The sequence below is a fragment of the Mycobacterium sp. NGS15 genome (assembly GCF_059813245.1).
In genome coordinates this window covers 171,055-285,027 of sequence record NZ_JCALEF010000004.1, presented here as the reverse complement: position 1 = coordinate 285,027, position 113,973 = coordinate 171,055, and the positions used below count along the sequence as shown (strand labels likewise).

Here is a 113,973-nt window from a genome sequence, read left to right as displayed (position 1 = left end):
TCGACACGGGGATCTGTGGAGCCTTGCACAGCTCCAACAGACCCAGATTGTTCGCGCAAACATGATCCACCGAGACATTGCCCGCAGTAGAGGCGATACCGACGATGTCCACATCCTCGCTAGCGAGGAGAAGGATCAATCCCAGTGCGTCATCGACTCCGGTATCAACGTCGGCAAAAACGGGAACCATGGACGTCAACCTACCGTCAGTTAGCTCGCTAATCGGGGCACCGGCGTGTTTTGCGACCCGTTTCTAGCTCACCAGTGCACTCCGGGGATGAGGCGTACCACCTTCATCACCGGACCTGGAACACGTAACTTCGGTACATCCGCAACGCGCTTGGCGGCCTTGGGGCGGCGCCGGGAGGGCGATAGGTCCTGGCGATCGTCGACGGGCTCCAAGCCGCGGGCCGCCCGGGAGTCTGGGTATGCCAGATACATCTGGTGCATGATCCGCCGGGTCAGCTTCGGTGTCATGTACCGGCCGATATCGGCGTAGGTGCCCATCGGGTGGTCGATCCGGGTCGGCTTTTCGATCAGTCCGCGAACCACCATGGCGGCGGCGTGCTCCGGTGTGAGCCCGCGTACCACGTTCAGCTTGTTTGAAGGCTGAATCATCGGTGTCTTCACCAGCGGCATATGGATATTGGTGAAGGTGATGTGATCTGACACCGTCTCGGTCGCTACCACGTCGGAGAAGGCGTCCAGTGCCGCCTTGGTGGGAATGTACGACGCGTACTTGGGATTGCGGGTCTGCACACCGGCCGTCGAGACATTGACGACGTGGCCGAATTTCCTTTCCCGCCAATGGGGGAGAAGTGCCAGCACTAGGCGCACGGCGCCAAAGTAGTTGATCGCCATGACACGCTCGTAATCATGGAACCGGTCGACGGTGTTCACCACCGAGCGGCGAATCGAGCGCCCGGCATTGTTGACCAGATAGTCCACATGCCCGAACTGACCGAGGATGCTCTTCACGGTGTCGTCGACGGCCGAGTAGTCCGTCAGATCGCAGGGGAACGAATGTGCCTTACCGCCGTCCTCGCGGATCTCCGCGACGAGGTTGTCGAGTGCCTCGGCGTCGCGTGCCACGGCGAAGACGGTGCCGCCGCGTTGGGCGACTGCGATGGCTGCCGCACGTCCGATACCGCTGGATGCACCGGTGATGATGACGTGCCGGCCGACCAAGGGCCCGGCGGGGTCGTCACGGCGGTACCGCTCCGGGTCCAGGTTCTTGCGCCAATACTGATACAGCTTGCCCGCGTAGCTGCTAAACGGGGGAACGGTAATACCGCTGGGCCGCAAGGCGTTCTGCGTCGCCTCGGAGACGAAGGTGGGCATGATCTCGGTGATGTCGATGACCTCGGGCGGGATGCCGAGCTGGGTGACCACCATGTTGCGCCAGACCTTGAGCGTGCCGCGCGCCCGCAGGAACGGAGTGGCCATGGCATGGGGGAGTGAGCCACGCACAGGTGGCAGACCAGCGGCGGGGGCGATGCCGGAGTAGATATCGCGCAGATAGGTCACCTCGGGATTGGTCAGGTGGAAGGCCTGCCCATCACGCCCCTCCTGGTGCATCAGCTCGACGGTCGCGTCGACGACGTAATCGACCGGAACGATGTTGGAGCGCCCGGCCTTTGGCAGCATCATCGGCGTCGACCGGGGCAGGCGCGCAAGCCTGGCGAAGACCCCGAAGAAGTAATACGGGCCGTCGATCTTATCCATCTCGCCGGTCTTGGAATCGCCCACGACGACGGCAGGTCGGTAAATCCGGTAGCGCAGACCGGGTTCCGAGCGCACCAGCAACTCGGCCTCGAACTTGGTCTGGTGATACGGCGTCGGCAGATCCTGGTTGACGTCGAAGTCTTCCTCGGTGAACTCGCCCTCATAACTTCCCGCGACCGCAATGGAGGAGATGTGGTGCAGGGTGGCGCCGGTGCGTGTGGCCAGCCCGATGACCGACCGTGTGCCCTCGACGTTCGCGGCGCGCTGCGCCTGATCGTCCACGGTGATGTCGTAGATTGCGGCACAGTGCACGATGTGATCGGCGGTGACCGGGTCCCCGTTGGTGGGCAGACCGAGATCGGGCTGAGTGAGGTCACCGACCAGCGGCTGCACGCGGTCGTCCCACTGTTCGGCGAGCTTTTCGAACCGCGATAGGGACTCACGCCGCACCAGGACGGCGACCTCGGCACCGGGCTGGCTCTCTAAGATTCGGGTCACGATCCGTCGTCCGATGAAGCCGGTGCCGCCGGTGACGATGTATTTCACGTGCTACCTCTGAGACTGTTAGGCCGCTTATCGGCCCGGTTGGAGTCATCGTTGCCGTTTTGGGGTATTTCGTCAACGATGTGTGACAAGTTCGTCACTGGGGAAGTTAGCCATGGGGGATACTCCAGGAATGTCGCGCATCCAGGTGTTCAGTGCTGCCCGGACCACGGGCAATGCTGCCTGGTGGGTGTTCGTAGTAGCCGTACTGGTGAACCGGGGGCTCCACCCTTGGAGCTGGGATTTTGGTTGGACCGCGTACACGCCGCTCACCGATGGCGCCCCGCGCCGCTATGCCGACTATGTCCCGTCGTTCGACCCCACGGTGCAGCTGGTGGGCGTGGTGGTGTTCGCCGCATTTTCGATCGTGGTGATCTCGGCCGTCGTCGAGATGGCGATCATCCGACGGTGGCGGGCCCTGGTGACAGTTGTTATCCCCTTCGTATCGATGGGGGTGATTGGCTACGCGATCGGTGGTGTTGACCGTACGGTCATCTGGTCGCCGACTGCGGTTCTGGTGTTCGTACTTGCGGCCGTGGCGATACGGCAGGTGTGGATGCGTCGGTTCGCTCCGACGATGGGGGACGAACGGTGATCGATACGGTGCCCTCGGCGCCTGTGACGTCGACCGTGCCGGTGGGGCTGGGGGCCAGTAGATCGGCGCCCGTGCTCTGGGCCATCCAATACGCACTGGCCTGCACCCCACTGGTCGCCGTGGTCGCGGCGGTGTGGTTGGTGACGGCGCCGCCCGCCCACGCGAGCACCCCGTTGCAGCATGCGGTGGGCGTGTTGGGGCTGCTGTGCATCGCGGTCGCGGTGGCGTGGGTGGTGCTTCGGCCACTGCAGCGCTATCGCACATATCGGTGGGGCGTCCTAGACGACGACCTGGTGTACATCGCTTCGAAGACGTTGTGGCTCAGATCTTTCTGGGTCATTCCGTTTGCCTTGGTGCGGACTGTGGAACTGCGGCAAGACCCACTGTCGCGATCCTTGGGGTTGGCGATGGTGGTGGTGCGGGCGGATCAGGGGGAGCTGCGGATCGTGGGCCTGGACGTCGAGACCGCACGTGAGGTCGTCGAGAAGCTATTCGGTCTGGTGGACGAGGCTTCGGTATCTGGTTGTCACCCGGCTCCGAGATGAGGTGGGCTGATGGAGCGAAGGTCTTGCATTAGCCCACACTTTCGCCGAGAGAACGGATCTCCTCCACGGCCTTGTTGAGCGCCGCCGGATCGGGTGACAACCCGGCGAGAATCGTGTGTACGGCCGAGAGCCCGGTCACGTCGAGCAGGTGTTTCTCGTTGGTCACCCACGCGCCACGCGCGGACTGGGCGGCATGGGCGTACTCCATCGCGGCGACGGCCAGTAGTCCCGCGCACTGAGTCACCCGGCCGTGCGGTGCATGATTCGTCTCGGCATAGCGCACATTCAGCCGGGCGCGTGCTGCCCACACTTCGGGTGCTGACTTGCGAAGGGCCGCCGGATAGTCCGGGCACGGCAGGATGCCGTGCAGCACTTTGTTGAGGGCGAGCTCGCCTACCACCAGGTAGCTGGGGATTCCCGCGAGGTGGAACATCAGCGGCTCGATGTGGAACTCGCCCCGCTCGGCGCGCACCAGTTGTTTCTGAACATCTGCCAGATCGCGGTAGTGCACATCGACATCCCGGCCGTCGATGTGCAGCCATGCGCCACCGTTGAACACCCCGCCGCCCCATGCCCCAATCTCGGATATCTCTCCGTCCCAACCGATCTGGCGCAGCTCGTCGGGGTCGAATTCGCCGCGGTAGTAGATCGCCAGGTCCCAGTCGCTGTCCGGGCGGTGCGTGCCCTGGGCGCGGGAACCGCCGAGGGTAACCGCCTCGACAGCGGGAAGTTCCGCGAGTCTGTCGGCGACGGAGTCGAGGAACGCGGTGTCGGTCATCGTCCAGCGATTTCGATGAGTGCCTCGACGGTTGCGATGAGTACGGCCCGGTGAGCGACCAGGCGCTCGGATGAGAAGGGCTCTGTAGTTGCGAGACCACGCAGCGCCGGCGATGCGCCGAACCACGCGGTGGTCAGCCCGAGCGTGAGGGCCAGGATGTCGGCAGCTTCCACATGTCCTGAAGGAGGGCATGTCTCGGCGATCGCTTCGACTTTTGCGGCGTAGGCGGCGGTTTCCGCGGGACCGGCGATGGGGCGTTCCAGCTGTGCCCAGGTGGCAAGTCTCAGATGTTCGGGATGGTCGATCAGATGGTCGAACAGCGCGCCTGCATAGCCCGGCAGATCCTTGGGCGTGAAGGGGACGGCATCGGACATCTGCTCAATGGAATGGGCGACCACGGTGTCGAACAGTGTTTCTTTGTTGGTGAAGTAGACGTAGAGCAGCCGTTTATTGGCCCCTGCCGCGGCACCGATCCTGTCGACACGCGCACCGGCCAGTCCATGCTCGGCGAACTCCGCGTAAGCGGCATCCAGTAGCCGCTTCTTGGTGGCAGAGGCGTCGGGCGGCATCCCATGAGCCTAGAGGCATGCCACCGCGCGATTTCGGCAGCGCACCGGCTGGGGCAGCGGTTATGCCGCCCAGCCCAGCCGGTGCGCCCCCGTCAGACCAGGTGGCTGTTGAACCAGTCGGCGATGTGGCCGACGGTGCGGTCGACGACATCGGGCTGGTCGTAGTACTGGAAGTGATTGGTGCCGTTCTCCCAGATGAGTTTCTTGTCGGCGGATGGGATCGACTCGAAATGCCGCCGCGCCGCAGCCGGATTCATGCAGGTATCGGAGTGGATCACCAATGCGGGCTTTTCCAGCTTGGCGGCACCAGGCACGGTGGTGTAGTCGAAGTGGTCGAGGTCGCTCATGATGGCGTAGCGGTTCTCCCAGCCTTTCAGCGTCCACGATCCGTACCAGCTCCACACCAGTGGCCCGGGCAGCCCGGCATCGGACCCGGCGACCGGGTCACCGAGGTCGGGGGAGACCAGAGGTGCGTAGAGGACTTCGCCGGTCTGCTCGTACCGGGCCTTGGCATCACGCGCCCGCGCAAGCCTGGCATCCAAGAGCGTTTCCAGCTGCTCGGTGGTGGGCGCGGTCGCCGGATCGAACGGGTTTTCGCTGACACCGGCGGCGATCATGAACAGGTCGGTCTCGCGGTCGCGGTAGTAACCGGTCACCGCGGCGACGGCCTTGATCCGGTCGTCATAGGAGGCGATATCGAGCATCTCGGGCCCGCCTTGACAGACGCCGGCCCCGAAGATGCGCGATGCGTCGACGTCATCGCGGGTCAGCAGGTAGTCGATGGCCGCCACCGCGTCTTCGTTCTTCATCTTCGGGTTCTCCAGACGGCGCGGTGTGCCGCCGCTCTCGCCCACGGTGCGCGGATCGAACGCCAGCGCCAGGAAACCTTCGTCCGCGAGACGGGTGGCGTAGTGGATCGGCGCCTGTTCTTTCTCGAATGAATAGGGGCCCAGCAGGACCACTGCAGGGAAGGGGCCGTCACCGTGGGGACGGTGTACGACACCGACGATGTCCTCGCCGTGCGAGGGGAAGACGACTTTTTCGGGCGTGTAGTTGCCGTGGTGTGGCATTCGCTTCTCCAGATTCTCGTCTAGCTGCTTGCCGTCGCGTCGGATACGGCCGGTACCGCCAGCATACATGTATATATCTAGTTAGTTACTTTGCTCTATGCGAATCGTGGGAGGTGTCGACCCTAGAACATATGTTCGATACACTGGCGGAATGGGCTGGTCGCAGGGTCCCACGACCTGGGCGGAAATGGAGCGGGTGCTTGATGGGCGCCCCAACCGGCACGCGCCTCCGGGGGACGGCGGGGACGGTCCGGCGTGGAGCCGAAAGCGCCCACCCTATGAGCCGCCCACTCGTGAGCGCGGACGGTCGTCGGTGCCCTACGCAGAGCTGCACGCGCATTCGGCGTTCAGTTTTCTCGACGGCGCCAGCCTGCCGGAGGAGATGGCGCAAGAGGCGGCCCGGCTCGATCTCAAGGCTCTGGCGCTCACCGATCATGATGGTTTCTATGGGGTGGTCCGTTTTGCGGAGGCCGCAAAGGAGCTCGGCTTGCCCACGGTGTTCGGTGCGGAGCTGTCTCTTGGTGGACAGGGCAACACGGAGGACTCCACGCATCTATTGGTGTTGGCGCGTGGACAGGAGGGGTATCGGAGGTTATCGCGTGAGATGTCGGCCGCACATATGTCCGGTGGTACACCCAAGGATCGGAAAGGTAAGCCGCGCTACGACCTTGACGTTTTGGCCGAGGCTGCCGGCGGTCATTGGCACATTCTGACCGGCTGCCGTAAGGGGCATGTGCGCCGAGCGCTCATCGCCCACGGTCCGGATGCGGCGGAAAAGGCGCTGGCTGGTTTGGTCGACCGGTTTGGGGCGGATCGGGTTAGCATCGAACTCAGTCGGCATGGCCATCCTGATGAGGATGAGCGCAACGCGGTGCTTGCCTCGCTCGCTCCACGATTTGGTGTCGATGTGATTGCCACCACCGCAGCACATTTCGCGAGACCAGACAATGGGCGGCTGGCGATGGCGATGGCCGCGGTGCGGGCGCGTAAGAGTCTCGATGACGCCGCAGGGTGGCTTGCCCCAGTGGGGGGAGCGCATCTGCGGTCCGGGGATGAGATGGCTCGGCTGTTCTCGCACTGTCCGCGCGCCGTGACGGCGGCAGCCGAGCTGGGGGAGGCGTGTGCTTTCGATTTGAAACTCATTGCCCCCAAGCTGCCACCCTTTGACGTCGAAGACGGACACACCGAGGCCAGCTTTTTGCGGAAGCTGGCGATCGAGGGCGCTGCTCGGCGCTATGGGCCACGGGCCGGTGCCGAGAAGGCTTACGTCCAGATCGAAAAAGAGTTGAATATCATTACGAGGAAAGATTTTCCGGGATATTTCCTGGTCGTCTACGACATTGCGCGCTTTTGTCGCGACAGTGACATCCTATGCCAGGGTCGAGGGTCTGCCGTTAATTCGGCGGTCTGTTACGCGCTTGGTGTCACCAGCATCGACCCGGTGGCAGAGGGTCTGCTATTCGAACGGTTCATGTCCGAGGCGCGTGACGGTGAACCGGATATCGATATCGACATCGAATCCGATCGCCGAGAAGAGGTCATCCAGTACGTCTACACCAAGCACACCCGTGAACGTGCCGCCCAGGTGGCCAACACCATTACCTACCGGGGGCGGATGGCGGTGCGGGACATGGCCAAAGCGCTCGGATACGCACAGGGGCAGCAGGACGCCTGGAGTAAACAGATGGGGCATTGGGGCGGTTTAGCTGATGCCGCCGAGGTCGACGGCATTCCGCCGCAGGTTATCCATCTGGCGCAGCAGATCAAGGATTTTCCCCGGCATATGGGCATTCACTCGGGTGGCATGGTGATCTGTGATAGGCCGCTGGCCGACGTAGTCCCCGTCGAGTGGGCACGCATGGAAAATCGCAGTGTATTGCAGTGGGACAAAGATGACTGTGCTGCAGTCGGTTTGGTGAAATTCGACTTGTTGGGTCTGGGCATGCTTTCGGCGCTGCACTACTGCATCGATCTCGTCGCGGAGCATAAGGGCATCAAGGTTGACTTGGCCCAAATAGACTTGAAGGAGCAGGCGGTGTACGAGATGCTTGCCCGCGCTGATTCGGTGGGGGTGTTCCAGGTGGAATCGCGTGCGCAGATGGCCACGCTGCCCCGGCTGAAACCCACGAAGTTCTTCGACTTGGTGGTGGAGGTGGCGCTCATCCGTCCCGGACCGATACAGGGCGGCTCGGTGCATCCATATATACGGCGGTACAACGGGATCGAAAAGAATTGGAAGTATGAGCATCCGTCGATGGAACGGGCGCTGAAGAAGACTCTCGGCGTCCCGCTGTTTCAAGAACAGCTGATGCAGCTCGCCGTCGATGTGGCGGGTTTTACTCCTGCCGAATCCGATCAGCTACGCCGCGCCATGGGGTCCAAGCGCTCTCCAGAGCGGATGGAGCAATTGCGCGCCAGGTTCTATGAGGGCATGGCCAGGTTACACAACATCACTGGAGAGCAAGCCGACAGCATTTATGAAAAGCTCTATGCCTTTGCCAATTTCGGGTTCCCAGAGAGTCATGCGCAGAGCTTCGCCTCGCTGGTGTTTTATTCGGCGTGGTTCAAGTTGCATCACCCTGCGGCGTTCTGCGCGGCGCTGCTGCGCGCCCAACCGATGGGCTTCTACTCGCCGCAATCTCTGGTGGCCGATGCCCGCCGACACGGCGTCACCGTGCACGGCCCGGATGTCAATGCCAGCTTGTCCTACGCGACCTTGGAGAATCGAGGGCTGGAGGTGCGGATCGGATTAGGCGCCGTTCGTCACATCAGCGACGATCTGGCCCAGATGATCGTCCAGGAACGAAAAACGCACGGCCCCTTTGTTTCTCTGCTTGATATGACCCGCCGCATCCAGTTGACCACCCCGCAGGTGGAGGCATTGGCCACCGGGGGTGCGCTGGGTTGCTTCGATATGTCCCGGCGCGAGGCGTTGTGGGTGGCAGGTGCGGCCGCCGCCCAGCGGCCCGACCGTCTGCCCGGTGTCGGAGTCTCCTCGCGTATTCCTGAACTCCCGGCGATGGGGGAGGTGACCCGTGCCGCCGCCGATGTGTGGGCCACCGGTGTCTCACCCGACAGTTACCCCACCCAGTTCCTGCGGGAACAGCTTGACGAGCTGGGTATCGTTCCGGCTAAGGGTCTTTTCGATGTCCCGGACGGGGCGCGGGTACTGGTGGCGGGGGCCGTCACACATCGTCAACGGCCGGCTACTGCGGCCGGGGTGACGTTCATCAATCTTGAGGACGAGACGGGCATGGTGAACGTGGTGTGCTCGGTGGGCCTGTGGGCGAGGTACCGCAAGCTGGCGGTGACGGCCCACGCGTTGATCATTCGTGGCCGGGTACAGAACGCCAGCGGAGCGATCACCGTGGTGGCCGATCAGCTGCGACCACTGGATCTGCGTGTCAGATCCACCTCGCGGGACTTCCGTTGAACGGCGATGAGCCGCTTGCGCGAAGAGCGTTAGACGCTGCCGTCGAATCCGTGTTGGCGCCAGGCCTCGTATGCGGCGATGGCCGCGGCATTGGACAGGTTGAGCGATCTGCGGCCGGGTAATAGTGGAATACGGACCCGCTCGGTGATGTGCGGATCGGCCAGCACCTTCGCGTCCAACCCGGTGGGTTCGGGGCCGAACAGCAGCACATCGCCGGGCTGATAGGCGATATCGGTGTACGTGACGCTCGCGTGGGCGGTGAAGGCATACACCCGTTGCGGTTGTAGTGATTCCCAAGCAGCCGAAAGACTCTCGTGGACTGTCACCGATGCCATGTCGTGATAGTCCAGGCCGGCCCGCCGCACCTTGGCCTCCGACAGGTCGAACAGCGGCTGCACCAGATGCAGCTCGCACCCGGTGCCCGCCACCATCCGGATCGCATTGCCGGTATTCGGGGCGATCCGGGGCTCATGGAAGAGGATGCGGAACATCCCACCATCTTGCGGCAACTCCTGTCGTGCCCGGCAGCGGCCCGGCCTGAAATCCTGCCGGGACAAGCACGTGGGGCTCGTCGCATATGAGCCTCATCGGTTCTCGCCCGCACCAAACCCGACAGGGCCAGGGCTGTTACATCTTCACCATTGTGCTGCGGCAGAGAACTGGAGGATCCGCGGCGGTCACCCGTCGGACCCGCCCGGCATGATGTCAGTCATGGCCGAGCACTGGATTGACCGTGAGATCGTCGCGGAGACCTTCTACGACGAGGACTTTCGCGAACTGCGCACCGAGCGTGTGGTCTTCACCGAATGCGATTTCAGCGGAGCCAACCTCACCGAGTCGCTGCATATCGGCACGGCCTTCCGGAACTGCACCTTCCGCCGCACCTCCCTCTGGCATTCGGAGTTCCGCCAGTGCAGCCTGCTGGGCTCCACCCTCACCGACTGCCGGGTGCGTCCGTCGAAGTTCATCGAGACCGACTTCACCCTGTCCTCGCTCGGCGGGCTCGACCTGCGCGAAATGGACCTGTCGGACTGCCGTTTCCGCGAGGCCAATCTGGTGGGCACCGACATGCGCAAGGCCAATCTGCACGGTGCCGATTTCACGGGAGCCCGCACGCAGAACCTAAAACTCGACGGCGCCGACCTCCGCGGTGCGCGCATCGACCCGACGCTATGGACCACGGCGGCCCTGATCGCCGCGAAAGTCGATCTGCCACAAGCCATCGCGTATGCCGCAGCGCACGGGTTGGACGTGCACGGCGGCTAGTGCGCCAGAGGATCTAACCCTTGAGGCGGATGCGCCAGCGCACGAACCCTGCCATCACCAGCGCCAGCAGCGCCAGGATGCCCATGTCGAACAGCCATGTCGAGGCGTTGTGATTCCACAGCTCGTCCTGCGGGCCCACCGGTACCAGCTTGCGCAGGTCGGTGGTAACGGCCGTCGCCGCGAATCCCCAGCGAGAAGGGAACAGGAACGAGAACTGTTCCAGCCCCGCACGTCCGGTCACCGGGATGAGGCCGCCGCTGAAGACGATCTGCGTCATGGTGGCGATCACGAGCATCGGCATCACCTGCTCGGCGGAGGTGGCCAGGGAGGACAGCACCAGGCCCAGCACGGTGGCCGCGCATGCGGTCGCGGCGACGGCGACCCACAGCTCGAAGTTCGCGCTTCCCAGCAGCACCGCACCCTGTGTCGGTCCACCGCGGATGATCACAATGACTGCCGTCATGACCGCGGACTGCACGATCGCGGCCCCGCAATAGGTGATGATCTTGGCCAGTAGATATGCCGTGGCCGACAGGCCCACCGCCTGTTCACGCCGGAAGATGACCCGTTCACCGATCAAGTCACGAATGGTCAGGGCCAGGCCCAGGAAGCTCGCACCGAGGTTGGTCAGTGCCAGCAGCAGTCCCGGTTCGTTCGGGTTGTCGGGTAACGCCACGTTGAACCCGGCACTACCGGGTACCGACAGCACCAGTCCGGCGAGGACGAACGGCAACAGCGCCAGGAAGATGAAATAGCCGCGGTCGGCCAGGATCAGCCGTCCCTGACGGCGCGCCACCGTGGAGACCTGCCGCAGCAGGCTGGTCTTGGGAGGCTTCCCGAGGTCGCCGGGTTTTACCGGGGCCGTGGCGGGTTTGTTCGCGGCGGGGTGCCGCGTCAGGTAGGCCTGGTGCACACCGTCCGGATCGGCCGCGGCATTGGCGAAGATATCGGCCCAATCGGTGGTGCCCATCTCCTGGTTGATGCTGCGCGGAGGTCCGCAGTACGCGGTCTTGCCGCCGGGCGCCAGCAGCAGCACCTGGTCGCAGTAGCTCAGATAGGTCAAGGAGTGTGTGACGACCACAACCACGCGGCCGGCATCGGCGAGCTGGCGCATCAGGCTCATCACCTGACGGTCCAGCGCCGGATCCAGACCGGAGGTGGGCTCGTCCAGGATCAGCAGAGACGGGCCGGTCAACAGCTCCATGGCCACCGAGGCGCGCTTACGCTGTCCACCCGAGAGCTTGTCGACGCGGGTCTCGGCGTGCTTTGTCATCTCGAGTTCCTCGAGAACCCGGGACACCACCTGCTCACGGTCTTCCTTGCTGGTGTCCGGTGGCAGTCGCAGCTCGGCGGCGTAATGCAGTGCCTGGCTGACGGTCAGCTGCGGGTGCACCACATCGTCCTGCGGCACCATGCCGATGCGGTTTCGCATCACGGCGTATTCGGCGTGCACCCCGTGGCCTTCGAAGGACACCTTGCCCGCCGAGGGTTGGGTGTTGCCGACGATCAACCGGGCCAGTGTGGACTTGCCCGCACCCGAGGGGCCGATGACCGCGGTGAGCGAGCCGGGTCCTGCCGAGAAGCTGATGTTGTCGAGTAGCTTCTTGCCACCCTCGACGGTGAAGTCGATGCCCTGCACCTCAAGACCGCCGACGCGGGCGGCCGTCGTCGGTTTGACGAGTGTGCCGTCCTGGACGACGAGGTCGACGTTACCGATGGTGACGGTGTCACCCTCGCGCACTGTTGCCTGCTCGACCTGCACACCGTTGACGAAGGTGCCGTTGATGGTGTGCAGGTCCTGGATCTCCAGGCCGCCGGCTGTCGGAAGTAACAAGGCGTGGTGCCGCGAGGCCAGCACATCGTTGACGACGATGGTGTTGTCGGGGGCACGGCCGACGGTGATGGCGCCGGGTGACGGTTTCGGTGCGCCGCCGCCGATGCCCAGCGCGCGCATCGCGCGGGTACCGAACGGTTCTACCGGCTCGCCGGAGTGTGCGGCGGGTACCGGGGTGGGGCCCGACGGGTACTGCTGGCGCGGGCGGGTGGGCCCGGAGGTACTGGACGTCCCATAGGTTTGGGGCCCCGAGGGCGGCGCGCCGTAGGGGTGCTGCTGGCCATAGGTTTGCGGACCTGGCTGCCCGTAGGTTTGCGGACCGGACTGGTAGCCGCCGGTGGGGTAGTGCTGTTGAGTGCCGGTATAGGCGGTCGGCTGCAGACCCGAGACATGACCGCGCATGGTGGGGGGAGCGATTCCCAGCTGTGTCTCACTGCCGAGACCGCCGAGGGCGAACGTCATCCGCGGTCCACCTGGGTCGCCGAGGTTGATCACCGTGTCATCGCGCACCTCGACCCAGCCGACCTGTCGGCCGTTGACGAAGATGCCGTTGAGGCTTCGTTGGTCCTCGGCGATCCATTTGCCGTCGACAAACCTGATTATCAGGTGAATACGCGACACCAATGGGTGCGTGATGCGTACATCGGCGTGGATATCGCGGCCGATATGAATGTCGTGCCCGGGTGCGAACTTTCGTTCGTCACCATCGAATACCACGGTGAGAGTGGGTGCTTCCCGACCAGTCATCGTCATCGACTGTATCGGGTCACGGCGTGGGACCGTCCTTCCCGCGCCGGGCGCCGCTACAGGGACTGGAGCAGAAACAAGGTCCAGGCAAGCGCCGCGACGCATAGCGCCGGCCAATACCAAATGTGCCAATGACGCCAGTGTCCGATGCCCATCGCTACCGGCGCAACCATGCACATCAACACCGTCAGCAACGACCAGACGAATACCTTGCCGGCTTCATCGGCCTGCTCCGGAAAGGCACCGCCGAACCCGACGGGGAAGATTGCCGCGAATACGACGACGCACGCCGCGATACTCACCAGCACCCACAGCAGCCAGCTGGTGACGGTCTCGGCTGGCCCGGCGCCCCGGCCAGCCGGCCGCCTCCACTCGCCGGTATCTGTCACGATCGCGAATGCTAATCCCGCTGGGCGCCGCGGGTATCAGTTCGCGACCGTAAATCGCTCCCGCCGGTGCGCTGGGTGTTCGAGTTCGTCGGCCACCGCGACCGCGAAGTCCTCCGCTGAGATGGACTGGCCGGCCGGAGAGCTATCGGCGACACGATAGGAGCCCGTGCGTTCTCCCGGTTCGATGAGTGGCGGTGGTGAGAGGTACACCCAGTCCACGTCGTGACCGGTTAGTTCGAGGGATTCCAGAACGGCTGCGTGGGCAAGCGCCTCGGCGCGGTACGACTCGGGGAATTCTGGCGAATCGACCAGGCGTTTGCCGTCCACCAGCAGGGACCCTGCGCCGCCGACGACGAAGAGTCGAGTGCCGTGGAGATTGGCAGCGGCTGTTGTAATCGCGTCGATGAACTCGCTGTGGGGAGCGCCGGAGCGGCTCGGGCCTATCGCTGAGACGACGGCGTCATGCGCGGCGGCCGTGCTTGCCACGAGCGCTCCGTCGGAAAGGGATCCGGCCTGGGCATGGTCTCCGCCTCGGCGGCTGTACCCGGTCACCGCGTGCCCGCGACCGGTGAGCTCGGTCGCGATGCGGGAGCCGACTGTCCCGGTGACGCCGAATATTGCGATCTTCATGGGGGAGGCCCCTTTCGTCGGTGAGGTGGACACTGCAAAGGTATCCAGTGGTAACTTGGTACCTCAAGGTAACTAATGGAGTCTCATGATGTCTGCTGCATCACAGCCCGCCGCGGGTGACTGGCTGGGGGATGCCTTCGACCAGAATTGCCCCACCCGCGTGGTGCTGGACAGGATCGGGGACAAGTGGACCGTGTTGGTGGTACTCGCTCTCGTTGACGGGCCGCTGCGTTTCACCGTCCTGCGCGAACGGATCGGTGGCGTCACTGGCAAGGTGCTCACCTCTACGTTGCGGTCGATGCTGCGCGACGGGCTGGTAGAACGCAGGGCCTACGCGACCGTGCCGCCGACGGTGGAGTACGAACTGACCGAGTTGGGTGATTCTTTGCGTCAGCCCATTGACGAGTTGAAGTCGTGGGCGGAGCGCCACGTTGCACATATCGTGCGCAACCGGGACGCGCATGATGCCGGTGCGCCGGTGGCGCCGCAGGCTACGTAAGGACGCAGTGGGTTCTGCTGAAAATCGTGGCCATGCACTGGTTGCAGTGGGTACACCGCGAATGAGTGGCCCGGTCGGCCGCCACCCGATTCACCAGGTCCGGATCGGCCAGCAGCGCACGGCCCATGGCCACAAACTCAAAGCCCTCCGCCATCGCCAGGTCCATGGTGTCGCCGCCGGCGATACCGCCCAACAAGATCAGTGGCATGTCCAGTTCGGCACGGAACCGGCGGGCATCGTCGAGCAAGAATGCGTCGCGGTAGGGGTAGGACCGGAAGAATTTCTTTCCCGTGACGCGCACACCCCACCCCAAGGGTTTGGGGAAGCCTTGGGCGAGTTCGCGGATCGGCACGTCGCCGCGGAAGAGGTACATGGGGTTCACCAGAGAGCTGCCCGCAGTCAGTTCGAGGGCATCGAGCCCGCCGTCCTCCTGCAGCCACATGGCGGTCTGGAGAGACTCCTCGATGGGGATGCCACCGCGGATGCCGTCGGTCATGGTCAGTTTTGCGGTCACGGCCAGCCGGTTACCGGCCACCTTGCGCACCGCGTGAACCACCGCGCGCGCCACCTTGGCCCGGTTAGCCAGCGATCCGCCGTATTCGTCGCTCCGCCGGTTGAACAGCGGGCTCAGGAAGGAGCTGACGAAATATCCGTGGCCCAAATGGATTTCGACGGCATCGAAACCGGCCTCGATGGCCAGGCGGGCTGCGTTCGCATGCGCGGCAATGACGCCCTCGATGTCGGAGATACTGGCCCGGCGGGCGAATTTCATGCCCAGCGGGTTGAAGAACCGGATCGGGGAGAGGGCACGCGACCCGTTTGACCGTGCGTTGGCCACCGGGCCGGCATGCCCGATCTGCGCCGAGACGGCGGCGCCGGTGTCGTGGATGGCGTCGGTCAATCTGCGTAGGCCAGCAACCGCTTCTGGGCGCATCCAGACTTGGCCGTACTCGGTGCGGCCTTCAGGGGCGACGGCGCAGTAGGCGACGGTAGTCATGCCGACACCGCCCAGCGCGGGCCTGCGGTGATATTCGATGAGATCGTCGGTTACCAGTGCGTCGGGGGAAGCGGCCTCGAATGTCGCGGCCTTGATCGTCCGATTGCGCAGCGTGACGGGGCCAAGCCGCGCGGGTGCCAGCACGTCAGGGATATCGCGAACGTCGGTGGCCACATTCCGGAGATTACGCCGCGACGAGGGCCGGCGAATTCTGGAGGCGCACTCCTACTTTTCGGCTCGGCCACGCGTTGTACGTTCGTCTCATGACCTCCCTGAATCTGTCCGCCGATGAAGTCCTGACCACCACCCGTTCGGTGCGCAAGCGCCTCGATTTCGACAGGCCCGTCGAACGTTCGGTCATCGAGGAATGCCTGAACATCGCGATGCAGGCGCCGACCGGCTCCAACCAGCAGGGCTGGCACTTTGTCATCGTCGAGGACGCCGACAAGAAGAAGGCCGTCGCCGACATCTACCGCGCGGGCTGGAACAAGTACGCCACCGGTCAGGGCCCCGAGTACGCCGAGGGCGACACCCGGGGTGAGCGACGCGACAAGGTGGTGGACTCGGCGGGCTACCTCGCCGAGAACTTCGAGCGGTCGCCGCTGTTCCTCATTCCGTGTATCGAGGGACGACTCGACAATCTGCCCGTGGTCGGGGCGGCATCCACCTGGGGATCGCTGCTGCCCGCGGTGTGGAGCTTCATGCTCGCCGCGCGCAACCGTGGTTTGGGGTCGGCCTGGACGACGTTGCACCTGATGGACGACGGTGAGAAGCGCACCGCCGACATCCTGGGCATCCCGTTCGACAAGGTCACTCAGGGCGGGCTGTTCCCTATCGCATACACCGTCGGTACCGACTTCCGGCTGGCGAAGCGTCAGCCGCTCTCGGACGTCCTGCACTGGGACACCTGGTGAATTACGTGGTGGATACTGACTCGGTGACTTCGGCAACGGCGACTCGACTTGACGGTAAGGCCACCCGCGACGAGATATTTGTGGAGCTGGCCACGCGCGCCGCGGCGCTCACGGCGGCGGGCAAGACGCCGGGCCTGGGAACCATCCTCGTTGGGGATGACCCGGGTTCGCAGGCCTATGTCCGCGGCAAGCACAACGATTGTGCCAAGGTGGGCATCAACTCGATCCGCCGTGATCTGCCTGCCGATATCGATCAGGCCACGCTGTGCGCGACCATCGACGAGCTGAACGCCAACCCGGACTGCACCGGATACATCGTGCAGTTGCCGCTGCCCAAACATCTCGACGAGAACGAGGCGCTGGAGCGCATCGACCCCGATAAGGACGCCGATGGCCTGCATCCGACGAACCTGGGCCGGCTGGTGCTCGGCAAGGAGGCACCGCTGCCCTGTACACCGCGCGGCATCGTGTACCTGCTGCGCCGCTACGACGTCAGGCTGGACGGTGCGCATGTTGTGGTGATCGGCCGGGGCGTCACGGTGGGCCGTCCGCTCGGGCTGCTGCTCACCAGGCGCTCGGAAAATTCGACGGTCACCCTGTGTCACACCGGAACTCGCGATCTGGCCGCGCTGACCCGTCAGGCCGACATTATCGTCGCCGCTGCCGGGGTGCCGCATATGCTGACCGCCGACATGGTCAAGCCGGGCGCCGCGGTGATGGACGTGGGCGTGAGTCGCGTCGAGGACAAGTTGACCGGCGACGTGGCGCCGGACGTCTGGGATGTCGCCGGATACGTCTCGCCCAATCCCGGTGGAGTCGGGCCGTTGACCCGAGCCTTCTTACTCACCAACGTGATCGAGCGGGCGGAACGTTCGTGACGGCCACACGTGACCTGTTCGCGGCGGCACTTGATGCCATCCGCCGCTTCGCCCGCGAGCAGTGGCCGATCCTGGTGGTGTCGGCGGTGTTTCTGGCGGCGTTGGGGTTGGTGATCGCCGACCGGTGGCGGCGCGGCGCGCTGGTGGTGGGAATCGCCGTAGGTGTGGCCGCAGCGCTGCGGCTGGTACTCACCGACGAGACGGCGGGACTATTGGCGGTACGCAGCAAGTCTTTTGATGTCGGTGCCCTCGCCGCCGTGGCGGCGGTGATGGTCTATCTGGCGTTGACGATCGACCCGCTGGGCACCGGCTAGGCGCCTACTTGAGCAGCTGCACCGAGCGTGCGATGGAGTCGGCCTGCTCGCCGAAGAACTGTTCGGACGGCTCTCCGCCGGGGCTGCCGGTATTGCTCGTGGCGATCTGCCAACGCTGATCGCCCTGTCCGACAAACGCTACGTAGATCTTCGGTGTGTTGGCGGCCTGCGGCTTGCCCTCGGCGGCCGGCGGCTTCTCCAGTTCCAGATCGGCCGAAGCTCCGGGCAGGTTGGGCCCATCCCACGAATCACGTTTATCAGCAGTCACTTTCGACTTACGAGTCTTGACGAAGGCGCTCACCGCGTCGGCGTTCGACGATGCCAACCAGTCCTTCACTTCGGGGGCTGCTGTGCTCTCTGTGTTTCCGTTGGAAGCCGTCAACTTACGGATGCGCACGTATTGCGCGAACTCGGACGACTCCCACTTGGGCCGTACCTGGTAGGTCACCAGTCCCTTGTTGTCGTGTACCCCGTCGGAGAAGGCCACCCAGTCGTGCGGAACGGTGACGTAGATGCCCAGCTCGGGGATGAACTGGCGGGTGTGCCGTTCGGTGGGCGTGCTACCGGTGGTGGATGCGGACTCATTCTTGGTGTCCGAAGACGACCCGTTGGATCCACACCCGGCGAGAGCCGGGATCAGGAATGTGGTGGTGACAAAGAGAGCTGCCAGCAGGCGGCGATCCGTACGCACGGGTACACCGTAGCGGCACCGGGCGTGTTCGTCTCTGTGAACTGGGGCACCCGATCCGGGGGTGCTCTTATTGGTTCAGGTTCGCCCGGATGCTCACGGTGACATAGGGCAGTGCCAGGCCCGTCGACTGTGCGAGCGCCGGGTGGGTGGCCAGTAGCTCGCGTACCTGCTGCAGCGTCTTCTTCCGGGCGGCCTCAGGGGCGGTGATGCAGTAGCTGCGCGAGGCAACCATGTCCAGAAGTGCTTGCGGGGTAAGGTAGCTCGTCCACTCGACCTGGTGTCGCTCTTGTCCGGTGAACGGAGCGGGGAGTGCGCCGACGTCTGCCGAATCCGCCGCGTTCTCATGGCCGATGATGTGCCCCAAATCGGAGACCCATCCCAGACGTTCATCGCGCACATTCCACACCAGCCCCAGCCGTCCGCCGGGACGCAGCACGCGAGCGACTTCGGGAATAGCGCGCTCGGGATCCACCCAGTGCCAGGCCTGCGCCACCAGCACGGCATCCACGCTGTTGTCCGGCAGCGGAATCTCCTCGGCGGACCCCAATAGTGCCGGGGTATCGGGGAGCGAGTTACTCAGCACCTCAAGCATTTCCGCGAGCGGATCCACCGCGACCACGTTGAGTCCGCGCTCCACCAGGCGGGTGGTCAGCTTCCCGGTGCCTGCGCCCAGATCCAGGACATCGTGTGCTCCGGTCGGTAGCAGCCAGTCGATGGCCTCGGGTGGGTAAGAAGGACGGCCCCGCTCGTAGGCCGCAGCCTGGGAACCGAACGAAAGCGATGGCTCTGCTTGTGCGTCCGGCATTCGCGCTCCTCGGGTTCCGTTTACGAAGCCTGTGTTGACTTGGCCAGGGCGAGGGTTTCCCGCACCAGCTCGCTCACCGCGTCGAACTCGATGAGGAACGCGTCGTGACCGTGTACCGATTCGACCACCCGCAAGCCGGTACAACCGGGCAGCAGGTCTGCTAATTCCTCCTGCAGCCGTAGCGGGTACAGACGGTCGGACGTGATGCCGCCGACGACGACGGGGACCGGGCAGCCGCGCAGCGCCTTTTCGACACCACCACGGCTCCGGCCGACGTCGTGACGGTTGAGCGCCTCGGTCAGGATGACGTAGCTGCCGGCGTCAAAGCGCCGAACGAACTTGTCGCCCTGATGTTCCAGGTAGCTTTGCACCGCGTAGCGGCCGCCGGCCCATGGATCCTCGGGCCCATCCGGGCCGACCTGGGGATCGTTGCCGAACCGGGTGTCCAGCTCGACCTCGCCGCGGTAGGTCAGATGAGCGATGCGCCGAGCGAGGTTCAGCCCCTTCTCGGGGCTGCGGCCGCTGCCGTAGTAGTCGCCGCCCTGCCAGTCGGGATCGGCCTGGATGGCGGCGATCTGCGTGTTCTGGGTGCCGATCTGATCGCCGGTGGCGCGCGCGCCGACTGCCAGCACCAGTGCGGCACGCACCGAATCTGGTTGCATCACAGCCCATTCCAGTGCGCGCGCACCACCCATCGAACCGCCGACGACGGCGGCGACCTCGGTGACGCCGAATTGTGCGAGTGCGGCGATGTCGGCATTCACCTGGTCACGCACCGATACCCCGGGGAATCGTGAGCCCCAGGGCTTTCCGTCGCCGGCAAGGGAAGTCGGGCCAGTTGTACCCCGGCAGCCGCCCAGTACGTTGGTGGCGATTGCACACCACTGGTCGGTGTCGATCGCTGCGCCCGGACCAATGATTCCTTCCCACCAGCCGCCGGTGACGTGGCCGGGACCGGCGGCTCCGATCACGTGTGAGTCGGCGGTGAGTGCATGGCAGACGAAGACGACGTTATCGCGGCGCGGTGAGAGCTGCCCCCAGCTCTGTACCGCCACGGTCACGTCATCGATGGCAGCGCCACTCTCCAGGGTGATCGAACCTATTGGTACATAGGCGATCTCATCACCCTGAGGGAGGGCGATGTGGGATGCGGGAAGCTGCTGATCTGCGGATGAACCGCTTGCGCGAAGGTCGTCGGTCAAGGTCACGATGATGCCACCGCCGCGGGCTGTTTGAGTCGCTGTACTGCGGCGAATCCGGCGTCCAGATCGGCCAGGATGTCGTCGATGCCCTCGATGCCGACCGACAGGCGGACCAGTCCCGGCGTAACACCGGAGGCCACCTGTTCGGCGGGCGAAAGCTGTGCGTGCGTCGTCGTCGCGGGGTGGATGACGAGCGACCGCACGTCGCCGATGTTGGCGACCTGGCTGTGCAAGGTCAGCGAATCGATGAAGGTGGTCGCCGCCTCGACTCCGCCGTCCAGCTCGAAGGCGAGTACAGCGCCGGCACCCTTGGGGGCCAGTTCTTTCGCGCGTTCATGCCAAGGGGAGGTGGGCAGCCCGGCGTAGTTGACGTAGGTGACCCCCGGCTGGGCGACGAGGTGATGAGCGACGCGTTCCGCGTTTTCTACATGGCGCTGCACGCGCAGGCTCAACGTTTCCAGTCCCTGTGCGATGAGGAACGCGTTGAACGGCGAGATGGCGGGGCCGAGGTCGCGCAGCAGCTGCACACGCGCCTTGAGTGCATAAGCCGGTGCACCCAGGTCGGCGAACACCACGCCGTGGTAGCTCGGGTCGGGCGTGGTGAATCCGGGGTGGCGGCCCTGCGTCCAATCGAAGGTGCCGCCGTCGATGATCACGCCGCCGATCGCATTGCCGTGCCCGCCAAGGTATTTGGTAGCCGAATGCACCACAACGTCGGCGCCGTGTGCCAGCGGCTGAATCAGATACGGCGTGGCGACGGTGTTGTCGACGATGAGGGGGACGCCCGCTGCGTGCGCGATCTCCGAAAGGCCGGGAATATCGAGAATATCGTTCTGCGGGTTGGAGATCGACTCGGCGAAGATTGCCTTGGTCTGCGGGTTGATAGCGCGGCGCCAGGACTCCAGATCGTCGGGATCCTCGACGAAGGTGGTCGATATGCCCAGGCGCGGCAACGTGTAGTGCAGCAAGTTGTAGGTGCCGCCGTATAGGCGCGGGCTGGACACGATGTTGTCGCCGGCCTGTGCGATGTTGACGATGGCCAGCGTCGCGGCCGCCTGCCCGGAAGCCAGCAGTAACGCCGCCACGCCGCCCTCGAGGGCGGCGATGCGCTGCTCCACGACATTCTGGGTCGGGTTACCGATGCGCGTGTAGATGTTGCCCTCTTCGGACAGACCGAACAGTGCCGCCGCGTGTGCGGTGTCGTCGAAGACGTAGGACGTGGTCTGGTAGATCGGCAGAGCCCGGGCGTTGGTCGCCGTGTCGGGGGACTGGCCCGCGTGGATCTGCTTGGTCTCAAATGCCCACTGGGCGGTGGGATCGATATCGGTCATGGAAACCTCCTGGGTGGTCGGTGCGGGGCTGGCGGTCTAGGGCATGCGACAGCGACAACAACGACAACAGGAGTGCAGGGATTCACCCCCGGGTGACGGATATTTCATCGGGCCAACCTGTCTTCTCGGGGCCCGCCATCGGACCCGCGCTTGCCGTGTGGCCGACTGTCCTTCCATAACCCAGTCGGCTACTCAACCTGGTCATCACCCGGGGCACCCCACCGCGGTTGGAGGGTTGCCGACCAGCGAGCCGGGGCTTGACGCTGGTGCTCATGACCAGTTGGAAGCGTATCTCAAGTCACCGAATGGTTGCCACCAGGTATGCAACGCGCGACTCGACGGTGTCGGGCGGCCGAGATGGGAGCGCGATCACAGGCCGTCCGGCCGCCTAGGCTCGGAGGGACGTGATACTGAATAGGGCATCCGCGCGACCCGCGGATGCCAGATCTACCTCAGATTCTGACCGACCAACGACGCCGGGAGTGACCGTGAGTGCGCAGCAGCCGACCATCATCTACACGCTGACAGACGAGGCGCCGCTGCTCGCGACGTACTCCTTCTTACCGATCATCCGGGCCTTCGCCGGGCCCGCCGGTATCGACGTTCAAACCAGCGATATCTCTGTTGCCTCGCGCATCCTCTCCGAGTTCGCCGACTACCTGCCCGAAGACCAGCGGGTTCCGGACAATCTGGCCGAGCTGGGCCGTCTGACGCAGTTGCCGGAGACGAACATCATCAAGCTGCCGAATGTCAGTGCATCGGTGCCTCAGCTCTTGGCCGCCATCAAGGAACTGCAGGGCAAGGGCTACAAGCTGCCCGACTACCCCGGGGACGCGAAGAGCGACGAAGAGAAGGACATCGTGGCGCGGTACACCAAGTGTCTCGGCAGCGCGGTGAACCCGGTTCTGCGCGAAGGCAACTCGGACCGTCGCGCGCCGCGTGCGGTGAAGGAGTACGCACGCAAGCACCCGCACAGCATGGGTCAGTGGTCGCAGGCGTCGCGCACCCACGTCGCGACGATGAAGGAAGGCGACTTCTACCACGGTGAGAAGTCGCTGACCCTGGATCGCGCCCGCAAGGTGAAGATGGTCCTGACGACCGCCGGTGGCGAAGCCGTCGTGCTCAAGTCCGAGGTGACGCTGGGTGAGGGCGACATCATCGACAGCATGTTCATGAGCAAGAAGGCGCTGTGCGACTTCTACGAGGAGCAGATCGAGGATGCATACAAGACCGGTGTGATGCTCTCCCTGCACGTCAAGGCCACCATGATGCGGGTCAGCCACCCCATTGTCTTCGGACACGCGGTGAAGATCTTCTACAAGGAGGCCTTCGCCAAGCACCAGGAGCTGTTCGATGAGCTGGGCGTGAACGTCAACAACGGCATGTCCGACCTCTACAGCAAGATCGAGGCGCTGCCCGCCTCGCAGCACGAGGAGATCATCCGCGACCTGCATGCCTGCCACGAGCACCGCCCCGAGCTGGCCATGGTGGATTCGGCCAAGGGCATCTCGAACTTCCACTCGCCCAGCGACGTGATCGTGGACGCGTCGATGCCCGCCATGATCCGGGCCGGCGGAAAGATGTACGGCGCGGACGGCAAGCTCAAGGACACCAAGGCCGTCAACCCCGAGTCGACTTTCTCCCGGATTTACCAGGAGATGATCAACTTCTGCAAGACCCACGGCCAGTTCGACCCGACCACCATGGGCACCGTGCCCAACGTCGGTCTCATGGCGCAGAAGGCCGAGGAGTACGGCAGCCACGACAAGACGTTCGAGATCACCGAGGCCGGTGTCGCCGACATCGTCGACATCGACACCGGCGAGGTGTTGCTGAGCCAGAACGTGGAGGCCGGAGACATCTGGCGCATGCCGGTCGTCACCGATGCCGCGATCCAGGACTGGGTGAAGCTGGCCGTCACGCGCGCGCGGGAATCCGGCATGACGGTGGTGTTCTGGCTGGACACCGAGCGTCCGCACGAGAACGAGCTGCGCAAGAAGGTCAAGACCTACCTCAAGGATCACGACACCGAGGGTCTCGAGATCCAGATCATGCCGCAGGTATGGGCGATTCGGTACACCATGGAGCGGGTGATCCGTGGGCTGGACACGATCTCGGCGACCGGCAACATCCTGCGCGACTACCTCACCGATCTGTTCCCGATTCTGGAACTGGGCACCAGCGCCAAGATGCTCTCCATCGTGCCGCTGATGGCCGGTGGCGGGCTGTACGAGACCGGTGCCGGTGGTTCGGCGCCCAAGCACGTCAGCCAGCTGGTCGAGGAGAACCACCTGCGATGGGATTCACTCGGCGAGTTCCTGGCGCTGGCCGTGAGCCTGGAGGACCTGGGTATCAAGACCGGGAACCCGCGGGCCAAGATCCTGGCCACCACGCTGGATGCCGCAACCGGGAAGCTGTTGGAGAACGACAAGAGCCCGTCGCGTAAGGCAGGCGAGCTCGATAACCGTGGCAGCCAGTTCTATCTGGCCCTGTACTGGGCGTCCGAGCTCGCCGCGCAGACCGAGGATCCGGAGCTGGCCGAGTTGTTCGCGCCGCTGGCCAAGCGATTGGTCGAGAACGAGGACGCGATCGTGGCCGAACTTGCCGCGGTGCAGGGCAGTCCGGCCGATATCGGTGGTTACTACCAGCCGGACACCGAGAAGATCAACGCGGTGATGCGGCCGAGCCAGACCTTCAACACCGCCCTGGCCTCCGTCGAGGTGTAGTTCTACGCCTCGAGTGTGGAACCTGGGCGGCGAATCAGCCGAATCCCCCGCCCAGGTTCACGCCCGGCGACATGCCTATCCGACGTCGGAGGCAGCGCTGCGCTTGGCGGCCACCAGCGGGTCGATCAGGTCGGTGATGACCTCGGTGACCTGACCGGGCGCCTCGAGCATGGGCACGTGCCCCATGCCCGCCAGGGTGATCCGTCGTGCATCGGCGGGCAGGCCCTGAGAGATGAGCTTCCCGAAACGGCCCGGGGGCACGATCTCGTCCTTCTCACACAGCACCAGCTGTGCCGGTACCGAGATGGTGTTCAGGTTCTGCAGGCCCGGCGCCGGCAGGATGGACGTCAGCGACGCGAAGTAGGCCGGGCAGTGCGTGATGTCCTCGAAGATGCTGTGGAAGTCCGGCAGGCTCAGCGCCTCGGTCTCTCCACACAGGGTGCGAGCGGTGGCGAACTTGACGAACGGCAGGCCCGCGGCGCGGCGGCCCAACAGCCGGGAGAACGCCAGCCAGGGGAGCATGGCCGCGAACTTCACCACGATCTCCGCCTTCAGAGGCGAGTACTTTGTCCAGCCACCTGCCGGCGCGATGGCCGTGACACTGCGGGCGCGGCCACGCAATGCCAGACCCAGGGCGATCCAGCCACCCAGCGAGTTGCCCACCAGATGCGCTGTTTCCCAGCCTTTCTGGTCCATGATCTGTTCGACCTGATCCAGGTACACGTCGACCGAGCGCTGCGACAACGGAGGTAGCGGGGGCATCGGTCCGCCGCCGTTGTGTCCGGGGTAGGTGGGTGCGAACACCTCATACCCGGCATCGGCGAGCTGCTCGGCCACGGTCTCCCACACCGACTGCGACAGCATGAACGGATGCAGCAGCAGGACCGGCTCGCCCTCACCCATCTCGATGGGCGCCCGCCTGCTCGACGGCTTCGACAAAATGGCTTCCAGCATGCGGGTCCTCCTAGTGCGCCAACGTCTGCGTTGACATTACTGTCTATTGCGTCAAACTACCGTGTCCGGTGGTGCTCATCACGGTTGGTTGTTCTTCGCCCCAGCGGCTCATCAGGGTTGGTTGTTCTTCGCCCCAGCGGCTCATCACTGTCAGACCACTCGACTATCGTCGGCGACCGATGATCACCGTCACCACCATCAACGTCAATGGCATTCGTGCCGCAGTCAAGGAGCGATCCGCGGAGAACCGGGGGCTGCTGCCCTGGCTGGAGCAGACGACCGCCGACATCGTGTGCCTGCAGGAGGTGCGTGCGGAGGACGAGCAACTGCAGGAGGCGCTGGCTCCGGCGCTCGCCGCGGGGTGGCACGTGGTGAATGCCTCGTCGAGCGTGAAGGGACGCAACGGCGTGGGCATCCTCAGCCGAGTCCCGGCCGCCTCCACCAAGGCCACGCTGGACGCCGACGGCGGCGAGTTCGACGAGGCCGGCCGGTACCTGGAGGCCCAGATCGGCGATCTCACGGTGGCGAGCATCTACCTGCCCACCGGAGAAGCGGGCACCGAGCGCCAGGAGGAGAAGGAGCGCTTCATGGCGGCGGTGGGTACCAGAATGGCCACGCTGGCGGGCAGTGGACGCGACGTGGTGATCTGCGGTGATTGGAACATCGGGCACACCGAACGAGACATCAAGGCGTGGAAGGCAAACCAGAAGAAGGCGGGCTTCCTGCCGCAGGAGCGGGCATGGGTTGGCTCGCTATTGGAGGCCGGGTGGGTCGACAGTTTCCGGCTGCTACATCCCGAAGTCGACGGACCGTATAGCTGGTGGTCGTGGCGGGGTAAGGCCTTCGACAATGACGCGGGCTGGCGCATCGACTATCACCTTGCCACTCCCGATCTGGGGCGACGTGCGCACTCGGCGCGGGTCGAGCGCGCGGATGCCTACGCACTGCGCTGGTCCGACCACGCGCCGGTGACGGTCGAGTACCGATAAGCGTCACGCGCGCACAGCGGCTGCAAGAATCGCATTGACCGGTCATGCCAGGATGGATGCACTATGACTGCCGACAGGACTGCTGATGCCGCCATCCGGGGACGCCTGTTCTCCGGTATCCAACCCACCGCCGATTCCCTTCACCTCGGCAACGTGTTGGGCGCGGTGCAGCAGTGGGTTCGGTTGCAGCATGAGTACGAGGCGCTCTTCTGCGTCGTGGACCTGCACGCGATCACGGTGGCGCAGGATCCCGACGAACTGCGACGACGTACCCGCGCCGTGGTCGCCCAGTACGTAGCGCTTGGCGTCGACCCCGCCGAGAGTGCCATCTTCGTGCAGAGCCATGTCCCGGCGCATACCGAACTAGCTTGGGTGCTGGGGTGTTTGACGGGCTACGGCGAAGCGTCGCGGATGACGCAGTTCAAGGACAAGTCCGCCAAACAGGGCAACGACGCCACCACCGTCGGCCTGTTCACCTATCCCGTGTTGATGGCCGCCGACATCCTGCTGTACCAAACGAATGTGGTGCCGGTGGGCGATGATCAGCGTCAGCACCTCGAACTGACTCGTGATGTGGCGCAGCGGTTCAACGGTCGCTACGGCGAGACGTTCGTGCTGCCGGAGACCTTCGTGCCGAAGAATGCGGCGCGGATTTACGACCTGCAGGACCCGACGGTGAAGATGAGCAAGTCAGCCTCGACCCCCGCCGGGTTGATCAACCTGCTCGACGCTCCGGCGGTCTCGGCCAAGAAGATCAAGTCGGCGCAGACGGACAGCGACCGGGAGATTCGTTTCGACAGGGAAGCCAAGCCGGGTGTCTCGAACCTGCTGAGCATCCAGTCGGCACTCACCGGCGCCGATATCGGCACGCTCGTCGACGGCTACGCAGGGCGAGGCTACGGCGATCTGAAAAAGGACACGGCCGAGGCGCTTGTCGAGTTCGTCACACCGGTGCGTGACCGTACGAATGAGCTGCTCACCGATACCGCGGCGCTTGACGACATCCTGGCGGCGGGTGCGGCGCGCGCCAGGGAGCTGGCGGAGAAGACGCTCACTGAGGTCTATGACCGGATAGGGTTTGTCCGGCCCGCTAGGTAGCGAACAGCAGAGGTGGTAGATCGGTGATGGCCACGGACGATTCGGACAAGCCTGGAATCCTCGACCGCTATCGTGCACGGTTTCCCTGGTTCGACCACGTCATGCGCATGCAGGAGCGCTACCAGAAGGTAGACGGCAACTTCTACGCCGCGGGAATCACGTATTTCACGGTCTTTGCGCTGTTCCCTCTCATGATGGTCGGCTTTGCGGTCATGGGCTTCGTGTTGTCCAGACGGCCGGACACGATTGCGGAGCTACGTGGCCGGATCAGCGGAGCGATCTCCGGCGAGGTGGGCAACCAGCTAATCAATCTGATGGATACGGCCATTGCCTCGCGTACGAGCCTGGGTATCGCTGGTCTTGCGACCGCGGCCTGGGCCGGGCTGGGATGGATGGCCAATGTGCGCGCGGCACTCAGCGCCATGTGGGAGCAGCCCAACGACTCCGACGGATTCGTGCGGGGCAAGTTGTCGGACTTGGTGGCATTGGGCTCGACGTTCGTGGCGCTCGCCCTCACCATTGCGGTCACCGTCGTCGGTAACGAGAAAACCATCCTGCGAATACTCGGCTGGGTGGGGCTGCATGACGTCTCGGTGCCGGCGGTCCTGCTCAAAGTCGTCACCATCGCGATCGCGACCGTCCTGTCGTGGGCGCTGTTCACCTGGATGATCGCGCGGTTGCCGCGGGAGCGGCTGCCGTTCTCGAGTTCGGCCCGGGCCGGACTCATCGCGGCGATCGGTTTCGAGCTGTTCAAACAGGTCGCTTCGATCTATCTGAGCGTGATCATGCATGGCCCGGCGGGCTCCACGTTTGGTCCGGTGCTGGGCATCATGGTGTTCGCGTACATCACGGCCCGCCTGCTGCTGTATGCCACCGCGTGGGCAGCCACGTCCGACGCGAACCGGTCATTTGTCTATGTGCCACCGCCCGAGCCCGTGGTCATCACCACGCGGGTCGAGACCATTGAGCGGCCCTCGAAGCTGGGGGTCCTCGCTGCTTTTGGGGCTGGAGCTCTTGGTGCGCTGGGTATTTCGTGGCTGGGCCGCGGCGGCGACTAGGGGCTAGGCCTGGCGGCGGTTGAGTGACCTGGCCGCGAGGATCAGTCCGAAGACGATCATCGCGCCGATGATGGTGACGCCAACCCGAACAGGGACACTGTTCACCGCGTCGGCGTTGAGGCCGGCCGCCTGCGGAGTGGCCGCGTTATCGGCATGCGGTTTGGTCAGCAGCGACGGGTCGGGATCGACGAGCTTGCCGATCGAGGCATCGCGCGGGGTCGAGAACCCATAGTCGAGCAGATGGGCTGCCTGCTCCCACGGTGCAATCGGAAGACGGGTACCGCGCAGCATGGTGACGACCAATCGGCGGCCGTCGCGCTCGGCGGCGCCGACGAAGGTCTGCTGCGCATCGTCGGTGTATCCGGTCTTCCCGCCGAGTGCACCGGGGTAGTTGTAGAGCAGCCGGTTGTCGTTCGTCATCTCGTAGGACGGATGGTCGTCGTGTTCACCGGGTTTGGCGGGGTGGCCGGGGAAGGTCGCCTTCGGAGCCGACACCAAATCGGCAAAGGTGGGGTCGGCGAACGCGTACTTGTAGAACAGCCCCAGATCGTAGGCCGAGGTGCTCATGCCGGGACCATCGAGACCCGAGGGGGTGGCCACCCGGGTGTCTCGTGCGCCGAGTTTCTGCGCCATGTCGTTGAGCTTGGTGACGGTCTCGTCCATTCCGCCGAGCTGGACGGACAGCGCATGTGCGGCATCGTTGCCCGAGTTCATGAGCAGACCGGTGAGCAGTTGCCGGACCGTGTACGTGCCGCCGACGTCGACGCCGACCCTGGTGCCCTCGCTGTTGGCGTCGTCCTGGGTGCCCACTACCGCCTGGTTGAGGTTCAGGTTGTTGATGGCGTCCATCGCGACCAGCACCTTGATGACGCTGGCGGGCCGGTGCCGGGCGTGGGGGTCCTTGGCGGCCACTATATTTCCGGTGTTCAGGTCGGCGATAAGCCAGGATTCCGCGGAAACGTCGTTGGGGACGGGTCCGGCCCCGTCGGGGGTGATCACATCGCAGCGCCCGAGCATCTCGCCGCCGATGGGCTTGGCAGGAACCGGGAGCGGTGCGGGCGGATCTCCGCCGGCCTTGGGAACTTCCGAGGTGTCGACTGCCGGAGGCGTGACGACCTTGTAGGGGCACCCGCTGGTATCCGGCGGCGTGAATCCGGGCTCGGCAGCGGCGAGCGGTGCGGCCAAGGGGAGGGCGGTGACGATCAGCCCGGCGGCGGTGGCCGCGGCGAGGCGCATCGCGGCTGCCCGCAGCGACAGGCGGCGGTCGGGCGCAGGAATCCAGGTGGTCATCGCCTTGCCACAGTAAGTGAACGGCACCCTGAACTGGGGGATGTTACGCCTGTGTCGGATGTGACTTATCGGCCAGCTATCCGGATGGTGCGATATCGGCCAGGCTGAAGTGACCGACGGCCGATGATCCGATGCAGCCCAACCAGAGCCGGCCGCCGGATTCGACGACACCTGTGGTGGTCTGAAGGCCCGGGTTACGACCGCGGACGTTCGCTACTGGTGCTCCGGTGTCCGGATCGAACGCGACCACCCAGGCATCGGCGGTGACGGCCGGCTGAATTGATTCGGGTAGTTGCCAAACGAGTTTCCGCAGTATCGGTGCGCGCGGCACCAGTGCTTCCAGGGCGGCATTGCGCGGCCCCGCCATCGCCACCCAGATCCGGCCGTCGGCGCCCGTGCTGATGTTGTCCGGCATGCACGGCAATTCCTCGGCGAGCCGTGAGGTCTGTCCCTGCGCGGTACCGGAGAGAGCGATTGTGCTCAGGCGGCGCCCGATGGTCTCGGCGTACACCAACCGGGACTCGTCGGCGGTCAGGGTGACGCCGTTGGTGAAATACAGGCCGTCGGCGATCGTGGTGATGGTTCCGTCTGTGTCTCGGCGGAAGACCCGGCCGGTTCCTCGTCCCTCGATAGCCGCCGCCCGGTACTCCTCGAACGGGAATCGCGCCGTCGACTCGCTGAAATAGATTGTTCCATCAGATGATTCGGTGACATTCGAGCAGAAGATCAGTGGCGGTCCGTCAACCTTGGTGACCAGTGGCTCGATATCTCCGGAGGCCGGGTCGAGTGCCAGTAGCTTGTCGCGGCTGCATATCAACACGCGTCCATCGCGTGCGATATGCAGGCCCAGTGGTGGGTGCTCGGTGGTTGCGACATGCGTGATCTCGGCACCGTCGGGTGAGATGCGGAGGATCTTTCCGTCCACCACACCCGCCCAGATGTTTCCCGAGGCGTCGGCCACGACATCCTCGGGGCCGTGACCGGGGACCGGTACGACCGTCAGTGGCGGCAGGGGTTGCGGGTTGAGGGATAGTGCCCGCACTCCGGGCGGCTGCCAGCGGACGGGATCTATCGACGGCTTGGCCATGGGCTCACCCTATTGCAGGCCTAGGCTGAAGTGGTGGCAGTTCCGGTTCGTGATCACACCGACGAATTCGAGGCGCTGCGCCCGCGACTGCAGGCGGTGGCCTATCGGCTCACCGGCAGTGTCGCCGACGCCGAGGATATCGTCCAGGACGCCTGGCTGCGCCTGCACTCCGCGACCGTCGAGATCGAGGATCTGCAGGCGTGGCTGACCACCGTGGTTTCCCGGCTCGGGCTGGACCGGCTGCGATCTGCCGTCTATCGCAGGGAAACCTATGTGGGGGAGTGGCTTCCGGAGCCGGTGGTTACCGGCCTGGACGGCAATGATCCGCTGACCGCGCTGGTGGCCAGTGAGGACGCGCGCTTTGCGGCGATGGTGGTGCTGGACCGCCTGGCGCCCGATCAGCGCATTGCGTTTGTCTTGCACGACGGATTCTCGGTGCCGTTCAAGCAGATTGCTGAGATTCTCGGCATCAGCGACGCGGCCGCGCGTCAACTGGCCACGCGGGCGCGTCGGGTGGTGACCGCAGCCCCGCAGCCGGTGCCCGATGCCGAGCACAACGAGGTGGTCGGCAGGCTGCTCGAGGCCCTCATGTCAGGCAACGTGGAAGCTGTTGTCCAGCTGCTGCACCCGGATGTGACGATGACGGGAGATTCGGATGGAAAGGCGCCTACCGCGGTACGGGTCATCCGTGGCCCCGATAAGGTGGCGCGTTTCCTGCTCGGGCTGCTGGACCGGTACGGCCCTCACATGACGCAGGCCATCAATCCGGCATTGGTGAATGGACAGTTCGGCATGTACCTGACCGAGACTCCGGTAGGTGAGGCCACCGACTCCGCCTATTGGCCGGTGCTGCCCCGTGTCAGCGGCTACACCGTGCAGGACGGCAAGGTGCTGGCAGTCTGGGATGTGAGCAATCCCGACAAGTTCACCGGCACGCCGCTGCGTAGCGGCTAGGCGTCCGGCGAGCCCTGGGAAGTTGCCCACGGAACCCGGCAGGCATCACCGGAGTTGAAGCCCTGCTCGGTGATCCCGAGGGCCGCGTAGGTGCGGGCGCGCATGTTCTCGACGCCGATCTGATAGGTCAGCTCGATCACTCCGGCGTCGCCGAACCGTCGTCTGAGGTCCTCGACCTGTTCGTCGGTGATGTCGTGCGGATTGCCGGTCATCGCGTCGGCGTAGGCGATGGCGGCGCGCTCGTCGCCGGTGAATAGCGGAGAAGTCGCGTATCCCTCGATGGCCTTGAGGCGCTCGACATCCAGCCCGTCGAGCCGCTGCAGCATGGAGCCGAAATCGACGCACCATGAGCAACCGACCGTGCGGGCGGTCCAGAACACCGCGAGCTCACGGACGCTCACCGGCAGCACGCGCGATGCGCTGCCCAGCATCTGCTCGTGCATTGCGGCCGCGACCATCAGCTTGCGGTGGTGGGCGATCACCGTAAACGGTTCGGGCACCTGGCCGTATCGCCGCTTGGCGACCCGGTACATGATGCGGGTGAGCAGGGAGGCCTGCTGCGGGGCAATGGGCTCGATACGTGTCGTTTTGCGTGGTGTTGCAGTCATACCCGTATGACGAGACAGCCCGCAGATGTGTGACAGGCGGCGGGTAGAAGATCGATCGGCTAGCGCGCGAACATCAGCGCGCGCTTGACTTCCTGGATCGCCTTGGTGACTTCGATACCGCGCGGGCATGCGTCCGTGCAGTTGAACGTGGTGCGGCAGCGCCACACTCCGTCGACGTCGTTGAGGATGTCCAGACGTTCGGCGGCAGCCTCGTCGCGGCTGTCGAAGATGAACCGGTGCGCGTTGACGATCGCCGCGGGACCGAAGTAGCTTCCGTCGTTCCAGAACACCGGGCAGCTGGTGGTGCAGCAGGCACACAGGATGCACTTGGTGGTGTCATCGAAGCGCGCACGGTCTGTCTGGCTCTGGATGTACTCGCGTGTCGGCTGGTTGCCGCTGGTGATCATGTACGGCTTCACGGCACGGAATGCGTCGAAGAAGGGCTCCATGTTGACCACGAGGTCCTTCTCCACGGGAAGACCGCGGATCGGCTCGATGGTGATGGTCAGCGTCTTCTTGGGGTTCTTGGGCAGCAGGTCCCGCATCAGAACCTTGCAGGCCAGCCGGTTGACACCGTTGATCCGCATGGCATCCGAACCGCACACGCCATGAGCGCAGGAGCGGCGGAAGGTCAGCGTGCCGTCCAGGTAGCCCTTGACGTACAGCAGCAGGTTCAGCAGCCGGTCCGTCGACAGGCATGGCACGCGGAAGCTCTGCCAGCCCGCGGCGTCCGGGTCTTCCGGGTTGAAGCGCGCAATCTTGAGCTCCACCATGACCGCGCCCTCGGGGACCGGCGGCAGTGGTGGATCGCCCGCTTCGGCTTTCTCGATGACTGCAGTCATGTCAGTACTTCCGTTCCATCGGCTCGTACCGGGTCTGGACGACGGGCTTGTAGTCCAGCCGGATGTCAGAGAGTAAGTCAGCACCTTCCTTATAAGCCATGGTGTGTCGCATGTAGTTGGTGTCGTCGCGGTTCGGGTAGTCCTCGCGGGCGTGTCCGCCGCGGGATTCCTTGCGATTGAGCGCGCCGACCACGGTCACCTCGGCGAGTTCGAGCAGGAAGCCCAGCTCGATGGCCTCGAGGAGATCGCTGTTGTAGCGCTTACCCTTGTCGTGCACCGTGATTCGGCTGTATCGCTCCTTGAGGCGGTGGATGTCCTGCAACGCCTGCTTGAGAGTTTCTTCGGTGCGGAACACCGCCGCGTTGTTGTCCATCGATTGCTGCAGCTCGGTGCGGATGTCGGCCACCCGCTCGTCGCCGTGCTCGGACAGGACGTCCGCCACCCAGTCGGTGACCATCGTCGCGGGGTTCTCCGGCAGTTCGATGAAGTCGTGGGCTTCGGCGTATTCGGCCGCGGCAATACCCGCTCGCCGACCGAACACATTGATGTCCAACAGCGAGTTGGTGCCCAGCCGGTTGGCGCCATGCACCGAGACGCAGGCGCACTCGCCGGCCGCATACAGACCGGGGACGACATTGTCGTTGTCCCGCAACACCTGTCCCTTGATGTTGGTCGGGATGCCGCCCATCACATAGTGACAAGTGGGGTACACCGGCACCAGTTCGGTGACGGGGTCGACGCCCAGGTACGTGCGGGCGAACTCGGTGATGTCCGGCAGCTTCGCTTCCAGTACGTCGGCACCGAGGTGACGCACGTCGATGTAGACATAGTCCTTGTTCGGTCCGGCGCCGCGGCCCTCAAGAACCTCGAGGACCATTGACCGCGCGACGATGTCGCGAGGTGCCAAGTCGACGATGGTGGGTGCGTAGCGCTCCATGAATCGTTCACCGTCGGCGTTGAGCAGCCGACCGCCCTCGCCGCGCACGGCCTCGGAGATCAGAATGCCGAGACCCGCAAGGCCTGTCGGGTGGAACTGGTGGAACTCCATGTCCTCCAACGGAAGTCCCTTGCGGAACACGATACCCAGACCGTCGCCGGTCAGGGTGTGCGCGTTGGAGGTGGTCTTGTACATCCGGCCCGAACCGCCGGTGGCGAAAACGATTGCCTTGGCGTGGAACACGTGAATGTCGCCGGTGGCGAGCTCGTAGGCGACGATGCCGGTGGCCACCGGGCCATTGGGTGTCTCGGTGAGCACGACATCCAGTGCGTAGAACTCGTTGAAGAACTCGACATCGTGCTTGACGCAGTTTTGGTACAGCGTCTGCAGGATCATGTGCCCGGTACGGTCCGCGGCGTAGCAGGCCCGGCGCACCGGCGCCTTACCGTGGTCGCGAGTGTGACCACCGAAGCGGCGCTGGTCGATTCGACCCTGGGGTGTCCGGTTGAACGGCATACCCATCTTCTCGAGGTCGAGGACGGCGTCGATGGCTTCCTTGCACATGATCTCCACGGCGTCCTGGTCGGCGAGGTAGTCGCCGCCCTTGACGGTGTCGAAGGTGTGCCACTCCCAGTTGTCTTCCTCGACATTGGCCAGCGCGGCGCACATGCCGCCCTGGGCGGCGCCGGTGTGACTACGTGTCGGATACAGCTTGGTCAACACCGCCGTCCGAACGCGAGGTCCGGCCTCCACGGCGGCACGCATACCCGCACCGCCCGCGCCGACGATGACGACGTCGTACCGATGTTCCTGAATGATGGGGGAACCCATAGTGAAAAAGCCCCTAACCGATGTTCGGGTTGAATGTCAGCAGGACGTACGTACCGAGCACCACCGTGAAGATGATCGACAGCGCCAGCAGGCAATTGAGCCAGAACCGGGTCGAATCCTTGCGGGTGTAGTCGGCGATGATCGTGCGCATGCCATTACCGCCGTGCAGCTGAGCCAGCCACAGCATCGTCAGATCCCAGGTCTGCCAGAACGGGCTCGCCCAGCGCTGTGCCACGAAGTTGAAGTCCAGGCGGTACACGCCGTTGTCCCACATCAGCATGATGAACAGGTGGCCGAGTGCCAGGAAGATCAGGACGACGCCCGACAGTCGCATGAAGATCCACGCGTACTTCTCGAAGTTGGGCATGCCCGACGGGCGCCGGGGCGCACGTGGATTGTCCAGTGCGGCAGGGCGGTCGTAGCTGCGCTCCATCACGGGAGCGGGGCGACCGCTGGCGCGAGTGCTCGCATTGGGGCCGGTCTGTGCCGTTGTCTTGGGAGAACTCATAGGAAACGCTCCGCCATGTGCATGAGAATCCGGGTTACCGCGGGAACCATCACCACAAACCAGGTGGCGCCGATGATCCACAGCATGAGCCGTTGATAACGCGGGCCCTTGGACCAGAAATCGACGAGGATGACTCGGACACCATTGAGCGCGTGGTACAGAACCGCCGCTACCAGGCCGAGTTCCATCAGCCCGACAATTGGGGTCTTGTAGGTCTCGATCACCGCGTTGTACGTCTCGGGGCTCACCCGTACCAGGGCGGTATCCAGGACGTGGACGAAGAGGAAGAAGAAAATCGTGGCACCGGTAATGCGATGCAGGACCCAGGACCACATTCCTGGATCACCACGGTATAGCGATCGCTTGAGGCGATTACCTTCGCGGCCAGATGTGGCCGTATCGGGCGTCGCAGTCGTCACGTGGGCCTCCAACACCAATGGTGGACTGGGGCCAAACGGCGCGGTAAATGGGGGCGTCCATGACGCGCAACCGATGGCCCAACGGTGGTCGGCGAACCGTCTTCCGAACTCTAAACCCATCCCGAGGTGGCGCCGAAATCGCGTGAGTGTGAAAAAGCGCCGAAATGCACCGTACTCCAAAGTAAGTTAGGTAAACCTTGCACGAGCAAATGATGAGCGGACGCGACTCTCACGGGGTCGACAGAGAGGTTTCCCGATCATGTTGATCGACTGGAAAGACTTGCGGGACAAGGCGTATGCAATAACTAAGCATGCATATGCGCCGTATTCGAAATATCCGGTGGGCGCCGCCGCGCTCGTCGACGACGGGCGGGTGATCGTCGGCTGCAATGTGGAGAATGTCTCATATGGCCTCGGTCTCTGTGCGGAGTGTTCTGTGGTCTGTGCCCTCTTCTCCACTGGTGGAGGTCGGCTACTGGCGCTGTCCTGCGTCGATTCGCGCGGCGAGCCGCTGATGCCGTGCGGACGATGCCGTCAGCTACTTCTCGAACACGGCGGCCCCGACCTGCTGATTGATCGCGCGGATGCGCCACGACGACTTGCGGAGCTCCTTCCGGAGGCCTTCGGCCCCGATGACCTGGGCCGGGGCCGGATCTGATGAGCACTCCGCGGCCGGGCGCATACGCGTTCGATATGCCGTCGATCATCGCCGCCAAGCGCGACGGCGGGGCACTGAGTCCGGGAGCCATCGACTGGCTGATCGGCGAGTACACCCGCGGCGGCATCGGCGAGGAGCAGGTCGCGGCCCTCCTGATGGCGATCTATCTGCGCGGTATGGACACCGCCGAGACGACGGCATGGACAGCGGCGATATTGGCCTCCGGTGAGCGGCTCGATCTGTCGGGCTTGTCCCGGCCGACCGTCGACAAGCACTCCACCGGAGGCGTGGGGGACAAGATCAGCCTGCCGCTGGTCGCGGTCGTGGCCGCCTGCGGGGCGGCGGTGCCTCAGCTGTCCGGCCGCGGTCTCGGGCACACCGGCGGCACCCTGGACAAGCTTGAGTCCATCGCGGGCATCCGCGTCGACCTCACCAATGCGGAGATACGTCACCAGCTTTCCGATGTCGGAGCGGTGATCTGTGCCGCAGGGGCATCGTTGGCGCCCGCCGACCGAAAGCTGTACGCGCTGCGCGATATCACCGGCACGGTGGAATCGATACCGCTTATCGCCGGGTCGATCATGAGTAAGAAGCTGGCCGAGGGAACCGCTGCGCTGGTCCTGGATGTCAAGGTGGGCGCGGGCGCATTCATGAAGTCCGAGCAGCAGGCGCGTGAATTGGCTTCGGCGATGGTTGATCTGGGCACCGCGCACGGCGTCGCCACCAGCGCTCTGCTGACCGCGATGGATACGCCGCTGGGGCTCACCGCCGGAAACGCTGTCGAGGTGCAGGAATCACTCGACGTGCTGGCCGGGGGAGGGCCCGATGACGTTGTCGCACTCACTGTCGCGCTGGCCCGCGAGATGCTTACCGCAGCCGGCATCGACGGCAAGGACCCGGCCGCGACGTTGATCGACGGCACCGCGATGGACGTGTTCCGGGCGATGATCCGCGCACAAGGCGGTGATCTCTCGGTGCCGCTGCCGGTCGGGCAGTGCCAGGAGACCGTGCTCGCTCCGTCCAGCGGTGTCATGCACCATATCGATGCGATGCCGGTCGGGCTCGCCGCGTGGCGGCTCGGGGCCGGGCGCAGCCGGCCGGGGGAGACCGTGCAATACGGCGCCGGTGTGCGTATTCACCGACGCGCGGGTGAATCGGTTATCGCAGGCGAACCGCTGTTCACGCTGTATACAGACACCGCCGAACGCCTGCCGGCCGCACTCGACGCCCTGGACGGTGGATGGGGTATCGGTGCGGCGCCCCCCGCTACTGCGCTTGTCATCGATAGACTTCCGGTGTGACGGCCGAACTTGATTTGGTGTCAATCACCCAGGCTCCCAAGGCGCTTCTGCATGATCATTTGGACGGCGGGCTGCGACCCGGCACCGTCCTCGAGCTGGCCCGCGAATCCGGGTACGAGAACCTGCCGGCCGAGGACGAGAGCGCCCTGGCTTCGTGGTTCCGTACCGCCGCCGACAGCGGCTCCCTGGAGCAGTATCTGGAGACCTTCGCACACACCGTGGGTGTGATGCAGACGGCGGCGGCGCTGCATCGCGTCGCCGCCGAGTGCGTCGAGGACCTCGCGGCCGATGGCGTGGTGTACGCGGAGGTGCGCTTCGCGCCGGAACTTCACATCGACGCGGGTCTGACCCTCGATGACGTGATGGATGCCGTGCTGGCCGGATTCGCCGACGGGGAGCGGCGGGCGAGTGCGGCCGGTAAGAGCATCAAGGTGCGCACCCTGGTCACCGCGATGCGGCACGCCGCACGGTCGCGGGAGATCGCCGAGCTGGCCGTGAAGTTCCGCGACCGCGGCGCCGTGGGGTTCGATATTGCCGGAGCCGAGGCCGGTTATCCGCCGAGTCGCCACCTGGACGCCTTCGAATACATGCGGAATGCCAACGCCCGGTTCACCATCCATGCTGGTGAGGGATTCGGATTGCCTTCGATCCACGAGGCGATCGCTTTCTGTGGCGCCGACCGGCTGGGCCATGGGGTGCGCATCGTCGACGATATTGACATCGACCCCGATGGCACGGCCCATCTCGGCAGACTGTCCTCGCTGCTGCGCGACACGCGGGTGCCCTTGGAGCTGTGCCCGAGCTCGAATGTGCAGACGGGAGCGGTCGACAGCATCGCCGATCACCCTTTCGACCTGCTGGCGCGGTTGCGATTCCGGGTGACCGTGAACACCGACAACCGGCTGATGAGCGATACCTCGATGAGCCGCGAGATGCTGCGGCTCGTCGAGACGTTCGGATACGGCTGGAGCGACCTTCAGCGATTCACCATCAACGCGATGAAATCAGCCTTCATCCCGTTCGATGAACGGTTGGCGCTCATCGATGACGTGATCAAGCCCGGCTACGCGGTCCTGATCGGTTAGCCGCTGCGGTAGCCGGGCTGGGCGCGCATCACTCGCGGCGCAGCCGCGCTTCCATCGCACGCTCCAGCGTCCGCCAGCTCTCGGCCGCGTCTGCGAATCCGCCCTTTGGCTCGTCGTGCTTATCGGGTTCGAGCAGATGCCCCACCAGCTTGCCCAGGGGGGTGTCGCTGTCCAGTTCGGCGTCGACGCTGTCGTCCTCGGAGTATTCGGCGACATCGGTCAGCAGCTCCACCGCCAGCTCGAGCTGATCCCGGTCCACCTCGTCGAGGCCGTCTTCCAGGTCATCGGCGAGCCCGGTGAACACGTAGATGTTGTCGTCGGTGATGTCGATCCGCAGCGAGCCATCGGTGGCAGCGGTGCGGATGTCGTCGTAGGTGCTCAGGTCGGCCAGATCGTGATCGTGCTCGTCGGCGAGATAGCGGGCCAATGCGCGCTCGGAACCGAACACGCTGATTCTTCCGTTGCGCCCCAAGAAGATCGGATCGTCGTTGAGGTAGCAGCGCAGCGTATAGAACGTTCCCGAGTTGGTGATCATCTGGATCGGGTCGATGCCGACCGCCAGCCAGAAGTCCTCGTCACCGCCGAGGACCGGGTCGTCGTCTGCGCCGTCCTCGTCGTCTTCGTCGGCTGACTCGTCCTCGTCAGCGGTGTCGGTGTCATTGGCGTCACTGTCGGAGCTCTCGGTATCCGAGTCGGACTCCTCCTCGAGCAGATCCAGGTCGTCATCCTCGAGGTCGTCGTTGTCGACGGCATTCTCCGCGGCAGCGAGCAGCTCGGCATCCGCGGCTGCGGAGAGCTCTTCATCCACATCCGGTGTGGCGGCGATCTCGTCGATGGCGTCGACCACCGAGTCCCAGGACTTGCCGACGATGGCACCGATCTGGTTCCACCGCTTCAATCCGTCCTTGCCCGTGAAGCTTTCGGCTCCGCCCGACAGCGTGCTCAGCACCGGGTTGCCATTGATGAGCTTGTTGATGGGTGCCAGCTCGCAGACCGCACCGATGGAGGCCACGATCGCCAGCGTCGCGCGCAGTGTATCGACGGCATCCTCGCTCGGCTTGTCGGCTACCAGCTCCGGCACGCCGATCAGGTCGAAGCGATTGTCGTCGTCGGGCTCGAGCTCGTCGGCCGACAGCGCGCCCAGCGTTGACCACGCCGGGTGATCGACCAGATCGTTGTCGTTGTCGGTCCGCACGAAGGCCACCAGATCGGCCACCGATTCGAACACGTACAGATCGTCGTCCTTGCCGAGAAACGCCTCCCACTCGTCCCCGGCGTCGCGCCACCGCGGGGCCCACAGGGTGACCACGTCACCTTCTGTGAGCCCGAGTTCGATGGGAACGATGTCAGCAGCCATGCGGCAAGCCTAGCCAGAACGGCTGCGTTGAGCGAAAGACCCACCGCGAGAACCGGCGCACGCATGGCGACGATGGCCGCCCACGCCCCGGCATTCTAGGATTCGGCACCCGCCGCCGGCGCGGCCGTCAGGGTGACAAGGGCCGCAAAAGCGTTGTCACGCAATGCGAATTTCGTGGCAGAGGCGTGTAGCCGCAGCCATTCGCCGGAGACGGCCCGCATTCGGAGCACCCCGGCCGTCGATCCCGCCTGAAGCTCCTCCCGCATGTCTCGCGCTACGGCCGCGTCCTCGGGATGGATGCTGTCGGGCTGATCGGGGTCGTAGCGCCATGCCAGGCCGGGGTATGGCTTGTCGATCCACTTGAGGACGGCGAAGGTGTCGATATTGATCAGCAGTCGATACACCCCGGGGACTGCGACCGCATCCAGGATCTGCTGTGCCAGTCCCACCCGCGGTCCGGCGGGGCTGTTCTGCACCCTGGTGCAGACGATCCTGTTGATGCGCTCCACAGCTCCTGCGGCATTGATTTCCTTGGATGCTCGTCCGGCGTAGTGGACTTGGAGGATGTTTCCTCGGTAGTCGGCGGCCAGGCATGTTCCGCAAAAGGTCACCTCAAGTTCGGGGTTCACAACATTCGCCATCAGTTGGGCGTTGTGCGGGCTTGGTAGTACGGGTGCCAGGCCTTCGGCGATGGCCTGTTTCTCGGACCTGTGGCGCGGGTCGAAACCCATCACATCGAAATACTCCACGGTGAGCGTTGTGACCGATGTGTCCAAATCGCCCAGGCACGCCCCGGCGACGGGCCGTCGCGGCGGCTCGAGGTCTGCCGGCCCAAACCACAACTGGACACCGTGGACATTTCCCTGCCCCATGGATATCGGATGCACGCGCACCACACGGTCCCGTGCCGGGGTGAGGGCCACCGCCGGTTCGCCCGTGCGCCGGCATTCGGTGATGGTCGCCTCGATCAATGGGCGGTGCCGGTTTCGGCCCAATATCGACTCGAGCGGCGTCATGTTGCGGGCCTGCAATCCGATGGCTATGACCGTAGGCTCCTCGCTCAGGGTCTCTAGCAGCATCCAATCGCGCGACATGCCCGGATGTTAGCAATTTCGGGCGAACTGTCGGATGCTGATCTGTCTTCAGATCGAGGGGATTAGAGAGGCTTTACCGGCCGGCGCCGATGGGTGATCAGTGCAACGGTCGCGTCTTCGCTCAACGTGACCAGATTGGTCGAGCAGTGCAGCGACTCCCAGCTGTCATCGTGGCAGCGGAACCGGATGACGGCCTCGGTAGCACCGAATACGGCATTGTCGATCATGAAGTTCAGATTCGCTTCGTCGTCCGGGTGGATCTTGGGGCGACCCAGCGGATCGAACTCCCAATGCCATTCCGGTGCAGGCGGATCGATCCATTTGATCAGTTTCCGTGAAGCGATCATGACTAGCGCGCGATAGGCGCCGGGCTCGGCGGTGGCCTCAAGGACCTGTTGTTCGAGCAGCGGAACCGGCGGTGCCGGCCGGCCGACGCGCAGGTTGATCGCTCGCCCCAGACGCTCGGGGACACCCTCGTTGTTGGGTTCCAGAACCAATCGGCTTGCGAAATGGCACAGCGTGGGATTGCCGTCGCTGTCCACACCGGGCCACGTGGCGCTGTAGGTCATGCCTTCCGTCGCGGTCACGATGAGCCCCAGGACGTCCGTCTCGCCGGGGTTCGGCGCCAGATAGCGGTAGAGCTCGGGCATGCTGATTTCGGCATGCGGCTCGGTGGCGGCCATTCCCATGGCCAGGGCCGCACCGTCGCTCATGCGCAGGGCGCCGGTATCGGCGTTGAGCACTACCGCCCCGCCTTCGGCAGGGGGAGCGGCGGGTGGGGGTGTGGATCCCGTCCACAGCCATACGCCATGCACCCGACCGTCGGGCATGGCGACCGGACGAATGTCGATGATCGAATCCGATTCGGGTGGGCCGACGCTGGCGGGCCTATTTGCCTTTATTACCGCGGTGATGATGCGGCGAATCAGACCAAGATTTCGATTACGTCGCAGAAATGCGCTGAGAGGAACCATGTTCCGCGGCTGACTGCCGGAGGCGATGACGGTTGGCTCGTCACCGAGTGTTTCCAAGAGAAGCCACTCGCGTGCCACCTCCGGATGTTATCAGCGGAGCAACCGTGGCAATCGATCAGCGCCCCGTGTGGAGCAATGCGGCGAGTATTCCGAAAAGGTTGCGCGGGGCAGGTCAGACGCGATATTTTCTGCTGGCTCCCGCGATCGGCGGGCTAAGTGCGGACCCTGTCTCTTCGGGCCGTGCCCGCAGCGTGGATGCGCTATGTCTGACGGCTACTTGGTCGCAAACAAGCTCATCTCTTGGTCGCCGCGAGCACCTACCGGTGCAGACACGAGGGGTCGGTAGGTGTGACGGCGACCCTAGATATCCAGATGCCACTTCACGGCGCTGAATCGGGCGCCCGATGATCGGCCTGGCGCAGCATGATGGTTCGACTAGTCTGCCCAGGTGGGCATGCCAGCGCTGAGATTGGCGCAAACCTATTTGCCGTTTCTCCGGCCGCTCAAATTCGGCGCATACAACATGGGCACCCGGCTACTCGGGTGGCGCATTGATCCCGAATTCCACCTCCTGAGCCGGCTAGGTCCGCTATCGGAGGCGGTCGACATCGGAGGCAACTGGGGTCAGAGCATTTGCGCGCTGCAGCGCACGGCGTCGCCATACAGGATCGTGAGTTTTGAGCCCAATGCCGTTCTAGCTCAGCGGCTTAGGCGCCGATATGAGAGCAGCACCGTGCGCATTCATGCCTGCGGGCTCTCGGACGCAGACGGCACCTTTGAACTGTTCGTTCCTCGATACCGCAACTTCGTCTACGACGGCCTGGCCTCTCTCGATGAGGCGGAGGCGCGTGGTTGGCTCAACCCCGGCACCATGGCGGGATTCGACGAATCAAAACTGACGATCGAACGCCATCCGGTTCAGGTTCGCCGGTTGGATGATTTCGGCCTGGATCCTCAGGTGATAAAGATAGACGTGCAGGGGATGGAGGCCGCGGTGATTCGTGGTGGGCTCGCCACGATCACCGCTTCACAACCGGTGATGATCATCGAGACGCCTTCTGACGAAGTGGTGTCGCTGCTGGAACCGGCGGGGTTGAAACCGTACGCATATCGCGACGGCCAGCTCCATCAAGATTGGCGCGCAGCCAAGAACACGGTGTTTCTTACCGATTCACACCGAGACCGGGCGGGGCTGTAGGCCCGAAATCGGCTACGGCTGTGGGTTCTTCAAATCGACCATCAGCTGAGCGAAGACCCGCTCACGATGGTCGAAGGCCTGGCCCGCTGCCGCCGCGGCGGTGGCCACAACGATCTGTCCGACAATCTTCGGAGACAGTTTGGTGACCGAGTCGTCGAGTCGAAGGTTGGTCAGCGCACCGTTGCCGTCGGCTTCCGCCTCCACATGGCCCTGCGCCGAACGTGCCCATCCGCGAAGGTCTTTGAGCTCGTCGACTGCACTGTTCAGGATATGGCCGCCGGCGCGAGCCTTCGTCATGGTCTCCTGGTACTGCTGTTCTAGCGCCTTGAAGAAGTTGAGGTCTGGCTCCGTCATCAGGATCTCCGTTCCATCTGATCGTCGGATTGGCGCAGTTCGAGGTCGGCGACCTGGGCGGGTGTCGCCAGACCGAGCTTGTCCAGGATGTAATCCGGGATTCCGGTTTCGGCAAGCTCTTCGCGGCGGGCCGCTCCGCAGCGCGCGGCACCGAGTTCACACAGGTTCAAGATCTCCCGTGCCAGTGCCGACGCGCCGCGATTGAGCAGGTCTGGCTCGACTTGAACCTCAAGCGGCAGACCGAATTCGGACACCTTGACCCGCAGCGTGCGAGCACGATTGGTCATATCGATGCTCGCACGCGGCTCGGGCCGCGGCACTCCTGAACTAGGAAGTGGGTCGGTAGAATCCATGGAATCCCTGCCCGGCGTTGGTGGTACGGATCGGGGAGATCTGTACCGGGTCACCGGCCTCGACCATCATGCCGTTGCCGATCACCATGGCGACGTGGCCATCCCACACCGCCAGATCGCCGGGCATGACCGATCCTTGGTCGATCCGGATGCCGACGCCCTGCTCCTGAGCGAGCCGGGGGATGTCGACGCCGGATTGTCCGTATGCCCACTGGGTCAGGCCACTGCAGTCCAGGCCGACGCCGGGCTTGGTGCCACCCCACTCGTAGGGCACGCCCACCTGGCTGAGCGCCTTGCGCACGGCCTCTGCCGCGGCGGCGTTCGGAGCCTGGCTGGTGCTGCCGTCGGGGAGGAACAGCTGCGCACCCTTGCCCATGCTGCGCGGGTCGAGGAGCATCTTGGCCGCATTGGCGTTCGCGCCGCCCAATCCACTGCTGGTGCTGCCTGCGGTGGAGGACGCATGGCCGCTGCCACCGCCGAACGGGTTGGCGAGCGCACCGGCGGCGATACCGCTCATGTTGGCGCCACCCAGCGCGCTACTCGCACCGCTGCCACCACCGGCACCGCCGAGCAGGCCGGTCAGAGCCTGCGGGATCTGGCCGAGCCCCTGACCCATCGAGCTCATGGTCTGGGTGACGCCGCTCGCGACGCCGGACATCGCCTGAGTCCCGGCCTGGAGGCCACCCTGCATGGCCGACATGGCGGGCTGGACGCTGCCGGATGCGGGCGTCGAGGGATTGCCCATGTCGGCACTCGCCATACCTCCCAGTTCACCGGCCTGCGCGCCTAGCTCTCCTTCAAGCTGCGCGGTGTGCTCGGCGACACGCGCTGTGCATCGGCTGGCGGCCTCCGCTAATTCCGCGGCAGCGGGAGGGAAGAGGCCGATCAGCGGTGTCAGAATCTCGGACGTGTGCTGAAACTCCTGGAGGGCCTCGGTGATCAGGGTGCTGGCCCGCGCGGTCGAATCGGATGCCTGTCCCACATTGGCGCCCATGGCGCCGCTGCGGGTGGCCATGCTGCTCAGCGCCTGGCCGGCCATGCCGGCGAACTGCCCCAGAGCCTGGGCTGCCGCACCGGCGAAGGAGCCGATGAGCTGGCTTCCCGCCTGCATGCCCTGTTGCATCACCTGTTGCATGACCTGCATGCCACCCTCCAGCATCTTGCTGGGGTCCTGGCCCTCTTTGAACTGGCCGTTACCGACGGTTCCTGCCATATCCATGGCGTTGCTGATCAGGTTCGCCGAGAAGGGGTTGTTCTCGAAGCTCGGGTAGTTGGTGTTCGTCGCCTCCGCGAGACGCTCGGACGGGATTGGCCGTGTCTCAACCATGGTTACGCCCCGATTCCGTCGACGGTGGCGCTGATGTTCTGGCCGATGTTGTCGTCGTCATCGTCGTAGCCCTTGCTGGCCACATTGGTGGTCACACCGGATTCGGTGACACCCATCGCGAGCTGGCCGACGTCCATCCCTTGCTTGGCGGAAGTCATGGCGAATGCGCCCAGGTAGTGCGCGCCAATCGGACCGAAAATCGGAGCCAGCGCGGCGACCGGAAAAATGCTGACTGCGGTGCCCACCGCCGCGAGCGTTCCGCCCATCCCCATCTGAACTCCGCCAACGCCACGCAGAATGTCTGTGTCGGCTGCTAATCCGTCTGCCATGTCCCCTCCATCTCTTCGGTGGTCGGCTACCCGCCTGATTTCGGGCAGTTTCTGCCTTGTACTTGGATACGACGGGGGTAGTCGCGATTCGGTTCCATCTTTCTGAAACTTTTTTGAAAGATTTTTTGGCAACGTGGCCACCCCGTCGTATTACCTGCTCAGCATAGCTGGCTCGGCTTTGCCAGGAACGATATAGAGGTGCAGGGTCGTACCCCACCGAAAGTGATGCCCGTCACACGCTTCCCGCCTGCGGAGTCGGCGGGATCGAAGCTTGCTGTTCTAGGGTCTGGAGCATGCATGTGCACGTAGTCGAGCACCCGCTTGCCGCGGCCCGGTTGACCACCCTTCGCGATGCCGGCACGGACAACGCGGCGTTCCGCGCTGCATTGCGGGATCTGACTCTGATGCTCGTCTATGAAGCGACCCGCACGGCACCAGTGGAATCCGCCGCCGTGCGCACACCGGTGGCCGTGACGGCGGGTTTCCGTTTGGCCAATCCTCCGTTGCTGGTTCCGGTTCTGCGGGCGGGTCTGGGCATGGTGGATCAGGCCCACGCCCTCATCCCCGAGGCGCGAGTCGGATTCGTCGGTATGGCACGCGACGAGGAGACCCTGCAACCCACCCCATATCTGGAATCTCTTCCGGCCGATTTGTCGGCGCAACCGGTGTTCGTCTTGGACCCGATGCTCGCGACCGGCGGGTCGATGGTCCATACGCTCGATCTGTTGCATTCCCGCGGTGCTACCGACGTGACGATGCTGTGCGTGGTTGCGGCGCCGCAGGGGGTCGAGGCTGTTCGGCAGGGCGTTGCGCGCTATGGCCCATCACGGGGAATCGAGTCCGCACGACTTTTCACGGCCGCGATCGACGAGGGTCTCAACGAAGCCGCATACATCGTTCCCGGCCTGGGCGATGCGGGCGATCGTCAGTTCGGTCCCAGATAATCGGGCCGAGCTAGATGTTGCGGGCGTAGGCCTCAAGCTCGGAGACGACCACGCCGGCCCATATCCGTGCGACGGTCGGATCCGTGATGACGGGCTCGCGGACCTCGATGTAGCACTTGATCTTTGGTTCGGTTCCGGAGGGGCGGACCACCAGCCGGATGGATGACCCGCCGATTTCGCCAGCAAGGATCACCGCGTCGGTACGCTGTTGGCCTCGCTGGTCCAGCAGATCCTCTGCGGTGATGGGGAACCCGGACAGGGCGGCGGGCAGGTTCGCTCGCAGGCGAGTCATCATTGCGGTGATGTCGTCGAGTGAGTCCATGCGCAGCGACACCTGCGAGGTCACGTGAATACCATGCCTGATCGCCAGATTCTCTAGCTTCTCCTCCACGCTCGTTCCGATCTCGCGCAGATGCGTCACGAGATCGCACGCGAGCACCGCCGCGGAGATACCGTCCTTGTCGCGCACCGCCGCCGGATCCACGCAATGTCCGATGGCTTCCTCGTACGCGTAGACCAGGTCGAAATCTGCTGCCCGGACAAGCCATTTGAATCCGGTGAGGGTTTCCACATGCCGGGCGCCGAGTGATGCCGCGATACGCGCGAGCATGCGCGAGGAGACCACCGTGCTGGCCACCACGGGTGGAGTCGATGAATGTGGCTGCGTGGAGAGTATGTAATCACCGAGTAGCCAGCCGGTTTCATCCCCGGACAGCATGCGCCAACCCGTCGTGGTGGGGATTCCGATGGCACACCGGTCGGCATCCGGATCCAGCGCGATGGCCAGATCCGCATCGATCTCGGCGGCACGAGCCAGCACCGCGTCAGAGGCCCCTGGTTCCTCGGGATTCGGAAACGCGACCGTGGGAAAGTCTGGATCCGGCTGAAACTGGTTGTCCACCACGTGGACGTCGGTGATACCTGCGGCGTTCAGCGCAGCCACGGCGGTGGCTCCGCCGACTCCGTGCAAGGCGGTGAGCGCGACGCGGACGCCGCCAGAGCCTCGGCGCACCGTGGCGGCACGCTGGATGTAGGCATCCACCAAGGTGTCGTCGGTGGGAGTAACGGGAGTGCGGGGAATTTGATCGGCGAAAGGCGCTGCGGCTGTCGTTGATTCGATATCGCGATCGGTGGGGGAGATGATCTGGGCTCCGCCCGACCAGTACACCTTGTAGCCGTTATCGGTGGGAGGGTTGTGGGATGCGGTGATCTGGATGCCGGCGGCCGCATCCACGTGCCGCACCGCGAACGCCAGCACGGGCGTCGGCAGTGGACGGGGCAGTAGCACCACCTTGAAGCCGTCGGCGGCAAGAACTTCCGCCGCACCCTGCGCGAACTTCTCCGACCCGTGCCGAGCATCGCGGCCCACCACCACGGTCGAGCCGCCGAGGCACCGATCCTTGAGAACCTTGGCCAGCGCGTAGGTGGTGCGCAGCACCACGGCCAGGTTCATGCCGTTCGGGCCGCCGCGGACGGTACCGCGCAGGCCTGCCGTGCCGAACACCAGCGGCTCGGAGAATCGCTGCGCGAGCTCCGCTTCGGAGCAGGCTCGCAGCTCCGCGGCGGTCTCGGGTTCGGGGTCGTGCTCGATCCACTCCTGGATCGTGTGCGCTGCCGGCGGGGACTCAGTCATAACCGGCCAATCACCGAGCTGAGAAGTTGGCCCATGCGAGTGGCCGACGCGCGCCCGGCGGCCAGCACCTCCTCATGGTTGAGGGACTCTCCGGTCATGCCGGCCGCGAGGTTGGTCACCAGGGACACGCCCAGCACCTCGGCCCCGGCCGCACGGGCCGCGATGGTCTCGTGCACCGTCGACATGCCCACCAGGTCTGCGCCCAACGTGCGCAGCATGCGGATCTCCGCGGGGGTTTCGTAGTGCGGACCAGGCAGACCCGCGTACACCCCCTCGGCGAGGCTGTCGTCGATCTCCCGCGCCAGTGCTCGCACTCGCGGTGAGTAGGCGTCGACGAGGTCGACGAATTGTGCACCCACCAGCGGCGAGCGGGCCGTCAGATTCAGATGGTCGGCGATGAGTACCGGCTGCCCCACGCTGTATTCCTCGCGCAGTCCTCCGGCGGCATTGGTGAGCACGACGGTCCGAGCTCCGGCGGCACACGCGGTGCGCACCGGATGGACGACGTGGCGCAGGTCGTGCCCCTCGTAGGCGTGGATCCTGCCGAGTAGTACGAGCATCCGTTCACCCGTGCCGGCGATGGGCACCGATAGCACCGAACCGCCGTGTCCGGCCGCGCTCGGTGGGCTGAATCCGGGGAGGTCGGCCATCGCAATGCTTGTGGCGGGAGTGCCCAGCTGCGCCGCCGCCGGAGCCCAGCCCGATCCAAGAACCACCGCGACGGGGTGGGACGCGACGCCCGTGCGCGCCGCGATTTCCGCGGCCGCCAGTGATGCCGTGTTGTCCGGAGACTCATCGGTGCTTTCGTCTCTTCGCGCGGGACGCTGATCGGTCACAGCTACGGAGCCTAACCATGATGGGATACTGATCTAATGCCCTTGACCACCGGAGCGTCGTCCACCGCGCATGCCCAGACCGTCAGCACGGTCGTGGACGCCGCGGCGACAGATCTGGTGGCGTTATCGCACGATATCCATGCCGAACCCGAGCTGGCGTTCCACGAGGTTCGCAGTGCCCTGAAAACGCAGCGACTGCTCGCCGAGCGTGGATTCGAGATCGTTACCGGTCAGGGCGGTATGGACACGGCGTTTCGCGCCACTTATGGAGATGGACCGTTGGTCATCGGTGTTTGCGCCGAATATGACGCGCTACCCGGGATCGGCCACGCGTGCGGGCACAACATCATCGCCGCCTCCGCCGTCGGCACCGGCTTGGGGCTTGCCGAGGTCGCCGACGCCCTCGGACTCACCGTGGTCGTTATCGGCACGCCGGCCGAGGAGTACGGGGGCGGTAAGGCACTTCTACTCAAGGCGGGTGCCTTCGACGACATCGCGGCGGCCGTGATGTTGCACCCCGGGCCGATCGATATCGCGGGCGCGCGTTCCCTGGCGCTGACCGATGTGATGGTGACCTACCACGGCAAGGAATCGCATGCTGCGGTCGCGCCGCAGCTCGGCATCAACGCCGCCGACGCGGTCACCGTCGCGCAGGTCTCGATCGGCTTGTTGCGTCAGCATCTTTCACCCGGGCAGCTGATCCACGGCATCGTCACCGAGGGCGGCGAGGCGGCCAATATCATCCCGGCCCGCGCCGCAATGCAGTACACGATGCGTGCGGTGGAATCGGCCTCTCTGCGTGAGCTGGAGGAGAAGGTTTACGCATGCTTCGCCGCGGGCGCGATGGCGACGGGATGCAGTCACGAACTCGTCGAATCTTCGCCGCCATACCTGGAGCTGACGCCGGATCCATGGCTGGTCGGGGTGTTTCGCGAGGAAATGGAGTCTTTCGGCCGCACGCCGGTGCCTGCGGAGTTCGAGGCCAATGTGCCTTTGGGTAGCACCGATATGGGCAACGTGACGCAGGTGCTGCCGGGTATTCATCCGGTCGTCGGCATCGATTCGGGGGGAGCGGTCATCCATCAGCCGGATTTCGAAAAGGCCGCCAAGGAACCAGGTGCCGATCGGGCAGTCGTTGAAGGAGCGAAGATGTTGGCGCGCACCGTGATACGACTGGCCGAGGATGAGACCGAGCGTTCCAGAGTGCTGGATCGGCTGGCGCGCAGGGCGGTGACGGTATGAGCGAACATGATGGTCTTGACGCAAGCGGCTCATCCCTGTCCGGGATAGCGGAGCGTTGGGTCGCGGAGAACTCCGAGACGCTGATTCGGTGGCGCCGTCACATCCACGCGCATCCCGAGTTGGCGCGCCAGGAGCACGCCACCACCGAATACGTGGCCGCACGGCTGGCCGAAGCCGGGCTCAATCCCAAGGTGCTGCCCGGAGGTACCGGAATCACCTGCGACTTCGGGCCCGAAGATGGTCCGCGAGTGGCCCTGCGCGCGGATATGGATGCGCTGCCGATGCAGGAACGCACCGGGGCTTCCTACTCCTCGACGGTGCCGAACGTCGCACACGCGTGCGGGCACGACGCACACACCGCGATCCTGCTGGGTGCGGCCATGGCCCTCAACTCGGCGCCCTCACTCCCCTCGGGTGTGCGCCTCATCTTCCAACCCGCCGAGGAGGTCATGCCGGGTGGCGCCATCGACGTGGTGGCGACCGGAGCGATGGCCGGTGTGACGAGAATCTTTGCACTGCACTGTGATCCACGTCTAGAGGTAGGTAAGGTGGCGGTCCGCGCGGGGGCGATCACCTCGGCCGCGGACACCGTCGAAATCACGCTGCACTCCCCGGGCGGACATACGTCGCGACCGCATCTGACGGCCGACTTGGTGTACGGGCTCGGCACCGTCATCACCGGATTGCCGGGGATGCTGAGTCGCCGCATCGACCCGCGCGCCGGCACCGTCATGGTGTGGGGGGCCGTCAACGCAGGGCAGGCAGCCAATGCCATTCCCCAGATCGGCTCATTGGCCGGCACGGTGCGCACCGGAAGCCGGGATGTCTGGATCACGCTCGAGAACACCGTCCGCGATGTGATCGAGGGGTTATTGGCCCCGCTACGCATCGATTACACCCTCAACTACCGGCGTGGGGTCCCGCCCGTCATCAACGAGTCCGAGTCCACCCACATCTTCGTGCGGGCGATCGAGGACATCGGTTTGGACGCGCTCGCGGAGACCACGCAGTCCGGCGGCGGCGAGGACTTCTCCTGGTATTTGGAGGAGGTGCCCGGTGCGATGGCAAGGCTGGGTGTGTGGTCGGGGTCGGGCCCGCAGCTTGATATCCATCAACCGAACTTCGATATCGATGAACGGGCGCTTGGTGTCGGTGTGCGGACGCTGGTCAACCTCGTCGAGCAAGCACAGCACACAGCGCCATCGGCTTAGCTCGTTCCGGGGCCGATGTTGCGCGACGCTCGGGTGCGCAAGCCGTGCACGTAATCCTCTGGGGCGCCAGCTATTTCCGCGGCATCCGCCATGACGCCCAGGTACCGCGCAGACGGTAGTCCACCCTCGTAGGCGTTGACGACGTAGAGCCAGGCCAGCACCGGGTCGATGGTCGTGTCGGAGGATTCACGATCGATCCGGCAGCGGATCTTGGTGTGGATGCCGAGCTCCGAACCTTCCCAGCGATCGAGGTTCTTCTCATCGGCGGCGGTCATGTCGTAGAGCACGACGAAGACCTTCGAGTGGGGGTCCTGCACGACCGTGGCCAGTGCGCCCTCCCAGCCGATGTCCTCGCCGCCGAATGTCAGCCGCCAGCCGTGTAGCCAGCCGGTGCCGGCCATTGGTGAGTGCGGTGCCCGCTGCAACATCTGCTCGGGATGCATGTTGGAGCCATAGGCGGCGTAGAGCGGCACGGGGGCAAGCCTAGTGGTCCTGTGGTGAAGATGACGGCAAGGTTGCCCCAGGATGGCAAGCCGGGTCGGGTCTGTACTTGTAGGTTTGATGCCGTGGCAACGCGCATCGTGATCATTGGTGGAGGACCAGCGGGATACGAGGCGGCGCTCGTGGCCAGTCAGATGGGCAAGGCCCATGAACGAAGCGCCACCGAGGTGACGGTGATCGACTCCGACGGCATCGGTGGCGCTTGTGTGCTCTTCGATTGCGTGCCGTCCAAGACGTTCATCGCGTCAACCGGTGTGCGCACCGACCTGCGGCGCGCGCCCAACCTGGGCTTTGACATCGACGTGGAACATGCCAAGATCTCGCTTCCGCAGATCCACAACCGCGTCAAGCGCCTTGCCGCCGAGCAATCGGCCGATATCGCCGAGCGGCTGCGCAACGGCGGGGTACGTCTGATCTCCGGACGGGCCGAGCTGGTCGATCATGTGGTCGGGATGGCGTTTCACCGGGTCAAGGCCACCGCGGCGGACGGGAGCAGCACCATTCTGGAAGCCGACGTGGTGCTCATTGCCACCGGCGCCAGCCCGCGGGTGCTGTCTCATGCGCGCCCCGACGGCGAACGGATCCTGACCTGGCGCCAGCTCTATGACCTGGAGGAGCTGCCCGAACATCTCATCGTGGTGGGATCGGGTGTGACGGGCGCAGAGTTCGTCCACGCCTACACGGAGCTGGGAGTTCAGGTGACCGTGGTGGCCAGCCGGGACCGGGTGCTTCCGCACGAGGACGAGGATGCCGCGCTGGTCCTGGAGGACACGCTCGCCGAACGTGGTGTGACGCTCGTCAAGAATGCCCGGGCTGAGTCGGTGACACGAACCGATACCGGCGTCCGCGTCGCGATGGCCGACGGCCGGGTGGTCGACGGCAGCCATGTGCTGATGACCGTGGGGTCGGTTCCCAACACCGCAGGTCTGGGGTTGGAGCGGGTCGGCATCACGCTCGGCTCGGGCGGCTATCTCGCCGTCGACCGGGTGTCACGCACGTCGGTGGCCGGTATCTACGCCGCGGGTGACTGCACCGGCCTGCTGCCGCTGGCCTCGGTGGCGGCGATGCAGGGCCGCATTGCCATGTATCACGCGCTCGGTGACGCGGTGCGCCCCATCAAATTGAAAACCGTTGCTGCCGCTGTCTTCACCCGCCCGGAGATCGCCGCCGTGGGAGTGTCCCAGGCGGCCATCGACAACGGTGAGGTGCCGGCGCGCACGGTCACGCTGCCGTTGCATACGAATCCCCGGGCCAAGATGTCGGGCCTCAAGCGTGGTTTCGTCAAGATCTTCTGCCGTCCCGCCACAGGTGTGGTGATCGGTGGTGTCGTGGTGGCCGCGAATGCCTCTGAGCTGATTCTGCCCATCGCCCTCGCGGTGCAGAACCTGCTCTCGGTGAACGATCTGGCGCAGACGCTGTCGGTATATCCGTCTCTGTCCGGTTCGGTAACGGAGGCGGCGCGCCAGCTGATCGCCCACGATGACCTGGACTGACCTCGGGCGACATGCGCTACAGCGGCGTGCATCACAGACGAGAGCGCTACCGGCCGGTAACGTGGCTTTCTGGAAGGACTCCGGGGCCCGTAGTGGGCGTGGAAGGGAGCAGTCGTGAGTGACGCAACCAGCCCATCGGTATCGGGCGGACCCACCTACACGTTCCTTGGACCGCAGGCCCGTTCGCTGAACTGGGAGCGCCTGGGATCCGAACAGTTCGATGTCATCGTGATCGGCGGGGGTGTTGTCGGCGCCGGATCGGCCCTCGACGCGGCCACGCGTGGGCTGAAGGTCGCATTGGTCGAGGCGCGCGACTTCGCCGCCGGGACGTCGAGTCGCTCCTCGAAGATGTTCCACGGCGGCTTGCGTTACCTGGAGCAGCTCGAATTCGGGCTGGTTCAGGAGGCATTGCGTGAACGGGAGCTGTCGCTCTCGACACTGGCGCCTCATCTGGTCAAGCCCCTGCCGTTTCTGTTCCCGCTGACCAATCGGTGGTGGGAGCGGCCGTACGTGGCCGCCGGCATTTTCTTGTACGACCAGATGGGTGGTGCGAAATCCGTTCCCGCCCAAAAGCATCTCACCCGCGCGGGTGCGCTGCGGCTGGCGCCGGGGCTTAAGCGCAACTCGCTCATCGGCGGTATCCGCTACTACGACACTGTGGTCGACGATGCTCGGCACACCATGAATGTGGCCCGCACCGCCGCGCACTACGGGGCGGTCGTCAGAACATCCACACAGGTGGTCTCGCTACTGCGCGAGGGCGATCGCGTCACCGGTGTGGTGGTGCGCGACACCGAAAATGGTGCCGAAACCGAGGTGCGCGGGCATGTCGTGGTCAATGCCACGGGCGTGTGGACCGACGAGATCCAGGCGCTATCGCGAACCCGCGGCCGGTTCCGGGTGACCGCGTCCAAGGGTGTTCACATCGTGGTGCCACGGGACAGGGTTGTCAGCGAGGTGGCGATCATCCTGCGGACAGAAAAGTCGGTGCTCTTCGTCATCCCGTGGGGCAACCACTGGATCATCGGAACCACCGACACCGAATGGAACCTCGACCTGGCACACCCCGCGGCCACCAAGGTGGATATCGACTACATCCTGAACAAGGTGAACACGGTGCTGGCAACGCCGTTGACGCACAACGATATCGATGGGGTGTATGCCGGACTGCGCCCCCTGCTGGCCGGCGAGGATGACGACACGTCCAAGCTTTCCCGAGAGCACGCCGTCGCGGTGGCGGCTCCGGGTCTGGTCGCCATCGCGGGCGGCAAGTACACGACGTACCGCGTCATGGCCTCCGATGCCATCGATATGGCCAGTGAATTCGTGCCGGCGCGGGTGGCGCCCTCGATCACCGAGAAGGTGCCGCTGCTAGGCGCCGACGGGTATTTCGCGCTGATCAATCAGACCGAGCACGTGGGGGAGACGTACGGCCTGCATCCGTACCGGGTGCGGCACCTGCTGGACCGATACGGCTCGCTGATCGGCGAGGTGCTGGCCTGTGCGGGCTCTGATCACAGCTTGCTGCAACCGATCGCCAAGGCGCCGATGTATTTGAAGGTAGAGGCGCTCTACGCGGTGGTGGCCGAAGGCGCCTTGCACCTGGAAGACATTCTCGCCCGGCGCATGCGTATCGCCATCGAATACCCGCATCGTGGCGTTGACTGCGCCCAGGAGGTCGCCGAGTTGGTGGCTCCGGTGCTTGGCTGGTCGCCGGAAGACGTTGTGCGTGAGGTGGATACGTACCGTGCGCGGGTTGACGCCGAGGTGCGCTCGCAGCGTCAGCCCGACGATGCGTCGGCGGATGCATTGCGAGTCGCCGCGCCCGAGGCGCGCTCGTTCATCGTAGAACCGGTGACCGACGTGTTGTCGCCATCCAAGTAAGACTCGGTAGTAAGTCCGGGCCATGAGCCCCAGAAGAAGGGCTCCTGAGCCACCACTACCGGTCCGGGAGGGCTTGGGGCCGGTCCGGATTCGAATTCGGACGGGTGGCCGTGTTCTTGATGAGCTGGTGTCCCGATTCGGCCCGGCCGCCGCTGACAAGGTGAGCCGTGGTGAGGTTGTCGACGCCGCAGGTGTGCCCGTTACCACGGATACACATCTGCGGGTGGGATCGTCGGTGTACACGTATCGCGACGTGGCTGCAGAGATTCCGGTTCCCTTCGCCATCGACGTATTGCACTGGGACGATAACGTTCTGGTGGTCGACAAGCCGCACTTCCTCGCCACGATGCCGCGCGGAGGGCATATCACCGAGACGGCGCTGGTGCGTTTACGTAAGGGACTGGATCTGCCGGAACTGGCACCCGCGCACCGCCTCGACCGGCTCACCGCGGGCGTGCTGCTGTTCACTATCCGCCGCGAGGCGCGCAGCGCATATCAATCGCTATTTGCGCAACGCCGGGCCGTCAAGATCTATGAGGCGCTAGCGCCCATTGACCCCGGAGTTGCCTTGCCGGTCACGCTGCGAAGCAGGATCGTCAAGCGGCGCAGCATCCTTCAGGCGGTCGAGGAACCGGGGCCGGTGAACGCCGAGACGCATATCGAGCTGCTCGATCGCGATGGTTCGACAGGCAGGTATCGCCTGACCCCGAGCACCGGGCAGACCCATCAGCTGCGGGTGCACATGAACAGCCTGGGAATCCCGATTGCCCATGACTCGCTGTATCCGGATGTTGTCGAGGTGGCACCAGACGACTTCACGCGCCCGTTGCAACTCGTGGCGCGCTCCTTGGCCTTCCGGGATCCGTTCACCGGCTCGGAGGTCCGATACGAATCCGCAAGGAAGCTACGGCTGTGATGCCCGGGGATGTTCCGTGTAGCTCCCCGGGAGGCGTTGCTCGAGTTCGGCGATGCGGGCGCGGAGCGTATCGATTTCGGCAGTCAACTCGGCCTCTCTGACTGCCGCTTTTTCTTGGTAGGCCTTGCCGAGATCGGAGAGGTACTGCTGGTCGTAGCGGGGAATGATGCTGCGCGAACAGTTCCAGTCAAATGCCTCTACCGCGATTTCGATCTCGCGGCGCTGATCGTCATGGACGGTGCCGCGGCCGAACAACTTGAGGCGCTGCTTGCGTGGGTAGTCGACGAAGAACATCGCCAACCGATCATCGGCCGTGAGGTTTCCGAGCGTCACGAACTGACTGTTACCCGGAAGGTCGATGAACCGCAGCGTGTTGCCGCCGAGGTGACGGACGAATCCCGCGGGACCGCTGCGGTATTGCAGGTATGGCCATCCCGTCGGCGTGACGGTGCCCAGACAGAACTGAGTGGCCTCGGCGATCATCCGTAGCTCCCGTGAGCCGAGGGCATCGGGTCCGTCGTCGGGGCGTTCCAGATGTGTGCCGTAGGCGACATAGCTACCGTTGGCCCGCTGCCGCTGGATCGCGTCCGCGCCGAACGCGAGGTGGTGGTAGTGGTTGTTGGTCACGGGTACACCGCGATCTCGATGAGGTTTCCATCCGGGTCGCGGCAGTAGTGCGAGATCATATCGCCCAGTGCCCCGATCTTGGTCACCGGGCCCTGCTCGATGTCCACCCCGCATGCACCGAGGTGCTCGCGAACCTCGGCCGGCGAGGCATCGGTGACGAAACACAGGTCATCCGATCCAGCCGCCGCGGCCCGGCCAGTGAACCACTCGTCCTGGGTTGTCGTGACGGGCCGCAGGTTGATCTTCTGTTCGCCGAAGGTCAGGGCCGTACGGCGCGCGGGGCCGAATGTTTCCCGAGTCATGCCGAGGACGCGCTGATACCAGGCAGCGGTCGTCTCCACGTCGGTGCAGTTGATCACGATGTGGTCGAACCGGGTCACCTTCACGTGTACCGTCTCCTCTTCTTCGCGCAGGCGCTCATCGGTACTGTTTCTTCTTCGCGCAGGCGCTCATCGGTACTGTCCCCTCTTCGCGCAGGCGCTCATCGGCGCACCCGTAATCCTCTCGGAGTGCGTGCGAAACCGGCCTCCACCAAAGCGGTGATGACGGCTGACTCTCCGATGTCGAAGACCGATCTGCCATCGGCTCTTTCGATTACCAGACCATCGAGCGCGCCATCGCGGACCAATTCCATCGTGCCCAATGCCGCGGCGTGCAGCATCGTGGGGTCGGTCACGAAGCTGAGCAGGGACTTGCCGCCCCGTTCGACGTAGAGAACCAGATGGCCGTCCACGAGCGCTACGAGTGCCCCGGCCTTGCGGCCCGGCCGATGACCGGAGTCGGACGACGCCCGCGGCCACACCAGTGCTGCGCCATACGGATTGGCCGGATCGGTCGCCGCCAACACCGTTGCCCGGTACGGTTTGCGCTCGTCGTCCACGGCGTCGAGATACTCACGCAGCCTGTCGACCGTCGTCGGCGAGGCGAACTGTGCGCCCCCGAGCGATTCGACGAAATAGCCTCGGCGGCAGCGTCCGTTGTCCTCGAACGTCGACAACACCTTGTACAGCCACGCGAATCCGCCCGCGACACCCTCGGCGACGACGCTGCCCTTGGTCACCACCCCGTACCTTCCGAGCAGCAACTCGGCCTGCATATGCGAGCGCTCGGTACCGTCGGCAAGCCTCTCCGGGAGTAATGACCACCGGCCGGCGACCGCGGGATCGACCGGTGCCACAGTGGGGATGGGCGTATAGGCACGCAGTCGCGGAGCTCGCCGGCTCCGGTGCGCGGTGCGCGATGTGGTGCTGGCGCCCAGCAGCGCTCGAACAGGCGCGAAGGTGTCTCCCGTCACCTGCCCCGCCCACACCAGATCCCACAACGCCGCCCTGGTGGCACCCTCGCCGAACTGGCGGAAGAAGAATCCGCCGCCGGCGGCCAGGCCATCAAGGATCGCTCGGTGTGCCTCGTCGAGAACAACGGGAGTGGACGCGGCGAGTGTGGCCGGCGCGACCCCGCTCGGGTGCAATGCGATCCAGCCATCCTGTGCGGTGATGGAGCCGTGTCCAGACCACACCGCCTCCCCGGAGGCCAGCAGCTCATCGAGCATCTGGGGGGAGTAGTCGCGGACCCGGCGCGCCAGAATCAGTGGCTCCCAGGCGGACGCGGGTATTGGTACCCCGGCGAGTTGGTCGATGACGGTGGCCACCCCGTCGACCCCCCGCAGGCTGGAATCGAGGTACTGCCAATCGGGCAGGAACCGTGCGAACGCCGCCGTGCTGACGGGTTCCACCTGTGCGCGCAGTGCCGCGAGGGACCGTCGACGCAGAATCCGGAGGACCTCCGCATCACACCACTGCTCAGAATCTGTGGCATCGGAAGTGAATTCGCCGCGTACCAACTGGCCGCGGGTGGCCATCGCCGCCAGGGCGTCAGCGGCAACCCGGACACCGATGCCGAAGCGTTCGGCCGCCTGCCCGGTAGTGAACGGGCCGTGTGTCCGTGCATATCGGCCCAGCAGCTCTCCGAGCGGGTCTGCGGTCGCATCGGCGAAGGCTGCGGGGACGCCCGGCGGCACCGGCACCCCGAGTGCGTCACGCAACCGTGCCACATCTTCGACGGCGGCCCACCAGGCACACTGCCCGTAATGGGTCTCGACCACCCGCCGTGCGCCGACGAGCTCACGTAGCCAGTCGGTCCCGGCACCGGTGCAGCGTGCGGTGACCTCATCGGTGGTGAGGGGGCCGAGGAGCCGGAACAGGTCGGCAAGGCCCTCGGGGTCGCGAGCCTTGCGTTCGTCGGCTAGATGCTGCAGTTGTCTTTCGGTCGCCTCGATGACGGTCGGCTCGAGGAGCTCTCGCAGCTCCACACGGCCCATGAGCTCGGCGAGCAGGCCGGTATCCAGTGAGAGCGCCGCGGCCCGCCGCTCGGCCAGCGGGCGATCCTCGTCGTACATGAATCCGCCGACATAGCTGAACAATTGTGCGGCCGCGAAGGGAGAAGGTGTGTCTGTCTGTACCTCGACGATCCGGACCCGGCGCTGCTCGATGCCGGACATCAAGCGCACCAAGGTTCCGATGTCGTAGACGTCCTGCAGGCATTCGCGCAACGCCTCCAGAATCATCGGGAAATCGGAATGCTTGCGCGCGACATCCAACAATTGCGCGGCACGCTGGCGCTGCTGCCATAGCGGCGATCGGCGGCCGGGAGTTCGGCGGGGCAGCAGCAGGGCGCGCGCCGCGCATTCACGGAACCGCGCCGCGAATAGTGCAGACCCGCCGACCTCCCGGGTCACGATGGCCTCGATTTCCGTGGCATCGAAGACGAAAAGACTTGCCCCGGGCGGGTTGTCTAAAGTATCGGAGGTGTCGGGGAGCCGGACCACGATGCCGTCGTCGGTGGCGGTGGGTGACTCGCTGAGGCCGTAGCGCTGCTGGAGCCGATCGGAGACGGCGAGTGCCAGCGGGCCGTTGACCCGTAGTCCGTACGGTGAATGCAGCACGATGCGCCAGTCGCCGAGCTCGTCACGGAATCTCTCGACGATCAGCGTGGTATCGGTAGGGACGGCACCCGTCGACTGCAGCTGGTCGGTGAGCAGCGTGCGCAGGTTCCCCATCGCGAAGTCATCGAATCCCATAGCGGCACAACGTATCTCGAATTCTGCATCGCGTGCGGCGGCTAGTTCGCCGGTGAGGTGTCCCAGTGCCATGCCCAGCTCGGCGGGCCGCCCCACGGCGTCGCCGCGCCAGAACGGCAACCTGCCCGGTTGCCCGAAGGCCGGGACCACCACGACCCGCTCATGGGTAATCTCGGTGATGCGCCAGCTGGTGGCACCCAATGAGATCACGTCGCCCGGCCGTGATTCGTACACCATTTCCTCGTCGAGTTCCCCGACCCGTGAGGGCTTCTCGCCTTCGGCGCCGCCATACATGTACACCGTGAACAGGCCGCGATCGGGAATGGCGCCACCGGACGTCACCGCCAGCCGCTGCGCTCCGGGCCGTCCGGTGAGCGTTCCTTCGTCTCTGTCGTAGACGACGCGCGGGCGCAGCTCGGCGAAGTCGGTCGATGGGTACTTGCCGCTGAGTAGGTCGAGCACCCCGTCAAACGCGCTGCGCGGCAAGGAGCCGAAGGGGGCGCTACGCCTGACGACGTCGAACCAGGTCTCGACGTCCAGCGGGTCCAACGCGCACGCGGCCACCGTGTGTTGCGCCAGGATGTCCAGCGGATTGGCGGGCACCTGCAGGGTCTCGATATCTCCGTCGAGCATGCGCCGCACCGTGACCGCGCAGCCCAACAGATCGGTGCGGTGCTTCGGGAAGAGAACGCCTCTGGAGACCTCGCCCACTTGGTGACCGGCTCTACCGATGCGTTGCAGTCCACTGGCCACCGACGGTGGCGCCTCCACCTGGACCACCAGATCAACGGCGCCCATATCGATTCCGAGCTCCAGGCTGCTGGTGGCCACTACGCATTTGAGCCGGCCCGTCTTGAGGTCGTCTTCGATGTTCGCACGCTGTTCCTTGCTCACCGAGCCGTGATGCGCCCGGGCCAGCAGGGGTGCGGCACCGTAGGTCTGCCCACTGCCCATGATGTGCGCCGGGGGTCCTCCGGGTACGCCGGGATTGGGCGCCGGGGTGAGGTCTATACCGAGACGTTCAGCGTGAATCTCGTTGAACCTGGCGGTGAGCCGCTCGGCGAGGCGACGCGAATTGGCGAAGACGATGCTTGACCGGTGCGCCTCGATGAGGTCGACGATGCGCTGCTCGACATGCGGCCAAATCGTGTTTCCCCCCGCCCGGGGCGAATCGGCGCCGGCTTCCGGATCCGGGTAGGTGTCGGGGGCGCTCATATCCGAAACCGGCACGACCACCGACAGATCGAAGGTCTTGGGACTGGCGGGGGCGACGACAGTAGCGGGAGCGCGGCCGGACAGAAAGCGGGCGACCTCTGCCGCGGGTTTCACCGTCGCCGACAGACCAATTCGCTGCGCGGGCTGAGAAAGACGCTCGTCTAGTCGCTCAAGGGAGAGCGCGAGATGTGCGCCGCGTTTGGTGCCGGCCACCGCGTGCACCTCGTCCACAATGACAGTGGTGACAGTTCCCAATGTTTCGCGCGCCGCCGAGGTCAGCATCAGGAACAGCGATTCGGGGGTGGTGATGAGGATGTCCGGGGGAGAGGAGATCAATGCGCGGCGGCGCTGCGCGGGCGTATCGCCTGAGCGCACCCCGATGGTGATCGATGGTTCGGGCAGGCCCATCCGCAGTGCGGTCCGGGCTATCCCGGCAAGGGGGGCGCGCAGATTTCGCTCGACATCGACGGCGAGTGCCTTGAGTGGCGAGATATACAGCACCCGGGTTCCCGGAGCCGCAGTGCCGGCGACATCCAGGCGCGGAGCCGCAGTGCCGGCGACATCCAGGCGCGGAGCCGCAGTGCCGGCGACATCCGGCCCGCGCCGGTCGCCGGTGGCACCGGCCAGGGTGTCGATGGCCCACAGAAACGCTGCGAGAGTCTTACCGGATCCGGTGGGGGCGACGACGAGGGTGTTGTCGCCGTTGGCGATGGACTGCCAGGCCTCGGATTGCGCCTGCGTGGGAGCCGGGAATGATTCGGCGAACCATTCCCGAGTAGGTGTCGAGAACCGGGCGAGTGGACCGGACTCGCTGCTCATCAGACCATCGTGCCAACAAGGACCGACAATTTTTCCGGCGGGCGGGAGCGAAGCGACTTTGGGGATCTTTCCGGCGGGCGGGAGCGAAGCGACTTTGGGGATCTAATCGGCGCCCATGAGATCGACTACAGCCTTCGGGATGTTCGGCACCCGGCGCACGGCGTCGATCATGGCGTGCGCGGAGGTATCGGCGAGCCAGTCGACATCGAGGTCCGGGTTGATGGCCCGTTGGCGAGCCAGCTCCTGGTTGAACGTCAGCCACGCCCGGATGACCACCCGCAGGATGGTGACCAGATCCGGCGTCAATTCATCGCCGGCGACATGTTCGACGACGGCCATGATGCGGTCGGTCTGCTTGTCGTATTCCTGCTGTTCGATGGCCGCCACGGTGGGATCGGCCGAGTCGATCATGCGGAAGACGGTCACCGGCGCGTAAGGATGCTCTTCCTGGTAGTGCAGGTAGACCAGAAGGGTGCGCCGCAGACGCTCGAAACCGGTGAGCGTCGGGTCCATGTCCAGTGAGATCGTGGCGTCGTAAAGCCTGTCGTACTCGGCCTGCATCACCGCGGTGTAGAACGAGCGCTTGTCGGGAAAGTAGCGGTACAACAGTGCCCGTGAAACGCCGGCCTGCTCAGCTACCTCATCCATGCGGACGTCGTCATAGTGACGTTCGCCAAATAGTTGAGTTCCAAACTCGAGGAGCTCGGCGCGCCGATCTTCGGGGGTCAGCCGACGGCGAGGCGATGAGCCGCTCGGGCGAACTGCATCGGAGTCGTCGGTCATCCAGCAGATTTTACTAGGCGGCAGGTTCTCACTGGCGCGATCGGTGAGCACTCGCCAAGTTCAGCCGGGTTGGGTCGGATCTGCGATTACGGGAGGTGCCGCCGGCCTAACTACACTGCGTCGGTGGCTAAGCACATCGACCCCGAGGACATGGCCATCTTTGGGCGTGTTCTGGACCAGGCCGCCGAGCTTGCGCCCGATCATCCCGATTCGATTGCTGTGCAACGCGGGGTCGCGAAACTCTTCAAGATCCTCAAGAGACAGCGCCGTCGCCAGGCGCGCCAGGCGGAGCTGGATGCCGACCGCGCGGTAATCGGCGCGACCGCCACAGGTTCGGCGGATCGGATCGACGACGAGACGGCCGGGCTGCCGCTGCGTGGCGGTGACGCCGTGGGGACGTTGCGGCGTCCGCAGCATTGCTACATCTGCAAGGTCAGATATACCGAGATCGATGCCTTCCACCATCAACTGTGCCCGGATTGCGCGCCCGCCAACAGGTCACGGCGCGATCAGCGCACCGACCTGACCGGGCGGCGGGCGGTGCTGACTGGTGGCCGCGCCAAGATCGGGATGTACATCGCCTTGATGTTGTTGCGAGACGGGGCCAGCCTCACCATTACCACCCGGTTCCCGCGGGATGCGGCCCGCAGATTCGCGCAGCTGCCCGATGCGGCCGGCTGGCTTGACCGGCTGAGCATCGTGGGTATCGATCTGCGCGACCCAGCGCAGGTGGCGCGTTTCGCCGATGAAGTTGCCGCACAGGGCCCGTTGGACATCCTGATCAACAATGCCGCCCAGACGGTCCGGCGCAGCCCGGGCTCGTACACCTCCTTGGTCGATGCCGAACAGGCGCCGCTCAGTGGCGCCGCCGCGCGTGTCCCGATTACGGCGATGGGTGATTCCAGTGAGTTGCACCCGCACACCTTGGCGCTCGGAGAGGGCTCCGAGGCCGCCGCGCACTCGCTGGTCTCGTTGGCCTTGACCGCCGGCTCGGCCACGCCGGACCGGGTCGCCGACGGCACGGCTGTCGATGCCGGTGGGCTGCTACCCGATCTCGTCGACACCAACAGCTGGGTGCAGACGGTCGATCAGATTGACCCGCTGGAACTGCTCGAGGTCCAACTGTGTAACAGCGTGGCGCCGTTCATTCTGTTATCGCGGCTTCGGCCGGCGCTGCGTGCCTCGACCGCCAAGCGCAAGTATGTGGTGAACGTATCCGCGATGGAGGGCAATTTCTCGCGTGGCTACAAGGGCCCTGGGCATCCGCACACGAACATGGCCAAGGCCGCGTTGAACATGCTGACCAGGACGAGTGCGGGTGAACTCTTTTCTGAAGGCATCCTGATGACCGCCGTCGATACCGGCTGGATCACCGATGAGCGTCCACACAGCAGCAAGATGCGTTTGGCAGAAGAGGGATTTCGGGCGCCGCTGGATCTCGTGGACGGCGCCGCCCGGGTGTACGACCCCATTGTTCAGGGTGAGCGCGGCGTCGATCTGTATGGCTGCTTCCTCAAGGACTTCCAGCCCCACCCCTGGTAGCGCACCGTGGCGGCCACCAGGGGCCGAACCGACTAGCCGAAGTGAACGCCCTGGGCCAATGGCAGTTCCGTGGAGTAATTGACGGTGTTTGTGGCGCGTCGCATGTACGCCTTCCACGAGTCGGAGCCCGACTCGCGGCCGCCGCCGGTCTCCTTCTCTCCACCGAACGCTCCGCCGATCTCGGCGCCCGAGGTACCGATGTTGACGTTCGCGATGCCGCAGTCGGATCCGTCCGCGGCCAGAAAGCGCTCCGCCTCGCGCATGTCCAGGGTGAAGATCGCCGAGGAAAGACCCTGAGGCACTGCGTTGTTCAGTGCGATCGCCTCGTCAAGGGTGTCGTAGCCCAGCACGTAGAGAATCGGGGCAAAGGTCTCCCGGTGCACAACGTCGCCTTGTTCGGGCATCCGCACGACGGCGGGGGTGACGTAGTAGGCACCATCGCCCAGCTTCCGGCGTTCACCGCCGAGGACGGTCCCGCCTTGTGCGCGCGCGGCTTCCAGGGCGTCCTGCATATCGCGGAACGATTTCTCGTTGATCAGTGGGCCGATCAAGGTGTGCTCGTCGAAGGGGTCGCCCACCGGCAGCTGGCCGTAGGCGTTGACGATGCGTTCCACCAGCGCATCGGCGACAGAGTGGTGAACGATCAACCGCCGCAAGGTGGTACAGCGCTGACCGGCGGTGCCCGCGGCAGAGAACACGATGCCGCGCACCGCCAGGTCCAGGTCTGCCGAGGGGGTCACAATCGCCGCGTTGTTTCCGCCCAGCTCGAGTAGTGATCTGCCGAAGCGCGCGGCCACCCGTGGGCCGATCTGCTGGCCCATCCGCACCGATCCGGTCGCACTCACCAACGCGACGCGTGGATCGTCGACGAGTTGTTCGCCGACCTCACGGCCGCCCTGGATCAGTCGGCTGACTTCCGGCGGCGCCCCCACGTCGGCGGCTGCTCGGTCCAGAAGTGCCTGGCAGGCAACGGCAGTCAGCGGCGTCAGCTCGGACGGCTTCCACACCACGGTGTCACCGCAGACCAGGGCGATCGCGGTGTTCCACGACCACACGGCGACCGGAAAGTTGAACGCCGATATGACCCCGACGACCCCGAGGGGATGCCAGGACTCCATCAGACGATGCCCCGCGCGTTCGGACGCCATCGTCTTGCCATAGAGCTGACGGGACAGCCCGACCGCGAATTGGCAGATGTCGATCATCTCCTGCACCTCGCCGAGGGCCTCTGAGACGATCTTTCCGGCCTCGATGGTTACCAGCTCGGCCAGGTCCTTCTTGTGTTCCGTCAGCAGCTCGCCGAGGCGGGCCACTAATGCGCCGCGGACGGGGGCGGGGGTGCTGCGCCATTGCGAAAAGGCCTGGGCAGCTTCGGTGATGGCGTTGTCGACTTCCTCCGTGGAGCTCGCCGCGAGCGTGAAAAGCGTGTCCCCGGTAATGGGGGTGCGGACCGCAACGCCGCCATGCTCACGCGATTCCGTGCTCAGTTCTACGTCGGCGCCGATCCAGCGCAGTGCGTTCTGGGCCCGTGCGCGCAACTCCTCGGCGGACGGCAGCACCTCGGGGGATGAGGCAGGCAGGGTGGTGGTCATCGGTCGGCTCCTATCGTGAGGTCAGATTGTGCTGCGATGGCGGCGTAGAGCGTGTAGGGATCGTGAATGTCCCGGCCGATGGCGCCGGACATCCATTCCTTCGAATAGTCGGCGGTGCAATGATCGGCGCCGTCCCCGTAGGAACCGTCGTCATCAAGATTGGATCGGAAGATCCCGGCGGCCGAGCGCGGCAGGAAGTCCTCGTACACGATGGCGCTGCGCACGATCTCACCTTCGGGGCCGCTGTCTGTACGGAAGTACGCGAGTTCCTGCTCGGCCAAGCCGGCTTCGGTATCGGGAAAGTGATCGGCCCATATGGACGCGGCCCGTTCGGGATCTGCGTGCGTGGCATCGATGGCGGCCATGGCCTGGTCGTAGCGGGTACGCCCGGCCGGGGTCAGGGCTATGCCTCTGGCCTCCACTTCGCCGAACCGGACCCGCAGCGTATCGCCGGCCACGGAACCGTCACTCATACGGAAACGACGCGGCTCGGCCAGCGCCCGGAATGAGGTCTGCCGCAGGAGAACGTCCGGCCCGTGCCACCGGGGTGGTCCCTGAATCGCGTCGATCATGGTGATACCCCGTGCCGTCATTCGCCGGTACAGGTCGTCGATATCGAGCACGCGCGGCGTCAGATGGTTGATATGCGTGCCGTCCACGCCGGCGATATCGGCGGCGACGGGCGAGACCGCCGAAAGTTCGTCGTACCAAGCACGGTCGATCGGGGTGCTGGACAACGCGAAGGATTTAACGGCCTCGCGAATGAAGTCCTGGGCTTGTGCCGCGGTGGCTCCTCCCGCAGCGCTGATCATGCGCGCGTGTGCCAGCAGCGCGGGATCGAATAGCTCTCGCTGCTCGACGAAGTTCTCCACACGGGTGCGCAGGCCCGGGTCGAAGAACCGGCGGTCGGCGGTCGCCAGCATTGAGGTGAACACGCGGAAGGGGTTGAGTGCCAACTCTTTTTCGTCGATCGGCCGGAACGCCGTGGAGACCACGGGCACCGGCGACGCGGCGTCACGCAGGTCGTAGAAGTCGACGGGATACATCCCGAACGCCTCGAACAGGTCGGCAACGGCGGCAAGTTCCCGCGGGCTGCCCACGCGGATCGCACCATGGCGTTCTGCGGTCACGCGCTCGACCGATCCGAGCCGTTCTGCATCTGGATGTGTTGCGGCGTAAGTCTGATTCACGTCGGTGCTGACATCGACCAACGTGTTGTATGCGGGAACCTCTGTCCCATACATCCTGGAGAGTGCCGCCGCGAAACCCGCTCGCAGTTCCCAACGGGGGATGAGTGTCGTCATCGTATTCGTCTCAGAGTTGAGGTGATTGGCCTGCGCAAGTCCGTTCCTTGTCGTCCCTGGTCGCGGTACTCTGCCCCGGTGACTGCGGATTCCGAGAGAGCACCCGAGCGTCCGCTCGACGACGTCGATCGAATTCTGGTGCGCGAGTTGGCTCGCGATGGCCGGGCGACGCTCGCGCATTTGGCGGCCAAGGCCGGGTTGTCGATCTCGGCGGTGCAAACCCGCGTGCGACGGCTGGAATCTCGCGGTGTGCTCACCGGATACGCGGCGCGGGTCAACCCCGAGTCGGTGGGCCAAATGCTATCGGCGTTCGTGGCAATCACCCCTCTCGATCCTTCGCAACCCGATGATGCTCCGGCACGGCTTGAGTGCATTGACGCCATCGAGTCGTGCTACTCGGTGGCGGGTGAGGAAAGTTACGTCCTCCTGGTGCGGGTGCCCTCGCCGCGTGCGCTCGAAGAGCTGCTGCAGCTCATCCGCACCACAGCCAACGTCCGCACGCGAAGCACCATCATCTTACAAACTTTTTACGATGGCCGCCAGCTTGTACCGTAAATATTCTTGTCTTGATGTAGAGAAGTCGTAAATACTGCGTTATTGTGGGCGCATGACCGCACTAATGTTTCCGGGGGCCCACGCTGGTTCCACGACCGATGACGAGGTAGCGCGTCCGGACTCGGTAACACCGGACCGGGTGCATGAGGTGCTGCGGCGCAGCATCCTGGCCGACGGAATGGACCTGGTACTGGACCTGGAGCGTTCGCGTGGGGCGTACCTGGTGGATGCGCGCGACGGGACCACCTATCTCGACATGTTTACGTTCTTCGCCTCATCGGCGCTGGGTATGAATCACCCGATGCTCGCCGAGGACGGTGAGTTCCGCGCGGAATTGACCCGGGCCGCCATCAACAAGCCGAGTAACTCCGATGTCTACACCGTCGAGATGGCCCGGTTCGTCGACACATTCGCGCGCGTGCTCGGTGATCCGGCGCTTCCGCACCTGTTCTTCGTCGACGGCGGCGCGCTGGCGGTCGAGAACGCGCTGAAGGTCGCCTTCGACTGGAAGAGCCGCTGGAACGAGGCGCGGGGATTGAATCCGCCCGGCTCAACAGAACTGGGTACCAAAGTATTACACCTGCGGGAGGCCTTCCACGGTCGCAGCGGGTACACCATGTCGCTGACGAATACCGACCCCAACAAGGTGGCGCGGTTCCCCAAGTTCGATTGGCCGCGAATCGACGCCCCGTACCTGCGCCCCGATGCTGATATCGAGGAACTGGAGGCCGCGGCGCTGAATCAGGCACGTCGCGCGTTCGCCGAAAATCCGCACGACATTGCGTGTTTCATCGCCGAGCCTATTCAGGGGGAGGGTGGAGATCACCACTTCCGTCCGGAGTTCTTCCATGCAATGCGCGCGCTGTGCCACGAGAATGACGCCCTGTTCGTCTTCGACGAGGTACAGACCGGGTGTGGACTTACCGGAACCGCCTGGGCCTTCCAGCAGCTGGGCGTAACCCCCGACATCGTCGCCTTTGGCAAGAAGACGCAGGTATGCGGGGTCATGGCCGGTGGTCGAGTCGATGAGGTGGCCGACAACGTCTTCGCCGTCAGCTCGCGTATCAACTCCACCTGGGGCGGAAACCTGGTCGATATGGTGCGCTCCCGCCGCATCCTGGAAGTGATTGAGTCGCAGCGGCTTTTCGGCAACGCGGCGCGGATGGGCGAATACCTGCTCGACCGCCTGCAGACCCTCGCGATGCGGCACGGTGAGATCGGCGATGTCCGGGGCCGCGGGCTGATGTGTGCGTTCAGTCTGCCGAGCTCCGAGGCGCGCGATCGCCTGGTGCAGCGCCTATGGGACCAGGAGCGCGTGATCTTGCTGCCCAGCGGCAAGAACAGCGTGCGGTTCCGTCCACCGCTGATTGTCAGCGCCGAGGAGATCGACGCCGCAGTGGCTGCGGTATCGCGGGTGCTGTCTCACCAGGCGTAGGGGGAGTGCTCCCGCGCTGTCCGCAGCGCCGAGCCCCACCACGCCAGCTCGTCGAGCATTGTCTTGGCGGCGGTTTCGGCATCGCGGCTATCGACCAATCGGCCGGCGTCGTCGAACTGGCTCCACACACCATGGAAACTCACCACGTCCCGGGTGGTCACGGCGTGCAACTCTGCGAACACCAGCCGCAGTTGCTCGATCGCGCGCAGTCCGCCCGACATGCCGCCGTATGACGTGAATCCGACCGGCTTGGCCTGCCATTCGCTGTGATGCCAGTCGATCAGGTTCTTCAGCGGAGCGGGGAAGCTGTGGTTGTACTCCGGAGTGACCACGAGGAAGGCGTCGGCGATACGCAGCCGCGCCGTCACCTTGGCCAGCTGGGTGGTGCCTTCAGACCCCTCTCTCCGGGAAAGGTGTAGGGGCAGTGGGTAATCCGCGAGGTCGATGTAGCCGGCCTGGAACGACGGATGATGGCGGGCCTTTTCTGTGATCCAATTCGCCACGGTGGGGCCGAACCGACCGTCACGCGTACTGGCGCAGATCACGGCGAGGCGCAGCGGGATGGTTGACGTGTTCACCCGCCCATCGTCGTACCTAAAGTGCACTCGAGGTCAAGTGGATTCTTTCCGTCACGCGAGCATTGCGTCGGCGAAGCGCCGCACCGCCGCGACGGCTTCCTGCTCGGCGCCCGATGAGCCGGGATAGTCGGTGCGTGCCCGCGACTCAACGGTTCCGGTGGCGGGGTCGAGCCGCACCTCGGCGACCATCTCGGCGGTGGTGGGTTCGCAGACGGCCCAGCTATAGAGGCGATCGGAGTCCCAGTCGGCCGCGCGTGCGTTCACGTACTCGGGATCATCGACACCGAGTGACGTCAATGCCGGACGGTCGTCCAGGCGTTCGTCGGCACGCATGGCACGCAAGTACCACGCACCCGCGTTGATTTCGATGGCTTCCATGACTCTAGAGATGCGTCGAGCGTGAAACCATGGCGGCAATTCGGTGAGAATCCCGCCAGGGCTTCACGCTCGACGACAAAAGTCCTACTTGATCTCCGCGATGACGGTGCCCTGGGTAATGGCGGCACCGGCCTCGACGCTCAGCCCGCTGATGGTGCCGGCCTTGTGCGCGGTGACGGGGTTTTCCATCTTCATGGCTTCCAGCACCACGATCAGCTCGCCGGCCTCGACCTCCTGGCCCTCTTCGACGGCGACCTTCACGACGGTGCCCTGCATCGGAGCCGTCACCGAGTCGCCGGTGGCGCCGCCGCCGCCATGGCCGCCACGCTTGCGGGCCTTGGGCTTCTTGCGGATGACACCGTTCGCAGCGCCACCGCCTCCACCACCGAGTGAGATGTCACCGGGCAGCGACACCTCGAGACGACGGCCGCCAACCTCCACGACCAGCTTCTGACGGGGCAGAGCCTCGTCCGCTTCGTCCTCGGCGGCGTCGGCCGTGAACGGCTCGACGGTGTTATCCCACTCGGTCTCGATCCAGCGGGTGTGCACGGTGAAGCCGTCCTCGTTGCCGATGAAGGCGGGATCGGCGACCACTGCGCGGTGGAACGGGATGACGGTGGCCAGACCCTCGACGTTGAACTCGGCCAGGGCGCGACGCGAGCGTGCCAGCGCCTCATTGCGGTCGCGGCCGGTAACGATCAGTTTGGCCAGCATCGAGTCGAACTGTCCGCCGATCACCGAGCCGGCCTGCACGCCTGAGTCCAGGCGCACGCCGGGGCCGGTGGGTGTGTCGTAGACCTTGACCGGGCCGGGAGCCGGCAGGAAGTTGCGGCCGGCGTCCTCGCCGTTGATGCGGAACTCGATCGAGTGGCCGCGCGGGGCGGGGTCCTCGGTGAACTCGAGGGTCTCGCCGTTGGCGATCTTGAACTGCTCGAGCACCAGGTCGACGCCGGCGGTCTCCTCGGTGACCGGGTGTTCCACCTGCAGGCGGGTGTTGACCTCGAGGAAGGAGATCAGGCCGTCCTGGCCCACCAGGTATTCAACGGTACCGGCACCGTAGTAACCGGCCTCCTTGCAGATGCGCTTGGCGGACTCGTGGATCTCCTTGCGCTGCGCGTCGGTAAGGAACGGCGCGGGCGCCTCTTCGACCAGCTTCTGGAAGCGGCGCTGCAGCGAGCAGTCGCGGGTACCGGCGACGATGACGTTGCCGTGCTGGTCGGCGATGACCTGGGCCTCAACGTGGCGGGGCTTGTCCAGGTAGCGCTCCACGAAGCACTCACCACGGCCGAAGGCGGCAACGGCCTCACGGGTGGCGGACTCGAACAGCTCGGGTACCTCTTCAAGGGTGCGGGCCACCTTCATGCCGCGGCCACCGCCACCGAATGCTGCCTTGATGGCGATCGGCAGACCGTGTTCCTTGGCGAAGGCGACGACCTCGTCGGCGTCCTTCACAGGGTCCGCGGTGCCGGGGACCAGCGGGGCTTGCGCGCGGGCCGCGATGTGTCGGGCGGTCACCTTGTCGCCGAGGTCGCGGATGGACTGTGGGCTGGGCCCGATCCAGATCAGCCCTGCGTCGATGACGGCCTGGGCGAAGTCGGCGTTCTCGGAGAGGAAGCCGTAACCGGGGTGGATGGCATTGGCGCCGGACTTCTCGGCGGCTTCCAGGATCTTGCCGAAGTCCAGGTAGGACTCGGCGGCGGTGTTACCGCCGATTGCGAAGGCCTCGTCGGCCAGGTGAACGTGGGGTGCGTCGGCGTCGGGTTCGGCGTAGATCGCGACGCTGCCCAGTCCAGCATCCTTCGCAGCGCGGATAACCCGAACCGCAATCTCACCGCGGTTGGCGACGAGTACCTTGCTGATCTTCGAGCTGGCGTGATTGGGCACCTGGCCTCCTGGTTTTAGTGCTTTCTTAGAGTCTCGGCAGTGAGTTTATGCATCCGTGGCATCAAACACACATCCGGGATGGGGTGTGCCGCCCCAGTTTTTACCTACTGACGAGTAGGTTTAGGACAGTCGCCGTTTGATGCGTGCCAGCATCGCTGACATTCCCCGCAGTCGCAGTGGGCTGATCAGCGCTGCCAATCCCAGATCTGCGTAGAAATCGTCGGGGACCGCCAGGATTGCGTCCGCGGACTGGCCGTCCAGGCCCTGATGCAGGATCGAGGCGAAGCCCCGGGTCGTTGGGGCCTCGGCCGGCGCGCTGAAGTACAGCCGTACGTCGCCGCGGTCACTGGCGTCGACGTCGAGGAACAGCGGTGACTGGCATTCCGGCACCGGCTCCATCGCTGCCTGCTCTAAATGTGCTGGCAATTCAGGCAATTCGGCCGAGAACTCCAGTAGCAATCGCAGCTTGTCCTGCCCGTCGACGGCCTTGAAATCGGCGACGATCTCGGCGAGTTCGGTGGGGAGGCTCATGCTGCAGGGGGCGCGCCCGGTTTGTCGCCCTTGACGATCGGAGTACGGACCCGGTTGCCCCACTCGGTCCACGATCCGTCGTAATTGCGAACGCCTTCGACGCCCAGTAGGTAGGTGAGGACAAACCATGTGTGGCTGGAACGCTCGCCGATGCGGCAGTAGGCGACGATGTCCCCGTCGGCGGCAATGACATCGCCATAGATGTCGTCGAGTTCGCCGCGGCGCCGGAACCTGCTGTCGTCCGCGGCGGCCTTGGCCCAGGGGATCGAGACGGCGGTGGGGATATGCCCGCCGCGCAGTGCGCCCTCTTCCGGGTAATCAGGCATGTGGGTGCGTTCGCCGGTGTATTCAGCGGGGGACCGCACATCGACCAGCGGTCCGTGTCCGAGGTGGGCCAGTACGTCGTCGGCGTAGGCACGGATGGGGGCATCATTGCGGTCCACCACGGGATAGCCCTCGGTGTGCTTCGCCGGAACATCGAGTGTGGTGTCGCGTCCCTCGGAGATCCACAGGTCTCGCCCGCCGTCGAGGAGCCGGACGTCGGGGTGGCCGAACAGCGTGAACACCCAGAGCGCATAGGCGGCCCACCAGTTGGACTTGTCGCCGTAGATGACAACTGTGTCCTCGCGGCGGATCCCCTTGCGGTTCATGAGTTCTGCGAACTGCGCGCCGTCGATGTAGTCGCGGACCGTGCTGTCGTTCAGGTCGACGTGCCAGTCGATCTTTACCGCGCCCGGGACGTGCCCGATGTCGTAGAGCAGAACGTCCTCGTCGGACTCCACGATGGACAGTCCAGGGGTGCCTAAGTGCCCGGAAAGCCAGTCGGGGGAGACGAGGCGTTCGGGGTGGGCGTAGGCGGCGAATTCAGGTGCGGGGTCGGCCGGGAGGGTCACGCTTTGAGCCTAGTCGCGTTCGAGGGCGGTCGGCTCATCGAGTTGTATGCCGAGTTCGGATCCGCGGTGCGTTGCTGGTCGCGGTGCGAGAATTCGCCAATGCCGGACTGGACATACCACCCCCTGAACCCGATCGCGTCGTCCGTTCTCGGCGATCGCAGGACACGGATCTGGGCGATGAAGGTACTGGCGGCGGTGGTGACGCGCGCCGGAGGCCGGCGCTGGATTCCCTGGGTGTTCGACCATCCGCCGGTTCCGCCGCAGTGGCAGGGCCGGTTCGGCGCGACGGTTCCGCCCTCGATCGCGCGAGAGGCCGTCGCGGTGTTGCCGGTACAGGGAGCCGGTGTCGTCGAGATCGGACCGGTGGGCATCGCCGACGTGGAGACGGTGCGGCGCGCGGCCGCCGATCGCAGATGCCGGGTTATCGCGCTCGCCGCTACCACCGAGGTGGCCGATGCTGTGACGCCCTTCGTTGACGCGGTGTTCTTACCCGAGGATGCCCGGACGGTGCGACTGACCGAACCCTCGGTGGACGCCGCGGTGCGCGCGCTGACGGATCCGCTGGCGACGGTGCTCGCCACACCGGCGGTCTTGATCGCCGCCGGGCCGGGCTGGTTCAGCCGGGTGATCGAGGCCGCCACGCCGACTTTGCCACCAAAGACGTTGCGCGATATCGGGTTCGATCCGCGCGGATGGCCGGGGTGGATATGGGGTGCACTAGTTGGGCTCGGTCTGATTGTCGCGGGTATCGGGGCGGCCGCCATTGCGTTGGGGCCGGTGCTGCTGTGGTACGACCGCGACTACCTCGGACTTTCGGTCGGTGGTCTGCGCGGCGTGAACCATCATCTGGTCGGGTTTCTGCAACATGACCGGCTCACCATGGCGGGCAATATGATTGGTATCGGTGTTCTGTATCTGGGGCGGGATCAGGGAAGGGCACCGCTGGGCCCGTAACGCGCTGTTGATTTCCGGGTTGGTCGCGTTCCTGACGTACTTCTATTTCCTGGTGACGGGTTTTCTCGAGCCACTGCACACGCTCGTCGTCGTGGGGTTGTTCCCCCTGTTGCTGCTCGCCGTGTGGCGTGCGCCCGTGGCCCGGCATTGGCCGCCCATCGTGGAGGGGCCCGAATCGGAGCGGCGCCGCGCGCTGTGGGGACAGCTGCTCATGATCGGTGTGGGCGGCGGGCTATTCGTTGCCGGAGCGGTGATTTCGACTGTCGGGCTGACATCGGTTTTCGTCCCCACCGATCTCGATTTCCTTGGCACCAGCTCTGCGGCGCTGCATGCCGCCAATCAGCACCTGCCATCCTTCATCGCGCATGACCGTGCGGGTTTCGGTGGAGCGTTGATGGGTGCCGGGCTGGCAGTGTTCCTGATCAGCCTGTGGGGCTGGCGCCGCGGCGAGCGCTGGGTGTGGTGGTCATTGCTGATCGGATGTGCGTTTGGCACCGTGCCGGTCCTGGCCATTCATTTCGCTATCGGGTACACACATTTCGAGCATCTGCTGCCGGTGTACGTATTGGTCGTCGTGGTGGTAATCGCCCTTGCGCTGTCGAAGGCATACCTCACGGCGCGGCGCGATCAATCGCCGCGTATCAGCCGGTAACTGGTGACGGCATCGCCGCGTCCGTCGACGGGGTCGATGAGCGCCGCCCTGGAGCCGCTAGAGAAGTGGGGCGACCGGAACCGGGCGGAGTCGGCCGGACGCTACGCGCGAACGAGTTGTGGTGGGGGTATCCATTGGGTGGTGCCGTTGGTGTGTTTTCGGGTGGTCCAGCCGTGGTTGAGGAGGCGGTGGTGTGGTCCGCAGGCGTAGGTGAGGTTGTCGATGTTGGTGTTGCCGCCATCGGCCCAGTTGGTGATGTGGTGGGCTTGGCAGAGGTATCCGGGCACGGTGCAGCCGGGGTGGGTGCAGCCCCGGTCCCTGGCGTGCAGCACGATCCGTTGATCTGCCGATGCGATGCGTTTGGTTCGTCCGAGATATAGGGGGCGGCCGTCGTCGTTGAAGATGGTGAGGTAGTGGTGGGCGTGGGTGGCCATGCGGATCAGGTCGCGCATCGGTAGCCGGGTGCTGGCGCCGGTGATGGCGACTCCGGCGGCGTCTTCGAGTTCTGTGAGGGTGGTGGTGACCACGACGGTGACCGGTAGTCCGTGGTGCGAACCCAGTTGTCCGGAGGTCAGGGTGGTGCGCAGGCTGGTGCGCAGCGCGTCGTGGTTGCGTTGGGCTGAGGTTCGGTGATCGTGTTCGGCGGCCTCGGGGGATATCTCCCCGTCTACCAGTGGTGTTTGATCTGCCGGGTTGCACATGCCGGGTGCGGCGAGTTTGGCGAACACCGCATCCAGATAGGCGCGGGTTTCCGGATCCAACAGGCCCGAGATCGCCGACATGCCGTCGAATCCTTGCTGCCCGATCGTGACACCGCGGCGCCGGGCCCGATCGATGTCGGAGAACTCACCGTCGGGGTTGAGTAGCGCCATCATCTGCTCGGCCCCGGCCCGCAGCGCCTCGGGCCGGAATTGGACGGCCATGGCGGCTAGTTGTTGTTCGGCGGCCTGGCGGGTCGGTGCATCCACCACCACCGGCAGCCGATCGAAGAACTGCCGAATGATCCGCACATGCTCCTCGCCGACCTCGCCGCGGCCAAGGGCGGCGGCCACATTCGGCAGCTGCGGCTCCAACTCTTCCCCGGTCAACGCCTTCCGCGGCGCTAACTGTTCGGCATCGACGATCCGGCGCCGGGCCGCGCTTCTACTGATATGCAACCGCCGCGACAAAACGTCTGCATGCGAGGTGCCACCCAACTCGACGGGCGTGCCGCGCTGCACCAGCTGTGCAATCCCGCGATGGGAAACGGACATGAGCCTGCGCTGAGCCACCTCAAGACGGGCCAGCACCGATAGCAGTTCAGGGTTGTTCAATCCGTCGAAGGCGTCCGAGCACACGGCATCAACCGCCGCCTCCAACACCCCGGCCGAACACATGTTCGAATACTAACCACACCCACCGACAACTAACCTCGCCCTGAAACAGCTGTGACAGAAGTGAATTCAGTCGCGCGGTGTCAGCCCGCTGACCTCGGCCACGATCTCCAACGAGCGCAGCTGCAGCTTCCGGTCGGGCGCATTGGGGACCACGATGAGCTCGTCGGCGTCGGCCAGCTGCGCGAAGTCCTCCAGGTACGCGCCCACATGCTCAGGTGTCCCGACGGCGAAATACTTCGTCATGGCCTGAATCTGTTGTCCAGCAGGCGACTCTAGAGCGGCGAGGGCCTCGTCATCGGTGAGGCGGGGGCCACCTCCGCGATGCAGGAAAAGCTTGGCGCGTTCGATCAGTGCCGCGCGATGCTGCTCCTGCGCAGTGGCTTCATCGTCCGCGGCAATCACGTTCACCCCCGCGATGACATACGGCTCCTGCAACTGCTCGGAAGGCTGGAACTCTCGCCGGTACAGCGCGACCGCATCTTGCAGCGCAGGCGGCGCGAAATGCGAGGCGAAACCATAGGGCAGGCCCAATACCGCCGCCAGCTTCGCGCCGAACAGCGATGACCCAAGGATGTAGAGCGGAACATGCGTCCCGCGCCCCGGGGTTGCGGTCACGCCCGGGACCCGACTCTGCTCACCCAGGTATGCCTGTAGCTCGATGACGTCCTGCGGAAAATGCTCGGCGTCGGCGGGGGAGTGTCGCAACGCACGGAGAGTCACTTGGTCCGTCCCCGGAGCGCGGCCGAGGCCGAGGTCGATGCGTCCCGGGTGCAGGGTCTCGAGGGTGCCGAACTGCTCGGCGATCTGCAAGGGCGAGTGGTTCGGCAGCATGATGCCGCCCGCGCCAAGTCGGATACTCGAGGTCTGGGTGGCCACATGTCCGATCAAGACGCTCGTCGCCGATGAGGCAATGGACCGCATGTTGTGGTGCTCGGCGTACCAGACGCGGTGAAATCCCAGCGCTTCGGCGTGCCGCGCGATCTCGACGCTGGCGGCGAAGCTCTCCGCCACGGTCTCGTTCGGCGCCACCCGCGCCAGATCCAGAATCGACAAAGGTCTCGCCATGAACTGGAGCAACCCTCGGAGTTTCTTCGCTATTCCCCCGTGGAACGCACCATAGAAGGTACAAACGGGTGGTGCCCTTCATTCCGACCGCAGCGGAACTGGCGGGTGCTCTCGCCGAACTGCTCGACGATCTCCAATCCGAGCTGCCCTCGTCTTCGGTGCATCGCGCCCGCGTTGGTGCCAACATCGCCAGGATTCTGCAGCGAGAACTGACCGTGCCCGCGGCGCCGCCTGCCGAGGACCCTTCGTGGGACGATCTGGTCGAGGCGGTACGCGGTGAGCTCGCGGTCGTCAAACCCGGGTACGACGCCTGGGAGGGGCAGTGATGAGGCCCCCGGGCGAAGAGCATCAGGCCGGGACCGACCTGAGCGACGGGCTGACCCGGTACTTGCAGGACGAATTCGGCAAGAAGTTCGACGTGTCCGGTGTGGTCGGCGTATCCGCCGGTGCGCGGCGGCGAAATGTGCTGCTGGACGCCACTTCCGGGGGTGAAACCCTGGAATTGGTGGCGACGATTGTGCCCGCTGTCGTGCAGCAGGTTCCGGTGAGCAGTGAGGCCGGGGTGCGTGAGCTGGCGCGCAGCCACGGTGTTCCGGTACCGCGGGTTCGCGGTGTCTGTTCCGAATCCTCTTATCTCGGTGCGCCGTTCATGATCTCCGAGCGCATCGGGGGAGAGACGGTACCGCGCAAGGTGCTTCGGCTGGTGCAATCGGCGGGGATCGGCGATCTGGTGGCGGAACAGCTCGGTGCGGCCATGGGACGGCTGCACGGGATCGACCCGGCGATGGCCCCGCCCGACCTGCCCGGCGACCCGGAGGCCGAGCCCGCGGTTGTCCTGCTGGAACAGATGCGCGAGGGCGTGGCGGCGTTGCTCCCGGATCGCCCGGTATTTCAGCGCACGCTGTCCTGGTTGACCGAGCGCATGCCCGGCCCTCCGGCGCAGCGATGCTTGGTGCACACAGATATTCGCAACGGCAATGTCATCGTCGGAGAGGACGGGTTGCGTGCCGTGCTGGACTGGGAGGGCACCACGCGCTTCGGGGACCCCATGCGGGATGTGGCCTGGACGGCGCTGCGGATGTGGCGGTTCGGCGAGGACGAGCGCGAATTCGGCGGGTTCGCGGGCCGTGACGTGTTCGTGCGCGCGTACGAGAACACCGGCGGAACATTTCACGCCGACAGATTCCAGTGGTGGAAGGTGCTGGGCACCCTGTGGTGGGGCGTAGGCCTCGCCGCGCAAGCGAAGTCGTACCTAGACGGGAGCGTGCGGGACATCGTGATGGCCGCCAGCGGTCGTCGGATACCCGAAATCGAGTGGGACTTATTGATGTTGACGAAGCTACCGACGCCGCCGTCGACTGCGCCATCGATGCCGGAAGGAAACAGATGAATTTCGAACTGCCGCCGGAGCTTGTCGACTATCTCGCCGAGCTCGACGAGTTCATCGACCGTGAGATCGTGCCGCTCGAGCAGTCCGATGACAACATCCGGTTCTTCGATCACCGACGGGAAGACTCCCGAACCGATTGGGACCGTGACGGCCTGCCCAACGGGGAGTGGGAAGCACTGCTTGGTGAGGCACGTCGGCGCGCCGACGCGGCGGGTCATCTTCGGTACCCATTCCCCGCGGAGTTCGGCGGCCGTGACGGGTCCAACCTGGGTATGGCGGTCATTCGCGAGCACTTGGCACGACGTGGCCTCGGACTGCACTGTGACCTGCAGAACGAGCACGCCATCGTCGGCAACAATGTGGGGCTGTTGCTCATGCTGGAATACGGCTCGGTGGAGCAGAAGGCCGAATGGGTGGAGGGCCTCGCCAGCGGCACCAAGTTTTTCGCGTTCGGTATCACCGAGCCGGAACACGGCTCCGATGCCACGCACATGGAAACCCGAGCCACGAGGGATGGATCGCATTGGGTCATCAATGGTGAGAAGACCTGGAACACCGGCATACACATCGCCGATGCCGACCTGATATTCGCCCGTACCTCGGGTGAACCCGGCGATGGGCGCGGGATCACCGCGTTCCTGGTGCCCGCGGACGCGTCCGGCTTCAAGGTCGAGGAATACCTCTGGACCTTCAACATGCCGACCGACCACGCCCACATCTCGCTGACCGATGTGCGGGTCCCCGATTCGGCGGTCTTTGGCGGAGAGGGACGCGGACTGGGTGTGGTGCAGCACTTCTTCAACGAGAATCGGATTCGGCAGGCCGCCTCCAGCCTTGGTGCGGCGCAGTTCTGCATCGACCGATCTGTCGAATATGCCAAGGAGCGCAAGCCCTTTGGAAAACCGCTGGCATCGAACCAAGCGATCCAATTCCCGCTCGTCGAGCTGCAGACACAGTGCGAGATGCTGCGCGCGTTGATCCATAAGACAGCGTGGTCCATGGACACCTACGGTCCGTTCTCAGTCTCCGAGCAGGTCTCGATGTGCAATTACGTCGCAAACCGGTTGTGTTGTGAGGCCGCTGATCGCGCCATGCAGGTCCATGGCGGGATGGGGTACTCACGGCATATGCCGTTCGAACACATCTACCGCCATCACCGGCGGTACCGGATCACCGAGGGCGCCGAGGAGATTCAGATGCGCCGGGTGGCGGGGTATATGTTCGGCTTCATGAATCAGAAGGCGCCCAAGGGGGTCTAGTGGCCGAAACATCTCCACCCGTTGTGGTGGTCATGGGTGTGGCAGGAGTCGGCAAATCAACCGTGGCGCAGGCCTTGGCGCAGCACCTCGGTGTGCCCTGCGCGGAGGGCGACGACTTCCATCCGGAAGCGAACATCGCCAAGATGTCGGCGGGCATCCCGCTGAACGACACCGATCGATGGCCGTGGCTGCACCGGATCGCCGAATGGATGTCGGAGCGCGGGCAGAAGGGTGCCGGCGGCGTGGTCACCTGCTCAGCGCTCAAACGCCGTTACCGCGATATCCTCCGGGGCGGATACCCGGATGCGTTCTTCGTGCACCTGTCCGGCGACAGGGCGCTCATCGGTGACCGAATGTCGCATCGCGCAGGACATTTTATGCCGACGTCGTTGTTGGATTCGCAGTTCGAGATTCTCGAACCACTACAACCCGATGAAAAGGGCGCCGTGCTGGATGTGGGTATCGGGCCAGATGAACTGGTAGCGGAGGCATTGAGGCAGCTCGGCGCATGAACGCCAACCTGCTCTTGCTGGCCGAGCCGGCGAAGATCGTGCACACCACCAGCGACGTTCGGCTTCTTGCCGCGGTGGTGCTGAGCATCGCGGTGATCATTCTGCTGATCACCCGGCTCAAGCTGCATCCGTTCTTGGCGCTGCTGCTGGGGTCGGGGACGCTCGCCGCGGTCGCGAGCGTTCCATTCGACAAGCTGCTGGCTTCCTTTGTGACGGGCTTCGGCTCGACCATCGCCGGTGTGGGATTACTCATCGGTTTGGGGGCGATGCTCGGTCGGCTGCTGGCCGATTCCGGTGGCGCCAATATCGTCGCCGATGCTGTGCTCGCGCGATCCAGTCCACGCATGCTGCCCTGGGCGGTGGCTTTGATCGCGGCGGTGCTGGGGTTGCCCTTGTTCTTCGAAGTGGGTGTGGTGCTGCTGATTCCGATCGTGCTCTTGGTGGCGCGCCGGGGAAATGTGCCGCTGCTCCGGGTGGGCATTCCCGCGCTGGCGGGCCTTTCCGTCTTGCATGGACTGGTTCCGCCGCACCCGGGTCCCTTGGTGGCGGTGGACGCGCTGAAAGCGGATTTGGGTGTCACCCTGGCGTTTGGTCTGCTGGCGGCGGCGCCCACCTTGATTGTCGCGGGTCCTCTCTATGCGTGGGTCGCGGAACGCTGGGTGGGGCCGTTGAAGATCCCCACCGCGACGGCGCCTGAGGTCGAACGCAAGGGGCCCGCTCCGAGTGTTGTCGCGGTGGTGGCCACAATCTTGCTTCCGGTGACGCTCATGTTGGCGAAGGCACTCTCCGATGTGGTGATCGATAATCCGAAATCATTGGTGCAGAGGATTTTCGATACGGTCGGCACGCCGCTGGTGGCGCTCTTGGCGGCGACCCTGCTGGCGATGGTGACCTTGGGCAGGGCTTCGGGGCTCGACCGGATGGGTGTCTCGGGAGTCATCGAGAAGTCACTCGGCCCCATCGCGGGAATCGTCTTCATCGTGGGTGCCGGAGGCGGATTCAAACAGACCCTCATCGATGTGGGTGTCGGGGACGCCGTGAGCACCTGGTCGGAGAAATGGCAGATTCCCGCGCTGGTGCTGGGATGGCTTATCGCGGTGCTGATTCGGTTGGCCACCGGGTCCGCCACGGTGGCGACCATCACCGCCGCCGGCATTGTCTCCCCGCTCGCGGCGGAGATGTCTACCGCCCACGTGGCATTGTTGGTGCTCGCGATAGGTGCGGGTTCGCTGTTCTTCTCCCACGTGAATGACGCCGGATTCTGGTTGGTGAAAGAGTATTTCGGGATGACTGTGGGGCAGACCCTCAAATCGTGGTCGGCGATGGAAACGGTGATTTCGGTTGTAGGATTCGCGATGGTGTTGCTGCTGAGCGCCTTTGTTTAACTCTTTGTCGCGCTGACGAATTGTGATAAGCCCCGGACTTCTTGCGCGACGTCCCGAAATCCCGCGTCCCGCAGAACGGACGTGATGTCGGACCGGTCGAATCCGTGCAGTCCGCCGAGGGCCGTCAGTGTGACGGATGTCGACCGGACCCGCGCGGGGCCGCGCGTGCAGCTGGTCATGACCGCGATGCGACCGCCAGGTGCCAGTACCCGAATCATTTCGTCGAGTACCTTGAACGGTTCGGGTACCAAATACAGTGCGGCAAAACAGCACACCGCATCAAAGCTCCCGTCCGGGAACGGCAGAGTGCGCGCATCCGCACGCAGATACCCCACACCGTCGGCCGCATTGATCTGGACCGCACGCCGCAGCATGGGCTCGGAGAAATCCAGCCCGACTGCCAGTCCATCGGGGTCCAGGTGCTGTCCCAGATACTTGGTGAAGTTTCCGGGTCCGCAGGCAACATCGAGCAGCCTATGGGCCTCGTTCAGCCGCAGCGACTCTGCCGCGCGGCGTCGTTCGGCGGCCGGGGTGATGCCGGTGTAGAGCACCGTCTGCCCCCAGCGCCACGGCCCTTCGTAGACCGCGGCGACGACGGGGTTGTTCATGGCGCGCTGTGCGCCGCGCTGGGGCTGGTCCGAGGGCGGCGGAAGTAGATCGAGATATCCGGACGAGGAGTGCGCACCGCCGTCGAGCGCGTCGGGCCGGATCAGTTCCCGGATGCGGTCCAGTGCCGTCGTGGTCGTCATCGAGCTTCCTGTAGCCGGTCGTCATCGCGAAGGTGCTGAGCGAAGAACGTATAGACCCGTTGCCATGCGTCTGCTTCGGCTTCGGGGGAGTACCCGAATCCGGCGATCCGCATCAGCGGTTGCATCGGCAGTTGGTTGGCGAAACTGTGGCCCGCGTCGTACTTCTTGATGTCGTGCTCAATGCCGTGGGCGTCCAGCGCCTTGCGCAACCGGGGCTCACCCCGGATGACGAACGGGTCCCGCGTACCCAGGCTTGCGACGATGGGGCACGATCCCTCGAAGTGGTCTCCGTAGGGGCCGGGCATCGCACCGTAGAAGGGTGCGGCGGCATCGAATCCTTCAGTCGCGGTGATCATCGCGAATCCACCGCCCATGCAGAAGCCGGCCACTCCCACCGACGAGGTGGTGTAGGGCAACGTTTGGGCGTAGTCGCGTGCGGCCAGCACCTCTTCGACGGCCCGCCCGCGACGAGTGGCGAGATTGGTCAAGACCCTGGTGATACAACGGATCCGGCCACGTGAGTACAGATCGGGTGCCAGCGCCACGTAGCCGTTCGAGGCGACGTTCTTAGTGATGCGGCGCAGGTCTGGAGTCGAGCCGTTGATGTCGTGGAGCACGATGATCGACGGCCAGGGTCCGTCGCCGTCGGGAGTCTCCAGGATGGCGCTGATCTCGCCGTTCGGGGTCGGAATGTGGATGTCGGTCATACCGGGTGGGCCTCCGTGACATAATTGTTTAACGCTAACGTCAAATTAAATGAAAGGTAGGCTGCGGCGCGATGTCTGTCAATCCCCGGCGGTCCAGGGGTCGCCCGCCCCAGACCGACGAGCAGCGTGCCGCGACGCGCACTCGTATCCTCGCCGCGGCCGGCGCGGTCTATGCCGAGCACGGCTACCGGGGCACCACGGTCGCGCGCATCGCCGAGCGCGCCGAACTGTCGAAGCCCACCTTCTATGCGTTCTTCGACGGTGTGGCAGAGGTGATTACGGCGTTGGTGACGGAGAGTCAGCAGCAGATGCTGGCGCAGTGGGGGCCGGTGGTGAGCGCCGGAGGTGGTCTGCTGGAACAGGTCAGTGCGGGCCTGGACGTGTATCTCGATACGGCCGAGCGTGGCCGCGACTCATGGCTCGTTTTCCATATCGAACAACACGATCCAGCGTCGCCTGCTCGCTTGCTGCGGGCCACCTATGAGAACCGGCTCATCGAGGTCATGCAGCAGGCGCTGATCGTGAGCGGCAGACCCGCACCCACCGCGGAGACGCTAGGCGTGTTGCTCGCCAGCATGCAGGCGGGCTGCTATCGGTATCTATCCACGCCCAGTGGCGGTCGTCGGGCGGTGCGCGCCGCGATGCTGCGCAGTGCGCTCGCGCTGTTGGGGACGCCGCAGGACTGGCGCCAAGCCGCCGAGCGTCCAGAGCTGTTTGGCGAGGGCTAGATGCTCAGGTATTGGGGTGCCAAGACAATGGAATACAGGATGGTTCGGTAAGCGCGGGTCGGATCGGTAACCCATTGACTCACCAGGAAATACAGCGTCTGGGTGCCATCGGCGTTCATGGTGATGCTGACGACCTGCGGGCCATACGGCTGCAACAACTTGTGCGGATCCCGGGAGATGAACGGATCATCCGGCCGCGGATCGGACGGATCGTTGCGGATCAACACCGTCATGGGCTCGCTGACCAACTCCTGCGGGGTCCGGAACAGCTTGAGCCCGATATGCGCATCGCCGGAGCCATTGGAATCCAGCAGGCCGAAACCACCTGCGGGCAAGGCGAACAACTGATTCTCTCGGTCACCGCCGCCCGTGATCTGGCCGATCTTCTCCCACGCCGATGAGTCCAGGAAGGCCGGATCGTCGATCGGCGGTGTGAGCCACGCGATCCGCGGTGCCCAGGGGCCGGTTCCGACATTTCCTGCCACCAGCATCCGGCGGCCGGGCATCGAAACCCCGCTCGGTTGCGAGACGCCGACCATGACTCCCATCGGCCGGTATGACGACTTACCCGGCTCGCTCACGTCGTACACGGTGGTATCGGCGGATACAAAGGTGCTGCATCCCGGCGACGGTATACATGAGGCGAATAGCAGCGAGCGGTGTGCCAACTCCGCCGATCCAGTGGGCAGCAACCGGGCACCGTCCTGTGCATCCGCGGGCAGCACAAGGGGTTTGGTGCGCCCGCCCAGCGCGACCGAGGGGCTTGCGGGGTCAACGGCAATAAGCTGGATGCCATCGCCGGTATTCAGGTAGTCGCCGGTCCACAAGCAGGCCCCGCGATTGGTGTGCACGCCGAGGTCAAAGGAGTCATCGCGGCAGGCGGTCTGAAAGCTGGTGTTGATCGACGGCATGTGTGGAATCGGGTTGCCGTGGACGTCCTTGAATTCTTGCTGTTGGGTGGGCCCGATCATCACGAGCGAGTCGAACATCGGCACCATGCGAGGCGGCAGGGGGGCGACCGAGGGCGTGTCCGGGTGGAAGGGCTTCGGTGGCACGTGCTTTTCGTGGCGGATCCACAATGACGAGGCGGGTACGCCGAGCTTGTCCAGTAGCTGTCCGAGTAGTGGCACGCTGATACCGATCACATTCGATGGATCGCCATCGATACCTTCAACGAACCAGCTGCCCAAGCCGTCGAGCGTGAATGCTCCCGCTACCTGCAGGGGCTCACCGGTGGCCAGGTAGGCCTCGAGATCCTCCGCCGATGGCGTCCCGAAACGCACTGTGGTCGAGCGTGTTTCGCTAACACGTGCGATGGGTTTCCCGTCGATGACTCGCACCAGGCAGTGCCCGGTCAGCAGCTCGGCAGAGCGTCCGGCCATCTGCCCCCACCGGCGGCGCGCTTCCTCGACGGTGCCCGGCTTGCCCTGCAATGTGCCATCGAGGAAGAGCATCGAATCGCAGCCCAGCACCACCGCATCGGCGGCCACCGTGCCAGCCAACGTCGTCGCGACGTCAAAGGCCTTGGCGCAGGCCAGAACCTCTACGGCGCGCGTTGGCGCGGTGCCCGAAGGCTGCGTCGCCATGACGAGATGCTCGTCCACATGCGACACGATGACGACCGGGTTGAGGCCGGCCTGCTCCAGGATCCGCTCGCGTGCGGGGGACGCGGACGCGAGGACGAATGCGGTCACGGGGCCTGTGACGGCTGTCTAGAACGTGCCTTGCGGGCGCGCCAGCTTCGCGCGCTCGTACAACGTGACCCGCTGCCAGCTGTGCGGGCTGTAGCGCAACATGTCGATCGGCTCGGCCCAGAGGTTTCGGGGCTTGAGGCTCTCGGTTTCCGTCTTCGAGGCCAATGCGCTCAACGCCGCGACCAGAGCCGCGATCTCCGCGTCGGTCGGGTTGCCGCTGAGCACCTGCACGTCGGCGGCCTTCACTCGGCCTTCCCCGCCGGGGTTCGCCTCGGCGGTAACGGTTTCGTCGGTCTCGGTGCCTTCTTCAGTCACGGCCGCACCTTCTTCGTTCGTCACAGCGGTTGGATCGTTCGCTCGTTCACCGAGTTCACCCGGCTCACAGCGGAATGTTTCCGTGCTTCTTCGGTGGGAGCCGCACGATCTTGCGATCGAGCAAGCGCAGCGAGGTGGCGATGTAGCCGCGGGTGTGCGACGGCGGGATGACCGCGTCGACGTATCCGCGCTCGGCAGCCATGTACGGGTTCACCAAGGTGTCCTCGTACTCTGCCTGCAGCTGAAGGCGCAGGGCGTCCACATCGTCGCCATTCTTGGACGCCTCGGCCAGCTGCGAGCGGTACACGAATCCGACCGCGCCGGAGGCGCCCATGACCGCGATCTGCGCGGTGGGCCAGGCGACGTTGACGTCGGCGCCCATGTCCTTCGAGCCCATCACGCAGTACGCGCCGCCGTAGGCCTTCCGGGTGATGACGGTGATCTTCGGAACGGTGGCCTCGCCGTACGCGTACAGCAGCTTGGCGCCACGCCGGATGATGCCGTTGAACTCCTGCTCGGTACCGGGCAGGAAGCCGGGCACATCCACCAGGGTGATGATCGGGACACCGAAGCAGTCACAGGTGCGGATGAACCGCGCCGCCTTTTCGGAGGCGTTGATGTCCAGGCAGCCCGCGAACTGGGTGGGTTGGTTGGCGACGATGCCCACGCTGCGGCCGTCCACGCGGCCGAATCCGACGATGATGTTCTGTGCGTATCCGGCCTGCACTTCGAGGAACTCGTCATCGTCGAGGATGCGGGTGATGACCTCGTGCATGTCATACGGCTGGTTCGGGGAGTCCGGGATCAGCGTGTCGAGCTCGATGTCCTCGTCGGTGAGGTGATCTTCAATGGCGCCGTCGGTGGGCTCAGGGCCTGGGTAGCGTGGGGGCTCGGAGGCGTTGTTGGACGGCAGGTAGCTCAGGATGTCGCGGACATAGTCGAAAGCGTCCTGCTCGCCGGAGGCGACATAGTGCGTGGTGCCGGATTTCGCCTCATGGGTGTGCGCGCCACCCAGCTCCTCCATGGTGACGTCCTCGCCGGTGACGGTCTTGATGACGTCGGGACCGGTGATGAACATCTGGCTGGTCTGGTCCACCATGACGATGAAGTCGGTCAGCGCGGGCGAGTAGACGTGACCACCGGCGGCCGGGCCCATGATGAGTGAGATTTGCGGGATGACGCCCGAGGCGATGACGTTGTTGTGGAAGATCTGGCTGTACAGGCCGAGGGAGACCACACCCTCCTGGATGCGGGCGCCGGCACCCTCGTTGATGCCGATGAGCGGGCGACCGGTCTTGAGGGCCAGCTGCTGCACCTTGACGATCTTCTCGCCGTATACCTCGCCGAGGCTGCCGCCGAATACCGAGACGTCCTGGCTGAAGATGCACACGTCACGGCCGTCGATGGTGCCGAAACCGGTCACCACGCCGTCGCCGAGTGGGCGCTTGTCGCCCAGGCCGAAGTTTGAGCTGCGGTGCTTGGCCAACGCGTCCAATTCCACGAACGAACCCTCGTCGAGCAGCGCGTAGATGCGCTCGCGGGCGGTCAGCTTGCCCTTGGCGTGGATCTTGTCGACGGCGGCCTCACCGACCGGGTGCAGTGTCTCCTCGCTACGCCGACGCAGATCGGCGAGCTTGCCCGCGGTGGTGTGGATATCCGGCTCGGTGGTCGTCATGGGTCCCGATGTTATCGCGCCCTACCCGGCAGAACACGCATGGGCCTTAGAGAGTTCTCAGAAATTTTCTCGAATGGATGTTCACGGATAGAGGTAGAGAGAAGGAGATGGACAAACAGCTTGCGCTGGACGCCGACCTGGTGTTCACGATCGTGTCCCATTTCGATCAGCTCGACGTCGTCGACGCCGAGGCCGCGGCGCTTTCGGCGGGGGAGTTGCCTCAGGAGCACCGGAATCTGATGGGGGCATCATCGGCGATATGACGCCTGCGTCCATCTCCCGCGCGAACGCGCCCCGGGCCGACATCGCGGCCATGCTCCTCGACCGTATGGGCGACAGTCATCCGGGGCTGCGTACCCGCGACCGCGACTGGACGTGGGATGCCGTGGTCGGTGAGTCCGCCGCGCGGGGCACGCTCGCGCGGAAGCTGAGGGTCAGCGGGCCTTTTCATATCGGGGTCCTATTGGAGAACGTCCCCGATTTTGTTTTCTGGCTTGGCGGCGCCGCGCTGGCCGGGGCAACCATCGTAGGTATCAACCCCGCCCGGGGACCGGCGGATATGGCCGCCGAGATCCGTCATACCGACTGTCAGCTGATAGTCACCGACACCGAACGCCTCGACCGGCTGCGGGGTCTGGATCTGGGTGTGACGGCGGACCGGTTTTTGGTAGTCGACAGCCCCGAATACCTCGCACTGATCGACGAGAACCGCACCATGGTGGCGGCTTCCGAGGGGGTGGGCGCCGATTCGCTGCTCCTGCTGCTCTTTACCTCCGGCACGACCGGTGCCTCCAAGGCGGTGAAATGCAGCCAGGGACGGCTTGCGCAGATTGCCCACCTGGCCACCGAAAAATTCGGGCACAACCGCCAAGACGTCGACTACTGCTGTATGCCGCTGTTCCATGGGAATGCGTTGATGGCGCTATGGGCTCCCGCGCTGGCCAACGGTGCGACGATCTGTGTGACACCTACCTTCTCGGCGTCGCGCTTCCTACCCGATGTGCGCTATTTCGGCGCGACGTTCTTCACCTACGTCGGTAAGGCACTCGGATACCTGTTGGCCACTCCGGAGCAGTCTGACGACGCCGATAACCAGCTCGTGCGGGGATTCGGCACCGAGGCGTCACCGGAGGATCAGGCCGTGTTCCGGCGACGGTTCGGCGCCGAACTGTTCGAGGGCTATGGGTCCAGCGAGGGAGGAGGAGCGGTCGTGCTCGACCCCGACGCGCCGTCCGGCGCCCTGGGGCGTCCGGCACACGAGGGGGTGTCTATCGTCGATCCGGAGACGCTAAAAGATTGTGCCGCAGCCATAGTCGATGAGCACGGACGTGTGCTCAACGTCGATGAGGCGGTGGGGGAGATTGTCGACAAACAGGGCAGGCGCGGCTTTGAGGGCTATTACAAGAACGACGATGCCGACGCCGACCGCGTCCGTAACGGGTGGTACTGGACGGGCGATCTCGGTTATCTCGATGCGGCCGGGTTCATCTACTTCGCGGGCCGCCGCGGCGACTGGATCCGGGTCGATGGTGAGAACACCTCGGCGCTGACCATCGAGCGGGTGCTGCGGCGCCACCCCGCCGTGATCGCGGCCGCGGTGTACGCGGTGCCCGACCCGCGCTCCGGCGATCAGGTGATGGCGTCCGTCGAGGTGGCCGACGTGGACGAGTTCGATGTGAGCGGTTTCACCGAGTACCTGTCGCTGCAGGAGGATCTGGGCAGCAAGGGAATTCCACGCTTCCTGCGGGTGTCGGCCAACCTGCCGGTGACCGGCTCCAACAAGGTTCTCAAACGCGAGCTGCAGGAGCAGCGCTGGCATACCCAGGAGCCCGTGTTCCATTGGGCGGGAAGGGGTGCCCCGATGTTCCGGCGGATGGGACCACGGGACAAAACCGCACTCGATGCTCAATTCACGACATATGGACGACAACGACTGCTGTAGAGCGCACTATTGCAGGCAAGGAGGAAGGGAAGGCCCCCGCGATGAGCCCTTTACGCGAAGAGCGTTCAACACCGACTGACTATGCTATCCGCGAAATCGATAGCGGCACAATGATGACTCGGTTCGCCAGGGGATGGCATTGCCTGGGGTTGGCCGAATCGTTCCATGACGGTGAGCCACACGGTGTCGAGGCATTCGGGACCAAACTTGTGGTGTTCGCCGATTCCCACGGCGATATCAAGGTGCTGGACGGATACTGCCGCCACATGGGTGGTGATCTATCGCAGGGCAGTGTCAAGGATGACAGCATCGCGTGCCCATTCCACGATTGGCGTTGGGGCGGTGACGGTAAGTGCACGCTGGTGCCCTATGCCAAGCGCACCCCGAAGCTGGCGCGCACGCGTAGCTGGCCCACTCTCGAGGTGAACGGGCAACTCCTCGTATGGCACGACCCGGAAGGGTCCATGCCGCCCGCCGAGCTTGTCCCGCCGACGATCGAAGGCTACGAAGAGGGCAAATGGTCGCCATGGCAATGGAATTCGATTCTTATTGACGGATCGCACTGCCGCGAGATTGTTGACAACAACGTCGACATGGCGCACTTTTTCTACATTCACCATGCCTATCCGACGTATTTCAAGAATGTCATCGAGGGGCAGACCGCCAGCCAGTTCATGGAGTCCAAGCCGCGGCCAGACTATGTGCCCAACCCCGAAAAGCTCTGGGAAGGAACGGGTGTGCGGTCGGAGGCCACATACTTTGGCCCGGCTTACATGATCGACTGGATCCACAACGACCTTGGCCCCGGATTCGCCGTCGACGTGGCGCTCATCAACTGCCACTACCCGGTGACGCACAATTCTTTCGTGCTGCAGTGGGGCGTGGCCATCCGGGAGATGCCCGATCTGCCTCCGGAGAACGCGCGCAAGCTCGCCGTCGCGATGGCCACGTCGTTCGGCGACGGATTCCTGGAGGATGTCGAGATCTGGAAGAACAAGACGCGGATAGACAATCCGCTGCTCACCCAGGAGGACGGCGCGGTCTACCAGCACCGCCGCTGGTACGAACAGTTCTACGTGGACCTGGCGGATATCACCCCGGATATGACGGAACGCTTTGAGATCGAGGTGGACACCACACACGCCCATGGGGTGTGGGTGCACGAGGTCGAAGAGAATCTCGCCGAGCGGGCCGCCACGGCATCTCACTGACCGTCCTAGGCTGGACGGGTGACCGCGGACAAACTCACCCTCACCGACGACCCCGGCGGACAGTGGCGCCGGATCGATGTCGTCGACGAAACCGGATCCACCAACGCCGATCTGGTCGCGCGCGCCGCGGCAGGGGAGGACATCGACGGCGTTGTGCTGCTCGCCGAACATCAGACCGCCGGCCGCGGGCGTCACGGCCGCAATTGGGGGGCACCCCCGCACACGCAGCTGTCGATGTCGGTGGGTATCGGGGTGGGCGAGGTGCCGCCGGACCGGTGGGGTCTGGTACCGCTGCTGGCCGGAGTAGCGATCGTCGATGCTGTCGCCGAGGTCGCCGGAATCCAGGCCGGGCTTAAATGGCCCAACGATGTGCTCGTGGAGGGGCGCAAGCTGTGCGGGATCCTGGCCGAGGTTGCCACACCTCAGTCGGCCATCGTCCTCGGCCTCGGACTCAACGCCACCTTCACCCAACACGAGCTGCCGGATCCCAACGCGACGTCCCTCGCGATCCTCGGTTGGGCCAATCCCGATCGCAACCAGCTGGCACGTGCGGTGCTGCGCGAGCTCGGTTCCCGCGTCGAGCATTGGCGGACCGCGAGGGGTGTCGACCATCAGCTGCTGGATGACTACCGCGCGCGCAGCGTCACCCTGGGGGCGAAGGTGCGCGTCGAACTACCAGGCGAGCGTGAGCTGGTGGGCGTCGCCGTCGGGCTCGGCAACGATGGACAACTTCGTATCGAGGGTGCCGACGGCACTGTCACCGCTGTCACGGCGGGCGACATAACGCATCTGCGCCCCCTTGGCGACAAGTAAAGTCGCTGCACGTGGGGTATCCGGAGAATGTGCTCGCTGACGATGAGCAGGTGGTGTTGCATCACCACCCGCACTGGAAGCGACTGATCGGCCCGGCGCTGGTGCTGATTCTGTCTACCGGAGTGGCAGCCTTTGTCGCCGCGATGGTCGATAACACCGACTGGCAGGCCACCGCAAAGAACGTGGTGATGATCGCGATCGGTGTTGTCTGGCTGGTGCTGGTCGGCTGGCTGAGCGTGTGGCCATTTCTAAACTGGCTCACCACGCACTTCGTCATCACCGATCGGCGTGTGATGTTTCGTCATGGGTTGTTGAGCCGTTCGGGAATCGATATCCCGCTGGCGCGTATCAACAGCGTCGAGTTCCGGCATGGCCTGGTGGACAGAATTTTGCGTACCGGCACGCTGATCATCGAATCTGCGTCACAGGACCCGCTGGAATTTCACGAGATACCGCGAGTGGAATACGTCCACTCGCTGCTCTATCACGAGGTCTTCGACACCCTCGGTTCAGAGGAGGGCGACAGTCGCTCCACCGGGCGTGGCCGCGAACGGCCACCCGCCACGTGATGCGCTGAGCCGTACAGGCCACGGCCGACTTCGGTGCCGTGATGCACGGTGGTGCTGTTGGGCAGCCCGGTATTCGGATGCGAAGGGGAGACGTTGTCCACTTCGGCGTCTGATGCGCCGTCCTCGGTTGCGACGAGAGTCGCGGGAGTCTGGTCGTGGCGCCCGAATTCGTCGGGAAATACCCAGCGGCGGAAGGCCCAGAACCGGAACGCCATCTGCAGCAGATTGCCGATGAGGTACGCGCTGATGAAATCGGCGATGTTCTCCACCGTCAGGCTCACGTTCGGCACACGCAGCTCGAAGATGTAACTCGACACCCACAGCGGGAGCATGGCGATGAGCACGCCGATACCGCTGACCGCGAAGAACAGCAATGCCTCGTGGTGCCGTTCCCGGCCGCCGCGGTCCCGGAAGCTCCATTCCCTGTTGAGGATGTAGGAGGCGATGACGGCGATGATGCCGGAGATGATCTTGGCGGTGAGGGGCTTGGGTTCCAGGATCGTCAGCTTGAGCGCGTAGAAGATGCCCGAGTCGATGATGAACGTGGTTCCACCGACTATCGCGAACTTGATCAGCTCGTGGTGCTGCTCGGCGACAGGCCGGATGAACCGGGGAAGCCGGGCGATGGTGGCATCGGCGAAAGACACAAATGGCGAGTGTACGGAAAATGGCATGACAGCGCGAAGCGGTCTTGGGTATCGGCTGCTCCGTCAGCTGTCGTTACCAGTCGCGCCGGCATGCAGCCGGCGCCAGGTTCGGGGGCTCGTTCCCTGATGTGCACGGAACCATCGGCTGAAGTTACTCGGTGAGGAAAATGCCAGCATCTCGGAGATCTCGGTCAGATTGTGGCGACCGCTCGTGACGAGGTGGTTGGCCAGATCGAGCCGTGTGGCGTCGAGGAGAGCGCTGAATGTCGTGCCTTCGCTTGTCAGATGGCGATGGACGGTCCTCCGGTCGACTCCCAGACTTCGGGCGACGTGCTCCACCGAGCAGCGGCCGATGGGCAGGAGCAGCTCGATGAGATCTCGGACACGATCGACGGTGGTCGTGTCCTGGAGCCGCTCAGACGATGTGAGAACCGCCAGGCTGTACTGACGCAGCAGCGGGTCGAATCGATCGTTGCGGCGGTCAAGATCGGTCGTGTACATCACCATCTCGTCGAGTGGTTGCGTGAATTCGACGCGTGGTCCGAAGACGCGGTGATGCATCGCGGGGTCTGTGCCTTCGGCGCGACGGAGACTGACTTTCAGCGGCCGCCAGGTGTTTCCCAGGAAGGTGCGGAGCACTCCGGCGAGCGCAGCCATCGCCAAGTCCGTGGATTGAGTGCTCTGGGTGGCCTCACCCACGTCGAGAGCCAGCCGGATGGCCCCAAGTCCGTCGCGTTCCACGAGGCGGATCCGCAGTGACTCGTTGTACATGGATTCGTGCCGGCCCAACATCGCGACGACATCGCGCACCGTGGGCTGCTCCCTTAGCGCCAGGCTCAGTGGGCCGAGGCTCGATAGTCGTCGCCGTTCGGCCAGTCTGAGGCCAAAGTCGTCCAGCCCGCTGGTAGCGGCGGAAGCCTCCAAGAGCGTTGCGACAGCGCTCGCGGCCACCCAACGGTCGGGCTGCAGAACGCCTGCCGGGTCCAATCCGTGGTCGCGCATCAATCGCGCCGGATCGAGACCGGATGCGCTCGCCACGTCGATGTAGCCGCTCAGTGCGGCGAATCGGACAAGCCGGGTGTCCATGGTTGTCCCTGAAAGAATAGAAATTGGTCCTGTAAAGATAAGTATGGATCACATCGGCTGTCTAGCGTCGGAGATGTACACGACATTGGACGAAAGGTTGAGCCATGGCCCATGCGGTGCGATTCCAGGAGACCGGTGGGCCCGAGGTTCTTCGCGTGGAGAACGTGCAGGTTGGCGAGCCGGGCCCCGGCGAGGTGAGAATCCGGCACCACGCGGTGGGACTGAACTTCGCGGACACGTACTTCCGGAGGGGTGTGTACCCCGTTGCGCTGCCGGCGGGAATGGGCGTGGAGGCCTCGGGTGTCATCGAAGCGGCGGGGCCTGGGGTGCCGGGCTTCGTTGTGGGGGATCGGGTGACCTATACCGGCAGTCCACTGGGCGCGTACAGCACCCAACGCGTCATGCCTGCCGAACATCTCATCCCGCTGCCCGACAGCATTTCCTTCGACACCGCATCGGCCATCACCATGCGGGGGCTGACGACGGCGTACCTGCTACGTCGGATCCATCCGTTGCGAATCGGGGATACCGTGCTGCTGCACGCTGCCGCCGGAGGGGTGGGGCTGTTGTTCCTGCAGTGGGCGAACCTGCTGGGCGTCAATGTCATCGGCACGGTGTCGAGTGACAAGAAGGCAGAGATCGCCCGCGCCAACGGCTGTGCGCACGTGCTTGTCTACCCGCGTGAGGACGTACCTCGGCGAGTGCGGGATCTCACGGACGGAGCGGGCGTTCCTGTCGTTTACGACGGAATTGGCAAGGCGACATATCAATCGTCGCTCGACTCGCTGGCACGCCGTGGTCTGTTGGTGTGCTTCGGTACCGCGTCGGGGCCGGTGCCGCCGATCGATGCGATCCAGTTGGCCGCCAAGGGCTCACTGTTCGTCACCAGGCCCGCGCTGGCCGATTACATTGCCGATCCGGCTGAGCGCGCGGTGCTGGCCGCCGAGCTTTTCGATCATGTCGCCGCGGGCCGAATACGCCTCGACATCGGGCGCCGCTATGAACTTCGGGACGCGGTGGAGGCCCATCGCGATCTGGAGTCTGGTGCGACCGTGGGCCAGTCGATCTTCTTGCCATGACCGTCGATCGAAAGGACGCAATCATCAAGAGCGTTGCCCCGCTGCACGGAATGCGCGTGCAGCCACTGACATGCGCTATCGGTGCCCAACTGTTCGACGTCGACCTGGCCGAGGTGTCGCGTGGTGATGAGCTCTTCGATGAGCTGCGCAAGCTGCTGCTCGAGCACAAGGTGTTGTTCTTGCGCGATCAGAACATCACCCGCGCCGAGCATGTGGCGCTGGCACGACGTTTCGGGCCGCTGGAGGACCATCCGGTTGCGGGTAGCGATCCGGATTATCCCGGGCTGGTGCGGATCTATAAGGAGATCGACAGCGCTCCAGAGCATTACGAAAACTCCTACCATTGCGACGCGACGTGGCGAGAAAGCCCCCCGATGGGATGCGTATTGCGCTGCATTGAAACGCCGCCCGTGGGTGGCGACACAATCTGGGTGAACATGGTCGAGGCGTATCGGCGGTTGCCCAGAGGGGTACGCGATCGAATCCGTGGGCTGAGCGCCCGACATTCGATTGAGGCCAGCTTCGGCGCCGCGATGCCGATGCAGCAGCGTCACGAACTGCACGGGCGATACCCGGACGCCGAGCACCCGGTGGTGCGCACGCACCCAGAGACTGGGGAGCCGATTCTGTTCGTCAATTCCTTCACCACACACCTGGTGAACTATCACCGCCCGGAGAATGTGCGGTTCGGCATCGACTACGCACCTGGGGCGTCGGAGCTTTTGCAATACCTGGTGCGGCAGGCGTCGGTCCCGGAGTTTCAGGTGCGTTGGCGCTGGACCCCCGGCAGCGTCGCCATCTGGGATAACCGGTCCACGCAACACTATGCCGTACAGGACTATTGGCCCGCCGTACGCAAGATGGAACGCGCCGGCATTTGCGGAGACAGACCGTTCTAGCTGGGCGATACGGCCAGCATGACAACATATGTCTGTGTCCGAAACTCCCGTCGTCACCATGATTGGTGGTGGTCAGCTGGCCCGGATGACTCATCAGGCGTCGATCGCGCTCGGTCAGACACTGCGGGTGCTGGCTCACGCGGCCGATGAGCCCGCGGCTCAAGTCACCCCCGATGTCGTGCTGGGTTCGCATACAGATCTGGACGATCTGCGCCGGGCGGCCAAGGGTGCCACCGTGCTGACCTTCGATCACGAACATGTCCCCACCGCATTTCTGGAGACCTTGCAGAGCGAGGGTGTCAACGTGCAGCCTTCGCCGTCGGCGCTCATCTACGCCCAGGACAAGACGTTGATGCGGCGCAAGTTGAAGAGCATCGGCGCTCCAGTGCCGGGCTTCGTGGACGTCGGGACCGTCGCCGATGTCGAGAAGTTCGCGGCGGAGACGGGTAGCCGGGTTGTGCTGAAGGCGGTGCGAGGGGGATACGACGGCCGAGGCGTGTGGATCACCGATGATCTGGACGAGGCGCGCGCGGTGGCCGCCGAGCAGTTGGCCGCCGGTGTGGAGCTGCTCGCCGAGGAGCGCGTCGATATGCGCCGTGAACTGTCGGCCATGGTGGCCCGTTCGCCCTTTGGTCAAGGCGCCGCCTGGCCCGTGGTGGAAACCGTTCAGCGGGACGGGATTTGTGCCGTAGTGATCGCGCCCGCCCCGGAACTGCCGGAGGAGCGGGCGATGGAAGCCGAGCAGCTCGCACTGCGTATCGCCACCGAGCTCGGTGTCACCGGGTGTTTGGCGGTGGAGCTGTTCGAAACCAATGACGGCCGGCTGCTGGTCAATGAGTTGGCGATGCGCCCGCACAATTCCGGGCATTGGAGCATGGACGGCGCGCGGACCGGGCAATTCGAACAGCACCTGCGTGCCGTACTCGACTATCCGCTCGGGTCCACAGAACAGCTGGCCCCCCTGACCGTCATGGCCAATGTGCTGGGTGCACACGAGACGCCCGCGATGTCACTCGATGAACGGATGCACCATCTGATGGGCCGCATCCCGGAGGCGAAGGTGCACTTGTACGGCAAGGGCGAGCGCGCGGGCCGCAAGCTCGGACATGTGAATATTCAAGGCCGCGCGGATGGTTCGGCGGCTGATCCGCAGTACGTGGCCGAGGTGCGGGAGCGCGCCGAGCGGGCCGCGCACTGGTTATCGCACGCGGTATGGACCGACGGATGGGCGGAAGGGCACTGATGAGCGCTTGCGCGAAGAGGCGAGGGCACTGATGAGCGCTTGCGCGAAGAGGCGAGGGCACTGATGGGCGCTTGCGCGAAGAGGCGAGGGCACTGATGAGCGCTTGCGCGAAGACGAGAGGACGCTGAATGGTGAGCGCACGGGTCGGCCTGATCATGGGCAGCGACAGTGACTGGTCGGTGATGTCGGATGCCGCGAATGCCTTGGCGGAGTTCGAGATTCCGTTCGAGGTGGGTGTTGTCTCGGCGCATCGAACGCCGGGACGCATGCTGGAGTACGCACGAACAGCCGCCGACCGGGGCATCCACGTGATCATCGCCGGGGCCGGCGGAGCGGCGCACCTGCCCGGCATGGTGGCCTCGGCTACCCCGTTGCCGGTTATCGGCGTTCCGGTACCGCTGGCGCGGCTGGACGGCCTGGATTCCCTGCTGTCCATTGTGCAGATGCCTGCGGGCGTGCCGGTGGCGACGGTGTCCATCGGTGGAGCCCGCAATGCGGGACTGCTGGCGGCGCGAATCCTCGGGGTCTCCGATCAGGCGTTGCGGGAGAAGGTTGTCGCCTTCCAGGCAAGCATGGAAGCCACGGTTCTGGAGAAGGATGCTGCGCTGCAGCGCAGACTATTAGGCGACTAAATTGACCGTGACGTACAGTTAACGGCGACTAACTGTTCGATCCTGGAGGCTGTGATGGCTGGAAACCCCTCGTTTGACCTGTTCAAGCTGGCCGAGGAGCATGACGAGTTGCGTGCGGCGATCCGTGGTCTGGCCGAGAAGGAGATCGCTCCCTACGCCAAGGATGTCGACGAGAAGGCACGTTTCCCCCAGGAAGCCCTTGATGCACTGGTCGCCTCGGGCTTCAACGCCGTACACGTTCCCGAGGAGTACGACGGTCAGGGCGCCGACAGTGTGGCCGCCTGCATCGTCATCGAAGAGGTCGCGCGGGTATGCGCCTCCTCCTCGCTGATCCCGGCGGTGAACAAGCTGGGCACCATGGGCTTGATTCTCAGTGGCTCCGACGAGCTGAAGCGGCAGGTGCTGCCGTCGATCGCCAGCGGTGAGGCGATGGCCTCCTATGCGCTGTCCGAGCGCGAGGCCGGCAGCGACGCGGCGGCCATGCGCACCCGCGCGAAGGCCGATGGCGATGGCTGGGTGATCAACGGCAGCAAGTGCTGGATCACCAATGGCGGCAAGTCGTCCTGGTACACCGTGATGGCGGTGACGGACCCCGACAAGAAGGCCAACGGTATCTCGGCGTTCATGGTGCACGAGGACGACGAGGGATTCACCGTGGGACCGCTGGAGCACAAGCTCGGCATCAAGGGCTCGCCGACCGCTGAGCTCTACTTCGAGAACTGCCGGATTCCGGGCGATCGGATCATCGGAGAGCCGGGCACCGGTTTCAAGACCGCGCTGCAGACGCTGGATCACACCCGCCCGACCATCGGTGCGCAGGCACTCGGTATCGCGCAGGGCGCCCTGGATCAGGCGATCGCATACACCAAGGACCGCAAGCAGTTTGGCAAGTCCATCAGTGATTTCCAGGGCGTGCAGTTCATGATCGCTGACATGGCGATGAAGGTCGAGGCTGCTCGTTTGATGGTGTACACCGCCGCGGCCCGCGCCGAGCGTGGCGAGAAGAACCTGGGATTCATCTCCTCGGCGTCGAAGTGCTTCGCCTCCGATGTGGCCATGGAGGTCACCACCGATGCCGTGCAGCTGTTCGGCGGCGCCGGATACACCACCGATTTCCCCGTCGAGCGGATGATGCGTGATGCCAAGATCACCCAAATCTACGAAGGCACCAACCAGATTCAGCGCGTTGTGATGAGCCGCGCACTGCTGTCGTCGTAAATCCGCCGCCCAGAACACACTCGCGCTAGGGGAGGGTGCGGGTGACCTTCTCGGAGGCAGCTCGTCGTTCCTGTGCGGCGTGGTCCGGGTGGGCCACCTGCACCAGCGAGGCTCCAACGACGAGCACCGCCAGAAGATGGGCGGTCAGCGTCTCCGGGGTGTCCCAGGCGCCTGAGCTCAACACCCGATCCTGGGCCGTGATGCCCTGTGTTACGGCGCTTTTCCGCGCGGCGGCCGCAACCTCGTCGACGTTGCGGCCGTCCAACGCGGGCCCGGCGCCGGCGGGTGAGAACCGGTCACCGTGGACCCGGACTGCCGTCGAATAGTCGGTCACGCCGAGCGGCAGGCCGGGCACCGGGCGCCCGAAGGCGTCCAATGACAGCACACACACCTCGTCGGCATCCGGTTCGTCACCGACTGTGCAGAACGCCACATCGGTGCTGCCTGCGCCCAACACCACTTCGGCACCGGCCCACCAGATTCCGAGGAGCACGCCCGCGGTCTGCCAATGCGCGGGCAGTCGCACCGCGACTGTTGACCCGGGGCCCGCACCGAACTCGTCGCGCAGCAAGTTGGCGGTCTTGGCCGCCCAGTTGGCCAGCGTCACCGTCGAGAGCTCGATGCGTTCGCCGGTGGCGTCGTCGTAGTAGGTGATCCGCGGCGCCGGACTGTTCGCGTCGCCCAGTAGCAGGGAGGTGAGGTTCATCAGTTGACGCAGCGCGGGCCGTTGGCCGCCGTGAAGACGGGCGACTGTGGCGGTGGGGGTGCGTCTTCCTCGGAGGAGGAACCACTCCCCGAAGACGGCACAGATGCCGGAGTGGTGTCCCGCCCGGAGCCGGGGCCGTGGTAGTCGTTGGACAACACCACACGGACAGTGCGCTCGGGCAGGCCCTGCTTCTCGACCACCTGCAGCCCCAGTTCCTCCGCCACCGCCTTGGCGCCTACGTCGTCCAGCTTTGCGGCCTGGACCTGGCTGCTGCCGGCAAGATCGGCATCATTGTTGCCGATCTTCCCTGCGGTGAATCCCTTGCCCACCAACAGTTCCGACACCGCAGCGGCGAGGCCGTTGATTTCAGTCTCATTGACGACGTCGGCGGTCGTTTGGTCCTTGGAGTAGGCGGCCTGTTCGGTCTTGCCCTCGGACTGTTGGTCCAGCAGGCCGGACACCCAGCTGCGCACCTGGTCGGGATCGACCTTCACAACGCTCTGTGTACCGTCCTCGGTCCACCCGTCCTCGCGCAGGATGGGAATGGTCGCGAACGCCACGTTGCCCCCGGACAGCTTCTGCAACTGCTGGATGAAGTCCATGACGTCCCAGCCCTCGCTGAGCACCACGGTGCGCGTAATCGCATCGCGAAGCTTGCTCAGGGTCGTTCCGTTGGTCAGTGTTCCTCCGGACAGCGCCGAATGTGCCAAGGACGACATGACCACCTGCTGCCGGACCACGCGATCGAGGTCACCGCGGGGCAGGTCGTGTCGTTGCCGCACGAAGCTCAACGCGTTCGGGCCGTCGAGCGTCTGCGGACCGGCGGGGAAGTCGGCTCCCGACATCGGTTCGTAGACGGCCTCGTTGAGGCACACGTCGACGCCACCCAGCGCATTGGTCATCAGCACGAATCCGAGCATGCTGACCTCGGCGTAGCGATCGACGGTGACACCGGTCAGCTTGGCCACAGTCTGGATCAGCGCCGAACGCCCCGCATCTACGGATTCGCGTTCGGCTGCTTCCAGCGTTTCACCGGATTCGACGCGCTTCTGCCGGTCGTTCTCTTTGGCTTCGCCGTAGACGCCGTTGATCTTTCCCTTGGTGCCGTCCGGGACGCCGACATACGAATCGCGGGGGATGGAGATCGCCGTTGCCGATTTTCCGTTGTTGGGTATGCGGATGAGAATGATGGTGTCGGTATTGGTGGCCGTCTCGTCACCGGCCCGCAACATCGATAGCTCGTCCTGCGAGAGCGGATTGCCGTGCGCGTCGCTGCGACTGTCGACGCCCACCATCAGAATGTCGATCGCGCCGTCATTTGGTTTCGCGGCGTTGCCGAACAGGCCCGGCAGACCGAACCGGGCGATGTTCGGATCGATATTGCCGATCTTTCCCCAGGCGGCCCCGGTGACCACCATGACGGCGACCGCGGCCAGCGTCGCGATACCCCGCCACAGGGGGCGTGGTGTCTCCGTCTGCGATGAGCCGCTCGCGCGAAGAGCGTGAGGGTCAGTCACGATGTCGGTCCATTTCCTCTCCTGGCCGGGCGTGTTCGCCGGGCAACGAGTTTCAAGCCTCGTCAAGGCTACGTCGGGACGGCGCTCATCCCTCGGAAGCGAAGTCGGCGTGCCAGACTCTAGGTGTGCTTGTTATCACCGGAGCGGGTGGCCAACTTGGCACCCACCTCATTGCTCGCGCCGCGCTTAGCGGCCTTCCTGCCCGCCCTTTGAGCTCGGCTGACTGGGATATTACCCGTGGCCGCGTGCCTGACGGGGTGATTGCTGCGGGGGACACCGTGATCAATTGCGCTGCCTACACCGCCGTGGACGCCGCGGAGACGGATGAGGACAGGGCATACGCGGTCAATGCCGAGGGAGCGGCGCGCGTGGCGCAGGCGTGCCGTGAGGTTGGCGCCAGGATGATCCATATCTCTACCGACTACGTGTTCAGCGGTGAGTTCGGTGGTGGCGGCCCGCGCCCCTACCGGCCAGGTGACGTCACGGCTCCGACGGGCGTGTACGCGCGCACCAAGTTCGCCGGAGAACAGGCCGTTCACGATGTCCTGCCGACAGCCCAGGTGGTACGTACGGCGTGGGTCTATACGGGAGTAAACGGTGATTTCGTGGGCGTCATGAGGCGCTTGGCGGCCGGGGCCGGGCCGGTGCGGGTTGTCACGGATCAGACCGGGTCTCCGACATACGCCGCAGACCTCGCCGCGGCGCTGTTGGACTTGGCTGCCTCTGACGTTGAGGATCCGATCCTGCATGCGGCCGGCGGCGGCGTGGTTAACCGGTTCGACTGGGCGAAGGCTGTGTTCGAGCTGGTCGGAGCGGATACCTCGCGATTGCAGCCCTGCCTGTCCGTTGATTTTCCGACCGCCGCGCCCCGGCCGGGATACACGGCGCTAGACAGTGATCATTGGGCCGCCGCGGGTCTGGCTCCGCTGCGCCCATGGCGGGACGCGTTGGCTGAGGCGCTGGCCACAAACTAGGGGTAGGTACCCTCAAGCACCGTGCCTGATCCTCTACGCCCGAGTAGCTCGTCCGTGCCACTCGAGCAGCTCGCCGTGGTGACGGTGACGTACTCGCCCGGCGAGCACCTAGACCGCTTCCTGCGCACATTGCGCCACGCCACTGATCGCCCGGTGCGGGTGATCCTGGCCGATAACGGCTCTACCGATGGAGTGCCCGAAGTGGCAGCCGAGGAGCCCGACGTCGAGCTGCTCCGCACGGGGGGCAATGTCGGTTACGGGAAAGCCGCCAACCTGGGGGTAGCGCAGGTGGAGCCCGACGCCGAGTGGATTGTGATCGCGAATCCTGACGTCCAGTGGGGTCCGGGAAGTATCGATGCGCTGCTTGAGGTGGCGCAGCGATGGCCCGCCGCGGGTGCGCTGGGTCCGCTGATTCGTGAACCCGACGGCACGGTATACCCCTCGGCGCGAGTGGTGCCAACCCTTACAGGAGGTGGGCTTCATGCGCTGCTGGGATCGGTGTGGCCCACCAATCCTTGGACCGCGGCATACCGCCAGGACCGGATGGAGCCATCCGAGCGTGTCGTCGGATGGTTGTCGGGGTCGTGCCTACTGCTCAGGCGTAAGGCCTTCGACGCCATCGGCGGATTCGACACGCGCTATTTCATGTACATGGAGGACGTCGATCTTGGCGACCGGCTGGCGCGTGCGGGCTGGCAGAACGTGTACGCGCCGAGCGCGGAGGTTGTGCACGCGAAGGGACACGCGGCCGGGCGCGATCCGGCGCGCAGCCTCACCGCTCATCACGACAGCGTTTATATCTATCAATCAGACCGGCACCCACACTGGTGGCAGGCGCCGTTGCGCTGGAGCATTCGGAGCGCGCTGGCGGCTCGATCCGCGATCGTGGTGCGCGCGGCGATCCGTGCCGATCGGCGCCGGGACAAGCAAGGAGATGTGAATGCCTGACAGTGTTGTACCCGGCAGTGTTGTATCTGGCAGTGCTGAATCGGGTGCCGTGGTTGAATCGGGCACCGTGAAAGCCGATGCCGTCATCTTGGTAGGAGGGCAGGGCACCCGGCTGCGCCCACTGACCCTCTCCGCGCCCAAACCGATGCTGCCGATCGCCGGCTTCCCCTTCCTGACACATGTCTTGTCGCGGGTAGCGGCGGCCGGGATCGATCATGTGGTGCTGGGAACGTCCTACAAGGCCGAGGTCTTCGAATCGGAATTTGGCGACGGATCCAAACTGGGCCTGTCGATCACGTACGTCACCGAAACGGAACCGTTGGGTACTGGCGGGGCCATCCGGAATGTGCTGAACCATCTGCGTCACGACACCGCCCTTGTCTTCAACGGCGATGTGTTGTCCGGCCTGGATCTGAAAGATCTTCTCGCCCACCATGAGCAGACGCAGGCCGATCTGACATTGCATCTGGTACGGGTTGGCGACCCGCGCGCGTTCGGTTGTGTGCCTACTGATTCCGATGGTCGGGTCACTGCGTTTCTGGAGAAGACCGAAGATCCGCCCACCGACCAGATCAACGCCGGCTGTTATGTGTTCCGGCGCGAGCTGATCGAACAGATCCCGTCCGGTCGGCCGGTCTCGGTTGAGCGAGAGGTCTTTCCGGGACTGCTGAGCAGCGGCGCCAAGGTGTGTGGATACGTGGACACCAGTTATTGGCGCGATATGGGAACTCCCGAGGATTTCGTGCGTGGCTCGGCAGACCTGGTGCGCGGCATCGCGCCTTCGCCGGCGATCCCCGAACATCCGGGTGAGGCGCTGGTGCACGACGGTGCTTCGGTGGCACCGGGCGCGCTGGTGATCGGCGGTACCGTGGTGGGTCGGGGAGCCGAAATCGGTCCGGGGGCACGGCTTGACGGTGCGGTCGTTTTCGACGGTGCGCGCATCGAAGCGGGTGCCGTCGTGGAACGCTCCATTATCGGATTTGGCGCCCGCATCGGCCCGCGGGCACTGGTACGCGACGGCGTGATCGGTGACGGTGCTGACATCGGCGCACGGTGCGAGCTGCTGCGCGGCGCCCGGGTGTGGCCGGGAATCACCATCCCCGACGGTGGCATCAGGTACTCCTCGGACGTGTAGCCGATGCGCGTGGTCCGGCTGTTGGTATGCGGGGCAACTGTCGTGCTGACTGGCTGTTCGGACCGGGTTGATTACGAGCAGCAGGCGCTGGACCTGACGCACGCCCGTGACAATCTCAAAAAGGTCGAGCTGACCATTCCGGATTCCTACAGGCTGGTGTCGATGACGTACTTCCCCGAGCCATTCGTGGGCCAGGGCTGGCGTTCGGGGGCCTTCGAATCCCCGACGTCGCCACCGGCGCCAATGTTGTTGCGCGGAAAACCGATCCGAACTGAAAAGGTAGCCTGCGATGCCATACCGCAACGGACCGATCCGGACTGGTTGAAAGCAGGATTCGATTGCGATATGCCTAACGGGCGTTACGGAGTCGCCGAAAGTATGTACGGCATTAGTGTTTTCACCGGGGAGCTGAGCTCCGGGAAGTCACGCATCTATCTGCGTGTCGAGGGGCACTAGCGAAGATGGGCGCGCGCCCGCTGGGCCAATATGACTACCGAGGGATCTTCGTCCGGAATCTCATCGATGGGCCACCAGCGCAGGTCGAGTGATTCGTCGCTGACGGCGATCTGTGCGCCCTCGGGTGCATGGGCCAAGAACTGCAGATCGAGATGGCGCGTCGGCACACCCAGTGAGCATGTAATCGGATGTACGTGTATGCCAAGCAGAGTCGACGCAAGGGTGAGATTCGCGATCCCCGACTCCTCGGTGGCCTCGCGCAGGGCGGCGGCCCGGATCGTGGAGTCCTCCTCCTCGCAGTGACCACCCAGCTGCAGCCACTTGCCCACCCGCGGGTGCAGGGTCAGGAGCGCCTGCGATCCGTCGTGATCGACCACCAGTGCCGAGGCGGTGATGTGGCCGGCGGCACTGCGGCGACGGCAGGCGTCCGGGTTGGCGTCGAGGAACGCCAGCACGGAATGCCGGAGGCTGTCCTGCTCCGCATCCGGTGCATCCCACGTGGACAACAGCTCGACGGCAGATTCGCGCAGGCCGGTCACAGCTCTACCAGCATCTGGCCGGGTGGCAGCGGAGTGCGCGGTGTCAAGCCCTCTTCCGGGTAGCCGTGGGGGTAACCAATCGCGATGGCGCCCATCGGTTCCCATGAGGAGTCCAATGCGAGCTGCTTGCGCACCAGGTCTCCCGCGAAGATGGTGGACCCGATCCAGCAGCTCCCTACGCCCCGCGCGGCCAGCGCCACCAGGAGTGCCTGCACCGCGGCCCCGACCGCAACGGTGAACATCGTGCGTTCCGCCGCGTTCCGGCGCTCATCGGGATAGTCATGTGCACCGTCGGGCACCAGGAACGGAATCACGACCTCTGGTGCGTCATAGAGAATCTGTCCGCGTGCTACCCGCTTCTGCACGGACTCGGGGGTGCGGCCGTCCCCGCTGAGGTCGACGGTCCATGCCTGCTTCATGGCGTCCAACAGTGCACGTCGTGTTGTCAGATCCCGCACCCACACGAATCGCACCGGATGGGTGTGATGCGGAGCGGGGGCCGTCAGCGCCTCGCCGATGGCTTCGCGTAGCAGGTCGGGATCGACTGCGATGTCGGAAAATTGACGAATGGAGCGACGCACCAGTACCGCATCGCGGCGCCCCTGCTCTAAGGCCTCCGCGGTGCCGAGCCAGAATAAATCGTCCGGGCCCGAGCGCTGGAGATCGCGGGCCACGCTGCCGTCGTCGGACACCGTCAGGCCGCGGACCACCGCGACCGGCACGTCGGTGAGCTTGCCCTTGACGAGGTCGGCGGCGGCGGCGATTTCATCGGCGATGGCCACCTCTGTCACCTGAAGCTCGTTGCCGTGTTTATCTTTTGCACCGGCGTAGCCGTAGAGGACCGAGATGCCGGAAGAGCCGATGGCCGCATCGGTCTGTCCGTTGCGCCAGGCCCGGCCCATGGTGTCGGTGATCACCACCGCTACGTTGACGCCCAGCTGGCGCGCCAGCGCGGCCCGTACTGCCTTCGCGCTGGCATCTGGATCGGCGGGAAGCAGCACGAGTTCGGCAGTGTCCACATTGGATGCGTCGATTCCGGCGGCGGCCTGCACGATGCCGATGGTGTTCTCGGTAATCAGTGTCTTGCCCTTGCGGGCCAGCACGCGGACCGACTCGGAGTCGATCAGTTTGCGCCGTAAGGTGTCTCGCGCTGCGGGGTCGATGGGCGCGGCGACGATTCGCCCCTCGGCCTTGGAAACGATCTTGCTGGTGATCACGATCACATCGCCGTCTCGCACCCACGGCGCCACCTCGGCGATGGCCCGGGCGACATCGTCACCCGGGCGGAATTCCGGCAGGCCCGGAACGGGTAGGATCTCTACCGGAGCCGCTGAACCATGTTCTGGTGCAGGGGAATCCACAGGTGATGTCATAGGGTAACTCCGGCCAGGTCAAGTCCCGCACGCACCATCGCCGCCGTCGCGTCCGGGTCGGTCATGAGCAGCGGGACCGACCGTACCTGAACTCCTGCAATGTGAGCGGCGTCACCCTCGTCGACCAGCCAGCCATCCAGGATGCCGGTCTGGGAACGGGCGCCGAAGTGGTCCCCGACACCTTGCGAGCTCACCTCCACACCGATCACGCGCAAACATTCGTCGGCCATTCCGCGGAGGGGCTTGCCGGACACGATCGGGGAGTACCCGATGACCGGAGCGGGGGTTGTGCGGAGCGCCCCGCGAACTCCACCGACCGCCAGGACCGCCCCGATGCTCACCACCGGATTGGACGGAGCCAGCAAGACGGCATCGGCCTCGCCAATGGCCTCGGCAACACCCGGGCCGGCCTTTGCTTCGTCTGCGCCGACGAACGCGAAGCTGTGGGTGGGGACCTGCGCGCGGTGCTGTACCCACCACTGTTGGAAGTGGATGGCGCGCTGCTGGCCGTCGGTGGGGTCGGTGATCACCACGTGGGTCTCACAGCGATCGTCGCTGACGGGTAACAGGCGGACTCCGGGCTGCCATCGATTGCATAACGCTTCGGTGACTGCTGATAGCGGGTAACCGGCTCGCAGCATTTGACTGCGTATCAGGTGAGTGGCCAGGTCCCTGTCGCCGAGTGAGAACCAGTCGGGCTGGGCGCCATAGGCCGCCAGCTCCTCCATGGCGTTCCAGGTCTCGCCACGGTGTCCCCAGCCCCGCTCCGGGTCGACCCCTCCGCCCAGGGTGTACATGCAGGTGTCCAGGTCAGGGCAGATCCTGACGCCGTGCATCCAGGCGTCGTCGCCAATATTCACGATGGCGTTTATCTGATGCTTGCTGGAGTCGGGGCCGAGCAAGCGCTGGACGCCGAGGAGGAAGCGCGCTCCGCCGACGCCGCCGACGAGGACGGTGAGTTTCACGCTGACCCAGACTAGTGCGCCGGCAATGATGCGACACGCCACGAAGGCGCCACGCCGATTTTGTCGGTCGCAGATGGTATGAATTTTCGTCCTTCGCTTGACCCCGGCAGCGAACACGTGTGTAATCACACCAGTGTCATTCCTCGGGCTGAGTTTGGAAGTCACAGGCGCAGACTGGGATTCGATCAGATGTTCGAATGGGAATGGCCGAGAAAACGAAGATGTGGCACGAAACCGGGCATTACGAGCTGTATTGGGATGCAAGAGGAACAGTGAGGAGGCGGGACGATGCTGTTTGGGCGCAATGAATTTGGCGTACACGACGAGCTGAGTTCCGGCGTTGGCACGGGTGCGACGGGCTTACCGCCCGCACGTCCGCATCTGACGTTGGTGCATAACGATTTTGATGCGCTCATTGGTGTCGCTGACGATCAGTGGCAAGAGAAGGCGCTGTGCGCACAGACCGATCCCGAGGCGTTCTTCCCTGAGAAGGGTGGGTCGACTCGTGAGGCCAAGCGCATCTGCCAGGGCTGCGAAGTCAAGGACGAGTGCCTTGAGTCCGCGCTGGCCAATGACGAACGGTTCGGCATCTGGGGTGGGTTGTCCGAGCGTGAGCGCCGTCGTCTGAAGCGGGGCATCATCTAACTCCGCGTTCTGCGCTCGACCAGGGCGGGTTACTCGCCCTCGTCGGTGATGGTTGGGTCGATCACCGACGGTTCCACCCCCAAGTGGGTGGCAACCTGCGCCACCAGGAGGTCGTGCAGGAGATCCGACAAATCCCCAGATTTTTTTGCGCGTAATTCGATCGGCTTGCGGAACAGGACAATTCGCGCCCGGGTGGTGTTACCCCGGGTGTCCACGCCGGCAGGAATCAGCCTTGCCAGCGGGATCGGTCCGTCCGCGATGACTTCCGGCGGCCACTGCACCGACTCAGGATCCTTCGGCTGGATGCGTGGAATCTCATCGACCGCGACGTCCAGTCCCTCCAGTCGTGACTGCCATGCCCGTTCGATCGGCTCGTAGGCCTCAAGGACGGCCATATCGAAACGCTCGGCGCGCGAGCGCCAGCCGGGAACGGTCGGCGGTAGGAGGGGGCCACGGAATTCGCGCCCCCTTCGAGAGCCCTGCGAACTCGACCCGCCAGCCGAGCCGCCGCGCCGTCCGTCACGTGACATAGGAGAAATGGTAGCGGTGTGACTCTTGTGGTTGACGAATCACAACGAGCCGGTCACCCCGGGGTCTCACCTCGATCACCGGAGGGTCTCGGTGGGTTCGCAGCGCGTGTCTGCGGGTCGGAACGTGTTTGCGCACGCTAGCCTCAACGTTTGTGAGAGCCCCCCGTCGTTGCTGTCGGCCCGGGTGCCCGAGTCCCGCCGTGGCGACGTTGACGTTCGTCTACGCGGACTCGACGGCCGTGGTCGGGCCGCTGGCCACGTCCAGCGAGCCGCATTCGTGGGATCTGTGTGCGCAGCACGCCAGCCGGATCACCGCGCCTCGCGGGTGGGAGCTGGTCAGGTACAACGGTCCTCTGCCGTCGAATCCCGAGGACGACGACCTGGTTGCCTTGGCGGATGCGGTGCGGGAACCTGCCGGTGTCCGGGTGGCTGCGGCTGGATTCAGTGAGCCGGCACTCGATATGGGATCGCCCGCCACCTCGACGGCCCCCCGGCCCGTGCACCCGGCCCCCGTGGGGCGGCGCCGCGGGCACCTGCGGGTGCTGCCTGATCCAGCCGAGTAGCTCTGAACAGGTACTTTCGGCTCGGCCTGATGACATTCTGTAGCCTCTCGCCGGACGTTCACGTTGGATACTCGCCGACCACTAGGCTGGCCAGCGACACCTAACGTCCCCTCTCTCGATAGATCAATAGGAGTGCTCTCGTCATGGCCCGGTCCGCCGACGCTGTTCATGCGGTAATCAAGGCGTACGACGTCCGTGGCCTACTGGGCGAGCAGATCGACGATTCCTTCGTGTTTGATGTGGGCTCTTCGTTCGCGCGGCTGGTCAAAGCCGAGAGGGCGGACGCGGGTGCGCCGCCGCGGATCGTGGTGGGTCGCGACATGCGCGACTCTTCGCCGGGGCTGGCGCAGGCGTTCACCGAGGGTGTTACCGCGCAGGGTCTCGATGTCGTGCTGATCGGGCTCGCATCCACCGACCAGCTGTATTTCGCTTCGGGCTTGTTGGACTGCCCGGGAGCCATGTTCACCGCCAGTCACAATCCGGCGGCCTACAACGGAATCAAGCTGTGCCGCGCAGGCGCCAAGCCTGTGGGTAAAGACACCGGCCTGTCCATCATCAGCGATGAGCTGATCAACGGCGTGCCAGTGCATGACGGTCCGGCTGGCACCGTATCCGAGCGTGATGTCCTCGCCGAATACGGCGAGTTCCTGCGGTCATTGGTTCAGTTGACTGGGGCGCGCCCGCTTCGGGTGGCAGTGGATGCGGGTAACGGCATGGCCGGGCACACGACTCCGGCGGTACTGGGCACGATTGCATCGATAGCGCTCGCGCCGTTGTACTTTGAGTTGGACGGCAATTTTCCCAACCACGAAGCCAATCCACTCGATCCCGAGAATCTGCGTGATCTACAGGCCTTTGTTCTGTCGGAGGGGGCCGACATCGGGCTCGCTTTCGACGGCGACGCCGACAGGTGCTTTGTGGTCGATGAGCGTGGACGCGCTGTATCTCCATCCGCAGTAACCGCTTTGGTGGCGCGCCGCGAACTGGAGCGGGAAATCGGCGGCACCATCATCCACAATCTGATCACCTCGCGCGCCGTTCCCGAGCTTGTCGTCGAGCATGGGGGGACACCGGTGCGCTCGCGTGTCGGTCACTCGTTCATCAAGGCGTTGATGGCCGAGACGGGGGCGATCTTCGGCGGTGAGCACTCCGCGCACTACTATTTCCGCGATTTCTGGGGGGCGGACTCGGGGATGCTGGCGGCACTGCATGTACTGGCGGCTCTCAGCGAGCAGGACCGGCCGCTGTCGGACCTCATGTCTGACTACGAGCGGTACGCGTCCTCCGGTGAGATCAACTTCCGCGTCTCGAATGCCAAGACATGTATCGATGAGGTGCTGAAGTCATTTGGCACACAAATAGTTTCGATCGATCATCTCGATGGAGTGACCATCGACATCGGTACCGGGACATGGTTCAACCTGCGTACCTCGAATACCGAGCCATTGCTGCGTCTCAACGTGGAGGCGCGCACCGACGAAGATGTGGCGGCGGTGGTCGCACGCGTCACCGAGGTGGTTGACCGCACCGAGGCCGCTACCTGATGAACGCCACCATCGATCTGGACGACGCCGAGGCGCTGTTGGCGGCGGATCGCGATGGCTTGTTGCAGGCCGCGTCCATGGCCGGCTCGCAGGTGCGCGCGGTCGGCACTGCCATCGCCGAGGGCGCCCTGGAGTCTCTTCGATCGGAAGACCGGTCGCGCGCTGTGGTCTGGGTCGCGGGTCGCGGCACCGCCGCCACGGCCGGAGCGGTTTTGGCTGGGGCGCTGTCGGATACGGTGAGCCTTCCGTTCGTGACTGCCACCCGGGCACCGGTATGGGTGGGCCCGCTCGATGTCATCGTGGTCGCCGGTGACGATGCCGGTGACCCGGCCCTCAGCGCTGCGGTATCGGTGGGCACCCGCCGGGGCGCCCGGGTAATCATCGCCGCACCCGATGAGGGTCCTCTAGCGTATTCTGGTGCAGGCCGGGCAATTTCGCTGGCACCCCGTTTGCGGGTGCCGGACACATTCAGCCTTGCCCACAATCTTGCCGTCGGCGCGGCCGTGCTTGGCGTGCTCGATAAGGCCGTCGCGCCTGACGTCATGACCATCGCCGACGAGGTGGATGGTGAGGTGTCCCGGAACACCATAGGGCGGGAAGTCTTCACCAACGCCGCCAAGGTCATCGCCACACGTTTGACCGGTGGCCCTGCGGTGCTCTGTGGGGATCGGTCGGTCACCGTGGCGCTCGCTCAACACGCCGCGGCGACGCTACTGCGGCTCACGCAGCGCACCGCGACCGCGTGCGGTCTCCCGCAAGCGTTGGCCGCTATGCGGGATACGTTGTCGGGTAGAAGTTCTGGTGAGGCCTCGCTGTTTCATGATGAGTTCATCGATGGCCCTCGTAGCGGTGGTCGACCGCGGATACTTGCCCTTGCGACCGATAGTGACTTCCAATCGGTCGCCTCGAGGATCGACGGTGTCGACGAGGCGGAGCTGGTGAGCACCACCGACCTCGGCGACGTGGCGAGTCGGCCGTCTGAGCTCGCGCAGCTGATGATGCTCGCGACACGGCTCGAAATGGCCTCGGTGTACGCCCGGCTTGGTGGGGGGAGATCCGGGCTGTGAATCTGCTCAGGGGGGCGATCAGGACGTACGCCTGGGGTTCGCGGACGGCGATCGCCGAGTTCACCGGCCGCCCCACGCCTACACCGCATCCCGAAGCCGAACTGTGGCTGGGCGCGCACCCGGCTGACCCGGCCTACGTGGAAACCGGCAACAGTGCACAGTCATTGCTCGAAGTCGTGGCGGCGGACCCGGCGGGGCAGTTGGGACCGGCGTCGGTTGCGGAGTTCGGTGATCAACTTCCGTTCCTGCTGAAGGTGCTGGCCGCCGATGAGCCGCTGTCCTTGCAGGCTCACCCCAGTGCGCAGCAGGCGGCCGACGGATACGCACGCGAAGAGGCGGCAGGGGTGCCGCTCAACTCCCCGGTACGCAATTATCGCGATCGCAATCACAAGCCGGAACTTGTTGTGGCGCTGGATCGTTTCGAGGCGTTGGCCGGCTTCCGCGATCCCGGCGACACCGTCGAGCTCTTTCGCGCTTTGAATGTCGACGTGCTGACACCGTATGTGAATCTGCTGGCCGGTCAATCCGACGCCGATGGGTTACGCGCCCTGTTCACCACGTGGATAACGCTGCCTCAGCCGAGCCTGGATCTGTTGGTGCCGTCGGTGCTCGACGGTGCGGTGCGCTATCTGTCCTCCGGGCACGAGCGTTTCGTCGGCGAGGCGCGCACCCTGTTGGAGTTGGGTGAGCGGTATCCAGCCGATGCGGGAGTGCTCGCCTCGCTGTTGTTGAACCGGCTCACCCTGGAGCCGGGGGAGGGGATCTACCTGCCCGCCGGAAACCTGCATGCGTACCTGCGCGGCCTGGCGGTTGAGATCATGGCCAACTCCGACAATGTGCTGCGGGGCGGGCTGACCCCCAAGCACGTCGATGTTCCCGAATTGCTTCGGGTGCTGGATTTTTCGCCCGCCGCCGAGAAGCATCTACACGTCGAGACGGTTGCCGACGGTGCCCAGACTCGATACTGCACGCCTGCCAAGGAATTCGCGCTGTCGCGTTTCGACCTGGTCGACGGTGAGCCCACTCAGGTCGGTGTCAACGGACCGCGGATACTGCTGTGCACCCATGGCAGCGTGCGGTTGGACGGTTCGGGGGCGGATCTCGCGGTGCATACGGGACAGTCGGCGTGGGTGCCGGCTGACGGCGGAAGTGTCACGCTGATCGGGCAGTCTGACGCGCGCGTGTTCATGGCAACAGTCGACGCGGACGCATAGCGATCCACGGGGCAAGGCGCGAAGGGAACAGAGGGAGAG

108 protein-coding genes, 2 pseudogenes and 1 riboswitch (1 of these 111 only partly in view) are annotated in these 113,973 nt (G+C 64.9%); of the genes and pseudogenes, 52 read left to right on the top strand and 58 right to left on the bottom strand.

The features are described 5' to 3' along the window. On the bottom strand, positions 1 to 190 hold the start of the coding sequence (locus AC5Y5C_RS12460) for a nucleoside hydrolase (protein ID WP_499972491.1). The gene continues 842 nt to the left of window position 1, outside the view; the window shows 190 of its 1,032 coding nt (coding positions 1–190); its start codon is at positions 188 to 190; its stop codon lies off the left edge, out of view. 68 nt (positions 191 to 258) lie between these two features. Then, a complete protein-coding gene (locus AC5Y5C_RS12455; RefSeq protein ID WP_499972488.1) occupies positions 259 to 2,271 on the bottom strand; it encodes an SDR family oxidoreductase in 2,013 nt (670 codons plus the stop codon). Between the two features lie 130 nt (positions 2,272 to 2,401). Here AC5Y5C_RS12455 and AC5Y5C_RS12450 point away from each other — a divergent pair, with 130 nt between their 5' ends. Beyond that, a complete protein-coding gene (locus AC5Y5C_RS12450) occupies positions 2,402 to 2,863 on the top strand; it encodes a hypothetical protein (RefSeq protein ID WP_499972485.1) in 462 nt (153 codons plus the stop codon). 23 nt (positions 2,864 to 2,886) lie between these two features. After that, complete coding sequence (locus AC5Y5C_RS12445) at positions 2,887 to 3,408, top strand: PH domain-containing protein (protein ID WP_499972482.1); 522 nt, start codon at positions 2,887 to 2,889, stop codon at positions 3,406 to 3,408. 28 nt (positions 3,409 to 3,436) lie between these two features. Here AC5Y5C_RS12445 and AC5Y5C_RS12440 read toward each other — a convergent pair whose 3' ends face one another. From AC5Y5C_RS12440 to AC5Y5C_RS12430, 3 genes are all read right to left on the bottom strand, one after another. Next, positions 3,437 to 4,186 carry a nucleotidyltransferase domain-containing protein gene (locus AC5Y5C_RS12440; RefSeq protein WP_499972480.1) on the bottom strand — a complete coding sequence of 250 codons (750 nt, stop codon included), beginning with the start codon at positions 4,184 to 4,186 and terminating at the stop codon, positions 3,437 to 3,439. Continuing rightward, complete coding sequence (locus AC5Y5C_RS12435; protein WP_499972478.1) at positions 4,183 to 4,755, bottom strand: TetR/AcrR family transcriptional regulator; 573 nt, start codon at positions 4,753 to 4,755, stop codon at positions 4,183 to 4,185. Before AC5Y5C_RS12435 ends, AC5Y5C_RS12440 begins: the two co-directional genes overlap by 4 nt. Before the next feature lie 92 nt (positions 4,756 to 4,847). Next, positions 4,848 to 5,825 carry an alpha/beta hydrolase gene (locus AC5Y5C_RS12430; RefSeq protein WP_499973176.1) on the bottom strand — a complete coding sequence of 326 codons (978 nt, stop codon included), beginning with the start codon at positions 5,823 to 5,825 and terminating at the stop codon, positions 4,848 to 4,850. Between the two features lie 151 nt (positions 5,826 to 5,976). On the opposite strand from AC5Y5C_RS12430, the gene AC5Y5C_RS12425 reads away from it, so the two are divergent. Beyond that, on the top strand, positions 5,977 to 9,258 hold the full coding sequence (locus AC5Y5C_RS12425; RefSeq protein ID WP_499972475.1) for an error-prone DNA polymerase: 3,282 nt from the start codon (positions 5,977 to 5,979) through the stop codon (positions 9,256 to 9,258). 29 nt (positions 9,259 to 9,287) lie between these two features. Here AC5Y5C_RS12425 and AC5Y5C_RS12420 read toward each other — a convergent pair whose 3' ends face one another. Further along, positions 9,288 to 9,749: a tRNA (cytidine(34)-2'-O)-methyltransferase gene (locus tag AC5Y5C_RS12420; protein ID WP_499972473.1), complete on the bottom strand. Its 462-nt coding sequence runs from the start codon at positions 9,747 to 9,749 to the stop codon at positions 9,288 to 9,290. Between the two features lie 220 nt (positions 9,750 to 9,969). On the opposite strand from AC5Y5C_RS12420, the gene AC5Y5C_RS12415 reads away from it, so the two are divergent. Beyond that, the gene (locus AC5Y5C_RS12415) at positions 9,970 to 10,524 is read left to right on the top strand and encodes a pentapeptide repeat-containing protein (RefSeq protein ID WP_499972472.1); all 555 of its coding nucleotides are present in this window, start codon (positions 9,970 to 9,972) and stop codon (positions 10,522 to 10,524) included. Positions 10,525 to 10,537: 13 nt separating this feature from the next. Here the strand turns inward: AC5Y5C_RS12415 and AC5Y5C_RS12410 are convergent, their stop codons facing one another. From AC5Y5C_RS12410 to AC5Y5C_RS12400, 3 genes are read right to left on the bottom strand one after another with little or no spacing between them, the layout of a single operon-like run. Then, entirely contained in the window at positions 10,538 to 13,105 is a 2,568-nt protein-coding gene (locus tag AC5Y5C_RS12410; RefSeq protein ID WP_499972470.1) for an ATP-binding cassette domain-containing protein, read from the bottom strand. A gap of 56 nt (positions 13,106 to 13,161) precedes the next feature. Continuing rightward, complete coding sequence (locus AC5Y5C_RS12405) at positions 13,162 to 13,494, bottom strand: hypothetical protein (RefSeq protein WP_499972469.1); 333 nt, start codon at positions 13,492 to 13,494, stop codon at positions 13,162 to 13,164. A gap of 36 nt (positions 13,495 to 13,530) precedes the next feature. Beyond that, entirely contained in the window at positions 13,531 to 14,124 is a 594-nt protein-coding gene (locus tag AC5Y5C_RS12400) for an NAD(P)-dependent oxidoreductase (RefSeq protein WP_499972466.1), read from the bottom strand. Between the two features lie 88 nt (positions 14,125 to 14,212). On the opposite strand from AC5Y5C_RS12400, the gene AC5Y5C_RS12395 reads away from it, so the two are divergent. Continuing rightward, positions 14,213 to 14,623 carry a winged helix-turn-helix transcriptional regulator gene (locus tag AC5Y5C_RS12395; protein ID WP_499972464.1) on the top strand — a complete coding sequence of 137 codons (411 nt, stop codon included), beginning with the start codon at positions 14,213 to 14,215 and terminating at the stop codon, positions 14,621 to 14,623. On the opposite strand, the gene AC5Y5C_RS12390 is transcribed toward AC5Y5C_RS12395, so the two are convergent. Beyond that, positions 14,616 to 15,794 carry an NADH:flavin oxidoreductase gene (locus AC5Y5C_RS12390; protein WP_499972462.1) on the bottom strand — a complete coding sequence of 393 codons (1,179 nt, stop codon included), beginning with the start codon at positions 15,792 to 15,794 and terminating at the stop codon, positions 14,616 to 14,618. The genes AC5Y5C_RS12395 and AC5Y5C_RS12390 overlap by 8 nt on opposite strands. A gap of 89 nt (positions 15,795 to 15,883) precedes the next feature. Between AC5Y5C_RS12390 and AC5Y5C_RS12385 the strand changes: the two genes are divergently transcribed. The 3 genes from AC5Y5C_RS12385 to AC5Y5C_RS12375 are packed head-to-tail and all read left to right on the top strand — an operon-like array spanning position 15,884 to position 17,726. Continuing rightward, positions 15,884 to 16,534, top strand: coding sequence for a nitroreductase family protein (locus AC5Y5C_RS12385; RefSeq protein ID WP_499972460.1), 651 nt, complete (start codon positions 15,884 to 15,886; stop codon positions 16,532 to 16,534). A gap of 23 nt (positions 16,535 to 16,557) precedes the next feature. Next, positions 16,558 to 17,412: a bifunctional methylenetetrahydrofolate dehydrogenase/methenyltetrahydrofolate cyclohydrolase gene (locus AC5Y5C_RS12380; RefSeq protein WP_499972458.1), complete on the top strand. Its 855-nt coding sequence runs from the start codon at positions 16,558 to 16,560 to the stop codon at positions 17,410 to 17,412. Then, positions 17,409 to 17,726: a DUF3017 domain-containing protein gene (locus AC5Y5C_RS12375; protein ID WP_499972456.1), complete on the top strand. Its 318-nt coding sequence runs from the start codon at positions 17,409 to 17,411 to the stop codon at positions 17,724 to 17,726. The genes AC5Y5C_RS12380 and AC5Y5C_RS12375 overlap by 4 nt, the downstream gene beginning before the upstream one ends. Positions 17,727 to 17,730: 4 nt before the next feature. On the opposite strand, the gene AC5Y5C_RS12370 is transcribed toward AC5Y5C_RS12375, so the two are convergent. From AC5Y5C_RS12370 to AC5Y5C_RS12355, 4 genes are all read right to left on the bottom strand, one after another. After that, positions 17,731 to 18,417, bottom strand: coding sequence for a hypothetical protein (locus tag AC5Y5C_RS12370; protein WP_499972454.1), 687 nt, complete (start codon positions 18,415 to 18,417; stop codon positions 17,731 to 17,733). 67 nt (positions 18,418 to 18,484) lie between these two features. Further along, positions 18,485 to 19,222 (bottom strand): class I SAM-dependent methyltransferase, encoded by a 738-nt coding sequence (locus tag AC5Y5C_RS12365; RefSeq protein WP_499972452.1) that lies wholly within the window; start codon positions 19,220 to 19,222, stop codon positions 18,485 to 18,487. Between the two features lie 20 nt (positions 19,223 to 19,242). Next, on the bottom strand, positions 19,243 to 20,364 hold the full coding sequence (gene metX, locus AC5Y5C_RS12360) for a homoserine O-acetyltransferase MetX (RefSeq protein ID WP_499973173.1): 1,122 nt from the start codon (positions 20,362 to 20,364) through the stop codon (positions 19,243 to 19,245). Positions 20,365 to 20,426: 62 nt separating this feature from the next. After that, complete coding sequence (locus tag AC5Y5C_RS12355) at positions 20,427 to 21,755, bottom strand: bifunctional o-acetylhomoserine/o-acetylserine sulfhydrylase (protein ID WP_499972451.1); 1,329 nt, start codon at positions 21,753 to 21,755, stop codon at positions 20,427 to 20,429. A gap of 141 nt (positions 21,756 to 21,896) precedes the next feature. Then, a riboswitch (SAM riboswitch) is annotated at positions 21,897 to 22,033 on the bottom strand. A gap of 210 nt (positions 22,034 to 22,243) precedes the next feature. On the opposite strand from AC5Y5C_RS12355, the gene AC5Y5C_RS12350 reads away from it, so the two are divergent. Continuing rightward, positions 22,244 to 24,481, top strand: coding sequence for an NADP-dependent isocitrate dehydrogenase (locus AC5Y5C_RS12350; protein ID WP_499972448.1), 2,238 nt, complete (start codon positions 22,244 to 22,246; stop codon positions 24,479 to 24,481). 75 nt (positions 24,482 to 24,556) lie between these two features. Here AC5Y5C_RS12350 and ephH read toward each other — a convergent pair whose 3' ends face one another. Continuing rightward, on the bottom strand, positions 24,557 to 25,435 hold the full coding sequence (gene ephH / locus AC5Y5C_RS12345) for an epoxide hydrolase EphH (RefSeq protein ID WP_499972446.1): 879 nt from the start codon (positions 25,433 to 25,435) through the stop codon (positions 24,557 to 24,559). Positions 25,436 to 25,614: 179 nt separating this feature from the next. Between ephH and AC5Y5C_RS12340 the strand changes: the two genes are divergently transcribed. The 3 genes from AC5Y5C_RS12340 to yhjD all read left to right on the top strand — a co-directional run bounded on the left by AC5Y5C_RS12340 (position 25,615) and on the right by yhjD (position 28,580). Further along, a complete protein-coding gene (locus tag AC5Y5C_RS12340) occupies positions 25,615 to 26,424 on the top strand; it encodes an exodeoxyribonuclease III (protein WP_499972443.1) in 810 nt (269 codons plus the stop codon). Between the two features lie 63 nt (positions 26,425 to 26,487). Beyond that, entirely contained in the window at positions 26,488 to 27,522 is a 1,035-nt protein-coding gene (gene trpS / locus AC5Y5C_RS12335; RefSeq protein ID WP_499972442.1) for a tryptophan--tRNA ligase, read from the top strand. Between the two features lie 26 nt (positions 27,523 to 27,548). After that, positions 27,549 to 28,580 (top strand): inner membrane protein YhjD, encoded by a 1,032-nt coding sequence (yhjD, locus tag AC5Y5C_RS12330; protein WP_499972440.1) that lies wholly within the window; start codon positions 27,549 to 27,551, stop codon positions 28,578 to 28,580. A gap of 3 nt (positions 28,581 to 28,583) precedes the next feature. On the opposite strand, the gene AC5Y5C_RS12325 is transcribed toward yhjD, so the two are convergent. Both AC5Y5C_RS12325 and AC5Y5C_RS12320 read right to left on the bottom strand, forming a co-directional pair. After that, positions 28,584 to 29,870, bottom strand: a complete 1,287-nt coding sequence (locus tag AC5Y5C_RS12325) for a D-alanyl-D-alanine carboxypeptidase family protein (protein ID WP_499972438.1) — start codon at positions 29,868 to 29,870, stop codon at positions 28,584 to 28,586. A gap of 76 nt (positions 29,871 to 29,946) precedes the next feature. Further along, entirely contained in the window at positions 29,947 to 30,957 is a 1,011-nt protein-coding gene (locus AC5Y5C_RS12320; protein WP_499972436.1) for an SMP-30/gluconolactonase/LRE family protein, read from the bottom strand. 33 nt (positions 30,958 to 30,990) lie between these two features. On the opposite strand from AC5Y5C_RS12320, the gene AC5Y5C_RS12315 reads away from it, so the two are divergent. Beyond that, the gene (locus AC5Y5C_RS12315; protein ID WP_499972434.1) at positions 30,991 to 31,911 is read left to right on the top strand and encodes a sigma-70 family RNA polymerase sigma factor; all 921 of its coding nucleotides are present in this window, start codon (positions 30,991 to 30,993) and stop codon (positions 31,909 to 31,911) included. Here AC5Y5C_RS12315 and AC5Y5C_RS12310 read toward each other — a convergent pair. The 5 genes from AC5Y5C_RS12310 to sdhC form a co-directional block, all read right to left on the bottom strand. Next, positions 31,908 to 32,519, bottom strand: a complete 612-nt coding sequence (locus AC5Y5C_RS12310; protein ID WP_499972433.1) for a carboxymuconolactone decarboxylase family protein — start codon at positions 32,517 to 32,519, stop codon at positions 31,908 to 31,910. The genes AC5Y5C_RS12315 and AC5Y5C_RS12310 overlap by 4 nt on opposite strands. 59 nt (positions 32,520 to 32,578) lie before the next feature. Then, a complete protein-coding gene (locus AC5Y5C_RS12305; protein ID WP_499972432.1) occupies positions 32,579 to 33,361 on the bottom strand; it encodes a succinate dehydrogenase iron-sulfur subunit in 783 nt (260 codons plus the stop codon). 1 nt (position 33,362) lies between these two features. Further along, positions 33,363 to 35,117, bottom strand: coding sequence for a succinate dehydrogenase flavoprotein subunit (gene sdhA, locus AC5Y5C_RS12300; RefSeq protein WP_499973171.1), 1,755 nt, complete (start codon positions 35,115 to 35,117; stop codon positions 33,363 to 33,365). Positions 35,118 to 35,142: 25 nt separating this feature from the next. Then, positions 35,143 to 35,562: a succinate dehydrogenase hydrophobic membrane anchor subunit gene (locus AC5Y5C_RS12295; RefSeq protein ID WP_499973169.1), complete on the bottom strand. Its 420-nt coding sequence runs from the start codon at positions 35,560 to 35,562 to the stop codon at positions 35,143 to 35,145. Positions 35,563 to 35,633: 71 nt separating this feature from the next. Further along, positions 35,634 to 35,972 carry a succinate dehydrogenase, cytochrome b556 subunit gene (gene sdhC, locus AC5Y5C_RS12290; protein WP_499973168.1) on the bottom strand — a complete coding sequence of 113 codons (339 nt, stop codon included), beginning with the start codon at positions 35,970 to 35,972 and terminating at the stop codon, positions 35,634 to 35,636. A 343-nt stretch (positions 35,973 to 36,315) separates the two neighbouring features. Here sdhC and AC5Y5C_RS12285 point away from each other — a divergent pair, with 343 nt between their 5' ends. Genes AC5Y5C_RS12285 through AC5Y5C_RS12275 form a run of 3 tightly spaced genes read left to right on the top strand, consistent with a single transcriptional unit; the run spans position 36,316 to position 39,100 of the window. Continuing rightward, positions 36,316 to 36,714, top strand: coding sequence for a cytidine deaminase (locus AC5Y5C_RS12285; RefSeq protein ID WP_499972430.1), 399 nt, complete (start codon positions 36,316 to 36,318; stop codon positions 36,712 to 36,714). Next, a complete protein-coding gene (locus tag AC5Y5C_RS12280; protein WP_499972428.1) occupies positions 36,714 to 38,015 on the top strand; it encodes a thymidine phosphorylase in 1,302 nt (433 codons plus the stop codon). Before AC5Y5C_RS12285 ends, AC5Y5C_RS12280 begins: the two co-directional genes overlap by 1 nt. Further along, positions 38,012 to 39,100, top strand: coding sequence for an adenosine deaminase (locus tag AC5Y5C_RS12275; protein ID WP_499972425.1), 1,089 nt, complete (start codon positions 38,012 to 38,014; stop codon positions 39,098 to 39,100). The genes AC5Y5C_RS12280 and AC5Y5C_RS12275 overlap by 4 nt, the downstream gene beginning before the upstream one ends. Before the next feature lie 28 nt (positions 39,101 to 39,128). Here AC5Y5C_RS12275 and AC5Y5C_RS12270 read toward each other — a convergent pair whose 3' ends face one another. From AC5Y5C_RS12270 to AC5Y5C_RS12260, 3 genes are all read right to left on the bottom strand, one after another. Beyond that, the gene (locus tag AC5Y5C_RS12270) at positions 39,129 to 40,457 is read right to left on the bottom strand and encodes a SatS C-terminal domain-containing protein (RefSeq protein ID WP_499972421.1); all 1,329 of its coding nucleotides are present in this window, start codon (positions 40,455 to 40,457) and stop codon (positions 39,129 to 39,131) included. Between the two features lie 95 nt (positions 40,458 to 40,552). Beyond that, entirely contained in the window at positions 40,553 to 41,551 is a 999-nt protein-coding gene (locus AC5Y5C_RS12265; RefSeq protein ID WP_499972417.1) for a PAS domain-containing protein, read from the bottom strand. A 62-nt stretch (positions 41,552 to 41,613) separates the two neighbouring features. Then, positions 41,614 to 42,603, bottom strand: coding sequence for a GAF domain-containing protein (locus tag AC5Y5C_RS12260; RefSeq protein ID WP_499972415.1), 990 nt, complete (start codon positions 42,601 to 42,603; stop codon positions 41,614 to 41,616). 376 nt (positions 42,604 to 42,979) lie between these two features. Between AC5Y5C_RS12260 and AC5Y5C_RS12255 the strand changes: the two genes are divergently transcribed. Next, positions 42,980 to 43,723 carry an FkbM family methyltransferase gene (locus AC5Y5C_RS12255; RefSeq protein ID WP_499973166.1) on the top strand — a complete coding sequence of 248 codons (744 nt, stop codon included), beginning with the start codon at positions 42,980 to 42,982 and terminating at the stop codon, positions 43,721 to 43,723. 12 nt (positions 43,724 to 43,735) lie between these two features. Here AC5Y5C_RS12255 and AC5Y5C_RS12250 read toward each other — a convergent pair whose 3' ends face one another. From AC5Y5C_RS12250 to AC5Y5C_RS12235, 4 genes are read right to left on the bottom strand one after another with little or no spacing between them, the layout of a single operon-like run. After that, positions 43,736 to 44,077: a YbaB/EbfC family nucleoid-associated protein gene (locus tag AC5Y5C_RS12250; RefSeq protein ID WP_499972412.1), complete on the bottom strand. Its 342-nt coding sequence runs from the start codon at positions 44,075 to 44,077 to the stop codon at positions 43,736 to 43,738. After that, the gene (locus tag AC5Y5C_RS12245) at positions 44,077 to 44,430 is read right to left on the bottom strand and encodes a hypothetical protein (RefSeq protein WP_208861724.1); all 354 of its coding nucleotides are present in this window, start codon (positions 44,428 to 44,430) and stop codon (positions 44,077 to 44,079) included. Before AC5Y5C_RS12245 ends, AC5Y5C_RS12250 begins: the two co-directional genes overlap by 1 nt. Then, entirely contained in the window at positions 44,405 to 45,757 is a 1,353-nt protein-coding gene (locus AC5Y5C_RS12240; RefSeq protein WP_499972411.1) for a C40 family peptidase, read from the bottom strand. Before AC5Y5C_RS12240 ends, AC5Y5C_RS12245 begins: the two co-directional genes overlap by 26 nt. Positions 45,758 to 45,759: 2 nt before the next feature. Further along, the gene (locus AC5Y5C_RS12235; RefSeq protein WP_134081579.1) at positions 45,760 to 46,086 is read right to left on the bottom strand and encodes a hypothetical protein; all 327 of its coding nucleotides are present in this window, start codon (positions 46,084 to 46,086) and stop codon (positions 45,760 to 45,762) included. Between the two features lie 293 nt (positions 46,087 to 46,379). Between AC5Y5C_RS12235 and upp the strand changes: the two genes are divergently transcribed. Next, positions 46,380 to 47,030, top strand: a complete 651-nt coding sequence (gene upp / locus AC5Y5C_RS12230; protein ID WP_499972409.1) for a uracil phosphoribosyltransferase — start codon at positions 46,380 to 46,382, stop codon at positions 47,028 to 47,030. 10 nt (positions 47,031 to 47,040) lie between these two features. On the opposite strand, the gene AC5Y5C_RS12225 is transcribed toward upp, so the two are convergent. After that, entirely contained in the window at positions 47,041 to 48,663 is a 1,623-nt protein-coding gene (locus AC5Y5C_RS12225; RefSeq protein WP_499972408.1) for a phospho-sugar mutase, read from the bottom strand. Further along, positions 48,660 to 49,499 (bottom strand): purine-nucleoside phosphorylase, encoded by an 840-nt coding sequence (locus tag AC5Y5C_RS12220; RefSeq protein ID WP_499972406.1) that lies wholly within the window; start codon positions 49,497 to 49,499, stop codon positions 48,660 to 48,662. The genes AC5Y5C_RS12225 and AC5Y5C_RS12220 overlap by 4 nt, the downstream gene beginning before the upstream one ends. 36 nt (positions 49,500 to 49,535) lie before the next feature. Between AC5Y5C_RS12220 and AC5Y5C_RS12215 the strand changes: the two genes are divergently transcribed. Beyond that, entirely contained in the window at positions 49,536 to 50,741 is a 1,206-nt protein-coding gene (locus AC5Y5C_RS12215) for a M20 family metallopeptidase (protein WP_499972404.1), read from the top strand. Then, positions 50,738 to 51,952 carry a M20 family metallopeptidase gene (locus AC5Y5C_RS12210; protein WP_499972400.1) on the top strand — a complete coding sequence of 405 codons (1,215 nt, stop codon included), beginning with the start codon at positions 50,738 to 50,740 and terminating at the stop codon, positions 51,950 to 51,952. The genes AC5Y5C_RS12215 and AC5Y5C_RS12210 overlap by 4 nt, the downstream gene beginning before the upstream one ends. Here AC5Y5C_RS12210 and AC5Y5C_RS12205 read toward each other — a convergent pair. After that, complete coding sequence (locus AC5Y5C_RS12205; RefSeq protein ID WP_499972398.1) at positions 51,949 to 52,425, bottom strand: gamma-glutamylcyclotransferase family protein; 477 nt, start codon at positions 52,423 to 52,425, stop codon at positions 51,949 to 51,951. The genes AC5Y5C_RS12210 and AC5Y5C_RS12205 overlap by 4 nt on opposite strands. A gap of 93 nt (positions 52,426 to 52,518) precedes the next feature. Between AC5Y5C_RS12205 and AC5Y5C_RS12200 the strand changes: the two genes are divergently transcribed. The 3 genes from AC5Y5C_RS12200 (at position 52,519) to AC5Y5C_RS12190 (ending at position 56,746) form a co-directional block, all read left to right on the top strand. Further along, a complete protein-coding gene (locus tag AC5Y5C_RS12200) occupies positions 52,519 to 53,946 on the top strand; it encodes an NAD(P)H-quinone dehydrogenase (RefSeq protein WP_499972397.1) in 1,428 nt (475 codons plus the stop codon). Between the two features lie 114 nt (positions 53,947 to 54,060). Continuing rightward, complete coding sequence (locus AC5Y5C_RS12195; RefSeq protein WP_499972396.1) at positions 54,061 to 55,830, top strand: glycerol-3-phosphate dehydrogenase/oxidase; 1,770 nt, start codon at positions 54,061 to 54,063, stop codon at positions 55,828 to 55,830. Positions 55,831 to 55,852: 22 nt separating this feature from the next. Continuing rightward, complete coding sequence (locus AC5Y5C_RS12190; protein WP_499972394.1) at positions 55,853 to 56,746, top strand: pseudouridine synthase; 894 nt, start codon at positions 55,853 to 55,855, stop codon at positions 56,744 to 56,746. Here AC5Y5C_RS12190 and AC5Y5C_RS12185 read toward each other — a convergent pair. From AC5Y5C_RS12185 to AC5Y5C_RS12170, 4 genes are all read right to left on the bottom strand, one after another. After that, entirely contained in the window at positions 56,735 to 57,373 is a 639-nt protein-coding gene (locus AC5Y5C_RS12185; RefSeq protein ID WP_499972390.1) for a pyridoxamine 5'-phosphate oxidase family protein, read from the bottom strand. The two genes, AC5Y5C_RS12190 and AC5Y5C_RS12185, sit on opposite strands and share 12 nt — an antisense overlap. Beyond that, the gene (locus AC5Y5C_RS12180; protein WP_499973164.1) at positions 57,370 to 57,786 is read right to left on the bottom strand and encodes a VOC family protein; all 417 of its coding nucleotides are present in this window, start codon (positions 57,784 to 57,786) and stop codon (positions 57,370 to 57,372) included. The genes AC5Y5C_RS12185 and AC5Y5C_RS12180 overlap by 4 nt, the downstream gene beginning before the upstream one ends. A 68-nt stretch (positions 57,787 to 57,854) precedes the next feature. Continuing rightward, entirely contained in the window at positions 57,855 to 62,483 is a 4,629-nt protein-coding gene (locus AC5Y5C_RS12175; protein ID WP_499972387.1) for an ATP-dependent helicase, read from the bottom strand. A 102-nt stretch (positions 62,484 to 62,585) separates the two neighbouring features. Beyond that, complete coding sequence (locus AC5Y5C_RS12170; protein WP_499972386.1) at positions 62,586 to 63,266, bottom strand: TetR/AcrR family transcriptional regulator; 681 nt, start codon at positions 63,264 to 63,266, stop codon at positions 62,586 to 62,588. A 150-nt stretch (positions 63,267 to 63,416) separates the two neighbouring features. Here AC5Y5C_RS12170 and AC5Y5C_RS12165 point away from each other — a divergent pair, with 150 nt between their 5' ends. Continuing rightward, positions 63,417 to 64,808: an SDR family NAD(P)-dependent oxidoreductase gene (locus AC5Y5C_RS12165; RefSeq protein ID WP_499973161.1), complete on the top strand. Its 1,392-nt coding sequence runs from the start codon at positions 63,417 to 63,419 to the stop codon at positions 64,806 to 64,808. A 32-nt stretch (positions 64,809 to 64,840) separates the two neighbouring features. Here AC5Y5C_RS12165 and amaB read toward each other — a convergent pair whose 3' ends face one another. Both amaB and hglS read right to left on the bottom strand, forming a co-directional pair. After that, positions 64,841 to 66,400 (bottom strand): L-piperidine-6-carboxylate dehydrogenase, encoded by a 1,560-nt coding sequence (amaB, locus tag AC5Y5C_RS12160; protein ID WP_499972384.1) that lies wholly within the window; start codon positions 66,398 to 66,400, stop codon positions 64,841 to 64,843. Then, positions 66,397 to 67,704 (bottom strand): 2-oxoadipate dioxygenase/decarboxylase, encoded by a 1,308-nt coding sequence (hglS, locus tag AC5Y5C_RS12155; protein WP_499972381.1) that lies wholly within the window; start codon positions 67,702 to 67,704, stop codon positions 66,397 to 66,399. Before hglS ends, amaB begins: the two co-directional genes overlap by 4 nt. A gap of 78 nt (positions 67,705 to 67,782) precedes the next feature. On the opposite strand from hglS, the gene AC5Y5C_RS12150 reads away from it, so the two are divergent. Together AC5Y5C_RS12150 and lat are read left to right on the top strand one after the other, a co-directional pair. Continuing rightward, a complete protein-coding gene (locus AC5Y5C_RS12150) occupies positions 67,783 to 68,259 on the top strand; it encodes an Lrp/AsnC family transcriptional regulator (protein WP_499972378.1) in 477 nt (158 codons plus the stop codon). A 64-nt stretch (positions 68,260 to 68,323) separates the two neighbouring features. Beyond that, positions 68,324 to 69,694: an L-lysine 6-transaminase gene (lat, locus tag AC5Y5C_RS12145; RefSeq protein ID WP_499973159.1), complete on the top strand. Its 1,371-nt coding sequence runs from the start codon at positions 68,324 to 68,326 to the stop codon at positions 69,692 to 69,694. On the opposite strand, the gene AC5Y5C_RS12140 is transcribed toward lat, so the two are convergent. From AC5Y5C_RS12140 to AC5Y5C_RS12120, 5 genes are all read right to left on the bottom strand, one after another. After that, the gene (locus tag AC5Y5C_RS12140) at positions 69,682 to 70,272 is read right to left on the bottom strand and encodes an NADPH-dependent FMN reductase (protein WP_499972376.1); all 591 of its coding nucleotides are present in this window, start codon (positions 70,270 to 70,272) and stop codon (positions 69,682 to 69,684) included. The genes lat and AC5Y5C_RS12140 overlap by 13 nt on opposite strands. Before the next feature lie 51 nt (positions 70,273 to 70,323). Further along, complete coding sequence (locus tag AC5Y5C_RS12135) at positions 70,324 to 70,650, bottom strand: hypothetical protein (RefSeq protein WP_499972372.1); 327 nt, start codon at positions 70,648 to 70,650, stop codon at positions 70,324 to 70,326. An 84-nt stretch (positions 70,651 to 70,734) separates the two neighbouring features. Further along, entirely contained in the window at positions 70,735 to 72,534 is a 1,800-nt protein-coding gene (locus tag AC5Y5C_RS12130) for an acetyl/propionyl/methylcrotonyl-CoA carboxylase subunit alpha (protein ID WP_499972368.1), read from the bottom strand. Positions 72,535 to 72,654: 120 nt separating this feature from the next. Beyond that, positions 72,655 to 73,065, bottom strand: a complete 411-nt coding sequence (locus AC5Y5C_RS12125; protein WP_499972367.1) for a SufE family protein — start codon at positions 73,063 to 73,065, stop codon at positions 72,655 to 72,657. Continuing rightward, a complete protein-coding gene (locus tag AC5Y5C_RS12120) occupies positions 73,062 to 73,958 on the bottom strand; it encodes a sulfurtransferase (protein WP_499972366.1) in 897 nt (298 codons plus the stop codon). The genes AC5Y5C_RS12125 and AC5Y5C_RS12120 overlap by 4 nt, the downstream gene beginning before the upstream one ends. A gap of 99 nt (positions 73,959 to 74,057) precedes the next feature. On the opposite strand from AC5Y5C_RS12120, the pseudogene AC5Y5C_RS12115 reads away from it, so the two are divergent. After that, positions 74,058 to 75,564, top strand: a pseudogene (locus AC5Y5C_RS12115) (hypothetical protein). Between the two features lie 101 nt (positions 75,565 to 75,665). On the opposite strand, the gene AC5Y5C_RS12110 reads toward AC5Y5C_RS12115, so the two are convergent. Continuing rightward, complete coding sequence (locus tag AC5Y5C_RS12110; RefSeq protein ID WP_499972363.1) at positions 75,666 to 76,940, bottom strand: HNH endonuclease signature motif containing protein; 1,275 nt, start codon at positions 76,938 to 76,940, stop codon at positions 75,666 to 75,668. A gap of 66 nt (positions 76,941 to 77,006) precedes the next feature. Then, positions 77,007 to 78,005 (bottom strand): LLM class flavin-dependent oxidoreductase, encoded by a 999-nt coding sequence (locus tag AC5Y5C_RS12105; protein WP_499972361.1) that lies wholly within the window; start codon positions 78,003 to 78,005, stop codon positions 77,007 to 77,009. Between the two features lie 71 nt (positions 78,006 to 78,076). On the opposite strand from AC5Y5C_RS12105, the gene AC5Y5C_RS12100 reads away from it, so the two are divergent. Genes AC5Y5C_RS12100 through AC5Y5C_RS12080 form a run of 5 tightly spaced genes read left to right on the top strand, consistent with a single transcriptional unit; the run spans position 78,077 to position 82,551 of the window. Beyond that, positions 78,077 to 78,331 (top strand): hypothetical protein, encoded by a 255-nt coding sequence (locus AC5Y5C_RS12100; RefSeq protein ID WP_499972359.1) that lies wholly within the window; start codon positions 78,077 to 78,079, stop codon positions 78,329 to 78,331. Next, on the top strand, positions 78,331 to 79,395 hold the full coding sequence (locus AC5Y5C_RS12095; protein WP_499972358.1) for a phosphotransferase family protein: 1,065 nt from the start codon (positions 78,331 to 78,333) through the stop codon (positions 79,393 to 79,395). Before AC5Y5C_RS12100 ends, AC5Y5C_RS12095 begins: the two co-directional genes overlap by 1 nt. Then, positions 79,392 to 80,654, top strand: a complete 1,263-nt coding sequence (locus tag AC5Y5C_RS12090) for an acyl-CoA dehydrogenase family protein (RefSeq protein WP_499972356.1) — start codon at positions 79,392 to 79,394, stop codon at positions 80,652 to 80,654. The genes AC5Y5C_RS12095 and AC5Y5C_RS12090 overlap by 4 nt, the downstream gene beginning before the upstream one ends. Then, entirely contained in the window at positions 80,654 to 81,166 is a 513-nt protein-coding gene (locus AC5Y5C_RS12085) for a gluconokinase (protein WP_499972354.1), read from the top strand. Before AC5Y5C_RS12090 ends, AC5Y5C_RS12085 begins: the two co-directional genes overlap by 1 nt. Next, the gene (locus AC5Y5C_RS12080; protein ID WP_499972352.1) at positions 81,163 to 82,551 is read left to right on the top strand and encodes a GntP family permease; all 1,389 of its coding nucleotides are present in this window, start codon (positions 81,163 to 81,165) and stop codon (positions 82,549 to 82,551) included. The genes AC5Y5C_RS12085 and AC5Y5C_RS12080 overlap by 4 nt, the downstream gene beginning before the upstream one ends. Here AC5Y5C_RS12080 and AC5Y5C_RS12075 read toward each other — a convergent pair. Together AC5Y5C_RS12075 and AC5Y5C_RS12070 are read right to left on the bottom strand one after the other, a co-directional pair. Next, entirely contained in the window at positions 82,548 to 83,300 is a 753-nt protein-coding gene (locus AC5Y5C_RS12075; protein WP_499972350.1) for a class I SAM-dependent methyltransferase, read from the bottom strand. The two genes, AC5Y5C_RS12080 and AC5Y5C_RS12075, sit on opposite strands and share 4 nt — an antisense overlap. Further along, entirely contained in the window at positions 83,297 to 84,007 is a 711-nt protein-coding gene (locus tag AC5Y5C_RS12070) for a dienelactone hydrolase family protein (RefSeq protein ID WP_499972348.1), read from the bottom strand. Before AC5Y5C_RS12070 ends, AC5Y5C_RS12075 begins: the two co-directional genes overlap by 4 nt. A 71-nt stretch (positions 84,008 to 84,078) precedes the next feature. On the opposite strand from AC5Y5C_RS12070, the gene AC5Y5C_RS12065 reads away from it, so the two are divergent. Beyond that, positions 84,079 to 84,735 (top strand): TetR/AcrR family transcriptional regulator, encoded by a 657-nt coding sequence (locus tag AC5Y5C_RS12065; protein ID WP_499972343.1) that lies wholly within the window; start codon positions 84,079 to 84,081, stop codon positions 84,733 to 84,735. On the opposite strand, the gene AC5Y5C_RS12060 is transcribed toward AC5Y5C_RS12065, so the two are convergent. From AC5Y5C_RS12060 to AC5Y5C_RS12050, 3 genes are read right to left on the bottom strand one after another with little or no spacing between them, the layout of a single operon-like run. Continuing rightward, positions 84,732 to 86,429: a Maf family protein gene (locus tag AC5Y5C_RS12060; protein ID WP_499972340.1), complete on the bottom strand. Its 1,698-nt coding sequence runs from the start codon at positions 86,427 to 86,429 to the stop codon at positions 84,732 to 84,734. The two genes, AC5Y5C_RS12065 and AC5Y5C_RS12060, sit on opposite strands and share 4 nt — an antisense overlap. A gap of 18 nt (positions 86,430 to 86,447) precedes the next feature. Beyond that, a complete protein-coding gene (locus AC5Y5C_RS12055; protein WP_499972337.1) occupies positions 86,448 to 86,768 on the bottom strand; it encodes an acyl-CoA carboxylase epsilon subunit in 321 nt (106 codons plus the stop codon). A gap of 40 nt (positions 86,769 to 86,808) precedes the next feature. After that, complete coding sequence (locus AC5Y5C_RS12050) at positions 86,809 to 88,419, bottom strand: acyl-CoA carboxylase subunit beta (protein ID WP_499972335.1); 1,611 nt, start codon at positions 88,417 to 88,419, stop codon at positions 86,809 to 86,811. Positions 88,420 to 88,526: 107 nt separating this feature from the next. Between AC5Y5C_RS12050 and AC5Y5C_RS12045 the strand changes: the two are divergent. The 5 genes and pseudogenes from AC5Y5C_RS12045 to AC5Y5C_RS12025 all read left to right on the top strand — a co-directional run. Continuing rightward, positions 88,527 to 88,637 (top strand): annotated as a pseudogene (locus AC5Y5C_RS12045) (PucR family transcriptional regulator); the annotation flags it as partial. A gap of 41 nt (positions 88,638 to 88,678) precedes the next feature. Then, entirely contained in the window at positions 88,679 to 90,361 is a 1,683-nt protein-coding gene (gene casI, locus AC5Y5C_RS12040; RefSeq protein ID WP_499972333.1) for a steroid-22-oyl-CoA synthetase, read from the top strand. Positions 90,362 to 90,402: 41 nt separating this feature from the next. Then, positions 90,403 to 91,572 (top strand): 3-ketosteroid-9-alpha-monooxygenase, oxygenase component, encoded by a 1,170-nt coding sequence (locus AC5Y5C_RS12035; RefSeq protein ID WP_499972332.1) that lies wholly within the window; start codon positions 90,403 to 90,405, stop codon positions 91,570 to 91,572. An 18-nt stretch (positions 91,573 to 91,590) separates the two neighbouring features. Next, entirely contained in the window at positions 91,591 to 92,385 is a 795-nt protein-coding gene (locus AC5Y5C_RS12030; RefSeq protein ID WP_499972329.1) for a biotin--[acetyl-CoA-carboxylase] ligase, read from the top strand. Between the two features lie 11 nt (positions 92,386 to 92,396). Next, on the top strand, positions 92,397 to 92,954 hold the full coding sequence (locus AC5Y5C_RS12025; RefSeq protein ID WP_499972327.1) for a PH domain-containing protein: 558 nt from the start codon (positions 92,397 to 92,399) through the stop codon (positions 92,952 to 92,954). Here the strand turns inward: AC5Y5C_RS12025 and AC5Y5C_RS12020 are convergent. After that, on the bottom strand, positions 92,870 to 93,601 hold the full coding sequence (locus tag AC5Y5C_RS12020) for a GtrA family protein (protein WP_499972325.1): 732 nt from the start codon (positions 93,599 to 93,601) through the stop codon (positions 92,870 to 92,872). The two genes, AC5Y5C_RS12025 and AC5Y5C_RS12020, sit on opposite strands and share 85 nt — an antisense overlap. Positions 93,602 to 93,664: 63 nt before the next feature. Continuing rightward, positions 93,665 to 94,687, bottom strand: coding sequence for an AraC family transcriptional regulator (locus tag AC5Y5C_RS12015; RefSeq protein ID WP_499972323.1), 1,023 nt, complete (start codon positions 94,685 to 94,687; stop codon positions 93,665 to 93,667). Positions 94,688 to 94,791: 104 nt separating this feature from the next. Between AC5Y5C_RS12015 and AC5Y5C_RS12010 the strand changes: the two genes are divergently transcribed. The 5 genes from AC5Y5C_RS12010 to AC5Y5C_RS11990 all read left to right on the top strand — a co-directional run bounded on the left by AC5Y5C_RS12010 (position 94,792) and on the right by AC5Y5C_RS11990 (position 99,758). Further along, positions 94,792 to 95,766, top strand: coding sequence for a quinone oxidoreductase family protein (locus AC5Y5C_RS12010; protein ID WP_499972320.1), 975 nt, complete (start codon positions 94,792 to 94,794; stop codon positions 95,764 to 95,766). A gap of 23 nt (positions 95,767 to 95,789) precedes the next feature. Further along, complete coding sequence (locus tag AC5Y5C_RS12005; protein WP_499973157.1) at positions 95,790 to 96,665, top strand: TauD/TfdA dioxygenase family protein; 876 nt, start codon at positions 95,790 to 95,792, stop codon at positions 96,663 to 96,665. 34 nt (positions 96,666 to 96,699) lie between these two features. Continuing rightward, complete coding sequence (locus AC5Y5C_RS12000; protein ID WP_499972318.1) at positions 96,700 to 97,908, top strand: 5-(carboxyamino)imidazole ribonucleotide synthase; 1,209 nt, start codon at positions 96,700 to 96,702, stop codon at positions 97,906 to 97,908. Positions 97,909 to 98,036: 128 nt separating this feature from the next. Further along, positions 98,037 to 98,540: a 5-(carboxyamino)imidazole ribonucleotide mutase gene (purE, locus tag AC5Y5C_RS11995; RefSeq protein ID WP_499972316.1), complete on the top strand. Its 504-nt coding sequence runs from the start codon at positions 98,037 to 98,039 to the stop codon at positions 98,538 to 98,540. 54 nt (positions 98,541 to 98,594) lie between these two features. Continuing rightward, complete coding sequence (locus AC5Y5C_RS11990; protein WP_499972314.1) at positions 98,595 to 99,758, top strand: acyl-CoA dehydrogenase; 1,164 nt, start codon at positions 98,595 to 98,597, stop codon at positions 99,756 to 99,758. A gap of 25 nt (positions 99,759 to 99,783) precedes the next feature. Here the strand turns inward: AC5Y5C_RS11990 and AC5Y5C_RS11985 are convergent, their stop codons facing one another. Both AC5Y5C_RS11985 and AC5Y5C_RS11980 read right to left on the bottom strand, forming a co-directional pair. Beyond that, on the bottom strand, positions 99,784 to 100,467 hold the full coding sequence (locus AC5Y5C_RS11985; RefSeq protein ID WP_499973155.1) for a TIGR03089 family protein: 684 nt from the start codon (positions 100,465 to 100,467) through the stop codon (positions 99,784 to 99,786). Next, positions 100,464 to 101,981 carry an LCP family protein gene (locus AC5Y5C_RS11980; RefSeq protein WP_499972311.1) on the bottom strand — a complete coding sequence of 506 codons (1,518 nt, stop codon included), beginning with the start codon at positions 101,979 to 101,981 and terminating at the stop codon, positions 100,464 to 100,466. Before AC5Y5C_RS11980 ends, AC5Y5C_RS11985 begins: the two co-directional genes overlap by 4 nt. Before the next feature lie 125 nt (positions 101,982 to 102,106). Here AC5Y5C_RS11980 and rfbD point away from each other — a divergent pair, with 125 nt between their 5' ends. From rfbD to AC5Y5C_RS11960, 4 genes are all read left to right on the top strand, one after another. Continuing rightward, positions 102,107 to 102,955: a dTDP-4-dehydrorhamnose reductase gene (rfbD, locus tag AC5Y5C_RS11975; RefSeq protein WP_499972308.1), complete on the top strand. Its 849-nt coding sequence runs from the start codon at positions 102,107 to 102,109 to the stop codon at positions 102,953 to 102,955. Between the two features lie 75 nt (positions 102,956 to 103,030). Beyond that, a complete protein-coding gene (locus tag AC5Y5C_RS11970; protein ID WP_499973152.1) occupies positions 103,031 to 103,903 on the top strand; it encodes a glycosyltransferase family 2 protein in 873 nt (290 codons plus the stop codon). A 67-nt stretch (positions 103,904 to 103,970) separates the two neighbouring features. Continuing rightward, entirely contained in the window at positions 103,971 to 105,038 is a 1,068-nt protein-coding gene (manB, locus tag AC5Y5C_RS11965) for a mannose-1-phosphate guanylyltransferase (RefSeq protein WP_499973149.1), read from the top strand. Between the two features lie 3 nt (positions 105,039 to 105,041). Then, positions 105,042 to 105,494, top strand: a complete 453-nt coding sequence (locus AC5Y5C_RS11960; protein WP_499972305.1) for a hypothetical protein — start codon at positions 105,042 to 105,044, stop codon at positions 105,492 to 105,494. Here AC5Y5C_RS11960 and AC5Y5C_RS11955 read toward each other — a convergent pair. The 3 genes from AC5Y5C_RS11955 to cofD are packed head-to-tail and all read right to left on the bottom strand — an operon-like array spanning position 105,491 to position 108,371. Next, the gene (locus AC5Y5C_RS11955; RefSeq protein ID WP_499972302.1) at positions 105,491 to 106,033 is read right to left on the bottom strand and encodes an NUDIX hydrolase; all 543 of its coding nucleotides are present in this window, start codon (positions 106,031 to 106,033) and stop codon (positions 105,491 to 105,493) included. The two genes, AC5Y5C_RS11960 and AC5Y5C_RS11955, sit on opposite strands and share 4 nt — an antisense overlap. Further along, positions 106,030 to 107,406 carry a coenzyme F420-0:L-glutamate ligase gene (locus AC5Y5C_RS11950; RefSeq protein WP_499972300.1) on the bottom strand — a complete coding sequence of 459 codons (1,377 nt, stop codon included), beginning with the start codon at positions 107,404 to 107,406 and terminating at the stop codon, positions 106,030 to 106,032. Before AC5Y5C_RS11950 ends, AC5Y5C_RS11955 begins: the two co-directional genes overlap by 4 nt. Further along, a complete protein-coding gene (cofD, locus tag AC5Y5C_RS11945; protein ID WP_499972299.1) occupies positions 107,403 to 108,371 on the bottom strand; it encodes a 2-phospho-L-lactate transferase in 969 nt (322 codons plus the stop codon). The genes AC5Y5C_RS11950 and cofD overlap by 4 nt, the downstream gene beginning before the upstream one ends. Before the next feature lie 390 nt (positions 108,372 to 108,761). On the opposite strand from cofD, the gene AC5Y5C_RS11940 reads away from it, so the two are divergent. Further along, positions 108,762 to 109,016 carry a WhiB family transcriptional regulator gene (locus AC5Y5C_RS11940; RefSeq protein WP_499973147.1) on the top strand — a complete coding sequence of 85 codons (255 nt, stop codon included), beginning with the start codon at positions 108,762 to 108,764 and terminating at the stop codon, positions 109,014 to 109,016. A gap of 29 nt (positions 109,017 to 109,045) precedes the next feature. Here AC5Y5C_RS11940 and AC5Y5C_RS11935 read toward each other — a convergent pair whose 3' ends face one another. Further along, a complete protein-coding gene (locus AC5Y5C_RS11935; RefSeq protein WP_499972297.1) occupies positions 109,046 to 109,546 on the bottom strand; it encodes a metallopeptidase family protein in 501 nt (166 codons plus the stop codon). Between the two features lie 152 nt (positions 109,547 to 109,698). Here AC5Y5C_RS11935 and AC5Y5C_RS11930 point away from each other — a divergent pair, with 152 nt between their 5' ends. From AC5Y5C_RS11930 to manA, 4 genes are all read left to right on the top strand, one after another. After that, the gene (locus AC5Y5C_RS11930; RefSeq protein ID WP_499972294.1) at positions 109,699 to 110,109 is read left to right on the top strand and encodes a DUF3499 domain-containing protein; all 411 of its coding nucleotides are present in this window, start codon (positions 109,699 to 109,701) and stop codon (positions 110,107 to 110,109) included. 143 nt (positions 110,110 to 110,252) lie between these two features. Continuing rightward, positions 110,253 to 111,653, top strand: a complete 1,401-nt coding sequence (locus tag AC5Y5C_RS11925; RefSeq protein WP_499972290.1) for a phosphomannomutase/phosphoglucomutase — start codon at positions 110,253 to 110,255, stop codon at positions 111,651 to 111,653. After that, complete coding sequence (locus AC5Y5C_RS11920; protein ID WP_499972286.1) at positions 111,653 to 112,720, top strand: TobH protein; 1,068 nt, start codon at positions 111,653 to 111,655, stop codon at positions 112,718 to 112,720. The genes AC5Y5C_RS11925 and AC5Y5C_RS11920 overlap by 1 nt, the downstream gene beginning before the upstream one ends. After that, positions 112,717 to 113,934 (top strand): mannose-6-phosphate isomerase, class I, encoded by a 1,218-nt coding sequence (manA, locus tag AC5Y5C_RS11915; RefSeq protein ID WP_499972283.1) that lies wholly within the window; start codon positions 112,717 to 112,719, stop codon positions 113,932 to 113,934. Before AC5Y5C_RS11920 ends, manA begins: the two co-directional genes overlap by 4 nt. Positions 113,935 to 113,973: the final 39 nt, after the last annotated feature.

Coding starts and splice junctions, on each gene's coding strand:
- AC5Y5C_RS12435 (WP_499972478.1), bottom strand. CDS start 4,755: ATGCCGCCCGACGCCTCTGCCACCAAGAAGCGGCTACTGGATGCCGCT.
- AC5Y5C_RS12285 (WP_499972430.1), top strand. CDS start 36,316: ATGTTGATCGACTGGAAAGACTTGCGGGACAAGGCGTATGCAATAACT.
- AC5Y5C_RS12250 (WP_499972412.1), bottom strand. CDS start 44,077: ATGACGGAGCCAGACCTCAACTTCTTCAAGGCGCTAGAACAGCAGTAC.
- AC5Y5C_RS12415 (WP_499972472.1), top strand. CDS start 9,970: ATGGCCGAGCACTGGATTGACCGTGAGATCGTCGCGGAGACCTTCTAC.
- AC5Y5C_RS12135 (WP_499972372.1), bottom strand. CDS start 70,650: ATGGAAGCCATCGAAATCAACGCGGGTGCGTGGTACTTGCGTGCCATG.
- AC5Y5C_RS12340 (WP_499972443.1), top strand. CDS start 25,615: ATGATCACCGTCACCACCATCAACGTCAATGGCATTCGTGCCGCAGTC.
- upp (WP_499972409.1), top strand. CDS start 46,380: ATGCATGTGCACGTAGTCGAGCACCCGCTTGCCGCGGCCCGGTTGACC.
- AC5Y5C_RS12305 (WP_499972432.1), bottom strand. CDS start 33,361: ATGACTGCAGTCATCGAGAAAGCCGAAGCGGGCGATCCACCACTGCCG.
- AC5Y5C_RS11925 (WP_499972290.1), top strand. CDS start 110,253: ATGGCCCGGTCCGCCGACGCTGTTCATGCGGTAATCAAGGCGTACGAC.
- AC5Y5C_RS11950 (WP_499972300.1), bottom strand. CDS start 107,406: ATGACATCACCTGTGGATTCCCCTGCACCAGAACATGGTTCAGCGGCT.
- AC5Y5C_RS12125 (WP_499972367.1), bottom strand. CDS start 73,065: ATGAGCCTCCCCACCGAACTCGCCGAGATCGTCGCCGATTTCAAGGCC.
- AC5Y5C_RS12110 (WP_499972363.1), bottom strand. CDS start 76,940: ATGTGTTCGGCCGGGGTGTTGGAGGCGGCGGTTGATGCCGTGTGCTCG.
- AC5Y5C_RS12420 (WP_499972473.1), bottom strand. CDS start 9,749: ATGTTCCGCATCCTCTTCCATGAGCCCCGGATCGCCCCGAATACCGGC.
- trpS (WP_499972442.1), top strand. CDS start 26,488: ATGACTGCCGACAGGACTGCTGATGCCGCCATCCGGGGACGCCTGTTC.
- AC5Y5C_RS11990 (WP_499972314.1), top strand. CDS start 98,595: ATGGCTGGAAACCCCTCGTTTGACCTGTTCAAGCTGGCCGAGGAGCAT.
- AC5Y5C_RS12410 (WP_499972470.1), bottom strand. CDS start 13,105: ATGACTGGTCGGGAAGCACCCACTCTCACCGTGGTATTCGATGGTGAC.
- AC5Y5C_RS11920 (WP_499972286.1), top strand. CDS start 111,653: ATGAACGCCACCATCGATCTGGACGACGCCGAGGCGCTGTTGGCGGCG.
- AC5Y5C_RS12175 (WP_499972387.1), bottom strand. CDS start 62,483: ATGAGCAGCGAGTCCGGTCCACTCGCCCGGTTCTCGACACCTACTCGG.
- AC5Y5C_RS12320 (WP_499972436.1), bottom strand. CDS start 30,957: ATGGCCAAGCCGTCGATAGATCCCGTCCGCTGGCAGCCGCCCGGAGTG.
- AC5Y5C_RS12325 (WP_499972438.1), bottom strand. CDS start 29,870: ATGACCACCTGGATTCCTGCGCCCGACCGCCGCCTGTCGCTGCGGGCA.
- AC5Y5C_RS12355 (WP_499972451.1), bottom strand. CDS start 21,755: ATGACCGATATCGATCCCACCGCCCAGTGGGCATTTGAGACCAAGCAG.
- AC5Y5C_RS12450 (WP_499972485.1), top strand. CDS start 2,402: ATGTCGCGCATCCAGGTGTTCAGTGCTGCCCGGACCACGGGCAATGCT.
- amaB (WP_499972384.1), bottom strand. CDS start 66,400: ATGACCACCACCCTGCCTGCCTCATCCCCCGAGGTGCTGCCGTCCGCC.
- AC5Y5C_RS12065 (WP_499972343.1), top strand. CDS start 84,079: ATGTCTGTCAATCCCCGGCGGTCCAGGGGTCGCCCGCCCCAGACCGAC.
- AC5Y5C_RS12070 (WP_499972348.1), bottom strand. CDS start 84,007: ATGACCGACATCCACATTCCGACCCCGAACGGCGAGATCAGCGCCATC.
- sdhC (WP_499973168.1), bottom strand. CDS start 35,972: ATGTGGTCCTGGGTCCTGCATCGCATTACCGGTGCCACGATTTTCTTC.
- AC5Y5C_RS12215 (WP_499972404.1), top strand. CDS start 49,536: ATGCCCTTGACCACCGGAGCGTCGTCCACCGCGCATGCCCAGACCGTC.
- AC5Y5C_RS12015 (WP_499972323.1), bottom strand. CDS start 94,687: ATGGACACCCGGCTTGTCCGATTCGCCGCACTGAGCGGCTACATCGAC.
- AC5Y5C_RS12095 (WP_499972358.1), top strand. CDS start 78,331: ATGAGGCCCCCGGGCGAAGAGCATCAGGCCGGGACCGACCTGAGCGAC.
- hglS (WP_499972381.1), bottom strand. CDS start 67,704: ATGACGACACTCATCCCCCGTTGGGAACTGCGAGCGGGTTTCGCGGCG.
- AC5Y5C_RS12235 (WP_134081579.1), bottom strand. CDS start 46,086: ATGGCAGACGGATTAGCAGCCGACACAGACATTCTGCGTGGCGTTGGC.
- yhjD (WP_499972440.1), top strand. CDS start 27,549: ATGGCCACGGACGATTCGGACAAGCCTGGAATCCTCGACCGCTATCGT.
- AC5Y5C_RS12400 (WP_499972466.1), bottom strand. CDS start 14,124: ATGAAGATCGCAATATTCGGCGTCACCGGGACAGTCGGCTCCCGCATC.
- AC5Y5C_RS12365 (WP_499972452.1), bottom strand. CDS start 19,222: ATGCCGGACGCACAAGCAGAGCCATCGCTTTCGTTCGGTTCCCAGGCT.
- AC5Y5C_RS12210 (WP_499972400.1), top strand. CDS start 50,738: ATGAGCGAACATGATGGTCTTGACGCAAGCGGCTCATCCCTGTCCGGG.
- AC5Y5C_RS11935 (WP_499972297.1), bottom strand. CDS start 109,546: ATGTCACGTGACGGACGGCGCGGCGGCTCGGCTGGCGGGTCGAGTTCG.
- AC5Y5C_RS12245 (WP_208861724.1), bottom strand. CDS start 44,430: ATGGATTCTACCGACCCACTTCCTAGTTCAGGAGTGCCGCGGCCCGAG.
- casI (WP_499972333.1), top strand. CDS start 88,679: ATGACGCCTGCGTCCATCTCCCGCGCGAACGCGCCCCGGGCCGACATC.
- AC5Y5C_RS12430 (WP_499973176.1), bottom strand. CDS start 5,825: ATGCCACACCACGGCAACTACACGCCCGAAAAAGTCGTCTTCCCCTCG.
- AC5Y5C_RS12280 (WP_499972428.1), top strand. CDS start 36,714: ATGAGCACTCCGCGGCCGGGCGCATACGCGTTCGATATGCCGTCGATC.
- AC5Y5C_RS12295 (WP_499973169.1), bottom strand. CDS start 35,562: ATGGAGCGCAGCTACGACCGCCCTGCCGCACTGGACAATCCACGTGCG.
- AC5Y5C_RS12080 (WP_499972352.1), top strand. CDS start 81,163: ATGAACGCCAACCTGCTCTTGCTGGCCGAGCCGGCGAAGATCGTGCAC.
- AC5Y5C_RS12270 (WP_499972421.1), bottom strand. CDS start 40,457: ATGGCTGCTGACATCGTTCCCATCGAACTCGGGCTCACAGAAGGTGAC.
- AC5Y5C_RS12385 (WP_499972460.1), top strand. CDS start 15,884: ATGACCTCCCTGAATCTGTCCGCCGATGAAGTCCTGACCACCACCCGT.
- AC5Y5C_RS12170 (WP_499972386.1), bottom strand. CDS start 63,266: ATGACCGACGACTCCGATGCAGTTCGCCCGAGCGGCTCATCGCCTCGC.
- AC5Y5C_RS12035 (WP_499972332.1), top strand. CDS start 90,403: ATGAGCCCTTTACGCGAAGAGCGTTCAACACCGACTGACTATGCTATC.
- AC5Y5C_RS12090 (WP_499972356.1), top strand. CDS start 79,392: ATGAATTTCGAACTGCCGCCGGAGCTTGTCGACTATCTCGCCGAGCTC.
- AC5Y5C_RS12165 (WP_499973161.1), top strand. CDS start 63,417: ATGGCCATCTTTGGGCGTGTTCTGGACCAGGCCGCCGAGCTTGCGCCC.
- ephH (WP_499972446.1), bottom strand. CDS start 25,435: ATGCTGGAAGCCATTTTGTCGAAGCCGTCGAGCAGGCGGGCGCCCATC.
- AC5Y5C_RS12105 (WP_499972361.1), bottom strand. CDS start 78,005: ATGGCGAGACCTTTGTCGATTCTGGATCTGGCGCGGGTGGCGCCGAAC.
- lat (WP_499973159.1), top strand. CDS start 68,324: ATGTTTCCGGGGGCCCACGCTGGTTCCACGACCGATGACGAGGTAGCG.
- AC5Y5C_RS12010 (WP_499972320.1), top strand. CDS start 94,792: ATGGCCCATGCGGTGCGATTCCAGGAGACCGGTGGGCCCGAGGTTCTT.
- AC5Y5C_RS12225 (WP_499972408.1), bottom strand. CDS start 48,663: ATGACTGAGTCCCCGCCGGCAGCGCACACGATCCAGGAGTGGATCGAG.
- purE (WP_499972316.1), top strand. CDS start 98,037: ATGGTGAGCGCACGGGTCGGCCTGATCATGGGCAGCGACAGTGACTGG.
- AC5Y5C_RS11960 (WP_499972305.1), top strand. CDS start 105,042: ATGCGCGTGGTCCGGCTGTTGGTATGCGGGGCAACTGTCGTGCTGACT.
- AC5Y5C_RS12425 (WP_499972475.1), top strand. CDS start 5,977: ATGGGCTGGTCGCAGGGTCCCACGACCTGGGCGGAAATGGAGCGGGTG.
- AC5Y5C_RS12050 (WP_499972335.1), bottom strand. CDS start 88,419: ATGACGACCACCGAGCCGGATATCCACACCACCGCGGGCAAGCTCGCC.
- AC5Y5C_RS12395 (WP_499972464.1), top strand. CDS start 14,213: ATGTCTGCTGCATCACAGCCCGCCGCGGGTGACTGGCTGGGGGATGCC.
- AC5Y5C_RS12240 (WP_499972411.1), bottom strand. CDS start 45,757: ATGGTTGAGACACGGCCAATCCCGTCCGAGCGTCTCGCGGAGGCGACG.
- AC5Y5C_RS12440 (WP_499972480.1), bottom strand. CDS start 4,186: ATGACCGACACCGCGTTCCTCGACTCCGTCGCCGACAGACTCGCGGAA.
- AC5Y5C_RS12310 (WP_499972433.1), bottom strand. CDS start 32,519: ATGACTGCAACACCACGCAAAACGACACGTATCGAGCCCATTGCCCCG.
- AC5Y5C_RS12190 (WP_499972394.1), top strand. CDS start 55,853: ATGAGCCCCAGAAGAAGGGCTCCTGAGCCACCACTACCGGTCCGGGAG.
- AC5Y5C_RS12075 (WP_499972350.1), bottom strand. CDS start 83,300: ATGACGACCACGACGGCACTGGACCGCATCCGGGAACTGATCCGGCCC.
- AC5Y5C_RS12255 (WP_499973166.1), top strand. CDS start 42,980: ATGCCAGCGCTGAGATTGGCGCAAACCTATTTGCCGTTTCTCCGGCCG.
- AC5Y5C_RS12265 (WP_499972417.1), bottom strand. CDS start 41,551: ATGTCGCGCGATTGGATGCTGCTAGAGACCCTGAGCGAGGAGCCTACG.